General features: G+C 60.0%; 109 protein-coding genes, 1 other RNA gene and 1 riboswitch (1 of these 111 only partly in view). Of the genes, 70 read left to right on the top strand and 40 right to left on the bottom strand.

The window, feature by feature from the left end; genetic code table 11:
• Positions 1-284, top strand: the end of a protein-coding gene (locus ACR0LW_RS13805; RefSeq protein WP_480882972.1) for a porin. 745 nt of this gene lie to the left of the window's left edge; only the last 284 of its 1029 coding nucleotides appear in the window; the start codon falls outside the window, past its left edge; it ends in the stop codon at positions 282-284.
• Positions 285-388: 104 nt separating this feature from the next.
• A complete protein-coding gene (locus ACR0LW_RS13800) occupies positions 389-1048 on the top strand; it encodes a YggS family pyridoxal phosphate-dependent enzyme (protein ID WP_170455227.1) in 660 nt (219 codons plus the stop codon).
• Here ACR0LW_RS13800 and ACR0LW_RS13795 read toward each other — a convergent pair.
• The gene (locus tag ACR0LW_RS13795; RefSeq protein ID WP_480882971.1) at positions 1032-1532 is read right to left on the bottom strand and encodes a L,D-transpeptidase family protein; all 501 of its coding nucleotides are present in this window, start codon (positions 1530-1532) and stop codon (positions 1032-1034) included. The genes ACR0LW_RS13800 and ACR0LW_RS13795 overlap by 17 nt on opposite strands.
• Positions 1529-2623, bottom strand: a complete 1095-nt coding sequence (gene ribA / locus ACR0LW_RS13790; protein WP_480882970.1) for a GTP cyclohydrolase II — start codon at positions 2621-2623, stop codon at positions 1529-1531. Before ribA ends, ACR0LW_RS13795 begins: the two co-directional genes overlap by 4 nt.
• 161 nt (positions 2624-2784) lie before the next feature.
• Here ribA and ACR0LW_RS13785 point away from each other — a divergent pair, with 161 nt between their 5' ends.
• Positions 2785-3471, top strand: a complete 687-nt coding sequence (locus ACR0LW_RS13785) for a response regulator transcription factor (protein WP_050605036.1) — start codon at positions 2785-2787, stop codon at positions 3469-3471.
• A 158-nt stretch (positions 3472-3629) separates the two neighbouring features.
• On the opposite strand, the gene ACR0LW_RS13780 is transcribed toward ACR0LW_RS13785, so the two are convergent.
• Positions 3630-4529: a hypothetical protein gene (locus tag ACR0LW_RS13780; protein ID WP_480882969.1), complete on the bottom strand. Its 900-nt coding sequence runs from the start codon at positions 4527-4529 to the stop codon at positions 3630-3632.
• A 236-nt stretch (positions 4530-4765) separates the two neighbouring features.
• Between ACR0LW_RS13780 and ACR0LW_RS13775 the strand changes: the two genes are divergently transcribed.
• The 4 genes from ACR0LW_RS13775 (at position 4766) to ACR0LW_RS13760 (ending at position 7399) form a co-directional block, all read left to right on the top strand.
• The gene (locus ACR0LW_RS13775; protein ID WP_480882968.1) at positions 4766-5554 is read left to right on the top strand and encodes an exodeoxyribonuclease III; all 789 of its coding nucleotides are present in this window, start codon (positions 4766-4768) and stop codon (positions 5552-5554) included.
• A gap of 76 nt (positions 5555-5630) precedes the next feature.
• A complete protein-coding gene (gene trxA / locus ACR0LW_RS13770; RefSeq protein ID WP_480882967.1) occupies positions 5631-6548 on the top strand; it encodes a thioredoxin in 918 nt (305 codons plus the stop codon).
• Between the two features lie 27 nt (positions 6549-6575).
• Complete coding sequence (locus tag ACR0LW_RS13765; RefSeq protein ID WP_170523867.1) at positions 6576-7217, top strand: LON peptidase substrate-binding domain-containing protein; 642 nt, start codon at positions 6576-6578, stop codon at positions 7215-7217.
• Complete coding sequence (locus ACR0LW_RS13760) at positions 7214-7399, top strand: Trm112 family protein (RefSeq protein ID WP_170523870.1); 186 nt, start codon at positions 7214-7216, stop codon at positions 7397-7399. Before ACR0LW_RS13765 ends, ACR0LW_RS13760 begins: the two co-directional genes overlap by 4 nt.
• Here the strand turns inward: ACR0LW_RS13760 and ACR0LW_RS13755 are convergent.
• Positions 7396-8658: an FAD-dependent monooxygenase gene (locus tag ACR0LW_RS13755; protein ID WP_480882966.1), complete on the bottom strand. Its 1263-nt coding sequence runs from the start codon at positions 8656-8658 to the stop codon at positions 7396-7398. The genes ACR0LW_RS13760 and ACR0LW_RS13755 overlap by 4 nt on opposite strands.
• Positions 8659-8710: 52 nt before the next feature.
• On the opposite strand from ACR0LW_RS13755, the gene ACR0LW_RS13750 reads away from it, so the two are divergent.
• The 4 genes from ACR0LW_RS13750 (at position 8711) to ACR0LW_RS13735 (ending at position 14869) form a co-directional block, all read left to right on the top strand.
• A complete protein-coding gene (locus tag ACR0LW_RS13750) occupies positions 8711-10039 on the top strand; it encodes an amidase (protein WP_480882965.1) in 1329 nt (442 codons plus the stop codon).
• Positions 10040-10148: 109 nt separating this feature from the next.
• The gene (locus ACR0LW_RS13745) at positions 10149-11330 is read left to right on the top strand and encodes an aminotransferase class I/II-fold pyridoxal phosphate-dependent enzyme (protein ID WP_480882964.1); all 1182 of its coding nucleotides are present in this window, start codon (positions 10149-10151) and stop codon (positions 11328-11330) included.
• Positions 11331-11344: 14 nt separating this feature from the next.
• Positions 11345-14233, top strand: a complete 2889-nt coding sequence (locus ACR0LW_RS13740) for a DNA translocase FtsK (protein ID WP_480882963.1) — start codon at positions 11345-11347, stop codon at positions 14231-14233.
• A 39-nt stretch (positions 14234-14272) separates the two neighbouring features.
• Entirely contained in the window at positions 14273-14869 is a 597-nt protein-coding gene (locus ACR0LW_RS13735) for an outer membrane lipoprotein carrier protein LolA (RefSeq protein WP_170455204.1), read from the top strand.
• A 10-nt stretch (positions 14870-14879) separates the two neighbouring features.
• Here the strand turns inward: ACR0LW_RS13735 and ACR0LW_RS13730 are convergent, their stop codons facing one another.
• Both ACR0LW_RS13730 and ACR0LW_RS13725 read right to left on the bottom strand, forming a co-directional pair.
• Entirely contained in the window at positions 14880-15461 is a 582-nt protein-coding gene (locus ACR0LW_RS13730) for a transglycosylase SLT domain-containing protein (RefSeq protein WP_170455203.1), read from the bottom strand.
• A 61-nt stretch (positions 15462-15522) separates the two neighbouring features.
• Positions 15523-16404, bottom strand: coding sequence for an AEC family transporter (locus ACR0LW_RS13725; protein WP_480882962.1), 882 nt, complete (start codon positions 16402-16404; stop codon positions 15523-15525).
• A gap of 80 nt (positions 16405-16484) precedes the next feature.
• On the opposite strand from ACR0LW_RS13725, the gene hspQ reads away from it, so the two are divergent.
• Positions 16485-16811 carry a heat shock protein HspQ gene (hspQ, locus tag ACR0LW_RS13720; protein ID WP_170455199.1) on the top strand — a complete coding sequence of 109 codons (327 nt, stop codon included), beginning with the start codon at positions 16485-16487 and terminating at the stop codon, positions 16809-16811.
• 35 nt (positions 16812-16846) lie between these two features.
• Here the strand turns inward: hspQ and ACR0LW_RS13715 are convergent, their stop codons facing one another.
• From ACR0LW_RS13715 to ACR0LW_RS13705, 3 genes are all read right to left on the bottom strand, one after another.
• Positions 16847-18424 (bottom strand): gamma-glutamyltransferase family protein, encoded by a 1578-nt coding sequence (locus ACR0LW_RS13715; protein WP_480882961.1) that lies wholly within the window; start codon positions 18422-18424, stop codon positions 16847-16849.
• Positions 18425-18639: 215 nt separating this feature from the next.
• Positions 18640-19089 carry an ATP-binding protein gene (locus ACR0LW_RS13710; protein WP_480708657.1) on the bottom strand — a complete coding sequence of 150 codons (450 nt, stop codon included), beginning with the start codon at positions 19087-19089 and terminating at the stop codon, positions 18640-18642.
• A gap of 19 nt (positions 19090-19108) precedes the next feature.
• Positions 19109-19447: an STAS domain-containing protein gene (locus ACR0LW_RS13705; RefSeq protein ID WP_170523892.1), complete on the bottom strand. Its 339-nt coding sequence runs from the start codon at positions 19445-19447 to the stop codon at positions 19109-19111.
• A 104-nt stretch (positions 19448-19551) separates the two neighbouring features.
• Here ACR0LW_RS13705 and ACR0LW_RS13700 point away from each other — a divergent pair, with 104 nt between their 5' ends.
• The 13 genes from ACR0LW_RS13700 (at position 19552) to rarD (ending at position 34361) form a co-directional block, all read left to right on the top strand.
• Complete coding sequence (locus ACR0LW_RS13700) at positions 19552-20724, top strand: acetyl-CoA C-acyltransferase (RefSeq protein WP_480882960.1); 1173 nt, start codon at positions 19552-19554, stop codon at positions 20722-20724.
• Between the two features lie 93 nt (positions 20725-20817).
• The gene (locus ACR0LW_RS13695) at positions 20818-21267 is read left to right on the top strand and encodes a GAF domain-containing protein (RefSeq protein WP_480882959.1); all 450 of its coding nucleotides are present in this window, start codon (positions 20818-20820) and stop codon (positions 21265-21267) included.
• A 226-nt stretch (positions 21268-21493) separates the two neighbouring features.
• Positions 21494-22978: a peroxidase family protein gene (locus ACR0LW_RS13690; protein WP_480882958.1), complete on the top strand. Its 1485-nt coding sequence runs from the start codon at positions 21494-21496 to the stop codon at positions 22976-22978.
• 156 nt (positions 22979-23134) lie between these two features.
• Entirely contained in the window at positions 23135-23704 is a 570-nt protein-coding gene (locus tag ACR0LW_RS13685; protein WP_170455187.1) for an XRE family transcriptional regulator, read from the top strand.
• 13 nt (positions 23705-23717) lie between these two features.
• Positions 23718-24341, top strand: coding sequence for a LysE family translocator (locus tag ACR0LW_RS13680; RefSeq protein WP_480882957.1), 624 nt, complete (start codon positions 23718-23720; stop codon positions 24339-24341).
• Positions 24342-24345: 4 nt separating this feature from the next.
• Positions 24346-24726, top strand: a complete 381-nt coding sequence (locus ACR0LW_RS13675; RefSeq protein WP_480882956.1) for a GFA family protein — start codon at positions 24346-24348, stop codon at positions 24724-24726.
• A 15-nt stretch (positions 24727-24741) separates the two neighbouring features.
• On the top strand, positions 24742-27189 hold the full coding sequence (locus tag ACR0LW_RS13670) for a GcvT family protein (RefSeq protein ID WP_480882955.1): 2448 nt from the start codon (positions 24742-24744) through the stop codon (positions 27187-27189).
• Between the two features lie 17 nt (positions 27190-27206).
• Entirely contained in the window at positions 27207-27683 is a 477-nt protein-coding gene (locus ACR0LW_RS13665) for a cupin domain-containing protein (RefSeq protein WP_480882954.1), read from the top strand.
• A gap of 3 nt (positions 27684-27686) precedes the next feature.
• Positions 27687-28739, top strand: coding sequence for an alcohol dehydrogenase family protein (locus tag ACR0LW_RS13660; protein ID WP_480882953.1), 1053 nt, complete (start codon positions 27687-27689; stop codon positions 28737-28739).
• 12 nt (positions 28740-28751) lie between these two features.
• Positions 28752-29645 (top strand): homocysteine S-methyltransferase family protein, encoded by an 894-nt coding sequence (locus ACR0LW_RS13655; RefSeq protein WP_480882952.1) that lies wholly within the window; start codon positions 28752-28754, stop codon positions 29643-29645.
• Positions 29646-29661: 16 nt separating this feature from the next.
• Positions 29662-30645 (top strand): helix-turn-helix domain-containing protein, encoded by a 984-nt coding sequence (locus tag ACR0LW_RS13650; RefSeq protein ID WP_170455175.1) that lies wholly within the window; start codon positions 29662-29664, stop codon positions 30643-30645.
• An 89-nt stretch (positions 30646-30734) separates the two neighbouring features.
• Positions 30735-33188, top strand: a complete 2454-nt coding sequence (locus ACR0LW_RS13645) for a GcvT family protein (protein WP_480882951.1) — start codon at positions 30735-30737, stop codon at positions 33186-33188.
• A gap of 267 nt (positions 33189-33455) precedes the next feature.
• Positions 33456-34361, top strand: a complete 906-nt coding sequence (gene rarD, locus ACR0LW_RS13640; protein ID WP_170523928.1) for an EamA family transporter RarD — start codon at positions 33456-33458, stop codon at positions 34359-34361.
• On the opposite strand, the gene ACR0LW_RS13635 is transcribed toward rarD, so the two are convergent.
• Together ACR0LW_RS13635 and ACR0LW_RS13630 are read right to left on the bottom strand one after the other, a co-directional pair.
• Positions 34352-35062, bottom strand: a complete 711-nt coding sequence (locus tag ACR0LW_RS13635) for an SGNH/GDSL hydrolase family protein (protein ID WP_480882950.1) — start codon at positions 35060-35062, stop codon at positions 34352-34354. The two genes, rarD and ACR0LW_RS13635, sit on opposite strands and share 10 nt — an antisense overlap.
• Positions 35063-35064: 2 nt before the next feature.
• Positions 35065-35475: a nuclear transport factor 2 family protein gene (locus tag ACR0LW_RS13630; protein WP_480882949.1), complete on the bottom strand. Its 411-nt coding sequence runs from the start codon at positions 35473-35475 to the stop codon at positions 35065-35067.
• 60 nt (positions 35476-35535) lie between these two features.
• Here ACR0LW_RS13630 and ACR0LW_RS13625 point away from each other — a divergent pair, with 60 nt between their 5' ends.
• Positions 35536-36219, top strand: coding sequence for an RluA family pseudouridine synthase (locus ACR0LW_RS13625; RefSeq protein ID WP_480882948.1), 684 nt, complete (start codon positions 35536-35538; stop codon positions 36217-36219).
• Between the two features lie 2 nt (positions 36220-36221).
• On the opposite strand, the gene ACR0LW_RS13620 is transcribed toward ACR0LW_RS13625, so the two are convergent.
• Entirely contained in the window at positions 36222-36413 is a 192-nt protein-coding gene (locus tag ACR0LW_RS13620; protein ID WP_480882947.1) for a hypothetical protein, read from the bottom strand.
• Between the two features lie 103 nt (positions 36414-36516).
• Between ACR0LW_RS13620 and ACR0LW_RS13615 the strand changes: the two genes are divergently transcribed.
• From ACR0LW_RS13615 to ACR0LW_RS13605, 3 genes are all read left to right on the top strand, one after another.
• Positions 36517-37200, top strand: a complete 684-nt coding sequence (locus ACR0LW_RS13615; RefSeq protein ID WP_480882946.1) for a helix-turn-helix transcriptional regulator — start codon at positions 36517-36519, stop codon at positions 37198-37200.
• A gap of 138 nt (positions 37201-37338) precedes the next feature.
• Positions 37339-38010, top strand: a complete 672-nt coding sequence (locus ACR0LW_RS13610; RefSeq protein ID WP_480882945.1) for a YiaD family glycine zipper/OmpA-like lipoprotein — start codon at positions 37339-37341, stop codon at positions 38008-38010.
• Positions 38011-38097: 87 nt separating this feature from the next.
• A complete protein-coding gene (locus ACR0LW_RS13605) occupies positions 38098-38637 on the top strand; it encodes an NAD(P)H-dependent oxidoreductase (protein ID WP_170455157.1) in 540 nt (179 codons plus the stop codon).
• Between the two features lie 36 nt (positions 38638-38673).
• On the opposite strand, the gene ACR0LW_RS13600 is transcribed toward ACR0LW_RS13605, so the two are convergent.
• A complete protein-coding gene (locus tag ACR0LW_RS13600; RefSeq protein WP_480882944.1) occupies positions 38674-39708 on the bottom strand; it encodes an NAD(P)/FAD-dependent oxidoreductase in 1035 nt (344 codons plus the stop codon).
• 55 nt (positions 39709-39763) lie between these two features.
• Between ACR0LW_RS13600 and mnmC2 the strand changes: the two genes are divergently transcribed.
• Both mnmC2 and ACR0LW_RS13590 read left to right on the top strand, forming a co-directional pair.
• Positions 39764-40429 (top strand): tRNA (5-methylaminomethyl-2-thiouridine)(34)-methyltransferase MnmC2, encoded by a 666-nt coding sequence (gene mnmC2 / locus ACR0LW_RS13595; protein WP_480882943.1) that lies wholly within the window; start codon positions 39764-39766, stop codon positions 40427-40429.
• Positions 40426-41295, top strand: coding sequence for a DMT family transporter (locus ACR0LW_RS13590; protein ID WP_170455150.1), 870 nt, complete (start codon positions 40426-40428; stop codon positions 41293-41295). The genes mnmC2 and ACR0LW_RS13590 overlap by 4 nt, the downstream gene beginning before the upstream one ends.
• Here ACR0LW_RS13590 and ACR0LW_RS13585 read toward each other — a convergent pair.
• On the bottom strand, positions 41269-43242 hold the full coding sequence (locus ACR0LW_RS13585) for a lytic transglycosylase domain-containing protein (RefSeq protein WP_480586371.1): 1974 nt from the start codon (positions 43240-43242) through the stop codon (positions 41269-41271). The genes ACR0LW_RS13590 and ACR0LW_RS13585 overlap by 27 nt on opposite strands.
• Before the next feature lie 135 nt (positions 43243-43377).
• On the opposite strand from ACR0LW_RS13585, the gene dapA reads away from it, so the two are divergent.
• Positions 43378-44250 (top strand): 4-hydroxy-tetrahydrodipicolinate synthase, encoded by an 873-nt coding sequence (gene dapA, locus ACR0LW_RS13580; protein WP_480882942.1) that lies wholly within the window; start codon positions 43378-43380, stop codon positions 44248-44250.
• 146 nt (positions 44251-44396) lie between these two features.
• On the opposite strand, the gene ACR0LW_RS13575 is transcribed toward dapA, so the two are convergent.
• The 6 genes from ACR0LW_RS13575 to pdxR form a co-directional block, all read right to left on the bottom strand.
• A complete protein-coding gene (locus ACR0LW_RS13575; RefSeq protein WP_170523966.1) occupies positions 44397-45284 on the bottom strand; it encodes a DmsC/YnfH family molybdoenzyme membrane anchor subunit in 888 nt (295 codons plus the stop codon).
• Positions 45284-46048, bottom strand: a complete 765-nt coding sequence (locus tag ACR0LW_RS13570) for a 4Fe-4S dicluster domain-containing protein (RefSeq protein ID WP_170455142.1) — start codon at positions 46046-46048, stop codon at positions 45284-45286. The genes ACR0LW_RS13575 and ACR0LW_RS13570 overlap by 1 nt, the downstream gene beginning before the upstream one ends.
• A gap of 109 nt (positions 46049-46157) precedes the next feature.
• On the bottom strand, positions 46158-48971 hold the full coding sequence (locus ACR0LW_RS13565; protein WP_480882941.1) for a molybdopterin oxidoreductase family protein: 2814 nt from the start codon (positions 48969-48971) through the stop codon (positions 46158-46160).
• Between the two features lie 88 nt (positions 48972-49059).
• Positions 49060-50067 (bottom strand): phosphate acetyltransferase, encoded by a 1008-nt coding sequence (pta, locus tag ACR0LW_RS13560; RefSeq protein WP_480882940.1) that lies wholly within the window; start codon positions 50065-50067, stop codon positions 49060-49062.
• A gap of 5 nt (positions 50068-50072) precedes the next feature.
• A complete protein-coding gene (xsc, locus tag ACR0LW_RS13555) occupies positions 50073-51851 on the bottom strand; it encodes a sulfoacetaldehyde acetyltransferase (protein WP_170737878.1) in 1779 nt (592 codons plus the stop codon).
• 125 nt (positions 51852-51976) lie between these two features.
• Positions 51977-53437, bottom strand: a complete 1461-nt coding sequence (gene pdxR, locus ACR0LW_RS13550) for a MocR-like pyridoxine biosynthesis transcription factor PdxR (protein WP_170624550.1) — start codon at positions 53435-53437, stop codon at positions 51977-51979.
• Positions 53438-53568: 131 nt separating this feature from the next.
• On the opposite strand from pdxR, the gene ACR0LW_RS13545 reads away from it, so the two are divergent.
• On the top strand, positions 53569-53877 hold the full coding sequence (locus ACR0LW_RS13545) for a winged helix-turn-helix domain-containing protein (RefSeq protein WP_170455133.1): 309 nt from the start codon (positions 53569-53571) through the stop codon (positions 53875-53877).
• Positions 53870-54901, top strand: a complete 1032-nt coding sequence (locus tag ACR0LW_RS13540) for a permease (protein WP_480882939.1) — start codon at positions 53870-53872, stop codon at positions 54899-54901. Before ACR0LW_RS13545 ends, ACR0LW_RS13540 begins: the two co-directional genes overlap by 8 nt.
• 56 nt (positions 54902-54957) lie before the next feature.
• Here the strand turns inward: ACR0LW_RS13540 and ACR0LW_RS13535 are convergent, their stop codons facing one another.
• Positions 54958-55347: a hypothetical protein gene (locus ACR0LW_RS13535; RefSeq protein WP_170455129.1), complete on the bottom strand. Its 390-nt coding sequence runs from the start codon at positions 55345-55347 to the stop codon at positions 54958-54960.
• A 51-nt stretch (positions 55348-55398) separates the two neighbouring features.
• Positions 55399-56163, bottom strand: coding sequence for a DUF1013 domain-containing protein (locus ACR0LW_RS13530; protein WP_170455127.1), 765 nt, complete (start codon positions 56161-56163; stop codon positions 55399-55401).
• A 484-nt stretch (positions 56164-56647) separates the two neighbouring features.
• Here ACR0LW_RS13530 and ACR0LW_RS13525 point away from each other — a divergent pair, with 484 nt between their 5' ends.
• The gene (locus ACR0LW_RS13525; protein ID WP_480882938.1) at positions 56648-57667 is read left to right on the top strand and encodes a hypothetical protein; all 1020 of its coding nucleotides are present in this window, start codon (positions 56648-56650) and stop codon (positions 57665-57667) included.
• Between the two features lie 121 nt (positions 57668-57788).
• On the top strand, positions 57789-58448 hold the full coding sequence (locus tag ACR0LW_RS13520; protein ID WP_480882937.1) for a ribonuclease T2 family protein: 660 nt from the start codon (positions 57789-57791) through the stop codon (positions 58446-58448).
• Here the strand turns inward: ACR0LW_RS13520 and ACR0LW_RS13515 are convergent.
• The gene (locus tag ACR0LW_RS13515) at positions 58445-58933 is read right to left on the bottom strand and encodes a hypothetical protein (RefSeq protein WP_480882936.1); all 489 of its coding nucleotides are present in this window, start codon (positions 58931-58933) and stop codon (positions 58445-58447) included. The genes ACR0LW_RS13520 and ACR0LW_RS13515 overlap by 4 nt on opposite strands.
• Positions 58934-59123: 190 nt before the next feature.
• Here ACR0LW_RS13515 and ACR0LW_RS13510 point away from each other — a divergent pair, with 190 nt between their 5' ends.
• Positions 59124-59792, top strand: coding sequence for a hypothetical protein (locus tag ACR0LW_RS13510; RefSeq protein ID WP_480882935.1), 669 nt, complete (start codon positions 59124-59126; stop codon positions 59790-59792).
• A gap of 20 nt (positions 59793-59812) precedes the next feature.
• Here the strand turns inward: ACR0LW_RS13510 and recR are convergent, their stop codons facing one another.
• From recR to ACR0LW_RS13490, 4 genes are all read right to left on the bottom strand, one after another.
• Positions 59813-60406: a recombination mediator RecR gene (recR, locus tag ACR0LW_RS13505; protein ID WP_480882934.1), complete on the bottom strand. Its 594-nt coding sequence runs from the start codon at positions 60404-60406 to the stop codon at positions 59813-59815.
• 61 nt (positions 60407-60467) lie between these two features.
• A complete protein-coding gene (locus ACR0LW_RS13500; protein ID WP_039529126.1) occupies positions 60468-60812 on the bottom strand; it encodes a YbaB/EbfC family nucleoid-associated protein in 345 nt (114 codons plus the stop codon).
• Positions 60813-61041: 229 nt separating this feature from the next.
• A complete protein-coding gene (locus ACR0LW_RS13495) occupies positions 61042-61911 on the bottom strand; it encodes a TauD/TfdA dioxygenase family protein (protein WP_480882933.1) in 870 nt (289 codons plus the stop codon).
• Positions 61912-61942: 31 nt separating this feature from the next.
• Positions 61943-63700 carry a DNA polymerase III subunit gamma/tau gene (locus tag ACR0LW_RS13490; RefSeq protein ID WP_480882932.1) on the bottom strand — a complete coding sequence of 586 codons (1758 nt, stop codon included), beginning with the start codon at positions 63698-63700 and terminating at the stop codon, positions 61943-61945.
• Positions 63701-63873: 173 nt separating this feature from the next.
• Here ACR0LW_RS13490 and ACR0LW_RS13485 point away from each other — a divergent pair, with 173 nt between their 5' ends.
• A complete protein-coding gene (locus ACR0LW_RS13485) occupies positions 63874-64386 on the top strand; it encodes a protein-tyrosine phosphatase family protein (protein WP_480882931.1) in 513 nt (170 codons plus the stop codon).
• Here the strand turns inward: ACR0LW_RS13485 and ACR0LW_RS13480 are convergent.
• Positions 64378-64785: a hypothetical protein gene (locus tag ACR0LW_RS13480; RefSeq protein WP_480882930.1), complete on the bottom strand. Its 408-nt coding sequence runs from the start codon at positions 64783-64785 to the stop codon at positions 64378-64380. The genes ACR0LW_RS13485 and ACR0LW_RS13480 overlap by 9 nt on opposite strands.
• An 87-nt stretch (positions 64786-64872) precedes the next feature.
• Positions 64873-65093: riboswitch (cobalamin riboswitch) on the bottom strand.
• A 158-nt stretch (positions 65094-65251) separates the two neighbouring features.
• On the opposite strand from ACR0LW_RS13480, the gene ACR0LW_RS13475 reads away from it, so the two are divergent.
• A complete protein-coding gene (locus tag ACR0LW_RS13475) occupies positions 65252-66109 on the top strand; it encodes an alpha/beta hydrolase family protein (protein ID WP_480882929.1) in 858 nt (285 codons plus the stop codon).
• A gap of 29 nt (positions 66110-66138) precedes the next feature.
• Here the strand turns inward: ACR0LW_RS13475 and ffs are convergent.
• Positions 66139-66237: signal recognition particle sRNA small type (gene ffs / locus ACR0LW_RS13470), an RNA gene on the bottom strand.
• A gap of 39 nt (positions 66238-66276) precedes the next feature.
• The gene (locus tag ACR0LW_RS13465) at positions 66277-68109 is read right to left on the bottom strand and encodes a bifunctional 2',3'-cyclic-nucleotide 2'-phosphodiesterase/3'-nucleotidase (RefSeq protein WP_480882928.1); all 1833 of its coding nucleotides are present in this window, start codon (positions 68107-68109) and stop codon (positions 66277-66279) included.
• 227 nt (positions 68110-68336) lie between these two features.
• On the opposite strand from ACR0LW_RS13465, the gene nudC reads away from it, so the two are divergent.
• Both nudC and ACR0LW_RS13455 read left to right on the top strand, forming a co-directional pair.
• On the top strand, positions 68337-69320 hold the full coding sequence (nudC, locus tag ACR0LW_RS13460; protein ID WP_480883019.1) for an NAD(+) diphosphatase: 984 nt from the start codon (positions 68337-68339) through the stop codon (positions 69318-69320).
• A gap of 33 nt (positions 69321-69353) precedes the next feature.
• Complete coding sequence (locus ACR0LW_RS13455; RefSeq protein ID WP_170455105.1) at positions 69354-69821, top strand: SRPBCC family protein; 468 nt, start codon at positions 69354-69356, stop codon at positions 69819-69821.
• A gap of 53 nt (positions 69822-69874) precedes the next feature.
• Here ACR0LW_RS13455 and ACR0LW_RS13450 read toward each other — a convergent pair whose 3' ends face one another.
• Positions 69875-70708 (bottom strand): prephenate dehydratase, encoded by an 834-nt coding sequence (locus ACR0LW_RS13450; RefSeq protein WP_170455103.1) that lies wholly within the window; start codon positions 70706-70708, stop codon positions 69875-69877.
• Positions 70709-70828: 120 nt separating this feature from the next.
• Between ACR0LW_RS13450 and ACR0LW_RS13445 the strand changes: the two genes are divergently transcribed.
• From ACR0LW_RS13445 to ACR0LW_RS13420, 6 genes are all read left to right on the top strand, one after another.
• Entirely contained in the window at positions 70829-71344 is a 516-nt protein-coding gene (locus tag ACR0LW_RS13445; RefSeq protein ID WP_170624701.1) for a c-type cytochrome, read from the top strand.
• Between the two features lie 170 nt (positions 71345-71514).
• Positions 71515-73425: an extracellular solute-binding protein gene (locus ACR0LW_RS13440; protein WP_480882927.1), complete on the top strand. Its 1911-nt coding sequence runs from the start codon at positions 71515-71517 to the stop codon at positions 73423-73425.
• A 1-nt stretch (position 73426) separates the two neighbouring features.
• Positions 73427-74524, top strand: a complete 1098-nt coding sequence (locus tag ACR0LW_RS13435) for a microcin C ABC transporter permease YejB (RefSeq protein ID WP_480882926.1) — start codon at positions 73427-73429, stop codon at positions 74522-74524.
• Positions 74525-75631 (top strand): ABC transporter permease, encoded by a 1107-nt coding sequence (locus tag ACR0LW_RS13430; protein WP_170634351.1) that lies wholly within the window; start codon positions 74525-74527, stop codon positions 75629-75631.
• Positions 75628-75945 carry a hypothetical protein gene (locus ACR0LW_RS13425; RefSeq protein WP_480882925.1) on the top strand — a complete coding sequence of 106 codons (318 nt, stop codon included), beginning with the start codon at positions 75628-75630 and terminating at the stop codon, positions 75943-75945. Before ACR0LW_RS13430 ends, ACR0LW_RS13425 begins: the two co-directional genes overlap by 4 nt.
• Positions 75942-77525, top strand: a complete 1584-nt coding sequence (locus ACR0LW_RS13420; RefSeq protein WP_480882924.1) for an ABC transporter ATP-binding protein — start codon at positions 75942-75944, stop codon at positions 77523-77525. The genes ACR0LW_RS13425 and ACR0LW_RS13420 overlap by 4 nt, the downstream gene beginning before the upstream one ends.
• A 19-nt stretch (positions 77526-77544) precedes the next feature.
• Here the strand turns inward: ACR0LW_RS13420 and ACR0LW_RS13415 are convergent, their stop codons facing one another.
• Entirely contained in the window at positions 77545-79473 is a 1929-nt protein-coding gene (locus tag ACR0LW_RS13415; RefSeq protein WP_480882923.1) for an elongation factor G, read from the bottom strand.
• A 214-nt stretch (positions 79474-79687) separates the two neighbouring features.
• Positions 79688-81043, bottom strand: a complete 1356-nt coding sequence (hemN, locus tag ACR0LW_RS13410) for an oxygen-independent coproporphyrinogen III oxidase (RefSeq protein WP_480882922.1) — start codon at positions 81041-81043, stop codon at positions 79688-79690.
• Between the two features lie 61 nt (positions 81044-81104).
• On the opposite strand from hemN, the gene fnrL reads away from it, so the two are divergent.
• Complete coding sequence (gene fnrL, locus ACR0LW_RS13405; protein WP_170524042.1) at positions 81105-81848, top strand: transcriptional regulator FnrL; 744 nt, start codon at positions 81105-81107, stop codon at positions 81846-81848.
• 48 nt (positions 81849-81896) lie between these two features.
• Here fnrL and ACR0LW_RS13400 read toward each other — a convergent pair whose 3' ends face one another.
• Positions 81897-82304, bottom strand: coding sequence for a hypothetical protein (locus ACR0LW_RS13400; protein WP_480586589.1), 408 nt, complete (start codon positions 82302-82304; stop codon positions 81897-81899).
• A gap of 201 nt (positions 82305-82505) precedes the next feature.
• Complete coding sequence (locus ACR0LW_RS13395) at positions 82506-83345, bottom strand: universal stress protein (RefSeq protein ID WP_170455085.1); 840 nt, start codon at positions 83343-83345, stop codon at positions 82506-82508.
• A gap of 196 nt (positions 83346-83541) precedes the next feature.
• Between ACR0LW_RS13395 and ccoN the strand changes: the two genes are divergently transcribed.
• The 11 genes from ccoN (at position 83542) to nusG (ending at position 93612) form a co-directional block, all read left to right on the top strand.
• Complete coding sequence (gene ccoN / locus ACR0LW_RS13390; protein ID WP_170455084.1) at positions 83542-85149, top strand: cytochrome-c oxidase, cbb3-type subunit I; 1608 nt, start codon at positions 83542-83544, stop codon at positions 85147-85149.
• A 14-nt stretch (positions 85150-85163) separates the two neighbouring features.
• Positions 85164-85892, top strand: coding sequence for a cytochrome-c oxidase, cbb3-type subunit II (gene ccoO, locus ACR0LW_RS13385; RefSeq protein WP_170455081.1), 729 nt, complete (start codon positions 85164-85166; stop codon positions 85890-85892).
• A 12-nt stretch (positions 85893-85904) separates the two neighbouring features.
• The gene (locus ACR0LW_RS13380) at positions 85905-86108 is read left to right on the top strand and encodes a cbb3-type cytochrome c oxidase subunit 3 (RefSeq protein WP_170524051.1); all 204 of its coding nucleotides are present in this window, start codon (positions 85905-85907) and stop codon (positions 86106-86108) included.
• Complete coding sequence (ccoP, locus tag ACR0LW_RS13375) at positions 86105-86968, top strand: cytochrome-c oxidase, cbb3-type subunit III (RefSeq protein ID WP_170634367.1); 864 nt, start codon at positions 86105-86107, stop codon at positions 86966-86968. Before ACR0LW_RS13380 ends, ccoP begins: the two co-directional genes overlap by 4 nt.
• A gap of 409 nt (positions 86969-87377) precedes the next feature.
• Positions 87378-88253 carry a LysR family transcriptional regulator gene (locus tag ACR0LW_RS13370; RefSeq protein ID WP_480882921.1) on the top strand — a complete coding sequence of 292 codons (876 nt, stop codon included), beginning with the start codon at positions 87378-87380 and terminating at the stop codon, positions 88251-88253.
• A gap of 100 nt (positions 88254-88353) precedes the next feature.
• The gene (ccoG, locus tag ACR0LW_RS13365) at positions 88354-89787 is read left to right on the top strand and encodes a cytochrome c oxidase accessory protein CcoG (RefSeq protein ID WP_170455073.1); all 1434 of its coding nucleotides are present in this window, start codon (positions 88354-88356) and stop codon (positions 89785-89787) included.
• Entirely contained in the window at positions 89784-90242 is a 459-nt protein-coding gene (locus ACR0LW_RS13360; protein ID WP_480882920.1) for a FixH family protein, read from the top strand. The genes ccoG and ACR0LW_RS13360 overlap by 4 nt, the downstream gene beginning before the upstream one ends.
• Positions 90243-90246: 4 nt before the next feature.
• On the top strand, positions 90247-92424 hold the full coding sequence (locus ACR0LW_RS13355; protein ID WP_480882919.1) for a heavy metal translocating P-type ATPase: 2178 nt from the start codon (positions 90247-90249) through the stop codon (positions 92422-92424).
• A 7-nt stretch (positions 92425-92431) separates the two neighbouring features.
• Positions 92432-92590, top strand: a complete 159-nt coding sequence (ccoS, locus tag ACR0LW_RS13350) for a cbb3-type cytochrome oxidase assembly protein CcoS (RefSeq protein ID WP_170455067.1) — start codon at positions 92432-92434, stop codon at positions 92588-92590.
• A 101-nt stretch (positions 92591-92691) separates the two neighbouring features.
• Positions 92692-92889 (top strand): preprotein translocase subunit SecE, encoded by a 198-nt coding sequence (gene secE, locus ACR0LW_RS13345; RefSeq protein ID WP_050605011.1) that lies wholly within the window; start codon positions 92692-92694, stop codon positions 92887-92889.
• Between the two features lie 189 nt (positions 92890-93078).
• Complete coding sequence (gene nusG, locus ACR0LW_RS13340; protein WP_008758130.1) at positions 93079-93612, top strand: transcription termination/antitermination protein NusG; 534 nt, start codon at positions 93079-93081, stop codon at positions 93610-93612.
• A 74-nt stretch (positions 93613-93686) separates the two neighbouring features.
• Here the strand turns inward: nusG and ACR0LW_RS13335 are convergent, their stop codons facing one another.
• Together ACR0LW_RS13335 and ACR0LW_RS13330 are read right to left on the bottom strand one after the other, a co-directional pair.
• Positions 93687-94319 carry a trimeric intracellular cation channel family protein gene (locus ACR0LW_RS13335; RefSeq protein ID WP_480882918.1) on the bottom strand — a complete coding sequence of 211 codons (633 nt, stop codon included), beginning with the start codon at positions 94317-94319 and terminating at the stop codon, positions 93687-93689.
• Between the two features lie 111 nt (positions 94320-94430).
• Positions 94431-95363 (bottom strand): hypothetical protein, encoded by a 933-nt coding sequence (locus ACR0LW_RS13330; protein ID WP_480882917.1) that lies wholly within the window; start codon positions 95361-95363, stop codon positions 94431-94433.
• A 215-nt stretch (positions 95364-95578) separates the two neighbouring features.
• Between ACR0LW_RS13330 and rplK the strand changes: the two genes are divergently transcribed.
• Together rplK and rplA are read left to right on the top strand one after the other, a co-directional pair.
• Positions 95579-96028, top strand: a complete 450-nt coding sequence (gene rplK, locus ACR0LW_RS13325) for a 50S ribosomal protein L11 (protein WP_010440985.1) — start codon at positions 95579-95581, stop codon at positions 96026-96028.
• A 1-nt stretch (position 96029) separates the two neighbouring features.
• Positions 96030-96728, top strand: a complete 699-nt coding sequence (gene rplA, locus ACR0LW_RS13320; RefSeq protein WP_170455063.1) for a 50S ribosomal protein L1 — start codon at positions 96030-96032, stop codon at positions 96726-96728.
• A gap of 71 nt (positions 96729-96799) precedes the next feature.
• Here rplA and ACR0LW_RS13315 read toward each other — a convergent pair whose 3' ends face one another.
• A complete protein-coding gene (locus ACR0LW_RS13315) occupies positions 96800-97759 on the bottom strand; it encodes an aminoglycoside phosphotransferase family protein (RefSeq protein WP_170634385.1) in 960 nt (319 codons plus the stop codon).
• Between the two features lie 401 nt (positions 97760-98160).
• On the opposite strand from ACR0LW_RS13315, the gene rplJ reads away from it, so the two are divergent.
• The 5 genes from rplJ (at position 98161) to ACR0LW_RS13290 (ending at position 109143) form a co-directional block, all read left to right on the top strand.
• Positions 98161-98679, top strand: a complete 519-nt coding sequence (rplJ, locus tag ACR0LW_RS13310; RefSeq protein ID WP_170455059.1) for a 50S ribosomal protein L10 — start codon at positions 98161-98163, stop codon at positions 98677-98679.
• A gap of 79 nt (positions 98680-98758) precedes the next feature.
• On the top strand, positions 98759-99133 hold the full coding sequence (gene rplL / locus ACR0LW_RS13305) for a 50S ribosomal protein L7/L12 (RefSeq protein WP_008755409.1): 375 nt from the start codon (positions 98759-98761) through the stop codon (positions 99131-99133).
• 250 nt (positions 99134-99383) lie between these two features.
• Positions 99384-103520 carry a DNA-directed RNA polymerase subunit beta gene (gene rpoB / locus ACR0LW_RS13300; RefSeq protein WP_480780922.1) on the top strand — a complete coding sequence of 1379 codons (4137 nt, stop codon included), beginning with the start codon at positions 99384-99386 and terminating at the stop codon, positions 103518-103520.
• 50 nt (positions 103521-103570) lie between these two features.
• Positions 103571-107812, top strand: coding sequence for a DNA-directed RNA polymerase subunit beta' (rpoC, locus tag ACR0LW_RS13295; RefSeq protein WP_480586616.1), 4242 nt, complete (start codon positions 103571-103573; stop codon positions 107810-107812).
• Between the two features lie 461 nt (positions 107813-108273).
• Positions 108274-109143, top strand: a complete 870-nt coding sequence (locus ACR0LW_RS13290) for a DMT family transporter (RefSeq protein ID WP_170737940.1) — start codon at positions 108274-108276, stop codon at positions 109141-109143.
• Here ACR0LW_RS13290 and ACR0LW_RS13285 read toward each other — a convergent pair.
• Together ACR0LW_RS13285 and ACR0LW_RS13280 are read right to left on the bottom strand one after the other, a co-directional pair.
• Complete coding sequence (locus ACR0LW_RS13285) at positions 109128-109937, bottom strand: putative rhamnosyl transferase (RefSeq protein ID WP_480586622.1); 810 nt, start codon at positions 109935-109937, stop codon at positions 109128-109130. The genes ACR0LW_RS13290 and ACR0LW_RS13285 overlap by 16 nt on opposite strands.
• The gene (locus tag ACR0LW_RS13280; protein ID WP_480882916.1) at positions 109934-110755 is read right to left on the bottom strand and encodes a putative rhamnosyl transferase; all 822 of its coding nucleotides are present in this window, start codon (positions 110753-110755) and stop codon (positions 109934-109936) included. The genes ACR0LW_RS13285 and ACR0LW_RS13280 overlap by 4 nt, the downstream gene beginning before the upstream one ends.
• Before the next feature lie 397 nt (positions 110756-111152).
• On the opposite strand from ACR0LW_RS13280, the gene rpsL reads away from it, so the two are divergent.
• The 4 genes from rpsL to ACR0LW_RS13260 all read left to right on the top strand — a co-directional run.
• The gene (gene rpsL, locus ACR0LW_RS13275) at positions 111153-111524 is read left to right on the top strand and encodes a 30S ribosomal protein S12 (RefSeq protein WP_005621086.1); all 372 of its coding nucleotides are present in this window, start codon (positions 111153-111155) and stop codon (positions 111522-111524) included.
• A 15-nt stretch (positions 111525-111539) separates the two neighbouring features.
• Entirely contained in the window at positions 111540-112010 is a 471-nt protein-coding gene (gene rpsG, locus ACR0LW_RS13270) for a 30S ribosomal protein S7 (protein WP_039529242.1), read from the top strand.
• Positions 112011-112028: 18 nt separating this feature from the next.
• Complete coding sequence (gene fusA / locus ACR0LW_RS13265) at positions 112029-114146, top strand: elongation factor G (protein WP_480586628.1); 2118 nt, start codon at positions 112029-112031, stop codon at positions 114144-114146.
• A gap of 60 nt (positions 114147-114206) precedes the next feature.
• Positions 114207-114297, top strand: a 91-nt coding sequence (locus ACR0LW_RS13260; protein WP_215675807.1) for a GTP-binding protein, incomplete at its 3' end; no start/stop codon positions are given.

The following is a 114297-nucleotide window of genomic DNA, read 5'->3' as shown; positions in this document are numbered from 1 at the left end:
GTGACTTCTCGGGCACTCTGTTCGTCGCGGACGATGACGTTGCAAACGATGACCGCAACGGTACCGCATATGGTCTGTCGGCTGCTTACAATGTAAACGCAGCAACCACCCTGACCTTCGCCTACGGTGACGGTTCGGCTGACGACGACCTGCAGCAGTACGGCATTGGTGCCATCTACGACCTGGGTGGCGGTGCATCGCTGCGCGGTGGTATCGGCAACCAGAAGCGTGGCGACGGCGACAGCCAGCTGCGTGCTGACTTCGGTGCACAGTTCAACTTCTAAGTTGATCTGAACCGAACGGTTCTTAGGGCGGGTCTTTGGACCCGCCCTTTTCTTTTGCCCGCACATGGTGTTCTGTCGCGCCAAAGACAGATTTGAGGAACGCCATGTCCCTGCAAGACATCACCGCCCGTATCACAAAGGCCGAAGCCAAAGCAGGCCGGGACCCCGGTTCGGTCAAGCTGATCGCCGTATCGAAGGTTCAGCCGAATGAACGTGTTCGGGCCGTATTGGAACAGGGCCACCGCTGTTTCGGTGAGAACCGGGTGCAAGAGGCGGCGGGCAAGTGGCCCGCGTTCAAAGAGCAGTTCGACGGGATTGACCTGCACCTGATCGGACCGTTGCAAACCAACAAGGCACGACAAGCGATGGAGTTGTGCGACGCGATCCATTCCGTCGACCGTCCGAAACTTGCCAAAACCCTGGCGCGGCTGGCGCAGGAGATCGGGTTCTGCCCAGACCTGTTCGTTCAGGTGAATACAGGGGAAGAGGAACAAAAGGCCGGGATTCTCCCGACCGACGCGGATGGGTTCATCGCAGAATGCAAGGCTCTGGACCTGCCGGTACGGGGGCTGATGTGCATCCCTCCGGTCGAGGAAGAGCCCGCGCTGCATTTTGCCCTGCTGGCCAAAATCGCTGAACGCAACGGATTGAACGGCCTGTCCATGGGCATGAGCGGTGATTTCGAGCAAGCCATCGCCCTTGGCGCGACCCATGTGCGGGTCGGCTCGGCCATTTTCGGCGAGCGGGTCAGGCCTGAGGAATAATCAGCTGCGTGCCCGGTGCGATCCGCCGGGCGATCCAGTGCAGATGATCGCGACGGAACGCCACGCAACCTTCTGTCGGAAAGCCGGGCCTGCGCCATTGATGGACAAAGATGGCCGACCCCGCCCCCGGCACCGCATTTGGCCAGTTCCAGTCGGTTATCAGAACCAGATCATATAACGGATCCGCCCGGCGCATCTTTTCATGGCTGAAGGCGTAAGGCGCTGAAACCAAACTGTTATACTGGTCATCGGACATATCGTCGGACCACAAATCCGTCGGGCCGATGGGCCGCGCCCAGGAACAGGGTGCAACTATTCGATCCGGGCGATACAGCATCCCTACGATGCGGTGCGTTCCGGTTGGGGTGGCCCCGTCGCCTTCGCGTTTCGCGGCGCTCAGACCCCCTTTCCCAATCGAACAGGGAAAGACGCGGCCCAGAAACCGGACGCCGCGTGGGGTCCAGACCAGATCGCCCGGTGTCACAGTAAATGCCCGGATTTCGCAGCCTTGGTGGCCAGATAGCCGCGGTTATGCGCCGTCTCGCCCACTTTCAGCGGCACGCGTTCGGTCACTGCGATCCCTGTTTTCTCCATCATCGACATCTTGGCCGGGTTGTTGGTCAACAGACGCACCGAGCTAAAGCCCAGCGATTTCAGGATGTCCGAGCCCAGCCGGAAATCACGCTCATCGTCTTCAAAGCCCAGCCGATGATTGGCCTCGACAGTGTCAAACCCCTGATCCTGAAGGAAATATGCGCGCATTTTATTGGCCAGGCCAATCCCGCGCCCCTCTTGATTCAGGTACAGCAAAACGCCTGCGCCCTCAGCCCCCATTTGCGCCAGCGCGCCCCGCAACTGCGGGCCGCAATCGCATTTCAGACTGCCCATCAGGTCGCCGGTAAAACAGGCCGAGTGCAGGCGCGTCAAAACCGGTTTGTCGCGATCCGGACGGCCGATTTCTACGGCGTAATGCTCCTCGCCACCGTCTTCGGGGCGGAACACATGCAGGCGACCGGCCTCGGACACCTCCATCGGCAGACGCGCGGCAACAACCGGATGCAGGGCGCTGCGATCCGCCAGATGAGGGGCCGCACGCGTGTGATCGATGCAGGTGAGGCCGTGCTGTGCCGCAAAGGCCAGGCCGTCCTCAACCGGCATCACAACAGCTGCCGGCAACAGGCGTGCCGACTTGGTCAGCGCGATGGCAATGCGATGCAGGTTTGCGTTCCCCTGCCGCTCGGTCATCAGGGGGCCCTTCATCGGCGCGTTCAGATCATCCGAGGGATCGGCAACCGCCTGCACCCAGTCAATCTCAACATCTGCCGGGATCACAACCCGCGCCAGATCCCCGTCATAGGCGCGCGCTTTCAGCGTCTCGGCCCGCCGTCCGGTGATTGCGACCACAGGTGTCCCGCCAAGGCCGCGCAAATCCGCCAGACGTTGGGGGCTGAGCGTCTCGGCCGCAAGCGCCAACACACTGACGCCGCTGTCGTCGGTCAGGGCCACAGGCACGCCCATGCGCAGGTCAGCCCGGGCGCGGGCCAGCAGCTCGGTGATGTCGGGGTTCAGACTCATTGATAATGCCCAATCGCGTTCGGCGGACTTCTAACGGTTTCCAAAAGAAATGTGAAACATTTCCGCCGCGTCTGACACGATGGCGTGAGACGGGTGCAGCAAAGCTTGTCGATTGCATCTTCTACGCGCAAGTGATGGAAAAGGCTTAGGAGGACCGCGAAATGGCTCAGCTCAAGAAAATCCTGCTGGTGGATGACGACGAAGACCTGCGCGAAGCGCTCAGCGAGCAACTGGTGATGACCGAGGATTTTGACGTGTTCGAAGCCTCTGATGGTTCGTCAGCGATGGAGCGGGCCCGCGAGGCGATCTACGATCTGGTCATTCTGGATGTGGGACTGCCCGATACCGACGGGCGAGAGCTGTGCCGCCTGATGCGCAAACAGGGCGTCAAAAGTCCGATCCTGATGCTGACGGGCCATGACAGCGACGCCGATACGATCCTGGGCCTGGATGCCGGCGCCAATGACTATGTGTCTAAGCCCTTCAAATTTCCGGTTCTTCTGGCCCGCATCCGCGCGCAACTGCGCCAGCATGAACAATCCGAGGACGCCGTATTCGTTCTTGGCCCGTACACCTTCAAGCCAGCCATGAAGATGCTGATCACCGAGGAGGACCGCAAGATTCGTCTGACCGAGAAAGAGACCAACATTCTCAAGTTCCTGTACCGTTCGACCGATGGCGTTGTGGCGCGGGATGTGCTGCTGCACGAGGTCTGGGGTTACAACGCCGGTGTCACCACCCACACACTGGAAACCCACATCTATCGCCTGCGTCAGAAGATCGAGCCTGATCCATCGAATGCGCGCCTTTTGGTCACAGAATCGGGTGGATATCGCCTGGTATCGTGATCCGAGGTGGATTGATTTGGATCAAAGTGATACTCTGGCCTCATAATTAGGTTACTCCCAACCCGCGCATGTCCGGGTTATGACATGCACCTCCCTGTTGGACTGCCGGGCCTGATGGCCCGGCTTTTTTTGGAGGCCGGACAGCAGAACGAAGGAAATTAGGCGAAAACTTCGGCTACGTCTTCGGCGGCAGGTTTTTGACGCGTTAGCGCGAGGGCGATGCTGGTGAGGCCAAAGACGATAAACGGCAGCATCAACAGATTTTCGAGCCTTGGGTACATGGCATCAATCGCTTCTCTGGAATCAAATAGATGTGTGTGAAAAGCAAATGCCCGTGTCATGATCTTTATGAGAAAAATCGCCAAAAACGCGATGCAGAACTGGACGGCGATATTCCAAAGTCTGATGGGTTTGTCAAAATTGGCCACACTAAGGCGCGATGAACCAAGAACAACGGCAATAACCCACAAGATGATCGAACATCTTACGGTTGTGGTGGTGGTTGGGCCATTGAAGATCAAAACTGACCCCAAAATTACACCGCTAAAGGCAAATGCCACACCTGCGGCGACTGCGCGGGACCAATAGTGAATTCTCCGCAACGCGTTCTCATCTTCGAACAAATGGGGCTCTGCTATCGGCCAGATGGCCCGAAGACTGCCCACAATGCCCAGACAAACGTAAAAAACTCCAATTCCCAAAGCTAGATACTGCGCGAAGTGCGCCGGAATCAGCCAAACCACCACAGGCGCGTTAAACGCAATTAGTCCGGCCCAAATGGTAAAAACTGCGCCGCACAGGCCTACTCCAACCTGAACGAAGATGTGGCTGACCTCATGTGGCGCAACGACCAAGTTATTCAGTCTTGGAACGCTCAGAAATGCCAGGATAACTACAAGAGCAACAATGGGAACATACGGAATGCTGCCCAATTCAACTCTGGAATTCCGATCAAGTTGTTGCACGAGAAACGACGCTGACAACGCAATCGTAAGCGTGGTGATTGCGACTGCGATTCTTAGTAATGAATTATGCGCTTTAAAGATAAACCAATTCATGTGTGGGACGTATCGGGGAACCTTGACAAAACTAAGGCTGCATCACTTCGTCTAAGCGAAGATCTGACAGACTAAAACTGGGCCCAATATCATCAATTTTGAGTGTCTGATCTGTCGGGCGGCGTCGTCTGCGTCGTTGAAAAAAGTAATCCAACTCCTCTGACGATCTTTTCCCATGGCACCCCATCCCCCACCACGCTAACCTCCGCCCAATCGCGACAGAGGAATCCCGACCCATGCCCTTCACCCTTGCCACCTGGAACATCAACTCGGTCCGCCTGCGCGAGCCTATCGTGCTGAAATTGTTGCAGGAAGAGGCTCCGGATGTGCTGTGTTTGCAGGAATGCAAGTCTCCGGTCGAAAAGATCCCGACCGAAGGCTTTGCGGAACTGGGGTATACCTACATGGTTGCTCGGGGGCAGAAGGGCTATAACGGCGTCGCCATCCTGTCGCGTCTGCCGATGGAGGAGGTGGGCGACAAGGATTTCGCCGGTCTCGGCCATGCGCGTCACATCGCGGGGCGGTTGGAAAATGGCGTGACGATCCACAATTTCTACGTCCCGGCGGGCGGGGATGTGCCGGATCGCGAGGTGAATGAGAAGTTTGGGCAGAAGCTGGATTACCTCACCGACATGCGCGACTGGTTCCACGCGGAAAAGCCCGAGAAATCCATTCTTGTTGGCGATCTGAACATCGCCCCGCGCGAAGATGATGTGTGGTCGCATAAACAGCTGCTCAAGGTCGTTTCACACACGCCGATTGAGGTTGAAACGCTGGCCGAAACGCAAGATGCGGGCGGTTGGGTCGATATCACCCGGCAGGACATTCCCGAAGGGCAGCTCTATAGCTGGTGGTCCTATCGCGCCCGCGACTGGGATGCGGCGGACAAGGGGCGGCGGCTGGATCACGTCTGGGCAACGCCGGATATCTCGAACGCGGGCCATTCCAGCCGTATCCTGCGCGAGGCGCGCGGATGGGAGAAACCCAGCGATCACGCCCCGGTCTTTGCAAGTTTCGATCTGTAACCGGGAAACTCAGCCCTTGGTTTCTGCGCCAAGCGGTTGCATATAGGGCGCAAGTTCGAACGAAAGAGTATTTGCCATGGACCTTCTGAACCCGTCAGACAGCACCCCCGCCACCGATCTGATCAAGGACGGCTCTGAGGCCACGTTCATGGCCGATGTGGTCGAGGCGTCGCAGGACACCCCGGTGATCGTGGATTTCTGGGCGCCGTGGTGCGGCCCGTGCAAAACGTTGGGGCCACTGCTGGAAGAGGCCGTGACCGCCGCCAAGGGTGCGGTGAAGATGGTCAAGATCAACGTGGACGAGGCGCAGATGATTGCGTCTCAGTTGCGGATCCAGTCGATCCCAACCGTTTACGCCTTCTTCAAGGGTCAGCCGGTTGACGGGTTTCAGGGCGCGCTGCCGGGGTCCGAAATCAAGGCATTCGTGGACCGTGTGATCGAAGCCGCAGGCGGCGAAAGCCCCGGTGGCCAGTTGGAAGAGGCCGTTCAGGCCGCCGAAGAAATGCTGGCCGAAGGGGCCGCCGTAGATGCGGCGCAGACCTTTGCCGCCATTCTGGGCGAAGACCCCAACCATGCAGCGGCCTACGGCGGGCTGGTGCGCGCGCATATCGCATCCGACGATCTGGAACAGGCCGAGGCGATCCTGAACGGTGCCCCGGCCGAGATTTCCAACGCACCCGAACTGGAAGCGGCGCATGCACAATTGGAACTTGCGAAACAGGCGGCAGATGCGGGGCCGGTGGCTGAACTGACCGCTACGGTCGAGGCCGAGCCCGACAACCATCAGGCCCGTTTCGATCTGGCGCAGGCGCTGCACGCCAATGGCGATGTGGAAGACGCCGTGGCGCAATTGCTGGAATTGTTCCGCCGGGATCGCGAGTGGAATGACGGTGCGGCCAAGGCTCAGCTGTTCACGATCTTCGACGCGCTCAAGCCCAATGATCCGATTGTTCTGAACGGGCGGCGCAAGCTCAGCTCGATGATATTTGCCTAATTCCTGATCAGAGCTACACTCGGGTACATGATGCATCCCGCCGACCTGCCGGAAACGGTATCCGTTTTCCCATTGCCCGGGGCGCTGCTGCTGCCCCGTTCGCCCCTGCCGCTGCATATTTTCGAGCCGCGCTATCTGCAAATGGTGGATGACGCGCTGAAGACCAAGGAACGGCTGATTGCGATGGTCCAGCCGAACCCCTCGGTCAACGATGACACCAAGTTGCACCGCATCGGATGCGCCGGGCGCATCACCCAGTTTTCCGAAACGGAAGATGGCCGGTACCTGATCACACTGACTGGCATTTCCCGGTTCCGCATCAAATCCGAACTGGACGCCTTCACCCCGTATCGCCGGTGCGAGGTGTCGTGGGACGGGTTTGATCGCGATCTGGGAAAATCCGAGAACGATGATGGGTTCAATCGGACACGGTTCCTGACCCTGTTGGAACGATTCTTCGTATCCCGCCAATTGTCCACCGACTGGGGTTCGCTGAAGGATGCCGATGATGAGCTTTTGGTGAATTCCCTGTCGATGCTGATGGATTTCGACCCGGAAGACAAACAGGCCCTGCTCGAGGCCCCATGCCTGCGCACGCGGCGCGAGACCCTTGTGACACTGATCGAATTCGCCCTGCGCGGCGGATCAAATGAGGAAACATTGCAATGAGTGATCCAGCTAACGCGTTTGACCGCCATATGCTTGAGGCGCTGATTTGCCCGCAGACGCATACAACACTGCACTATGACGCGGAAAAGCAGGAACTTGTGTCCAAAGCCGCAGGTCTGGCCTTTCCGATCCGCAACGGGATTCCGGTGATGCTGGTGGATGAGGCGCGTCCGCTGGACTAAATCGGGCGGCCTTGCAGCAGTTTCGGCAGATCGCCAGTCAGACCTGCCGCTTCACGCACGAATCCGCGCCGCAATCCGGGCAAGGATCCAACGATCCCCATGCCGATATCGCGACCGATCCGCAGCAGCGGATTGTCGTTTGAAAACAGCTTGTTGAACACATCCGTCGCCATCGCAAGCGAGGCTGTATCAAAGCGCCGCCACTCCTGATACCGCTGTAACACAAGGGTCGAGCCGATCTCTTCGCCCCGCCGTCCGGCCAGTGTCAGCACCTCGGCCAGCGCGCCCACATCGCGCAGACCGGCATTCAAGCCTTGCCCGGCAATCGGGTGCATCCCATGCGCCGCGTCCCCAACCAAAGCCAAGTGATCCGAGATAAAGGAATTGGCGATGGTCAGGTTCAGCGGATAGGTGAAGCGGTCGCCTTGCAGGCGGATATCACCCAGAAAATCGCCGAACCTTGGGCGCAGGACTTGCAGATACTCGGCCTCGGGCAGCGCGTTGATGCGATGGGCGGTGTCGGTGCGTTCGCTCCAGACGATGGAACTGCGATGGCCGATCAGTGGCAGAATCGCCAGCGGGCCGGGGGGCATGAAGAACTGATGCGCGACGCCGTGATGGGGCAGGTCATGCTCGATGGCGCAGACAAGGGCGGTTTGACCATAGTCCCACCCGCTGCGCTTGATGCCCGCCCGCGCCGCCGTACCGCTGCGCCGACCGTCGCAGCCGACGACCAGTTGCCCGTTAACTGTGCTGCCGTCATCCAATGTCAGGGTGACGCCGGATGTACCTGTTTCTTGTGCCACAACGGTCTTGCCGCTGATCTGGGTGATGCGCTTTTCCTCGGCCATCGCCTCAAGAAACGCGCGACGCAGGTGGCGATCCTCGACCATATAGCCCATGGGGCCTTCCTCGATCTCGGCATGGTCGAAATGCATGAAAAACGGCGACGGGCCGGTGCCGGCATGGCCGTCGGTCACTTTGATTTGGAGCATCGGCTGGGCGTGGTCCGCGACCCGCTTCCATACACCAATCGCGTCCAGCAACCGTTTCGAGGCCAGGGCCAGCGCATAAGATCGCCCGTCAAAGGCTGCGTCTGTGCGGATCGTCTCGGCCAGAGAATCAATCACGCTGACCGTGTGTCCGGTTTGCGCCAAGGCCAGTGCCAGGGCGGGGCCGTTCAGGCCGCCGCCAACGATCAGGATATCCGATGCCCGTGTCATGCCCTGCAATATGCGCGCCCTTTCGGGATTGTCCATGTGCGGTCCTGTCGCTACCGTCCCGTTCAGGCAGAAAAGAAGGAGGGGTGAGATGCAGGAATGGCTAACCATGACGGCCTGTGATCTGGGTCGGGGCATCGGCATGGGACAGATCGACCCTGTGGACCTGACCGAGACCTACCTGAGTGCCATTGACGCCCACCCTCATCGCGACCGTATCTATGCCCGCGTCACCCATGACCGCGCGCGGGCCGAGGCGAAGGCCGCAAAAGACCGGGCTGCTTTGGGTCTGCGCCGGTCCCTGCTGGATGGTGTTCCGATCAGTTGGAAGGACCTCTTTGATACGGCCGGTATCGGCACCGAGGCTGGATCGGCCCTGTTGAAAGGCCGTGTTCCGGATGCGGACGCCGTGGTTGTGCGCAACGCCACGTCCATGGGGGCGGTTTGTCTGGGTAAAACCCATATGAGCGAGTTGGCCTTTTCCGGTCTTGGCCTGAACCCGATCACCGGGACCCCGCCCTGTATCGATGATGAAGAGGCTGTGCCGGGCGGCTCATCCTCGGGCGCCGGGGCCAGTGTTGCCTGGGGTTTGGCCGCCTGTGGGATTGGGTCGGATACCGGCGGGTCGGTGCGTATCCCGTCGGCGTGGAACAATCTTGTGGGTCTGAAAACCACCGCGGGCCGGGTCAGCCTTGAAGGCACCGTACCGTTATGTCTGCGGTTTGACACGGTCGGCCCCTTGGCCCGGTCGGTCGAGGATGCGGCCCATGTTCTGGCGCTGCTGGAAGGCGGTACCCCCGCCGATTTGCGCGGCGCGTCTTTGGCGGGTCGTCGTTTTGCGGATCTGCAGAATGTCGCGAAGGACGATCTGCGAGACGCCCCGCGCGCGGCCTATGAGGATGCGCTGGCCCGTCTGGCCGATGCAGGGGCCGAGATCGTCCCGCTGGACGTGCCCGAGCTGAATGACGCGATGGGCCTGACCGGAGTGCTTTATACAACCGAGGCTTATGGCTTGTGGAAGGACGTTATCGAGGCCAACCCCGAGGCAATGTACCCCGAGATTTTGGAACGGTTCCGCATGGGTCAGGCTTTTTCAGGCCCCGACTATGTTGCGGCCTGGTCCAGACTCAAAGCCTGCCGTGCCGCATGGGATGCGGCCACTGCCGGATTTGATGCCGTTCTGGCCCCGACCGCACCGATCCTGCCGCCAAATCTGGACCGACTGCTGAGCGATCACGACTATTACGTGACCGAGAATCTGCTGGCCCTGCGCAACACCCGCATTGGCAACCTGATGGGGCTGGCGGCTTTGACTTTGCCGACCCAGACACCCGGTTGCGGGCTGATGATGCTGGGTTATCCGGGGTCCGAAGAGGCCCTGTTGCGGCTGGGCTCAGCGGCGGAAACCGCATTGGCGTGAATGCCACAATCCCCTGATTCGGCACCTCTTTGTCTGGACGGGGCGGGGTCTGATCTGTAATCTGCCAAAAAAGACGGGGCGAAATGATCCCGATATTGAGGCAGTAGTTATGATTTTCCCCGAGCGGTTTTCGAACCTACCGGAATATGCATTCCCGCGTCTGCGCACCCTGTTGGACCATCACCAGCCGGGGGGTGACGTGATTCACATGACCATTGGCGCGCCTATGCATGACTTCCCCGCTTGGGTGACGGATGTGATCACCGAAAATGCGGCTGGATTTCAGGGATACCCAGCGAATGAAGGCTCGCCCGAGTTGCGCGGGGCAATCACCGATTGGATCAAGCGCCGTTATGACGTGAGCATGGATCCCGACACCAACGTCATGGCGCTGAACGGCACCCGAGAGGGGCTGTATAATGCCGCAATGGCCCTGTGCCCGGAACAGAAGAACGGCCAAAAGCCGGTCGTTCTGTGCCCGAACCCGTTTTATCAGGTCTATATGGTGGCCTCGATCTCGGTCGCAGCCGAGCCTGTTTTTGTCCCTGCCACAGCGGCCACCGGACATTTGCCCGACTATGCGGGCCTGCCCCAAGACGTGCTGAACCGCACCGCCATTGCCTATATCTGCTCGCCCGCCAACCCGCAGGGGGCCGTGGCATCGCGCGATTACTGGGCCGAGCTGATCGTCCTGGCCGAGAAATACAATTTCCGCATTTTCGCCGATGAATGCTATTCCGAGATTTACCGGGATGAAGCCCCCACAGGCGTGCTGACCGTCGCGCAGGAAATGGGGGCAAATCCCGAACGGATCACTCTGTTCAACTCACTGTCGAAGCGGTCCAATCTGGCGGGTCTGCGGTCCGGTCTGATCGCGGGCGGGCCCGAAACGATCAAACGTGTCAAACAGTTGCGCAACTACGCGGGTTCGCCCTTGCCGCTGCCGCTGCAGGCTGCTGCGGCCAGGGTCTGGGCCGATGAGGCGCATGTGGCCGAAAACCGCGCGCTCTATCAGGAAAAATACGCCATTGCGGATGAGGTCTTTGCCGGTGTGCAGGGCTATATGCCGCCCGAGGCCGGGTTTTTCCTGTGGCTGCCCGTTAAAAACGGCGAGGAGACCGCATTGAAGCTGTGGCAGGAGACCGGAGTACGTGTCTTGCCGGGCGCATATCTTTCTCAAGGCGATCCGGGGCAAAACCCGGGCGAGCACTTTATCCGGGCCGCTATGGTGGCCCCAAAAACAGAGTTGCAGCGCGGGCTGATCACGCTCCGCGACTGCATCTATTCGTGAGGTACGAGGGCAAAATGGCATCATTGAACGCGCGCAACCGCGATCCGCTACTGGACAGCACGACTCAGGCCGCGATCGAGCGGCGCAGCAAGGAATTGATCGGGATCGCCCTGATCCTGCTGGGCTTTGCCGCCGCGGCGATGATCTGGTCCTACACGCCGGACGATCCGAACTGGATGGTCTCGACCGATGCGCCGGTGCAGAACTGGATGGGGCGGATTGGTGCCTCGATTGCCGCGCCGTTGTTCATGATCGTTGGCTGGGGCAGTTGGGGTATTGCGCTGGTGCTGATCGGTTGGGGTGTGCGATTTGCCGGCCATTTCGGCGAAGATCGTGCCGTTGCCCGCCTGATCTTTGCCCCGATCTGGATCGCAATTGTCTCGGTCTACGCCGCGACCCTGGTGCCCGGTGCCGAATGGCGCGCGACCCACAGCTATGGGCTGGGCGGGCTGTTTGGCGACACCGTAATGGGGGCGTTGCTGACGCTTTTGCCGATCTCCTCGCATTTCCTGGTCAAGCTGATGTCGCTGGCCATGGCCGTTGGGATGATCGCGCTGGGTGTCTTTGTGCTGGGCTTTACAAAGGTCGATGTGCGCCGTGGTACACGCGCCTTCCTGCTGGGTTTGGTGATGGCTTACGACCTGCTGATGAACCTGCTGGGTCGTGGGGCCTCGGCCACTGCGCAGGCCGCGCGGGATCGCCGGGCGCAGTGGAAAGAACACCGCGCCGCGCGGGTTGAGCCGGTTTTGAACGATGAGATTGCCTTTGGGGATCCCGTCTTTGAAGACCTGGAAGAGGAAGCGCCGGAACCTGCCCCGAAAACCGGCCTGCTGGCCCGGATGCCCACCCTGATCCGTCGCCCTGACCCGATGCCCGAACCCGAACTGGTTGAACCCATGCCAGTCGAAGGCTTCGATGAAATGCCGGGTGAGGATCGCATCCGTTCAAAAATCTCCGCCGCTGTGCGCAACCGCAAGGTGGCAACCGGTGAGATGACGCCCGAGCCTGATCCGAACCTGCCGCTGACCAAAGGCCGTGGTCGCGGGCCGGACCCGTTGATCCTGAACGCAGGGCCAACAGGTGGCCTGCCGCCTGAACCGCCTATGACCGCGACCGAGTTGCCACCGGAACCGATGCTGACCGCTGACGCCGCGCCCGAGTGGCAGGACCCTCTGCATCAGGACTTTGCGCCTGAGCCGGGTTTCGACGACGATGCTGTGTTCGAGGACGCCCCCGAACCCGCGCCGCAAACGCGTCCGGCGATGAAAATCCCGGTGGCCGAGCCGCGCAAGCCTGTCGTTGCACAGCCGGTGCGCCGCGCGCCGCAACAATCCCGCCGCGCGCAGGCCGAGGCGCAGCCGGCCCTGTCTTTCGAAGAACGGCATTCCGATTTCGAATTGCCGCCACTGGGACTGTTGTCGAACCCGGCCAGCATTCAGCGCCATCACCTGAGCGATGAAGCGCTGGAGGAAAACGCGCGGATGCTGGAAAACGTGCTGGATGACTATGGCGTCAAGGGAGAGATCGTCAGCGTCCGCCCCGGCCCCGTTGTCACCATGTATGAACTGGAACCGGCCCCGGGCTTGAAAGCCAGCCGGGTGATCGGTTTGGCCGACGATATCGCACGCTCGATGTCGGCCCTGTCGGCGCGGGTTTCGACCTTGCCGGGGCGCTCGGTGATCGGTATCGAACTGCCCAATGAAAACCGCGAGATGGTGGTGCTGCGCGAAATCCTAGCCAGCCGTGATTTCGGCGATGGCAACCATGCGCTGCCTCTGGCGCTGGGTAAGGACATTGGCGGTGAGTCTGTGGTGGCGAACCTTGCGAAAATGCCTCACCTGCTGATCGCGGGGACCACGGGTTCGGGTAAGTCGGTGGCGATCAACACGATGATCCTGTCGCTGCTCTATAAGCTGACGCCGGATGAATGCCGCCTGATTATGATCGACCCCAAGATGTTGGAACTGTCGGTCTATGACGGCATCCCGCACCTGCTGTCGCCCGTTGTGACCGACCCGAAAAAGGCGGTTGTTGCCCTGAAATGGGTCGTGGGCGAGATGGAGGATCGTTACCGCAAGATGTCCAAAATGGGCGTCCGCAACATCGCGGGCTACAATGGCCGGGTAAAGGACGCGCTGGCCAAGGGCGAGATGTTCAGCCGCACGGTGCAGACCGGGTTCGATGATGATACCGGCGAGCCGATGTTCGAGACCGAAGAATTCGCCCCCGAAGCGATGCCCTATATCGTTGTCATCGTCGACGAGATGGCCGACCTGATGATGGTTGCAGGCAAAGAGATCGAGGCCTGTATCCAGCGCCTGGCACAGATGGCACGGGCCTCGGGCATTCACCTGATCATGGCCACGCAGCGCCCGTCGGTCGACGTGATTACCGGTACGATCAAGGCGAACTTCCCCACCCGGATTTCGTTCCAGGTGACCTCGAAAGTCGACAGCCGCACCATTCTGGGCGAGATGGGTGCCGAGCAACTGCTGGGGCAGGGCGACATGCTTTATATGGCGGGCGGTGCCAAGATCACCCGGTGCCATGGGCCCTTTGTCTCGGACGAAGAGGTCGAGGAAATCGTCAACCACCTGAAACAATTCGGCCCGCCGGATTACATGAGCGGCGTGGTCGATGGCCCGGCCGAAGAAAAGGCCGACAATATCGACGCCGTTCTTGGGCTGAACACCGGAGGCAATACCAATGGCGAGGACGCGCTTTATGATCAGGCGGTGGCGATTGTGATCAAGGATCGCAAATGCTCGACCTCGTATATCCAGCGGAAACTTGCCATCGGCTACAACAAAGCCGCGCGGCTGGTTGAGCAGATGGAGGACGAAGGCGTTGTTTCGGCGGCAAATCACGTCGGCAAACGCGAAATCCTCGTCCCCGAGCAATAGGATATTTAATAACAAGGGCAGAGCGCATATCTGTGAAGCATGAAACAGATTGCTTTTGCCCTTGCTTTGACACTGGCCGCACCTGCGGCCTGGGCGGCGGATAAGCTGCCGCTGTCGGAAATCTCAAATTACCTGAACCAGCTGAAAACGGTTCAGACCAGTTTCACTCAGGTCAACGATGATGGCTCGCTGAGCACCGGTAAACTGTGGATGCAGCGACCCGGTAAAATGCGGTTCGAATATGATCCGCCGGACAGTGCGGTGGTGCTGGCACGTTCCGGCAGTGTCATGATCTTCGATCCCAAATCGAACCAACCGCCCGAACAATACCCGCTAAAGCGGACACCGCTGTCTCTGGTTCTGGCGCGGAATGTGAACCTTGGTCAGGCCAATATGGTGGTAGGGCACGAGTTCGACGGCACGGCGACCGTAGTGACGGCGCAAGACCCCAAGAACCCGGACTCGGGCCGGATTGAGCTGATGTTCACCGACAACCCGGTGGAGCTGCGAAAATGGGTGATACATGACAATGCAGGCACCCAGACCACGGTGCTGCTGGGCCCGTTGACCGAGGGTGGCAGGCTGAATCAGGATCTGTTCTCGAACAGCAAAAGAAGTGGGTCAGCTGACCGCTGACCCCTTCACCTCAGTACCGGCAATTTGCCAGTTGCGACTGATACAGGTTCGCGCGCGCGTCCACATCGCTGGCCACGTTCAGCAGCCATGACTTCTTGTTGTGGCTGCCGCGGGCAAAGCCCGTATGGCCTTCGTGATAGGCCAGATACTGATTGCGCGTGTCTGCGGGGTGGATGCCATTCCGCTCGTAGCTTTTGTTCATGTACCAGCCAATGAAATCCGACGCGTCGCGAATGCGATCCCGCTTGGCGCGGCGTTTGCCGGTTTCGCGCTGGTACTGCTCCCACGTGCCGTCCAGCGCCTGACCGTAGCCATAGGCGCTGCTTTGGCGGCCCATCGGGATCACGCCCAGAACATAGCGGTGCGGCGTGCGCGCATCGTGGCGATAGCGGCTTTCCTGATAGATCGTGGCCATCTGGACGTGAACGGGAACGCCCCATTTACGCTCGGTGCTTTTGAAAGCCCGGATATAGTCGGGCTTTTCGCGCGCAATGCTGCACGCGTCGTTCAATCTGCTGGGCGGCTGTTTCGAGCCGCCCCCACAGGATGCCAAAAGCAGCACCCCTAGGAGTACGAAAAGAATTCTGCTCATGTGCCTCGTGCCTTTTTTCAGGCATTCTAGCGCAGATTGAGCGCTGAGGAAATCACAATCGCTACAGAATGAGCGCCAGAACAAGGGGTAACGCTGCGACTGACAGCAGGGTCGAGACCATGACCATCCCCGCAACGGCATCTGCGTCGGCCTGAAACCGCTCTGCCAGCAGGTAGGATGTGACCGCGACGGGGGTGCACATTTGCAATACCAGCACGCCAAAGGCGATGGCTTCCAGGTCAAAAGCGGACGCTATGGCCCAACCGAGGGCAAAGCACACCACCACTTTCAGGATCGACAGCCAGATGGCTTGTCCCAGACTGCGGGTGGTCAGGCGCGCGATGGCAACGCCCAAAGTGACCAGCATCATCGGAACCGCCATTTGCCCCAGCAAATCCAATGTGTTGGTCAGAAACAGCGGGGTTTCCCAATCCTGCCACAGGAACAATGCCCCAAGCAGCGTTGCCCAAACCATCGGTTGCCTGATGACCTGCCCAAAGGCCCCTTTGCCAGCGACAAGATAAATGCCGTAGGTAAAGGAATACAGGGCCGTCACCGACAGGAAAATCACGGCATAGCCCAGCCCCGCCTGTCCGAAGGCAAAGATACATAGCGGCAGGCCCAGATTGCCGGTATTGCCAAAGATCAAAGGCGACAGGTAAGTGCGCTGTTCCAGCCTCAGAACCCGAACGATCCCCCAGAACACGACCGCCAGACCAAGGTTGGCGACGATGGTGGCGATGGTAAAGCGCGACAGGTCGCCGCCCGGTATTTCGGTCTGCATCAGCGCCACGAAGATCAGGCTGGGCACCGCCAGCATCATGGCGAAACGGGTGACGAATTGCAGGCGGTATTCGAACCCCAGCTTGACCCAGGCAAATCCAATGCCCGCCAGAATGAACACCGGCGCGACAATTTCGAACACTGTCAGTAGAAGGTTCACAGACTGTTTCCCTGAATTTCAGATCAATGATTGGATTTTCCGCCCGGAAAGAGGTAGTAACTGCTTTGGGGGCTGAAACAATGCTAAAGACACATGCCAAGTATGGCTTGGGACAAGTAGTGCGACATAAAAAACATCCCTTCCGAGGGGTGATTTTTGACGTGGACGCGGAATTTTCCAACACTGAGGAATGGTACGAAGCCATCCCTGAAGACAGTCGGCCGATCAAGGATCAGCCGTTCTATCATCTGCTGGCCGAGAATGATCAGTCCTTCTATGTGGCTTATGTTTCAGAACAAAATCTGATCGCCGACCAATCGGGCGAGCCGGTGGAACATCCCGATATTCCCAATATGTTCGGGCCGTTCGAGGACGGGTCCTACCCGCTGCACTTCCATCTGAACTGATCCACCGGGCCAACCCGGCCCGGACGCTGATGTCCCTAATATCCCAACGCACACCCGTCTTTGCGCGGATCGCTTGCGCCCTCTAACACGCCGTCGTTTCGGATTCGGATTGCCTGCGCGCCGCCAAGTGGGGTTTCCGAAATCTCAACAGTGTGGCCAAGTTGCGACAATTGTTGCGCTACTTGTTCTGAGAACCCGCGCTCCAGTTTCAACACACCCCCGTCGGCAAAGGCGCGGGGGGCATCGATGCTGTCCTGTAGGCCCATGTCGAAATCCGTGAGGTTTGACAGGAAGCGGGCATGACCGGTCGGCTGATACGCGCCGCCCATGACCCCAAAGGGCATCATCACGCGGCCGTTTTCTTGCAGCATTCCGGGGATGATCGTGTGCATTGGGCGTTTGCCACCACCCAATTCATTTGGATGGCCGGTGTCCAGAGTGAAACCGGCCCCGCGGTTCTGCAGCAGAATGCCGTATTTCTGGGATGCGATGCCCGATCCGAAACTGTGGAAGATCGAATAGATCAGCGAAACTGCCATCCGGTCGCGATCGACCACCGTGATATAAACGGTGTCCTTGTGAACGGCTTCGGTTAGCGGCGCTGCTGCTTGCATCGCGCGTTTGGGGTCGATCATGGCGGCCAGCGATGCGGCGATTTCGGGATCAAGGAACCGTTCCGCGCGGGCCATATGATCCGGGTCCGCGATAAAGCGGTTGCGGGCGTCATAGGCCAGTTTGGTGGCTTCGGCCTCGATATGAACACGCTCAGCCCCGAATGGGTCCATGCTGGCCAGATCAAAATGCTTCAGGATGTTCAGCAGCAGGATGGCCGTCGCCCCCTGACCGTTGGGCGGATGTTCGACCAGATCGATGCCCTGATAGGTGCCGTTCATCGGGTCGGTCACGGTGCATTTCGTGTTCGCGAAATCATCCGCGCCATGAACACCGCCTAGTTGGGTCAGCGCCGAAAGCATATCCTCGGCAATTTCACCGGTGTAGAAGGCGTCGCGCCCGTGCTTGGCAATCTGGCGCAGAACCTCGGCCTGACCCGGAGACCGGAAGACCTGACCGATCTCTGGGACGCCGCCGTTGATCAGATAGTGCTGCCTGGCGGCCCCGTGCAGAGTGCGCGCGCCGCGTTGCCAGTCAAAAGCGACCCGGGGCGCAACCGGTACGCCGAGTTCGGCATAATGAATCGCCGGTTGCAGAATGGCGTCCAGTCCCAGACGACCTTCGTTTTCCGAAAGATGACAGAACGCATCCACCGCGCCGGGAATGGTGACGGCGTCAGGGCTGGTCAGAGGTACCGCAGCCAGCCCCTTGGCGCGCAAAGTCTCGGCATCCGCCAGTTCCGGGGCACGCCCGGAACCATTCAAAGCGCGAATCCTGTCTTCACCTGCCCGGTTGAACAGCACAAAGCAATCGCCGCCCAAACCCGTCATCTGTGGTTCGCAAATGCCCAACAGGATGGCCCCGGCAATTGCGGCATCCATCGCATTGCCGCCCTGACCCAGAATATCCAGCGCCGCCTTTGCGGCCAGAGGATGCGACGTTGCACATATCCCATCGGTTGCCAGAACTTCAGACCGGCCCGGCAGATGCAGATCCCGCATGGTATTCCTCCTCCCCATCGACGGGTCGAACCTAAGACGAGGCCTGTGTTTGTCCAGTAATATTAGGGAGAGAAGTTCCTCGGCGCCGTTCACTGGGTGGGGGCTGTGACACTTGGCGCCGAGGGAAGCTATCTGAGCTACAAGTCACTGTATGACGGGGGTTTGCGGCGCGACAATGGTTCGAAAAAGGCCTTATTATGGCTATTGCTTGCCGGTCAGTCTTGCGGATCGAAGTCGAACCGCAGCGACAGGCGATTACATCCGTCCCGCCTTTCATACCAGATATCGCTGGTAAGCTGGTGGATCAGAAACCAGCCAAATCCGCCTTCGGGCAGGTCCTGAACGCCTGTCTCGACCGAAGCAGGAACCCCGTCGGGCAGTTTGTAGCCGGGCAGGGGATTGCCGGTATCGGAAATCAGGATGTCCAGCCGGTTGTGGTCAAGCCTGCAAGTCACCTGCACTTTGGCCGGGGCGATGCCCGCATAGGCATGTTCGACCACGTTGTTGATCGCCTCAGCCAGTGCGATCTTCACATCATCCGCCATATGCGCCGGCAGCCCCTGCCGCGACAGGCCGGTGCTAAGTTGCGAAATCCCCGCGCTCGCTTCGGCCTCAGTGGCCGGGAAGGTCAGTTCAAGGCAGGTTTTGGTCCCAATCGGCTTCACGCAGTCCACTCCGCCCAGATCAGTCGATGGAACCGGCCAGGGCGTCATCCAGGGTGGCAAACAGATTGAACACCGTGTCCATGCGGGTCAGGCGAAACACCTTTTCGACCACCGGTTGCAGCCCAGCCAGATCCAGCCTGCGCCCGGCCCCAAGCTGCTTCATCGAGGCGACAATTGCGCCCAGCCCGCTGGAATCGATAAATTCGACACCGCCAAGATCCAGCACCACCCGGTTGCATCCCGTTTCGGTTGCGCGCCGCATGTCTTCCTTGAACTGAATGGCCATGGCGGCGTCGATCCGGTCGGTCTGGACCGTGATGATCTGAGTCTCACCGGAGGTTGTAGTGGTCAGGCCCATGTTTGACCGCCCTCTTTCCTGGAATTGCTTCGTAGAAATACGCTAGACGGCAAATCTTACCATTCGGTATGCAGAAGCCGGAAAATGAACAAAGGAAGACTGTGATGAATGAGGTTGTGATCGCAGGGGCCGCCCGCACGCCGATGGGTGGATTTCAGGGCATGTTCGACGGGGTCGCAGCCGTGGATCTGGGCGGGGCCGCAATTCGCGCCGCATTGGAACAGGCAGGCACCGAGACCGTGGACGAGGTGCTGATGGGCTGCGTTCTTCCCGCAGGACAAGGGCAGGCCCCGGCACGTCAGGCCGGTTTCGCCGCCGGTCTGGGCCAAGAGGTGCCGGCCACGACACTCAACAAGATGTGCGGATCGGGCATGAAGGCGGCCATGATGGCCTTTGACCAGATCGCACTGGGCCATGCCGATCTGATGGTTGCGGGTGGAATGGAAAGCATGACGAACGCCCCCTACCTGCTGCCGAAAATGCGCGGCGGCGCGCGTATCGGGCACGGTCAGGTCGTCGATCACATGTTCCTCGACGGGCTTGAAGATGCTTATGACAAAGGCCGCCTGATGGGCACCTTCGCCGAAGACTGTGCCGAATCCTTCCAATTCACCCGCGAGGCGCAGGACGAATACGCGCTGCAATCCCTATCCAATGCTCTGGCGGCGCAGGACAGCGGGGCGTTCGACGGCGAGATCGCTCCGGTTTCGGTACGCACCCGGAAAGGAGAGGTGATCCAATCGGCGGATGAGCAGCCAAAATCAGCCCGGCCCGAAAAGATCCCAACCCTGAAGCCGGCCTTCCGCAAGGATGGCACGGTGACCGCTGCCAATGCCTCATCGATCTCGGATGGCGCGGCGGCGCTGGTTCTGGCGTCTGCCTCAGCGGCTGAGGCACAGAATCTGTCCGTTCGTGCGCGTATCCTTGGCCACGCCAGCCACGCGCAGGCCCCCGGCCTGTTCACCACAGCACCGGTCCCGGCTGCGCAAAAGCTGCTGGCTCGCATTGGTTGGAGTGTCGAGGATGTGGATCTGTGGGAGGTGAACGAAGCCTTCGCCGTTGTCCCGATGGCCTTCATGCATGAAATGGGCCTGCCCCGGGACAAGGTGAACGTGAACGGCGGGGCCTGCGCGCTGGGCCACCCCATCGGCGCGTCTGGCGCTCGAATCATGGTCACACTGCTGAACGCATTGGAGAAGCGGGGCCTCAAACGCGGCGTCGCAGCGATCTGCATCGGCGGCGGCGAAGGAACGGCCATCGCCATAGAACGCATTTGACCCTTCTTCTTGTTTCAAATACGGCGGGGGTGAATTGAGCCAAAGGCTCAAGAGGGGGCAGCGCCCCCGCCCCTGATAGATAAAAGCGCAACCATGACCGCCGATTACGACACGCTTGCCAAAACCATCGCCGCGCTGACCGAAGGCGAGACCGATCAGGTTGCCTTGATGGCGACCATCGCCTGCGAAGTGCATCACGCCGATGATCGGTTTGACTGGACGGGCTTTTACCGTGTGACTGAACCGGGGTTGCTGAAGATCGGCCCGTATCAGGGCGGACATGGCTGCTTGACCATCCCGTTCGATCGCGGTGTCTGCGGTGCTGCGGCGCGTACGGGAGAGGTTCAGCTGGTTCCCGACGTAGATGCGTTTCCCGGCCATATAGCCTGTGCCTCCTCCACCCGGTCCGAGCTGGTCTTGCCCGTGCGGGACGCCGCGGGCGAGGTGATTGCGGTGTTCGATATCGACAGTGATCAGCCTGATGCGTTCAACGATGCGGACGCGGATGCGCTGGGCGGAATTCTGGCGCGGGTCTTTGGCTGATAGCCACGTCCGGCACCGGTTGCCCCGACCCGCCTGACGCCAATTCGCCCTGCGTTTATTGGACCTGAGCTTGTGCTGCCAAGTATCGGAAAGGTCTGGAAGACCCTTTCCCGTCGGCGGATTCGCGCGCCGTCAAATTGAGAATCTTCCCTGTTTCTGCTATGAATCGACCTGTCGGATTTTTATTTTCACCGGCATTTTTTATTTGTTTCAGGAGTATTTTGTTATGGCAGGTATGCATCACGGCCTTACGCGGCTTGATCAACTCACCAAGGTTTGTCTCAACGGCGCGGGCCCCTCCAGACCCTTTGTGCAGACCCTTGGGCGTCTCAAGCCACCAAACCCGGTTCATATCGTCAAGATCACCCATGCGGATGTGATCCATGCGCTGGACGACTTGTCTCAGTCCATGCGAGCCAAGGAAAACCATGATGGTCCGGCGGATGCGGGCATGACCTTTCTGGGTCAGTTCGTTGACCACGACATCACACTGGATGCGACATCGGCCCTGGGCACCCGGATCGATCCGGCCACCATCCCGAATGTCAGAACGCCCAGCCTGGACCTCGACTGCGTCTATGGTGCCGGGCCCGAGGCGTCACCGCATCTCTATGGAGCCGGGGATCAGGATCACATGCTGATGTTCGGGCGCAAGGAAAACCATCTGGATCTGGCCCGCACCTGCGCGGGCAAGGCCCTGATCGGTGATCCGCGCAACGACGAGAACATCATCGTCGCACAAGTGCAGGGCATCTTTATCGAGTTGCACAACATCCTGATGAGCAAGCTGAGCGAGGGCGGGTCCGAAGCCAAGGATATTCACGCCTGCGCCCATGAAGGGATCAGTGCCAAAATCTGGAAGGATCACGTATCCCCCGGATTAAGCAACTTTCAGGAAGTGCGGCGGTTCATTCGTCTGCATTACCAGTGGATCGTCTGGAACGAGTTGCTGCATGCCTTCGTAGAAGACAGCTGCCTGACGGCAGCGATGAAACGTCCGATCTTTGGCTGGGATGCGCCGGTCATGCCGGTTGAATTCACCGGTGCTTGTTATCGTTTCGGCCATGCAACGACGCAATTCGAATACAAGCTGAACGCGTCCGGCAGCCCCGTCAGCCTGTTCGCAACGCGAGGCTTTGGCCCAAGGGACAAGGCAGCCAATATCGACATGGACCTGTATTTCTCGATGAACAGCAAGACCGCGTCGCAAAAGGCCCGACCGGTTGGGCCCAAAATGGGCGCGCCGCTGCTGGAGCTGCCCTTCGTCACCGGCCAAATCGCGTTGGAGGATATCGGCGAGACGCTGACCGAGGCGCAATCCAAGAACCTGGCGCTGCGCAACATGATCCGCGACCGGTATACGTATCAACTTGCCAGCGGTCAGCACTTTGCCGCGCATCTGGGAACCGCCCCCGTTGCCGTGCCGCCAGAGCTTGCCGCCAAAGGGTTTCAGAAAACGCCCTTGTGGTTCTATGCGCTGCAAGAGGCTGAACAGCACGGGCACGGTAAACTCACCGGTGTTGGCGGTCTGATCGTCGCCTCGGTCTTTGCCAATCTTCTGCTGCGGGATCCGACGACCTTTGTGCACATCCCACACTTCAAGCCATGGCCAGGATTTGGTGGCCAGCCGTCCTGTATGGCCGGCATTATTGCTTATGTCGAAGCCAACCGGGGGCATATCCGCGATCCGCACAGTCTGATGTGTGGCTGAAGACGTGTGAAAACCTGTCGGGCATCTGATGCCCGACAGGTCCAACGATACTGTTACCGCGTTCGATGGGATTGCGTGAAAAAATGCTTTGAAATTTCACGAACCTCTGGCATCGTGAAAAATAGAGAGAAATTTTCACGAGATTCGGAGCGGCCAGTGAACAGCCAAGCCCCCCAAAGTGCCACATTGGGTGCCGATATTCGCGCGCTGCGAAAGGCGCGTGGGTTGACGCTGACCGAGATCGCGGCACGTTTGGATCGCTCTGTCGGGTGGCTCAGCCAGGTTGAACGCGACAAATCCGACCCGTCGATTTCCGACCTGCGCCAGATTGCGGAATCGCTGGGCGTGCCAATGTCGATGCTGTTCGCGCATTCCGCGGTTCCCAGCGACGAACAAGGCTACGTGGTGCGGGCCGGAACCCGCAGACCCATGGGATCGGGTGAAGAGGGTCTGATCGAAGAACTGCTCTCGCCCGATCTGACCGACGATTTCGAGATGGTGCATTCCACCTTCGAGCCTCGGTCGCAAATGCAAACCCCGGCCAACCGACCGACGCAGGAGGTCGGGTATATGGTATCCGGGCATCTGGACCTGACCATCGGCAGCCGCCAGTTCACGGTGGGACCGGGTGACAGTTTCCGCATCAAGCATGAACCCTATCAATGGGCGAACCCCTATGATGAGCCCGCCGTGGCGATCTGGGTCATCGCCCCGCCGGTGTATTGAAGAGAGCGTATTGATGAGCTTTGAGGCTTGGACCATATTCGCGCTGTTCTGGGTGGTTTTCGTCACTACGCCCGGACCGAATGCGGTCAATTGCATCTCGAACGGTATGAGCCTGCCGTTTCCCAAGGCGATGCTGGGGGTGCTGGCGATCCTGACTCAGGCCAGCGCGTTTCTGGTCCTGTCTGCGTTGGGCGTGACCGCCCTGATCGCGGCCTCACCTACCGGGTTCTTCATCGCCAAACTGGTGGGGGCTGGGTTCCTGATCTGGGTCGGTATCCGTGGCTGGATGAACGCCACCAAGCCCGCGCCTGCATCTGAACGGCCCGCTCGGCATGTCTATCTGCACGCGCTGGCGGTGGCGACGATCAATCCCAAAAGTGTGGCCGGATACCTTGCCGCCTTTTCGCAATTCGTGCAGCCGGACGTGCCGATCTGGCAGCAAATGGGGGTCATCATGCCCACCGCGCTGGTCATCACCACGCTCAGCTATACCGGCTTCACACTGCTAGGCGCGCTGATGGGCAAGGCGGCGCTGGGGGCGGTGTTCAACATATGGGTGCGCCGGATCATGGCCGCCTGTTTCATCATCTACGGCGTGTTGCTGGGCACCAGCTCCACGCCCGTTGCAAGGGGGTAATCACATGCACAAAGGTTCCTGCCTGTGCGGCGCGGTCGCCTTTACCATCGATGGGGATCTGTCGCCACCTTCGGCCTGCCATTGCAGCCAGTGCCGCAAGCAATCGGGCCATCACTGGTCCTCGACCTCGACCCATCAGGACAACCTGAGTTTCACCGCCAGCGACACGCTGCGCTGGTTCCGTGCCTCGGACATTGCCCGGCGCGGGTTCTGTGCCCAATGCGGCTCGTTCCTGTTCTGGCAGCACAATGATGAGGACACAATTTCGATTTCCATGGGGGCGTTTGATGCGCCCACCGGATTGATGCTCTCGCAGCATATCTTTGTCGCCGACAAGGGCGATTACTACGACATCACGGACGATCTGCCCCAACGGGCACAGTAACAGGGATCAAGACGAATGAGTGATTTTCCGACAAAAGCCCGCGTGGTTGTTATCGGTGGCGGTGTGGTGGGGACCTCCTCGCTGTATCATCTGGCCAAGAAAGGCTGGACCGACTGCGTTCTGCTGGAAAAGAACGAGCTGACCGCCGGGTCTACATGGCACGCGGCGGGCAATGTGCCCACATTCTCGACCTCATGGGCGATCATGAACATGCAGCGCTATTCGACCGAGCTGTATGCGCGTCTGGGCGAGGAAGTCGATTATCCGATGAACTACCACCAGACCGGATCCATCCGTCTGGCGCACACCAAAGAGCGTGTGCAGGAGTTCGAGCGTGCCTGCGCCATGGGTCGCTATCAGGGCATCGAGATGGAGATGTGGACGCCCGAGCAGGCCAAGGAGAAATACCCGTTCCTGGAAACCCACGATCTGGAAGGCGTGCTGTTCGACCCCAGCGATGGTGACATCGACCCGGCGCAGCTGACGCAGGCGCTGGCCAAAGGCGCGCGCGATATGGGCGCGAAAATCCTGCGCTTTACGCCTGCGACCGGTGTGACCCAACATGAGGATGGCAGCTGGACCGTCAGCACCGAAAAGGGCGATATCGACTGCGATTACGTGGTCAACGCCGCCGGGTATTACGCGCAGCGCGTTGGTGAGTGGTTCAAGCCTTATGGCGGGCGCACGGTGCCGATGATGGTGATGAGCCACCAGTACTTGCTGACCGAAGAAATCCCCGAGATTGAGGCTTGGTCGAAGGAAACCGGCAAAAAGCTGCCTCTGCTGCGCGACGTGGATGTGTCTTATTACCTGCGTCAGGAAAAGCACGGCTTTAACATCGGCCCATATGAGCCCAACTGCCGCGCCCATTGGGAGACCGACTCTGACCCGATGCCGGACGATTTCAGCTTCCAGCTCTGGTCCGACGATCTGGACCGGATCGAAGACATCGTCGCCGACGCGATGGAGCGTGTGCCGCTGTCCGGTGAGGCCGGAATCTCGCGCATCATCAACGGCCCGATCCCCTATGCGCCCGATGGCCTGCCGCTGATCGGCCCGATGCCCGGTGTGAAAAACGCGTTCGAGGCCTGCGTCTTTACCTTTGGCATCGCGCAGGGCGGCGGTGCTGGCAAGGTGCTGGCGGAATGGATCGTCGATGGCCACACCGAATGGGATATGTGGTCGGTCGATCCGCGCCGCTACACCGACTACACCGATCACGATTACTGCGTGAAAAAGGGGATGGAGGTTTACGGCAACGAATACGCCATGCATTTCCCCCACCACGAATGGCCCGCCGCGCGCGACAAGAAACTGTCGCCGGTGCATGACACGGTCAAAGAACTGGGCGGTGTCATGGGCGCCTATAACGGCTGGGAACGCGCCAACTGGTTCGCGCAGCCGGGCGACGACACCTCGCTTGACGCCACGCACACATGGGGCCGCTCCGGTCCGTGGGAGAGCCGCATCAAAGAAGAATGTGAGGCCGTGCGCGACCATTGCGGCGTGCTCGACCTGCCGGGTTTCTCGCGCTTCATGGTCAAGGGCGAGGGTGCCGCCGAGGCGCTGCGCGGTCTGGTCACGGGCGGTCTGCCCAAGGCGGGCCGGATGAACCTTGTCTATATCTCGGACGACCGGGGCCGCATCCTGACCGAGATGTCCTGTATCCGTCTGGGCGAAGATGAGTTCGTGATGATCACCGCCGCCACCGCGCAGTGGCATGACCGCGACATCCTGCTGAAGGCGATGCCTGCCGGGGTGTCGGTCGAGGATGTGACCACCACCCGCGACACGCTGATCGTGACCGGCCCGAAATCGCGCGAAATCCTGTCGGGTCTGACCGATGCGGACCTGTCCACCGGATGGCTGACCCACCAGTCGGCCACCGTTGCAGGCCAACCCGCCTATCTGATCCGCGTGTCCTTTGCCGGTGAACTGGGCTGGGAGGTTCATGCCCTGAACGAGCATATGCCCGCGATCTATGGTGCCATCATCGACGCTGGGGCCAAACCGTTCGGCATGTATGCGCTGAACAGCTTGCGTATCGAAAAGGGGTACCGCGCGTGGAAAGGCGATCTGTCGACCGATTACTCGCTGCTGCAAGGCGGGCTGGAACGGTTCGTCAGGCTGGACAAGCCGCAGGACTTCCCCGGCAAGGCTGCAATCCAGAACGAGAAACAGCAGGGTCCTAAGAAACAGTTCGTCACCCTGCTGGTCGAGGCTGGCGATTGCGACGCGCCTTACATGTCCTGCATCTGGCATGACGGTCAGATCGTTGGTGAAACCACGTCCGGCGCATGGGGCTATCGCATCAACGCCTCGGTCGCGCTGGGTATGGTGCGCCCCGATCTGGCGGTTCCGGGCACCGAGCTTGAGGTCGAAATCTACGGTCAGAAACACCGCGCCGTGGTACAAGAGGACCAGCCGCTCTGGGATCCCGCGAACGAGCGGCTGCGCGCGTAGCCCGCACGGAGACCGCCATGAGCAAACGATATGCCAAACTGGGACCCGGAGAGGGTCCCAACTATGACTGGGAAAATGACCACACCTTCGTCAAGGTGTCCGGTCAGGACACCAGTGGCGCATATACGCTCATGGAAGACAATCTGAAGGCCAGCTTCGCGCTTGGCCTTCATCGCCACGACAGCCATGCCGAGACCTTCTATTTTCTGGAAGGTGCGGTGGATTTCTACGTCGATGGCGACTGGCATAGATGTACCCCGGGAACGACGATGCATGTCCCGCCCAGGGTGCCCCATGCCTGCCGGGTGGCCGATGCGGCCCCCGCCAGAATGCTGATGATCTTCCAACCCTCGGGCTTCGATGGCTTTCTGGCTGAACTGGCCGTGATGGATGAGGCTGATTTTGCCGATGAAGCCAAAATGGCCGCGCTTAACGCGCGGTACGACATTGTGCCGATGGGCCCGGTTCCAGCGCATCCCGATGATGCGGGCTGACAGATGACTTTGCCAGAAACCATGTCCGGCGTTTACCTGACCCGCCACGGTGGGCCAGAGGCGCTGGAATGGCGGCAGGATATTCCCGTTCCTCAACCCGGTCCAGGGCAGGTGTTGGTGCGCGTCGCGGCTGCCGGGGTCAACAACACCGATATCAACACTCGGGTTGGCTGGTATTCCTCGGACGTCACAAGCGCCACCGGGGAGGTCGATCAGGATGTCGAGGCCGGCGGCTGGGGCGGTGCGCTGCACTTCCCTCGGATTCAGGGCGGTGATCTGTGTGGCATCGTCGAAATGGTTGGCGCGGGGGCAGGGTTCAAGCCGGGTCAGCGCGTGACTTGTCCGATCAACCTGCCGCGCCCACGTCCGGGTCATCCGCAAGGGTTCATCGCCCTGGGGTCCGAGATCGATGGCGCGTTTGCGCAATATTGTCTGGTTGAGGCGGATGATCTTTATGACGTCAGTGCCTCGCCCCTGTCAGATGTGGAAATCGCCGCCATTCCCTGCGCTTTCGGCACCGCCGAGAACCTGCTAACCCGGGCGGGTGTGACTGCGGGCCACAAGGTCCTGGTCACTGGAGCATCAGGCGGCGTCGGACTGGCTGCCGTGCAACTGGCGCGCCTGCGTGGCGCGTCGGTCTGGGGCGTGACCAGCGCGGCCAAGGCGGACGTGGTGAAAGCTCAGGGCGCGGTCCAGACCTATGACCGGGATGCCGCTTTGCCCGCTGACATGTTCGATGTTGTGATCGACGTGGTCGGTGGCCCGGCTTGGGCGGCGCTGATCCTGGCGCTGAAACCCGGCGGGCATTATGCCGTTTCGGGCGCGATTGCCGGTCCGATGGTTCAGGCCGATCTGCGCGACATCTATCTGCGCGACATTACCATCCACGGCTGCACCCATCAGTCCCCCGAGGTGTTTGGGCGTTTGGTTGAGTTGATGAACGCAGGGCGCATCAAACCGTTGATTTCCCGCACATACCCCTTAAAGGACATCATCACGGCGCAAGAGGATTTTCAATCCAAGGCGCTGCCTGGAAAACTGGTGCTGATCCCGTAAGGAGCTGGAAACATGGCCGATATCACCCTTCTGGATGGCTCGATCGGGCAAGAGCTGGTGAAACGCAGCGGGAAACGCCCGACGCCGTTGTGGTCGACACGGGTGATGATCGATCACCCCGAACTGGTGCACGACGTTCATGCCGAATATTTCCGGCGCGGCGCGACCGTGGCAACGACCAACACCTACGCCGTTCATCGCTCGCGTCTGGTGCGGGAAGGGATCGAGGATCAGCTTGCAACCCTGGTTGAAACAGCCGTCGCGCAGGCAAACGCCGCACGGCAGGGTACGGCAGGGCGGGTGGCCGGATCGCTCGGCCCGCTTCTGGCAACCTACCGGCCTGATCTGAAACCTGACCCCGAGGATGCGGCACGGAAGTTCGGTGAACTGGTCTCGTTGATGGCGGACGACGTAGATCTGTTTTTGATCGAAACGGTGTCTTCACTGCTCGAGGCCGAAGGCACCCTGCGCGGCACGGAAGGCTGCGGCAAGCCGGTGTGGCTGGCCCTGTCGGCCATGGATGATGACGGCACGCGGTTGCGCTCGGGTGAGGCTTTGGAGCTGATCGCGCCTTTGGTTGCGCAGTACCAACCGCAGGCTTTGCTGATCAACTGCACCCGGCCCGAGGCTGTTCCCGCAGCACTGGACATCCTGTCCGGTATGGGGTTGCCCTACGGGGCCTATGCCAACGGTTTCACCCATATCGCCGATGGGTTTTTGCAGGATGCGCCAACCGTTGACAGCCTTCAGCAGCGCCATGACCTTGGCCCCGACGCCTATGCAGATCACGCGATGGCTTGGGTGGAACACGGGGCCACGATTATTGGCGGATGCTGCGAGATCGGCCCGGACCATATCGAGGCACTGGCCCACCGCCTTGTGGCTGCCGGTCATCAGATCGTCTGAACCGAATGGGGGCTGAATGAAAAAGAAAAACAATTCAGCTTCGGCGGATCAGACCGCTGACCCGATCCATTTTGACATTCTGGTCGCGCCCGGATTTGTGCTGCTGGAACTCGCGTCACTGGTGGATGTTCTGCGCATTGCCAACCGGGTGAGTCCGACGCCGCCATTCTCGTATAGCTACCGATCCCTGCGCGGCGGTGCCGTGGCCAGCAGCAGCGACGCGACAGTCGCGACCGAGGTCGTGTCGGCGCACCCCAACGCGGCTTATCTGTTCGTTATCGGCAACTCGAACCCGGACCACCCGGATCTGTCTTTGGGGCGGATCGTCTCGGACTACACTTATCGCGGTGCGCAGGTCTTTCTGCTGGCCGAAGCCGCCAGCCGGTATATCGATGAACAGGGCACTGCGGATCTGGCAACCCATTGGGAAAATGCCTCTTTCCTGCGTGAACGCGGTGCCCGGTTCGAGGCCACACTGTCCATCGCCACCGAACGGGGCGGGGTGGTGACCTGCGCCGGTATGAGCGCGACCACCGATATCGCCCTGTCTGTGATCGGTCGCCATATCTCGGGCCCGACGCAAATGACCGTGGCCGACATCATGCTGCACGAGAACATTCGCGACTTTGCGTCGATGCAGCCCTTCTCGGGCGCGAAAACCACGGCAACAGGCGACGCCAAGCTGGATCAGTGCATCAAGCTGATGCAGGCGAATATCGAGGACCCTTTGCCCATTCACGAACTGGTGGACGCGCTAGGCATTTCGAACAGATCGCTTGAGCGGAAGTTCAAGGCCTTCTTCGGGACCACACCCAACGGGTTCTACCGTGAAATGCGATTGGCCAAGGCCAACAACCTGCTGCTGAACACCACCATGAGCGTCCGCGAAATCGGACTGGCCTGCGGGTTCCCGAACGGATTTTCCTCGGTCTACAAAAGTTTCTTCGGCGTCACGCCCTTCGTGATGCGTCGGCAAAAGAGACAATCCGCACAAAGATGATTTTTGCGGATGCGGTGACGTTTTTGATGGATTCTGTGTCGATCTTTCGTGTCATGCAGATGAAAACCTGACAAAGCGGAGTCGTCAGAATGGTTGATCTTCCCAACAAGGCCCGCGTGGTCATCATCGGCGGTGGCGTCGTCGGATGTTCGGTCGCGTATCACCTGACCAAGAAAGGCTGGAACGATGTTGTTCTGCTGGAACGCAAGCAACTGACCAGCGGCACCACATGGCACGCGGCGGGCCTGATTGCGCAGCTGCGCGCGACGGCCAACATGACCAAGCTGGCGAAATACAGTCAGGAGCTTTACGGTGCGCTGGAAGAGGAAACCGGCGTTGCCACCGGCTTCAAGCGGGTTGGCTCCATCACCGTCGCCCTGACCGAAGAACGCAAGGAAGAGATTTACCGTCAGGCCGCCATGGCCCGCGCCTTTGGCGTCGAGGTCGAAGAGATCTCGAACGAACGCGTGCAAGAGATGTATCCGCATCTGAACCTCGACGGTGTCACGGGTGCCGTCTACCTGCCGCTGGACGGGCAGGGTGATCCGGCAAACATTGCGCTGGCACTGGCCAAGGGCGCGCGGCAGCGCGGCGGCATCGTCAAAGAACGGGTGAAAGTCACCGACATCGTCAAACAGGGCCGCAAAGTGACCGGTGTGGATTGGGTCGCAGACGATGGCAGCGCCTCGGGCCACATCGAATGCGACATGGTGGTGAACTGCGCAGGCATGTGGGGGCACGAAGTTGGCCGCATGGCCGGCGTGAACGTGCCGTTGCACGCGTGTGAACACTTCTACATTGTCTCGGAACCCATCGACGGCCTGACCCCGCTGCCGGTGCTGCGCGTGCCGGACGAATGCGCCTATTACAAGGAAGACGCGGGCAAGATGATGCTGGGCGCGTTCGAGCCCAACGCCAAGCCCTGGGCGATGGATGGCATCCCCGACAGCTTTGAATTTGACCAACTGCCCGAAGATTTCGACCACTTCGAGCCGATCCTCGAAGCCGCCTGTAACCGGATGCCGATGCTGGCCGAGGCGGGGATTCATACGTTCTTCAACGGCCCGGAATCGTTTACGCCCGACGACGCCTATCATCTGGGTCTGGCGCCCGAGATGGACAATGTCTGGGTCGCCGCCGGGTTCAACTCGATCGGTATCCAGTCCGCCGGTGGCGCTGGCATGGCGCTGGCCGAATGGATGGACAGCGGCGAGAAACCGTTTGATCTGGGTGACGTGGATATCAGCCGGATGCAGCCGTTTCAGGGCAACAAACAGTACCTGTATGAGCGCTCGAAAGAGACGCTGGGCCTGCTTTACGCCGACCACTATCCCTATCGTCAAAAGGCCACCGCGCGCGGTGTGCGCCGGACACCGTTCCATCACCACCTGAACGAGCACGGGGCCGTGTTCGGCGAAATCGCGGGTTGGGAACGTGCCAACTGGTTTGCCAATGAAGGGCAGGAACGCGAATACCAGTATAGCTGGAAACGGCAGAACTGGTTCGAAAACTCGGCAGCCGAACACCGCGCCGTGCGCGAGAATGTCGGCATGTATGATATGTCGTCCTTCGGCAAAATCCGCGTCGAAGGCCCGGATGCCGAGGCGTACATGAATTATATCGGCGGCGGTGATTACGCGGTGCCCAATGGCAAGATCGTCTACACCCAGTTCCTGAACCGCTCGGGCGGGATCGAGGCGGATGTGACCGTCACCCGCCTGGCCGAGACCTGTTACCTGGTGGTCACCCCTGCGGCGACGCGTCTGGCTGACCAAAGCTGGATGCAGCGCAATGCCGGTGGTTTCAACGTGGTCATCACAGACGTCACCGCTGGCGAGGGCGTGCTGGCCGTCATGGGCCCGAACGCGCGCAAGCTGCTGGAAAAAGTCTCTCCGGCTGATTTCTCGAACGCGACCAACCCGTTTGGCACCGCGCAGGAGATCGAGATCGGTATGGGCCTGGCCCGCGCCCATCGCGTGACCTATGTGGGTGAGCTTGGTTGGGAGGTATATGTCTCATCGGACATGGCAGGCCATGTCTTTGAGACGCTGCATGAGGCCGGTCAGGACATGGGGCTGAAACTGTGCGGTATGCACATGATGGACAGTTGCCGGATCGAAAAAGGCTTCCGCCATTTCGGTCATGACATCACCTGTGAGGATCATGTGGTTGATGCGGGCCTTGGCTTTGCCGTCAAGGTCGACAAGGGCTGCGATTTTATCGGGCGCGAGGCTGTGATCGCGCGCAAGGAAAGTGGGCCGAAGAACCGTCTGGTGCAGTTCAAGCTGACCGATCCCGAGCCATTGTTGTTCCACAATGAACCGATCCTCCGCGACGGCGAATATGTGGGCTATCTGAGTTCGGGCAACTATGGCCACACGCTGGGCGGAGCCATCGGCATGGGTTATGTGCCCTGCGAGGGCGAGAAAGCAGCGGATGTACTGGCCTCAACCTACGAGATCGACGTGTGTGGTGTGAAGGTCAAGGCAGAAGCCTCGCTCAAGCCGATGTACGATCCAAAATCGGAACGTGTGAAACTGTGACGAAGGGGGCAGGGGGCGCTGCCCCCGCCGCCCGTGCCGGGCGACTCCCCCGGGATATTTAGAGCCAGATGAAGCAGGGGATCCGGACTTCATCTGGCCAAAAATATCTCGGAGCGCGAGGCAGAGCCTCGCATTCGCAACAGCGCCTTTTACGCGACGTTCGTGGGTGACCCATCACAATTCGTTATGTGGGACTTCACGGTTTTCAGAGTTTTCAAGCGCCGCTGATCTGCCGTAAACCGGTCCGGTATCATCCGGAGTTCCCCCGTGGCAGACACGCCCGTACCTTCCCAGAACGTGGACACGCCCAAGGGGCTTGCTCTGGCTGTCACGGCCTATGTTTTGTGGGGGTTTCTTCCGCTTTACATGAAGGCGCTGGATCATCTGGGTCCCTTCGAGGTGGTTGCGCATCGTGTGATCTGGTCGGTGCCGGTGGCGGGATTGTTGCTGGTTGCTCTTGGACGCACGCGGGATTTGAAGGCGGCGCTTGGCAATCCCAAGATGCTGGGCATGGCCGCTGTGACGGCAGCGCTGATTTCCATTAACTGGGCGATCTATGTCTGGGCGATTTCAACTGGCCACGCGCTGGATGCCGCTTTGGGGTATTATATCAACCCGCTGTTCAGTATCGCATTGGGTGCCCTGCTGTTGCGAGAGTCGCTGACGCGTACACAATTGCTGGCCATCGGTCTTGCGGCATTGGGCGTTGTGGTTCTGGTTCTGGAAGCCGGGCGCTTGCCGTGGGCTGCGCTGAGTCTGATGGTGACCTGGGGCTTTTATGCGTTTTTCAAACGATCCTTACCGATTGGCCCAAATCAGGGTTTTCTGCTTGAGGTTCTGATCCTGCTGATCCCTGCACTGGTCTATGTGACCTGGCTGGGTGTTCAGGGATCGGGTCATTTTGGAGTGAGGCTGTCGGACACGCTGTTGCTGTCCTGCGCTGGGGTCGTCACCGCAGTGCCGCTTTTGGTCTATGCCAACGGGGCAAAGCTGGTGCGCCTGTCGACGATGGGAATTCTGCAATATATCGCGCCCACCATGATCTTCATCACGGCTGTAACCGTGTTCGGAGAACAGATCGACCGGGGCCGCATGATCGCGTTCCCGCTGATCTGGTCGGCTCTGGTGGTGTATTCGATCCCGATGATCCGGCAGGCGCGGGCTCAGGCCTGAAGCAGTAGACGGGCGGCTTGGTCGGCCCAGATCGCATAGGCTTTGGGGCTTGGATGGTACCCGTCCGGCGCAGCCAGTGCCGGATCGTCGGGTAAGTCCAGTGTCAGGTGCTTGAGTTGCGGGTGGGCCGCTGCGACCTGTTGCAAACCGCGATCCAGCCGGGCGGATTGGCGGCCCAGAACCCAGGCCAGGGGATGCGGCAAGGCGGGAAAGCGGCTCATCCGGGGAACGCCGGTCACCACAACCTTGCGCGCGCCAAACCGCTGCGTCAGCAGTTTCGCCAACTGGTTCTGCCGGTCGAGGAAGCGATGGTATGTGACCCCACGAGTCACGTCATTGACCCCAAGCGCAGTAACGACAGCGTCGAATTCGCCCTCGACCCTAAGCAGGCGGTTGATTGTGTCCTGAGTCGTATGCCCCGTCGTGGCCTCCAACCGCCATTCGACCGAGTGATGCCGGGACAGACGGTTCACCAGTTGACCCGAAAGCGCCTGATCCTGCGTGCCGGCACCCACCCCGGCGGCAGAACTGTCACCTGTAATTAACAGGCGCAGGCGCGGCCCGCGTCCGGTGCGCCCTTCACGTGGCCCGATGGGTTCGGGCAGCATCTGGGCCTTGCGGCGCACGGCCAGCCCTTGCACCGCCAGAACCGGCAACAAAGGCACGCGCAAAATCTGATCGGCGGCAATCGGGTTTGGCATGTTCAGCTGAGCGCGGATTTGAATTCCAAAAAGCGCGGGTCGCTCATTACGCGGGCCATCATCGCCTCACGCAGGGCTCCGATGGTCTTGTGGGGGCGCATGGCGACCTCGAATTGCTGTATCAGGCCATCGTTGTTCAGGGTGATCAGGTCCACGCCGACTGCATCCAGATCGCCGATCTTGCATTGGAACTCCAGCGCCCAATCGTTGCCGTCGCCCATGACCCGGCGATAGCGAAAATCGGAAAAAACCTGTCCGACGTGACCCAGCACAGCCGCAACCGGGGCGCGGCCTGTCCACGTGCTGTAATAGGTCGGTGGCATGAACCGGACGTCTTCGGCCAGAAGCTCATGGATCAGCGTCTCGTCGCCCTTGGCGACAACCTCTTGCATACGTTGGATTGTTGGATGCATGTCCTCTCCCCTTGCTGATCTCAAAGGTTTACGATCACTGCGCGGCACGCAAGGACGACGTTGCGGGAAGGGGCACTCTGCGATAGGCACAGCCGCATGAGCGAGACCTATGATCCCCCCCAGACACCGCTGGATATATTGCACGAAGATGCGCAACTGATCGTGGTGAACAAACCCTCGGGCCTGTTGTCCGTGCCGGGGCGGGGCGAGCATCTGGCCGATTGCCTGCTGACCCGGGTACAGGCGGCGTTTCCGCAGGCCCTGTTGGTGCACCGGCTGGATCGGGATACCTCGGGCGTGATGGTGTTTGCCCAGACACCTCATGCGCAGCGGCATCTGAGTATGCAGTTCGAGCAGCGCCAGACCCGAAAAACCTATGTCGCGCGCGTTTGGGGGCACCTTGAGGCCAAGACGGGGACGGTAAACTTACCGCTGATCGTCGATTGGCCCAACCGACCGCGCCAAATGGTGTGCCATGAGACCGGCAAGCCGGCCGTCACAGATTGGCGCGTGGTGAAATACGACGGCGACACGACGCGCGTGCGTCTCTTTCCCAAAACCGGCAGGTCGCATCAGTTGCGGGTTCACATGCAGGCGCTGGGCCACCCGATTTTGGGTGACCCGTTCTATGCCGAAGGTGCGGCTCGGGATTACCCGCGCCTGATGCTGCATTCCGAGGAGTTGCGATTGAAACATCCCGAAGGCGGTATCTCGATGAAATTCAGGGCACCTGCGGATTTCTGATCTTAAACGGCGCTGCCCCACAGCATTTTCAGATTGCCGAGAGAAAAGCGCCGTGTGCGTTTGCGCGGCGTTGCCTTTTCGCAATACCGCGCGGATGCCAGTTCGCGCTCGATCTCAAAGGCGCGCAGGCTGTGGTCCTGTGACCAGCGGTCCAGTTTCAGGGTCATCATCACGTAATTGTCGCGGCTGGGCATGGTTGCCTCCTTTTCTTGTGCTGACCCAGCCTCGCCCAATACTCCTGACACCACCCTGTCAGGGGGCTGTGCTAAAGTGTCAGTACTTGTCACGGAGATCACCATGCGCCGTTCGTCCCGATTGTTTGAAATCATCCAGATTCTGCGTGCCTCGGATGTGCCGGTCACGGCGGATGCGCTGGCTGAACGGCTGGAGGTGTCGGTGCGCACGGTCTATCGTGACATTGCCGAATTGCAGGCCCAGCGCACGCCGATCGAAGGCGAGGCCGGGATCGGCTATATCATGCGGCGCGGCTATGACCTGCCGCCGCTGAATTTCGATGCCGAAGAGGTTGAGGCCTTGTGGGTGGGTCTGTCGATGCTGGCCCGCACGGGTGACAGCCACCTGCAACGGGCGGCCAATCGGATTTGTCAGAAGATCGACGCGCTGCATTGTCCGGCGGATTGGTTGCAGGTCGCGACCTGGGGCGCACCGGTTGATGATCCCGCCAAGGGTTGCGTGCCTGTGGCGCAGTATCGCGAGGCGATCCGGGCCGAGCAGAAGATCCGCATCACATATGTCAACGGCGAAGGTCAGCGGTCGGATCGTGTCATCCGGCCTGTGGCCCTGATCTATCACATCGAATGCACCATGCTGGCAGGTTGGTGCGAGCTGCGCAGCGCCTTCCGGCATTTCAGAACCGACCGCATCTGGGCCTGCGAGGCTACGGGTCAGAGCTTTAGCGGCCAGGGTGCATCCCTGCGCGATCTGTGGAATGAGCAGGAGGGTGTGACCGCAGCCCAGTAACCCGGCCCAGTAACGCGTTTTGGCGGGGAATCGCCGACCTCACCGCATTGTTGCTTGAGCCTGCCTGCAGACGCCGTGATATACTGCGCTGAACAAGGCAAACCCGAACAAACGGGGGCCGGAGCAGAAGGTGACATCATGACGATTTCCAAGTTTTTTGTGGCAAGTGGGCTGTGCTCGGCTATGGCACTGGCGGCTTGCACCGATCCGGGCACGCTGAACCTGCCCAGTGATCCCAACCAGAACGCCAGACAGGGCGCCATTATCGGCGGGCTGGTCGGCGCGGGTGTTGGTGCGATTGCCAATGATTCCGACCCTCTGCTGGGTGCATTGGCCGGAGGCGCCATTGGCGCGGCGGGCGGTGGCCTGATCGGCAATCAACTGGACAAGCAGGCGGCTGAACTGCGCCAGCAACTGGCCAATGACGGGATCACCATCGTCAATGCCGGGGATCGCCTGATCGTCACCGTGCCGAATGACATCACCTTTGACACCGACAGCGCCACCGTGCGCCCGGCCCTGCGCGCCGATCTGACGCGCGTTGGCCAGAATCTGGTGAACTACCCGAATTCGAACGTGCAGATCATCGGGCACACAGACAGCGATGGCGACGCCGCCTATAACCAGGGCCTGTCCGTACGTCGTGCGAATGCGGTGGCCGATATTCTTCAGGCCAACGGTGTGAACTACAACCGCATTCGCACCATCGGGCAGGGTGAGAACAACCCGGTTGCCTCGAACCTGACACCTGCGGGCAAGGCACAGAACCGCCGGGTCGAGATTGTGATCGTTCCCAGCGGCAACGCCTGATCGCGCAGCACCTGTGCAAGAAACGGGGTTTGGATCGGGCCTGTCCCGGTCTAACTATGGGGAAACAACGAAACGGAGTTTCCCCCGATGTCCAACCCCACGCTGCTGGGCCTGTCCGGGTCCCTGCGCCAGAACGCAACCAACCGCAAATTGCTGCGCGAGGCCGCGCGCCTGTTTGACCCCGCCAGCTTTGTCGAAGCCGATCTGAACCTGCCGCTTTACGATGGTGATCTGGAAGAGGGTGAGGGCATCCCGGCCATGGTCCAAACGCTCAGGGATCAGATCGAGCAGGCGGATGCGGTGATCATCTCGACCCCGGAATATAACAAGGGGCCGTCGGGCGTTTTGAAGAACGCGCTGGATTGGGTCAGCCGGACCGAGGGCAACCCATGGGCCGACAAGCCGGTTGCCGTGATGTCGGCGGCGGCGGGCCGCGCGGGCGGGGAACGGGCGCAAATGATCTTGCGCGCCTATATGGTGCCGTTCCAGCCGATGATCCTGCAAGGCCCCGAGATTCATCTGGCCAACAGTTCGAACGAATTCGACGAACAGGGCAGGCTGGTCAGTGCGCGGTATGAAAAGTCGCTGGGCACCCTGATGCAGAAGCTGCGTGGCCTGATCGCATAACGCGCTGTCACCGCCGCCCAGCCGGTGGTGCCAGTGTTACAGCGAGGCTTCGGGCCGGAAATCATCCGGGATCGTGTCGCGTTCGTCCAGGATCAGATCGGCCATGACCTCGGCCACCTTCGGGGCCATGCCGAAACCGATCTTGAACCCTCCGTTGGCGATGAATTGTCCCTTATGCAACGGGTGTTTCCCAAGCATTGGCGCGCGGCTTTTGCTGCGGGGGCGAACACCGGCCCAACGCTCGATCACTTCGGCCCCGTGCAGCACGGGAACCGCCTGCATCGCACGCTCGATCACATCGTCCAGCGCGCTGTCGGTGCTGGTGGGATCGTCGTAACCGCGTTCCGAGGTCGAGCCGATGGCCAGAGTTCCGTCCGCATGGGGGACGATATGGATCGCATCCGCAAACAGTTGCGGCACCACGCCCGCATCGAACCGCAACAGCGCCGCTTGTCCTTTCACGCCATTGCCGACCGTTTTGCCGAAGGCGTCGCTCAGCTCTTGCAGACCGGCCAGCCCGGTGGCGTGCACGACATGGCCTGCATCGGGTGCGTCGGCGACAACCTCGACCCCCATGACCGCCAAAGCCGCTACAAGCGCGGCACAGGCGCGGCGCGGGTGCATGCGGGCGGTCAGGGTGTCATGGATAACGTAACCGGTCGGGCTAGGCGGGCACCATGATCCGGCCTCGGCCACGTCGATCACCCTCCACGCGGCCCGACCGTGCCACAGTTCCTGTGCCGTGAGTTCCCGCGCGCGCGCCAAATCGAGGCTGCGCTGGTCTGCAATCGGCTGGATGCGCCCCAGCCGCCCGTATCCCGCAGAAACGCCGCCCACGGCCTCTACCTGCGTCCAGAAGGGTTCGGCCATGATCAGGCTGTCGAACTGAAAGGCCTTCTTGGCGTTCCAGTTCTCGGGCACGTGCGGAGCCAGCGCCCCGACCAGACCGCCGCTGGAGCCCGCGCCCGGGCCAAAGGGTTCGACAACCTGCACCTTCGCGCCGCGTCGCGCGCAGGTCCAGGCGATGGACAGGCCGAAAATCCCAGCGCCACGGACCGTCACATCGACCATTGCCAAATTCCTTTTCCTTGTTCAGTGTCGCGCCGCTTAGCTACAGGATTCCCCGATGGCAGACCAGCGCGCCGAGGTCACATGGACCGAGGATCAGATACCCGTCTCGGATCGTTTCGACGACCCATATTACTCGCTTCAAAACGGGGTTGAAGAGACGCGCCATGTGTTCCTTGCGGGCAACGACCTGCCTGCGCGCTTTGTGCCCGGTTTTCATATTGCCGAACTGGGCTTTGGCACCGGACTGAACATGCTCACCGCTTGGTCGGTATGGGAGCAGTCGGGTCACACGACCCCGCTGAGGTTCACAAGCTTCGAAGCGTATCCCATGGAGCCCGAGGACATGCGGCGGGCTTTGACGGCATTCCCCGAATTGACGCCTTGGGCGGATCGATTTCTTGCACAATGGGCGGGGGGTGGATGCCATTTGGAGACGCTGGACCTGACTGTTGTCGTAGGCGATGCGCGTCAGACCTTGTGCGACTGGCAGGACAATGCGGATGCGTGGTTTCTGGATGGCTTCTCGCCCGCCAAAAACCCCGAGCTTTGGGGCGCGGACCTGATGCAGCAGGTTGCCGACCACACGGTCAAAGGCGGCACCGCCGCAACCTACACCGCCGCCGGATTCGTGCGGCGGGGTCTGCAAGACGCCGGTTTCGACGTGACCCGAACCCCCGGCTATGGCCGCAAACGCCACATGACACGGGCGGTCAAAGCATGACGCAACAAAACAACGTCCGTGCAGGCATCGCCCTGATGATCGGTGCCACCATTGTCTTTGCTTTGCAGGACGGAATCTCGCGCCATCTGGCCGGGACATACAACACCTACATGGTTGTGATGATCCGCTACTGGTTCTTTGCGGCCTTCGTTATCACTCTGGCCGCGCGGTCATCGGGTGGGCTGGGCGCGGCCACACGAACCAGTCAACTTGGATTGCAGATCTTTCGCGGCATCCTGCTGGCAGGTGAGATTTGCGTCGCCGTGTTCAGCTTCACCGTTTTGGGCCTGATCGACAGTATGGCGGTCTTCATCTGCTATCCGCTGCTTGTCGCGGCCCTCAGCGGCCCAGTGTTGGGCGAAAAGGTGGGGTGGCGCAGATGGGCGGCGATTGGTGTTGGCTGCATCGGGGTCCTGATCATCCTGCAACCGGGCGTCGGCGTGTTTAACCCCTGGGCCATCATCCCGCTGATCTCGGCCCTGATGTTTGCCCTGTATGGCCTTCTGACGCGCTATGCCGCGCGTCGCGACAGCACGGCCACCAGCTTTTTCTGGACCGGCGTGTCCGGCGCGGTCGCAATGACGCTTGTCGGTATGTGGTTCTGGGAACCCATGGCCCCGCGCGACTGGGGCTGGATGGCGGTTCTGTGCGTCAGCGGCGCGCTTGGGCACTGGCTGCTGATCAAGTGTTACGAAATGGCCGAGGCCAGTGCAGTTCAACCCTTTGCCTATTTCCACCTCGTCTGGAGCGCGATCCTGGGCATCTCGATCTTTGGTGAGGTGCTGCGCCCCGAAGTTGTCGTCGGGGCCGCCTTTGTCGTGGCGGCGGGCCTGTTCACCCTATGGCGCGAACGCCGCCAGAGTTGACCCGGTCAGTTCTTGCGAGAACGGGATCGGCAGGGCCGGTTTACCCAGCCGCGCCCGATAGACCGGTAGGCTTTCGGCCACACGCATCACATAGTTGCGGGTTTCGCTGAACGGTATCGTCTCGATCCAGTCCACCACATCCACCTGCCCCCGGCGCGGGTCGCCATAGCGCTGCATCCACGAAATGGGTCGCCTTGGCCCGGCGTTATAACCTGCCGCCATCATGACCACATTGCCGTTGAAATCAGCCGCCAGCCCGGACAGGTAGTTGGCCCCCAGCTTGGCGTTATACTGCCAGTCCGAGGTCAACCGACCGGTCTGATGCCCGCTGAGTATCCCCAACTCCTGCGCCACCAGTTTCGCTGTGGCGGGCATCACTTGCATCAGTCCCCGCGCGCCCGCGCCGCTGATCACTACCGGATCAAACTCACTTTCGCGACGGGCAATGGCCAGCGTCATTTCCTTGGCCATTGGCAGGCCCATATCGGCGACGGGATGCACCGGGTAATAAGCCGCTGGCAGAACCGTCCCGGTGGTGGCCGCCCGCTTGGCGATCATCACCGCCAGATGTGGTTCGTTCAACTCAATCGCCAGATCGCCAAGCTGATTGGCCTGAACCGGGTCGAGGCCTTCGACCAGATGGGTCAAAAACCGTTCCGACAGATTGTCCTCGCCCGCTTTCAACAGCAGCAACCCCGCCTCAAGAACGCTGGAATCGGCGAACCCCGCCTGCCGCCAATGCGGTGCACGGCGCGGGGTGGCCAGTTCAGGATCAAACGGGCGCCCGATCTGTTCAGCCGCCAGCAGTCCGTAGAATGAGGTCTGATTGTCGGCCCCGACAGCATAGGCTTCATAGGCTTTCTCGGCATTTCCCTGCGCGGCATAGGCGCGGCCCAGCCAATACCCTCCACGCCCTTTCGAGATTGGGGACTGCACTGCGGTCGAGAAATTCTGGAAATGGCGCACGGCAGTTGCCGGGTCGTCCAGCCTGCGCAGGGCCAGAAATCCGGCCAGCCATTCCAGATCGGCATAGGCATAGCCCATCTCAGGCGTCATATGGTGGTTTGCGGCGATCTGATAGGCCCGCGCGGCGCTGCCCTGCCGCATCTCAAGCCGCGCCAGCCTGCGCCGCCCTTCGGCCCATTTGTCCGGCTCACCCAGGGCTTCGGGGCTGGTCGATCGGGCCAGCATCAGATCGATGGCGCTGTCGTCCAGTTCCTTCCGGTCGCGCCAGACAAAACGATCAAAGGCAAGTCCCGGCGCGTCCGCGACCGTCTTTGGAACCGCCGCAACCTTGGCATCGACCCCCGGCGCGCGCTTTTGCAACGCGATCCGAGCCTCGGCCAGTTTGCGGTCATCTGCGCCGACCAAGGGCAACATCTGCGCTGCGCTGACCAGATGACCATCCCATAACATCCGGTCCAGCCGCGCCGCATGATGAGGCTTCAACAGCTTGCCGAAATTCTCAAGGTAATCCTTCTGCAACCCGGACCCCATCGGCATCGTGCGCCATGCGGTGACGATATCGGCCTGCGCCTCGCCCTGTTGCCCCTTGGCCATCAGTGCCACGGCATGGTTCAACGCGCCTTCCGCTGTCTGTGGCGGTGTGTCGGCATAGAACCTAAGAACCCGATCGGGGTCCGCGCCCGTAAAAGACGGCTCGCTTTTCCGGCGCAGCCAGGCCAGACCGGGCCAATCCGGGCGGCGATCCAGAAACACCAGCACATCGCCGGAACTGCCAAACCCTTGCCGCAACCAGTGCCAGACAATGATATCGCGCGAAACAGACCCGCGTTGCCCGGACACGCGCAGCGCCTCGTTCCAGTCCCCTTTGCGCATCTCGCTGAGCCCGGCACGCAGATCGGCGGCGGCGTCTGCCTGCGCTGGGTGTGTTGACAATGTGGAATACAGAATCACGGCCACCAACAGGCCCAGAACGCGTGTCATGCCTTGCATTTCCCAACCAACCAAGGATAGAGGCTGTGAGGATAAACCTTGCGCCGCCGGGATCAACTCACAAAGCCTAAATCGTGATGGCCCGCGATGTAAAAAACACGAAAACTGCACCCTAAGGAGCGTGTCATGTTCAAAGGCTCTATGCCAGCCCTCGTCACCCCGTTTACAAACGGCGAGTTGGACCTGGATACGCTCAAACATCTGGTCGAATGGCAGATCGAGTGCGGATCGACCGGGCTGGTGCCGGTGGGCACCACCGGGGAAAGCCCGACACTCAGCCATGATGAGCATGAGACGGTTGTGGAAGAGGTCGTCAAAGCCTCGGCAGGCCGTGTGCCGGTCATCGCAGGCGCCGGATCGAACAACACGGTCGAGGCCGTGCGCTTTGTGCAATTTGCCAAGAAGGTCGGCGCGGACGCGGCTTTGGTCGTGACGCCCTACTACAACAAGCCAACCCAGCGCGGCCTGATCGAACATTTCGCGGCCCTGCACGAGTGTGCGGACATTCCGATCATCATCTACAACATCCCCGGCCGCTCGGTCATTGACATGTCGCCCGCCACCATGGGTGAGCTGGCCAAGTTGCCGCGTATCGTCGGCGTCAAAGACGCCACCGGCGATCTGGCGCGGGTCAGCCAGCAACGCGCCAGCTGCGGCGCTGAGTTCTGCCAGCTGTCGGGTGAGGATGCGACAGCGCTTGGCTTCAATGCCCATGGCGGTGTCGGCTGTATTTCCGTGACCGCCAACGTAGCCCCGAAACTCTGCGCCGAATTCCAGCAGGCCACCTTGTCGGGCAATTATGCGACAGCACTGACCTATCAGGACCGCCTGATGCCACTGCACGAGGCGATCTTTATCGAACCCGGACTGGCGGGCGCAAAATACGCGCTCGGCAAACTGGAGCGCTGCAGCGAAGAGGTCCGCTTGCCGCTGACCACGCTGGAAGACAGCACCAAAGCGGCCATTGACGCAGCCATGGCCCATGCCGGTCTGATCTGAACCAAAACAAATCCAAGCAAAAAGGGCGGCCTCGATCCCCGAGCGCCGCCCTTTCTATTTCAGCCCGGATCCAAACTTCATCTGGCCAGAAATATCTCGGGGGGTGAATTGAGCCGCAGGCTCAAGAGGGGGGCTGGCCCCCCTACCTATCGCTTGCCATAATAAAGCCCGACCACATGTTCGGCCTGCGCAAAGAACAACCAGCGCGACATTGCAACGCCCGCCAGATGAGAGGCCACCGCCAGCAGCGCAAACAAATGTTTCACGATGACGCCCTCGACCGGCAGGACGATCAAGAGAAGCGGTAGGACAAACCCCAGACCGAACGACATCACACGCAGCTTCTGCGCATGTTTGCGCCCCACCACATGCACGAACTCGCGCAGAAGGTAGTTGGTGCCGGTATGGGGTGGTTCAAAGGCCCGGACATCTCCGCGCGTGCCCAACCCGGTTGCGGTTCCAAGGTTTGTTCCGGACCGTGCAAAGGCGCTGTCGCCTTGCTGCCAGTACAGAATCTGGATCAGCGCCGCGATCAGAAGCAGCGGCCAGGCGATTGAGGTTTGCCCGGCCAGCAAGGCCCCACCGGCCAGGCTGAAACTCAGAAACATTGCAGGGGTCAGTTTCATGTTCCAGCGCGGGATGGTCTTGAGCTGGGTGTAGATCATCGACGTGGTGAACACGGTCGCAAGCGAGAACAGCGAGCCCAGCAGTCCAAGCAAGCCCCAGCGTTGCCCCAGAAACACCGCGCCTATCGCGTAAAGCCCCATGACGACCAGCGCCAGAACGGCACACCAGCCCTCTCGGCTAAGCCAGCTTGAGCGCCATTGGGTAAAGGCTTTCCACGCACGTTCCGGGTGGCCAAGGTGAAAGGTCGAGGCCATCAGCCCGCCGACCGCCAGCGCATAGGCGATGGCAAAGAAGACAAAGGCCACCACGCCCGAGACGTCAGGCAGGCCGAGCCCCAGAAAGAACAACAGACCAAAGCCCAGACCGGACAGGGTGGTAAAGATGATGACGGATGGTGCGGGATGCATCAGCTTGTCCCTCCGGGCAATTTGTCGAGGGCTTTGTCGAGCCAGCCCATGAAGCCTTTGGGTTCTTCGGCCACGGGGGCCAGAAGCGGGGCCAGAATATCGATCTGATCCTCGACTGTATCCTTGGGCCGTGGCGGCAGGTATTTGTTGACGGGTTTGGTGCCCATCTCGGGCATCAGGTCCATGCCGTCACGCTCGGCCACCAGTTTGCTGACATCGCTGTCGGGATCGCCGAGATCACCGAAATGGCGGGCTCCGGCCGGGCAAGTGCGCACGCAGGAAGGCACGCGGTCCACCTCGGGCAGGTTTTCATTGTAGATCCGGTCGACGCAGAGGGTGCATTTCTTCATCACACCTTCGGCCATGTCCAGTTCGCGTGCGCCATAGGGGCAGGACCAAGCGCACAGGCCACAACCGATACAGTCGCTTTCGTTGACCAGAACGATCCCATCCTCGACCCGCTTGTAGCTGGCCCCGGTGGGGCAGACGGTGACGCAGGGGGCGTCTTCGCAATGCAGGCAGGATTTGGGGAAGTGAATCAGTTGGGCATGACCTTCGGCGGGTTGCACCTCGTATGAATGCACGCGGTTCAGGAAGGTGCCTGACGGGTTTGCGCCATAAGCGTCCTGATCAGACAGGGGCGCGCCGTAGTTTTCGGTGTTCCAGCCCTTGCAGGAAATCACGCAGGCGTGGCAGCCGACGCAGGTGTCCAGGTCGATGACCAGACCCATTTTGCGGTCAGTGGATTGAGGGAGCTGGGTCATGTCAGTGAACCTCTGCTTGTGAGGGTGGGGGAGGGGGCCAGTCCCCTCTTGAGCCTGCGGCTCAATTCACCCCCGAGGTATTTTTGAACAGAAGAAGAATGGAGTTGGGTCATTTTCCAACCTTCCATGCAATATCCTTCGGGCCAGTGCCGACGGGTGACTTGATTGCGTCAAATTCAGGCTGGCTTTCGGTATCTGGCGGCGGGCTGGCCTTTTCGATTTTCACCTTCAAGTCGAACCAGGCGGCCTGACCTGTCACCGGGTCGGAATTGGCCCATCGCATGCCATCGCCTTTTGCCGGCAGCAACTCGTGGATCAGGTGGTTCAGCAGGAAGCCCTTGGTCGCCTCAGGCGCGTCTTCTTGCAGGGCCCAGGCACCTTTGCGTTTGCCGATGGCGTTCCATGTCCAGACGGTGTTTTCGTTCAGCGCCGCCATTTCCATAACCGGCACGGTGATCTCGCCATGCGGAGAGCTGACCTTGGCCCAGTCGCCGTCCTTCAGCCCGTGTTCGCGCATCAGTTTGGTCGGCACATAAAGCGGGTTGCGCCCGTGCAACTGCCGCAGCCACGCGTTCTGGGTGCCCCAGCTGTGATACATCGCCATCGGTCGCTGGGTCAGGGCGTTGACGGTGAAGCCCTCGTTGCCCTGCTGGTCGGTTTCGTACCAGATCGGCAGCGGGTCCATCTTGTCTTTGATGCGCTGGCGCAGATGTTCGGGCGGCTGTTGGTCGCCGTGACCTTCGGCAGCAAGCTGGAACTTGCGCATGGGTTCCGAGTAGAGTTGGAACAGATAGGGTTGCGGGCTGTCGTAGAGGCCCATGCCCACGGCCCAGTCCTGATAGGCCGTGTTCCACGGCTTGTAGTAATCGGCACCTTCGGGGATGTGGGCCACATAAAAGCCGCCATTTTCGATATAGCGGTTCAGCTGGTCGGGATTGACCTCGCCTCGCCCTTCCTTGTCGCCGGTTTCACCGCGGAATCCGGCCAGCGGGCCGATATTCGGGCGGCGTTCGTGGTTGACGATATAGTCGGCATAGTCCTTCCACTTGGCGCTGCCATCCTCGTTGGTGAAGCCGGGCAGGTTCATGCGGTTGGCAAGCTCGATCAGCACCGACTGGAAGCCGCGCACGTCGCGGTCGGGTTCGATCACCGGCCAGCGGATTGCGTCGGCAGCGGCGTCGGCCTCGCAGATCGGGCGGTCCAGCAGTGAGATACAGTCGTGCCGTTCCAGATAGGTGGTATCCGGCAGGATCAGGTCGGCATAGGCCACCATCTCGGACGAATAGGCATCCGAGTAGATGATGTTCGGAATGACGTAATTGCCGTCATCATCCTTGGCGGTCAGCATCTCCATCACGCCCTTGGTGTTCATGGACGAGTTCCATGACATATTCGCCATATACATGAACAGCGTATCGATCTTGTAAGGATCGCCCGCAGCGGCGTTCGAGATCACCATATGCATCAGCCCGTGGGCCGACATCGGGTTTTCCCAGGTGAAGGCCTTGTCGATGCGGATGGGGTTGTCGTTGTCATCCAGCAGCAGATCGTCGGGGCCGCGCGGAAAGCCCAGATGCGGCCCGTTCAGGGGACGGCCGGGACGGCGGTCGCCATGGGGGGTCGGGTGCGCCTCGACCGGTTTCGGATAGGGCGGTTTGAAGCGGAAGCCGCCGGGAACCTCGACCGTGCCCAACAGGATTTGCAGCACATGCAGCGCACGACAGGTCTGGAAGCCGTTGGCATGGGCCGAAATCCCGCGCATCGAGTGGAAGCTGACCGGGCGACCGATCATTTTCGAATGGGTTTCACCTCGGAAATCGGTCCATTCATGGTCCAGCTCGATCGCCTCGTCAAAGGCGACGCGGGCGATTTCGGCGGCGATGGCGCGGATGCGGCTGGCCGGGATGCCACAGCGCTCGGCCACGGCCTCGGGGGCGTGATCGTCGGACAGGTATTTTTCGGCCATCAGGTGGAAAACAGGCCGGTGGGTCACGCCATCCTTTTCGTAGGTGGCCGACAGGTCGGGGCGGACGCCCGGTTTGTCAAAGGCTGTCGGTTCGCCCGTTGCCCGGTCGATCACCAGCGGTTTGCCATCGGCATCGCGCAGGAACAGGCCTTTTTCAGGCCCTTCTGCGGCATTTACCAGAACCGGAGCATTGGTATAGCGGCTGAGGTAATCGAGATCGATCTTGCCCGCCTTCATCAGCACATGGATCAGCGACAGGATGAACAGCCCATCGGTGCCCGGTGTGATCCCGACCCAGTCATCCGCCACAGCGTTATAGCCCGAGCGGATCGGGTTCACCCCGATGACCCGTGCGCCACGTTTCTTGATCTTGCCGATGCCCATCTTGATCGGGTTGCTGTCATGGTCTTCGGCCACGCCGAACAGCATGAACAGCTTGGTGTGGTCCCAATCGGGCTGGCCGAATTCCCAAAACGCGCCGCCCATCGTATAGATGCCGCCCGCCGCCATGTTGACCGAGCAGAACCCGCCATGCGCCGCATAGTTCGGGGTGCCGAAATTCTGCGCCCAGAATGAGGTGAAGCTTTGGCTCTGATCCCGACCGGTAAAGAAGGCCAGCTTTTGCGGGGCTGTTTCGTGCAGCTCGTTCAGCCAGCCGACGGCGGTGCTGATCGCCTCGTCCCACTCGATCTCGCGAAACTCGCCCGATCCGCGTGGGCCGACCCGACGCAGCGGTTTGCGCAGGCGCGAGGGTGCGTTGACCTGCATGATCCCGGCACTGCCCTTGGCGCACAACACGCCCTTGTTGACCGGGTGATCGCGGTTGCCTTCGATATAGGCGACCTTTCCGTCTTTCATGTGAACGTTGATGCCGCAGCGACAGGCGCACATGTAGCATGTGGTTTTACGGACCTCATCCGAGACCTTGGGCGATGTGTCGATAACGGGCTGGTTCATGTACGTCCCTTTTGCTGGTTATCAGACCCTCCTGGCATTCCGGTCAGGTCAAAGTCGTTGTGTCGCCCGGTTTTTGCCCGGGCTGGTTCTAGGTTTCAGGCTGTTGCGCCTGCACCGCCGTCACTGCGATCATGTGCAGCACATCGTCGGCAGAGCAACCCCGAGACAGGTCGTTCGCCGGTTTGGCCAGGCCTTGCAGAACCGGCCCGATGGCCTCGGCCCCGCCGATGCGCTGCGCGATCTTGTAGCCCAGATTGCCGGCATCGAGGTTGGGGAAGACAAACACATTCGCCTGCCCCTCCAGAGGGGAATCCTTGGCCTTTTTGCTGGCCACTTCGGGCACATACGCGGCGTCGAACTGCAACTCTCCGTCGATCAGAAGATGCGGGCTGGCGGCCTTGGCGATGCGGGTGGCTTCGACGACCTTTGACACGCGTGGGTGACTGGCGCTGCCGCTGGTCGAGAAGGACAGCATGGCAACGCGCGGCGCGTCTCCAGTCAGTACATGGTAGGACGCGGCTGACGCCTGTGCGATCTCGGCCAGTTCCCGTTCATCGGGATCAACGACCAGACCACAATCGGCAAAGAGGTGAACGCCCTGAACCGCGTGGTGGTCGCGGTCATAGATCATCAGAAAGAAGCTGGACACCATATGGGCATTCGGGGCCTTGCCGATGATCTGCAAAGCTGCGCGCACGGTGTCCGAGGTGGTTTCAACCGCGCCGCCGACGGTGCCGTCGGCCAGCCCGAGATGGACCAGCATCGCGGCATAGTTCAGGCGACTTTTGATCAAGTCCTGCGCTTTTTCGGGCGTCATGCCCTTGTGTTTGCGCAGCTCATAGTAGGCCGCAGCGAACCGATCCGTGTGGGGGGATGTGGCCGGGTCGTGGATGTCGATCCCGTCAACATCGGCGCCGCCCATTTCCGACAGCAGAGAGGTCACTTTGGCCTGATCGCCCACAAGGATGATGTCGGCGGCGTTTTCGGCACGCGCTTTCAGCGCACCTTCTACAACACGTGGATCATCGCCCTCGGCAAGGGCGATGATCTTTTTGGAACTGGTCGCAGCCCCAAGAATTTGACGCAGGGGCTTCACTGCGATCAGGCCTCGGCTTGCGGCGTCATGTCTGCGCCGTCGATGCCTGCAACAGCAACCGGCTTCTTCATCGCGTCACGGCGGAAGGGCTCACCCAATTCCTGGTTGATCATGGCTTCGATCAGGGTGGTGATGCCGTTCTTCTGATCCTCAATCGCCTGGTTCAGCGCTGCGGTCAGCTCGTCCTGAGTGCGTGCAACGACGCCTTTCAGACCACAGGCCTGCGCGATACCGGCATAAGAGACTTTGGTGTCCAGCTCGGTGCCGACGAAGTTGTCGTCAAACCACAGGGTCGAGTTCCGCTTTTCCGCACCCCACTGGTAGTTGCGGAAGACGATCTGAGTCACGGCGGGCCATTCTTCGCGGCCGATTGCGGTCAGTTCGTTCACCGCGATACCGAATGCACCGTCACCGGCAAAGCCCACAACTGGAACGTCCGGCTGGCCGATTTTTGCGCCGACGATGGCGGGCAGGCCGTAACCGCAGGGACCGAACAGGCCGGGGGCCAGGTATTTACGGCCTTCTTCGAACGCAGGGTACGCGTTGCCGATGGCGCAGTTGTTGCCGATATCGGACGAGATGATCGCCTCTTTCGGCAGCGCGGCCTGAATGGCGCGCCACGCCATGCGGGGGCTCATCCAGTCAGGCTTGGCTGCACGGGCACGCTCGTTCCAGGTGGTGCCCGGATCGTCATCCTCGTGGGTCATCGAGGTCAGTTCCTGCGCCCATGCGGATTTCTTCTGGGCGATGCGGTCCTTACGCTCCTGACGGCCTTCGTCGCCTGCGGTGTCGCTCAGGCGGGACAGGATGCCGTTGGCGACTTTGGCCGCGTCACCGATAATGCCAACGCTGACGTCTTTGGTCAGGCCAATGCGGTCAGGGTTGATATCGACCTGAATGATCTTGGCGTTTGTCGGCCAGTAGTTGATGCCATAACCGGGCAGGGTCGAGAACGGGTTCAGACGGGTGCCGAGGGCCAGAACCACGTCAGCTTCGCTGATCAGCTCCATACCGGCTTTCGAGCCGTTATAGCCCAGCGGGCCAGCAAACAGCGGGTGCGAGCCGGGGAAGGCGTCGTTGTGCTGGTAGCCAACGCAAACCGGGGCGTCCAGACGCTCGGCCAGGGCTTTCGACGCTTCGATACCGCCGTCGGCCAGAACAACACCGGCACCGTTCAGAATGACCGGGTTCTTTGCGTTCGACAGCATTTCGGCCGCCGCAGCAACCGCATCTTCACCGCCCGAAGGACGTTCAAAGTCGACGATCTTGGGCAGTTCGATGTCGATCACCTGGGTCCACATATCGCGCGGGATGTTCAGCTGCGCCGGGGCGCTGGCGCGCTTGGCGTTCATGATCACGCGGTTCAGAACCTCGGCCACGCGCGACGGGTCACGTACCTCTTCCTGATAGGCAACGCAGTCTGCGAACATGCGCATCTGCTCCATCTCCTGGAAGCCGCCCTGACCGATGGTCTTGTTGGCCGCCTGCGGAGTGACCAGCAGAACCGGGGTGTGGTTCCAGTAAGCGGTCTTTACGGCGGTCACGAAGTTGGTGATGCCGGGGCCGTTCTGCGCGATCATCATCGACATTTTGCCGGTGGCGCGGGTGTAACCGTCGGCCATCATACCGCCCGAACCCTCGTGGGCGCAGTCCCAGAACATGATCCCGGCTTTCGGGAACAGGTCCGAGATCGGCATCATCGCCGAGCCAATGATCCCGAACGCATGTTCGATCCCGTGCATTTGCAGAACCTTAACAAAGGCTTCTTCCGTGGTCATTTTCATCGGTGCGCTCTCCAATCATGAGTGAATTGGGCCGGGTGCATTGCCCAGCCTTTGATATGGTTTTGGCGCATGGGTGCAGTCGGCGTTAGGGCCAGACGGGAAAGCGGAATATATCCAGTCTGGACCTAGCCGGACCGGATTGAATCGGCAATTTGCTTGATCCCGGGGGCGATGCGTTCGGGCGCAATCGAGGAATAACCCAGTCGGTAGTAGTTCTTGGGGCGGTCCGCGCCCGAAAAGAAGGGCTCGCCCGGTTCGATATGCACACCCTGATCCTGCAACCTGCGGGCAAGCTGCGTGGTATCGATATGTTCGGGGGCTTTCATCCAGATGGACGACCCGCCGAGCAGCCCGCGCCCGGCCACGCCCAGCTTATGAGTCTGCACGGCGTCATCCAGCGCGGCCCGCCGTTTTGCCAGCGCGTTGGACATGCGCCTGATCTGGGCATCGTAATGCCCAAGCGACAGGAAATAGGCCGCTGTACGCTGCACATGCCCCGGCGGGTGGCGCAGCACCAGCGACCTTAGCGCGCGCGCTTCGCGGATAAAAGACTCGGACCCGACCATGTAGCCAAGCCGAAGCCCCGGAAACAGCGATTTCGAAAAGCTGCCGACATAGATCACGCGCCCGTCGCGATCCATCGACTTCAGCGCAGGGGACGGCGCGCTCAGGTAGGCCATCTCGAACTCGTAATCATCTTCGACAATCATCGCGTTCAGGGCACGGGCGCGTTCCAGCAGTTCGGTCCGGCGGCTGACGGGCATGGTTGCGGTTGTCGGGCTTTGATGGCTGGGGGTGGTGAAAATCACATCGGTGCTTTCGGGCAGTGCCGCAGGCGGCAGCCCGTCGCTGTCCACGCGGATCGGCTCGATAGTGCAGCCCGAATGGGTCAGCAATTCCCGCAGCGCGTAATAGCACGGGTCTTCAATCGCAGCCGTGCGCCCGCGGTCCAGCAGGATGCGCGACGCCAGCCACAGCGCATTCTGGGCCCCCAGCGTGATCAGAATCTCTTCGGGTCGGGCAGTGATGCCCCGGCGTGGCAGAGTGTGGCGGGCAATGAATTCGACCAGCAGCGGGTCGTCCTGATCGGCATAGTCGGCGGTCAGGGAATCAAAATCCTTGTGCCCCAGTGCCCGCACCGCGCAGAGCCGCCAGTTGGCGTGATCGAACAGCGTCCGGTCGGCCTGCCCGTAGATGAAAGGATAGCGATATGTGCGCCAGTCGCTGGGTTTGGCCAGCATGTCACCGCCGGAAAACCGGCGCGCCAGCGCATTGTCCCAATCAACATTTTCCTGGCTGCGCTGAACCGGCGTGTATTTCGGCGGCACGGGCGCATTCTCGGACACGTAATAGCCGGATCGCCCCTTTGCGGTCAGGTAGTCATTTGCCAGAAGCTCGGTATAGGCCAGCGTGACCGTGATCCGGCTGACACCCAGATGCGCCGCCAATTTGCGGGATGAGGGCAGCTTTTCTCCCACGTGAAACCGCCCGGACAGGATGCCCTCGGCGATCATCTGCTGGATCTGCGCCTGCAGCGTGCCTTGCCCGTTGAGTTCCAGAAAGAAGGTGTCGATTGAGATTGCCATAGGCGCTTATAGATTGGACTTACTGGCGGGGCAATCTGGACTTACGGTTTTCCCTAAAATTTGCAGTGCGGATTGACGGGCGCAGGGAATCAACCTAATTAACTAGAAATCTAGTTTAATGGAAGGTTCAGATGTGGGAAACAGCTGCCGCAGGGTTTTCGGCCATGGGGTCCGAGGCGCGGCTGAAGGTTCTAAAAACGCTTGTCCGCGCCGGTGAGGCCGGTCTGACAGTGGGTGAAATCCAGAACCGCACGGGAATCGCGCCATCGACTCTGGCGCATCATCTGCGGTTTCTGGCCGCTGGCGGTGTGGTCGAGCAGGAGAAAATCGGGCGCAGCACGATCAACCGCGCCTGCTTTGACGAGTTGCGAAATCTGGCGCAGTTCATTCTCAGCGAATGCTGCGCCGATGAGGTAGGGAAGGCCGCGAACGATGGCTGAATTGACGCAAAGCCCGAAAGTCTCGGCCAAGGCCATGTTGGATCTGATCAGGACACCCTGGGCGCTGATCGTTGCGATTCTGGCGCTGGTGGCGCTGCTGGATCCGGGCAACTGGGTTGAGGTTGTGACCTTCGCGGCCAAGGCGCTGGCGCATACGGGCCAGTATATCCTGTTTGCCGTTTTGCTGCTGTCCTACCTCAAGGCCACGGGGGCCGAGGTCATGGTGGCGCGCGCGTTTGAGGGGCGTGAAACCCGGATGATCTTGCTGGCGGCCCTGTTTGGCGGGCTTGCGCCGTTTTGTTCCTGCGAGGTCATTCCTTTCATCGCGGGGCTGCTGGCGCTGGGCGCACCACTGTCCGCCGTGATGGCGTTCTGGCTCAGCTCACCGCTGATTGATCCGCCTACTTTGCTGATCACCGCTGGCGCGCTGGGCTGGCCCTTTGCTATCGGTAAGGCGGTAGCCGCCGTTGCGCTGGGCCTGTTCGGCGGGTTCGCCGTCCGCCTGCTGATGCGCAGCGGCGCATTTGCCCAGCCCTTGCGGGAATACAAGCCCGCCGGATGCTGCGGCTGCGGCCCCAAACTGGACGACAAGCCAGTCTGGAAATTCTGGCAGGAACCCGAGCGCCGTCAGCGATTTCGCTCTGAGTTCGTGCATAATGGCGTCTTCCTGCTGAAATGGCTGGCACTGGCCTATGTTCTCGAAGCACTGCTGGTCAGCTACGTGCCTGCCGACCTGATTGCCCGCGTTGTGGGCGGTGAAGGCGTGCTGCCCATCGTGGTCGCGGCGCTGGTCGGGATGCCGGCCTACCTGAACTCTTACGTGGCACCGCCGCTTCTGGCGGGGTTGATGGAACAGGGGATGACTGCAGGGGCCGCGATGTCCTTTATGGTTGCCGGTGCGGTCAGTTCGATCCCGGCTATGGCGGCAGTCTGGTCGCTGGTGAAACCGCGCGTCTTCGCCACCTATCTTGGCCTTGGGGTCGGCGGGGCAATCGTCGCCGGGATCCTGTTCCAGATGATCTGAACGAAAAAACCGCCCGGCGCATGGTCCGGGCGGTTTTTTGTTGGGTGCGACCCGGATCAGCCGGGTTCGCAGAACTTGGGAAGTTTGAACCGGTATCTGGGCTCGCCGCTTTCGACGTAAACCCGTTTTTCGACACAGGCGCTGGTGCCAACCGTCTGGGACACCGGCGCTTCGGTCGAGGTGATCGACGCAGCCGTTCCGTCCGGCAACCGGACCGAGGCGATGACGCCGTTCTTCAGATCACCATTGATCGCGGTTGCGGACAGCACCGGTACGGTCATGAACGAGTGATGTTCGTGCTTGCCATCATCCCCCAGCAGGTAAAGACCGCTGACGATGATCACCATCACCACAGCCGCTGCCAGACCCAGACCCCATGTTTTCAGAAAGGCATAGATCGACACGGCGCGATGCGGGCCGAAAACTGCAGACAATACGCTCAGCATGAGGTTCCCTCAGGACAGTGCCCCGGCCGGATCGGACCGGGGCTGGCAGGATCAGGGGCGCAGATCATCCTCGTCTTCCTCATCCCCGCCGCCTTTGGGCAGGTTGAAGAAGCTGTCGGCGTCCACGATCGGATCACTGTCTTCTTTCTCGTCTTCCGGGTCATCAGACAGCGAGAAGGTTTCGAGCCCTTCAATGGCCGTCGGAATCTTCGGAGCCGCGTCCATCTCAAGCGACTGCTCGGTCGAGACCAGCTTGCGGCGCTCATCATCGCTCATGACGCCGCCTTCGGCGGCTTTCTTCGCGGCGGCCTTCTGCACCACGGCATCCAGTTCGGACTGTTTGCACAGGCCCAACGCAACCGGGTCGATGGGCTGCATGTTGGCAATGTTCCAATGGGTGCGTTCGCGGATCGACTGGATGGTCGGCTTGGTGGTGCCCACCAGTTTGGCGATCTGACCGTCGCTCAGTTCCGGGTGGAACTTGACCAGCCACAGGATCGAGTTCGGACGGTCCTGCCGTTTCGACAGCGGTGTATAACGCGGGCCGCGGCGCTTTTCCTCGCCAGCCGCAGACGGGTTGAACTTGAGCTTCAGCTTGTGCAGCGGGTTGTTCTGCGCGGCGTCGATCTCTTCCTGCGTCAGCTGGTTGTTGGCAATCGGGTCAAATCCCTTCACGCCAGCAGCCACGTCGCCATCGGCGATGCCCTGTACTTCCAGCTCGTGCATTCCTACGAAATCCGCGATCTGCTTGAAGCTGATCGTGGTGTTGTCCACCAGCCATACGGCGGTAGCCTTGGCCATAAGCGGTTTTGCCATCAGCCCGTCTCCTATACATACATCTGTCCCGTCGCCGGAATTCGGCGGCCCCGAGGTCTTGGGGCAGGTTTCCGTTGTCGGGGAACTTGGCCCGTATATAGTCGCGCAACGGCCAGAAGGGAAGGGCCGAATGCGCCTGACCGTTTACCGGGCACAACGCCACCCGATGCAAAGCCTGTCACGTCCCATCACGTCGCGGTGTGATCTTGTGCAGCGGGCCGTGAGGTATTGGCTAATATTGATTTATTACAGTCGCTTAACAAGGTTTCTGTCACGAGCACCGCAATTTGACATGCCGCAGGGCCGGGATCATATGGCGGGACCGCGCCAAACAGGTTCGTTCTGTTCAGCCAGGATTTCCAAATCGTCCCTGACCAACACCTAGGTGCCGCACAAGACTGCGGCCTGGTTGCGCGTGCCCGCATGCGATCCGGCTGGGTCCTTTGGAGACCACCTGAACAGGAACCCAAAAAGGATACCTCACATGACACGCACAAGCAGCCTGCTCAGCTTGCCGTTCTTCGTTCTTGCCACCGCCGGATTTGCTCAGGACAGCCGGTTTTCATCCGAGATCAGCGTCGAACTGGAAAGCGACTTTACCTTTGACGCCGACGATCCAGATGCCGAGCTAACCGATACCTTCGCCACCATCGAGGGCGCGTTCGGCTATCAGTTCACCGACCGGTTCTCGCTGCAATCAACACTGGTGTTCGAGCCGGTCGAAGACGCCACCAATGACCGCTTTTTCGAAGATCAGGGCCTTTACTCAGAAGAGTTGTATTTTGGCTATGACTTCGGATCCGCCGCAGTTGCAGTCGGCAAATTCAACCCCAGCTTCGGCTTTGCCTGGGATCTGGCACCGGGCGTCTTTGGCGTTGATTTTGCAGAAGATTACGAGATCACCGAACGGGTTGGTGCCTCGGTCAGCGTGCCATTCTCGGGGCTGGGCGGAGAGCATGCGCTGACGCTGGCTGCCTTTACCACGGATCGCACATTCCTCAGCAACTCTTTGTTCACCGAACGCGGGCAAGCGCGCCTGGAGGATGGCGGTGTGTCAAACACCGACGATATCGAGTCCTTCACCCTGTCGCTGGCGGGTGAGATCGGCAACACGGCCTACACGCTGGCGCTGCAGGAACAGGCCGCCGGTGAAGGCGATCAGGCCGACCAGTCCGGTGTTGTCTTCGGGCTGGTTCATCTGCTGGACGCAGGCGGCACCGAGGTCGAGTTGTTAGGCGAGGTTGCCTATTTCGACGAATTCGACGGCAGCCCGGACTCGGCCACTTACGCAACGCTGGGCGCTGCTGTTCCGGTTGGCCCCGTTATTCTGTCCGGCGTTTTTGCGGTGCGCGATGTCGAGAATGCTTGGACAGATACACTGGCGACGGTATCTGCCGAGTGGCCGCTGGCCGATAATCTGGGTGTGTCGCTGGCCTATCGCTATGGCGATGAGGAGGGTGTGCAAAGCCAGACACTGGGCGCGCTGCTGGCCTATGAGTTCTGAACCCCTGTTGGCGCGCCGGACATTCGGCGCGCCGATTCTGTGGCCAGAATGGCCCTTGCCTTACGCGCTGGTTTGACGGCTAAATTGGCCGATACCCAAGACTACAGGCGCGATACCCCTCATGCAGTCATTTCTGGCCTTTCTTGCAGCCGCATTGGCATTTGCCGCCACAGTGGTAACCCCCACAGTTCTGAGAGCAGATGGCGAACCTGCCGGAGAATTTGACTACTATGTCCTGTCGCTCAGCTGGTCGCCGAACTGGTGCGCCCGCGAAGGGGATGCGCGTGGGTCCGACCAATGCGATGCGCGGCATGATCATGGATGGATTCTGCATGGGCTATGGCCGCAATTCCATCAGGGCTGGCCGTCTTATTGCCGCACGCCCGAGGCTCAGCCGTCCCGCTCCATGACCCGCGGGATGGAGGATATACAGGGCAGCGCTGGTCTTGCATGGCACCAGTGGAAGAAACACGGAACCTGCTCGGGCCTGTCCGCGCCTGCCTATTTCGCCCTGTCGCGAGAGGCATACGACCGTGTTCAGCGGCCCGAAGTGTTCCGGAAGCTGGATGCAACGGTCAAACTGCCCGCGTCGGTGGTGGAAGAGGCGTTCTTGAAGGCCAATCCGGGGCTGGAACGCGACATGATCACCATCACCTGCAAGCAAGGCTATATCGAAGAGGTCCGCCTGTGCCTGTCCCGCGATCTGGACCCGGTTCCCTGCGGGCGGGATGTGATCCGGGACTGCACCGCCAAGGACGCGCTGTTCGATCCGGTACGTTAGAGCGTTTTGTTCTGACACTCCCGCGCGTATTCCAGCGCTTTCGCGGTGCCTTTCAGATCAATTGCCATCACGGTTTCGCCTGCGGGGTTATAGACAGTCATCGTCTTGTTTTGCGCAATCGCCGCGACAAAATCCCGGTCGGTGAAAAACACCGTCGCGCCGGGGACGCGATCCTGTTTGAAGCCGATTGCGGCGGCATCAAAGCTTTTGCCGTCGAGCTCGAACCGGATCGGATAGCTTTGGCCGGGTTCAATCTCGCCCCAGGCCTTGTTGAACACGGTGAAATACCCGCGATTGTCCAGCGCGTCATAGCCCAGCCTGACGACCGAGAGGTCTTGATACACCGTCTGAATCAGACACCCGTTTCCAAGGGCCGGGTCCATCATGATGTTCCAGCCTTCGACAAAGCCTTTGTCGACGAGTTGTTGGGCGAGGGTGGCGGTTGCGGTGAAGGCGGCGAGGGTGAGGGCGAGAAGGCGGGTCATTATGTTTTATCCAGAATCAATTTTAGCTCAGTCAGAACTCTATTTGACACGCAAAGCTGAACAAAGATGTTATCTAGTTGCTGTGCCGGATCATTGGATTGACCGAACCTAATTCGGATGTGAGTTTTTACTGAACGCCGGTTTTTTGCACCGGCAAAAGCAGTTTGATCTTCAAAACAGGTATTACCGAATGCTAGCAAGCAGGTTTCTTTTTGTGCTTTGTACTTTTTCCGCAGCAGCGGTTTCGTCGGTCTCCGCAGATTCCAACGATTACAAAAAGTATTTTTTAGAACCCCATGAGTATTGCGAAACCTACGAATGCCGAAAGGGGCCATCTCTGTTTGATCCACCTATCTGGGACCAAGAATGGCAGCCGTTTGAAAGTTCGGATCTTGCAGTTTGGGGAGCAGATGTCTGCTTGGGTTACTTCCTGACCAAAAGTGAAAGTGCTTGGAATGGCGGGACACCTGACGGCAAGGAAGGAGACCACCACGGGTTCTATCTTGTTTTAGGTGATTTCGCAGCTCGATTGCACGTTTTTGACTGGCCCTATGCAACTGAGGGTAGCCCATATGCGGGCTACGGTGTTTACAACTGCGAGAACACAAGTTGGCCCGAGCTGTTATTGGACGGGACGCGCGTTGAGGAACTAAAGAAGTGGGTTGAGCACAGGTTGTCCGAAGCAAACGGGTGGGTCGGTAGTATTGACGGTTTTGAAGGGTCCCTAAAAGGTTCGTTCAGAAATGAAACGCTTGGTTTGACGTTAAGGATAGAAAACCTAGGCGGTATGAGGATCAGCTTTAGGGCGGATTATTTTGGACCACCAATCTTAATTGACGAAACGGGCGGCATGTATTGACGCTTGCCTCTCATGTCCGGTTACAACTCCTTCCGCGCCCTCAACGCTGCCGTAATCGTCCCGTCATCCAGATAGTCCAACTCGCCCCCAATCGGCACACCCTGCGCCAATGAGGTGAGGCGCACCTGCCCCTCAAACTGGTCCGCGATGTAGTGGGCGGTTGTTTGGCCATCGACCGTGGCATTCAGGGCCAGAATGACCTCGGTGATCCCCTCGGCCAGCACCCGGTCCTTGAGACGGGGAATGCGCAATTCGTCCGGCCCGACCCCGTCCAGCGCAGACAGCGTGCCGCCCAAAACGTGGTAGCGACCTTTGAAGACCCCGGCGCGTTCCATTGCCCAGAGGTCGGCAACGTCCTCGACCACGCACAGCTCTCCGGTCGCGCGGGCCTTGTCATTGCAGATGTCGCAGATGTCGTTGGTACCCACATTGCCGCAATTCAGGCATTCGCGGGCGGTGATGGCGACCTGCTGCATGGCGTCCGACAGCGGCGTCAGCAGCAGGGCGCGTTTGCGGATCAGGTGCAGCACCGCGCGGCGGGCCGAGCGGGGGCCGAGGCCGGGCAGCTTGGCCATCAGGTCGATCAGGTTGTCAATGTCGCTGTTCGAACTCACGGCCTGTCCTGTGTGACGCCGGAGGAGGCCTCCGGCGGGAGTATTTGGGAAAAGATGAAGCTCAGAACGGCAGCTTGATATCTGCGGGCAGGCCCATGCTCTCGGTCAGCTTGGCCATCTCTGCCTGCGAACGCTCGGCTGCTTTGGTCTGTGCGTCCTTGATTGCGGCCAGAATCAGGTCCTCGACCACTTCCTTATCGTCGCCGTTGAAGATCGACGGGTCGATGTCCAGGCCTTTGAGTTCGCCTTTTGCGGTGGCGGTTGCCTTGACCAGACCTGCGCCTGACTCACCGACCACCATGATGGTGTTCAGTTCTTCCTGCATGTCGGTCATTTTGGTCTGCAAATCCTGCGCGGATTTCATCATCTTGGCCATATCGCCCAGACCGCCGAGTCCTTTGAGCATCCGAATTCTCCTGTATCTTTGCTTGATGCCTAAATACGGACCGCAAAGGCATGGCACAAGGGGTCAGAAAAGCTCCCGCCCGTCGTCAAGGTCTTTGGCAAGACCTTTCCTTCCTTTGGGCCCGGCAGCGCGCGGGCTTTGCCCGCGCGCTGCCCGGCCCAACGCCGCTCAGGGGTATCGGCGTCAGCCGATGGCCCGTGGCGGGCGCGGGAGTGTTCCAGGGTTCGCATTACACCACGCGGACGCGGTCCAGTCCGTCCGCTTCGGTTACGGAACAGCAGATCGACCGCAATGTGCGTGGGTGGTTGTAGTCCCATGGTCGTCCACGGTGCAGCGTCGCCCGCTCGTCCCAGATCAGGACGTCGCCCGCGGTCCATTGATGCGAATAGACATATTCGGGCCGGGTGCAAAAGGCGATGGCCTCGTCCAGAATGGCCTGGCTTTCCTTGTGCCCCAGCCCTTCGATGGCGAAGGCGTGGGATGCTATGAACAGGGCCTCTTCCCCCGTGACAGGATTTGGCCAGATTGCCCGCCAGGGCCGATCGGGCCAACGGGTCATCCGGGGCAGGGCTGCCAGATCGGCATCGATTTTCATGCGGGAATGCGACAGCCTGTGCCAGATGATGGCGTCTTGCAGCGGTTCTTTCAGGTGGCCGGGCATCTCGGCCCAGGCGGCGCGTGTCGAGGCAAGTTCCGTCTCGCCGCCGCTGGGTGGGACCACGAGGGCGGTCAGAATATTGATCAGAGCAGGGGTAGGCAGGAACGTGCTGTCCGTGTGCCACAGCATATTGGCCTGCAAATCCAGCAGGCGCAGATCATCGCGGGCGCGCAAGCCGTCCTCTGTCTGATTGGACAGTTCCGACACCTGAAACTCCACATCGCGCCCCGCCGCCATTTGTTCGCGATTTTCCAGCGGACCAAACAGTTCACCCAGACGCATGTGATCGTCATCCGAGATGCTCTGCCCCGGAAAAAGCAGAGCGGAATGCGTTTCAAACGCATGCCGGATCTGGGGGTAGAGATAATCCTGCGTGACCTCGCGCAGGTCGACGTCATGAACAATCAGGCCGAATTTGGGGTGCAGCGGGGTTGTGCGCATCAGGCTCCTCGGTCATGGGGCGGGGGTCGAGTTAATCCTCTTCGAACGGGTCCCATTCATCCTCGACCTCTGGCAAGGCTTCGGTTTCGACCTGTGCCGCGCGTTGTTCGGGAGTTTCTATTCTGGTGATCTTGGCCTTTGGGAAATGTGCCAGCACGGCCTGAACCAGCGGGTGTTCCGAGGCTTCTTCTTTCAGCGCCAGTTCCGCCCTGTCGCGAATTTCGGCAATCGTCGGCGCGTCGCCATCGGACACAATCGACACGGCCCAGCGATTGCCTGTCCACCGCTGCAGGGCCGAGCCCAACCGTGGGGCCAGATCCGTCGGGGCTTGCGGCGCAGGCGTAAACTCGATGCGTCCCGGCTGATAGGAAACCAGCCGCACGCCGTTTTCGACCTCGACCAACAGTTTCACATCACGGTTGACGCGGATCAGTTCGACCACGTGATCGAAACTGGGATAGCGCGCCAAAGCGGCCTGCGTGTCCTGGGCCAGCGCCGCGACCGGAGCACCCGCTGCCCCGCGAGGCGCAGGCGTATAGGTCGGTGCTGCGCGCGCTTCAACCGGTGCAGTGCCGTTGCCGTGGATCGGCATACCGCCGCCCGGTCCGCCATTTGGTGGCGCAGGTGTATCCTGCAGACGTTTGATCAGTTCTTCCGGACTGGGCAGGTCGGCCACATGGGTCAGACGGATCACTGCCATTTCGGCGGCCATCATGGCGTTGGGGGCGGCCGAGACCTCCTCCAGCGCCTTCAACAGCATTTGCCACATGCGGGTCAGCACACGCATGGGCAGGGCGTCGGCCATCTGCTGGCCACGGGCGCGCTCGTCAGGGGATACTGTCGGATCCTCGGCTGCGTCCGGCGTGATTTTGACGACCGAGACCCAATGGGTGATCTCGGCCAGATCGCGCAGCACCGCCAGCGGGTCGGCCCCTTCGGCATATTGCGCGCTAAGCTCGGTCAGGGCCCCGGCGGCATCGCCGCGCAGGATCATATCCATCAGGTCCAGCACCCGGCCACGGTCGGCCAGCCCCAGCATGGCGCGCACCTGGTCGGCGGTGGTTTCGCCTGCGCCGTGAGAAATCGCCTGATCCAACAGTGAGGTTGCGTCGCGGGCAGACCCCTCGGCCGCGCGGGTGATCAAGGCCAGCGCGTCCTCGGCAATCTCGGCCCCTTCGGCGCTGGCGATCTTTTGCAGCAGACCGATCATATCCTCGGGCTCGATCCGGCGCAGGTCGAAGCGTTGGCAGCGGGACAGGACCGTGACCGGGACCTTGCGAATCTCGGTGGTGGCGAAGATGAACTTCACATGTTCGGGCGGCTCCTCCAGCGTCTTGAGCAGCGCGTTGAAGGCGCTGGTCGAGAGCATGTGAACCTCGTCGATGATGTAAATCTTGTAGCGGGCCGAGGCGGCGCGATAGCGGACGCTGTCGATGATTTCGCGGATGTCGTTGACGCCGGTGCGGCTGGCGGCGTCCATTTCCATCACGTCGACATGGCGGCCCTCCATGATCGCGGTGCAATGTTCGCAGACGCCACAGGGTTCGGTTGTCGGGCCACCAGTGCCATCGGGGCCGATGCAGTTCATGCCCTTGGCGATGATCCGCGCCGTGGTTGTCTTGCCGGTGCCGCGAATGCCGGTCATGACAAAGGCTTGGGCGATCCGGTCGGCTTCGAACGCATTCTTCAGCGTGCGCACCATCGCGTCCTGACCCACCAGATCAGCAAAGGTTTCCGGACGGTATTTGCGGGCGAGAACCTGATAGGCGGGGCTGTCTGTGTCGGTCATGTCTGCTCTGGCGGATTCGGGACGTCGTCGCAGCGTAGTGGCCGCTGCCGCCCGCGTCCACCGCGCGGTCGGGGAAATTTGGTTTGGAAAGACCCGAGATCGGCGTAAACTGGAATCTCAGTATTTTTGAAGCACATTTTACAAGCAGGCTTGGGTTTGGGAGGAAATCTTTGATGTCGCAACTGGTCGTCTACGCGCTGCAAGTCGGAGGCGGAACACTTGCGCTGACCTCGATGCCGGGACGCGGCGGAGATTATGCGGGCGATCTGGATACAATCGCGGATTGGAAACCCGGTCTTGTGATCTCGATGACCACGGAAGTTGAGATGCTGCAGGACGGGGCCCGGACCTTTGGCAGTGACATTCAGGGCCGCGCCAGCCGATGGGTTCATTTGCCGGTCGAGGATTTTGGCGCCCCGCCGCGCGCCGTTCACGATCGGTGGGGGTCGGTCAGCGCATCGGCGCGGCAGGCTTTGTCCGGCGGTGGCCGGGTGCTGGTGCATTGCCGGGGTGGGTGCGGGCGATCCGGTATGGTGGTCTTGCGCCTGATGCTGGAATGCGGGGAACCGGCAGACAAGGCGCTGGCCCGGTTGCGGGCCCTGCGCCCCTGCGCGGTGGAAACCGACGAGCAGATGGCATGGGCCACGAAAGCGAACCACGCACCTTTGGATGCGCGCTCAGGCTGATACCCGCGCCGGTTCCTGCACTGGTCTTGAAGGTCTCAGGGCTAAGACCTCAAGCATGGCGCAAGGCGTTCTTGGCAAGGCCCCGGACGGAAGGGCCGCGCATGTCTCGTCAAAAATCAGGTCGGCATAGGTATCCAGCGTTTGGATCGGCGTGTCCGCCTCGGTGCCGCAGAAGATGCGTATCTGTTCTGGTCCGGCGCGAAAGCGGGCCATGCACCCTTGCGCGCAATGCGTCAGGTCGCTGCTGCCTTCGATTTCGAATCCTTCGCTGGTGACGTGGTCGGCCTTGTTCATTGCCTCGGCCAGCGCGCGTGCCATGCGCGCCATTGCGGGGCAGGGCCCGCCTGTGCGTTGGCAAATGGTCGCCACGTATTCGTGGGTTTTTGTCTTCCAGATCATCCTGCGCCCTCCGCGCGGTGGACGGGGACGTTGGCAGGCGGTTCAGCTATGCGCTGTCAGGACCTGCCCGGACACCCCGCCCGAGTTTCGGTTACGTTGATGATGGCAGGTCTCCTGACTTGCGGGTCGTTGCTTTGCCGACCTTCCCAGCCTTTCGGCCAGTGGCATTCCGGCATCGCTTACCGCTTACAGTTGCGGGGGCAGTCGCGGCTTTGGTTCGTTCCGGTTTGACCGGGCAGAACCGCACCGTGTTCCCTTTTCATCCCGACCTATTGTGTGGATCGGAAACCATCACACAACCGCTAGCGTCTGTTCGCGTTCTGAGTCAAGCGGGGTTTTGGGTGTCGCGTACACATGCCTTGTTTCGGGCGACGTGTGGTCAAGTGGCAGCGGGGTTGACTCGGCTGCGGGTTGTTGTGCCTCTTGGGCAGGTAAACCGATTGGTTCAGAAAGGCCCGCAGGTTCGATGTTGGACACGCAACTGCACGTGAAGATCGAGGATTTTCAGTTTCCCGCTGGCCCGGCGCAGCTGTCGGCGCGGCTGTATCGGCCTTTTACTGATCCCGAAACGGTGGTGGTACTGAACGGGGCGACCGGTGTGCCGCGCGACTACTACCAGCACTTTGCCCGGTGGTTGGCTGCCGAGCGTGGCATGGCCTGCCTGACGTATGACTATCGTGATTTCGGTCACTCTGTTTCCGGCCCCATGCGCAAATCGCAGGTCACGATGTCGGACTGGGCCCTGATCGACATGCCCGCAGCACGGGCCGAGATGCGCCGAAGGTTTCCCGACGCCCGGCAATGGAGCATTGGTCATTCCGTCGGCGGAATGCTGGGGCCGATTCAGCCGGATATCGACCAGATCGACCGGATGATCTGTGTCTGCTCGGGGCTGGTGACGCTGTCCGATCACCCATGGCCCTATCGGGGGTTGGCCTGGGCGTTCTGGCACGGGCATGTTCCGCTGCTTGTGAAAGCCCTGGGGTATCTGCCCGGCAAAGCCATTGGGTTCGGTGCCGATCTGCCGGGCTCTGTCTATTGGCAATGGCGCAGGTGGTGCACCGCACCTTTGAATTATGTGCCAGAGATCGGAAAGGATTTGCCACCGGCGCGCTGGGCGGATCTGGGTGTTCCGGTGGATCTGTTCACCAGCGACGACGATCAGACCGTCCCGCCAAAAGCCGTATGGCGTCTGGCGGATCTGTATGGGCCGGGCGCGCGGCGGCACCTGTTGTCGCCCAAGGAATTCGGAGTGAAAGAGATCGGCCATATCGGCGCATTTGCCCGCCGGAATTCGGCAATCTGGCCCCAGTTGGTTGCCTGATTGTGCTGATGAGCGGATACATGGGGGAAAGGTGAGAGGTTGGACATCGACCCAAGCGGGGCTCGTTGTGGCTGCTTCCTTCCGGACCTGACCAGGTTGGCGAGGCGCTCGCCCGCGCCAACCTCTCAGCGCTTGATATAGGGAAGCCTGGGGAAAATGACAACCCGTCAGAGTGTCAGCCGGATGCGTTCGAACCCCTGCGGGTCCGGGTCCAGAACGATAGGGTCGTAGTTCTGCAACTCTGACAGGTATTTCAGCGCGCCGGGCCCTGTACTGAGGATTGACTGAACCCCGGCCTGCGGCGCGAACGAAAACGGATAAACCGCCTGAGACAGCGGGTCGGCGGGCAGGTACCCGGTCAGATAATCGCGTAGGATTCGCTTGATATCTATTGCAGGCAGGTTGATCGGCTCTGCCGTTTCCACAAACGGGAAATGCCCGCCACCATTGGCGCGGTAATTGTTGAGCGCGACCACAAAATCCTGATTGGGGTCAAGCGTAGACCCGTCAATTCTGGCCTGCCGGATGCGGCGGTGAGAATTGTCGATCAACTGCCCCTGAGCGTCAAACCGGGCCGGGTAGGACGGGTCGATCTGGTAGGTCAGGCCAAAGAGAAGGTCGAAATTGTACCCAACCCGACCGGAGTCGATCAGATCGGTCTCGTCGTCGCGACGCAGGGTGTTGAAAAGACCCGCCGACATCTCAAGCCAGTCCAGCACCTGAGCGCCGCTGACCTTCACCGCCCTCAGTTCGTTCGGAAAGACGTAAAGGTCCGCGATGTGGCGCAGGCACACCTCGCCCGCCGGGACATCGGTATAATATCGCGGCCCGGACCGACCGCCGCATTTATAGGGCGAAACGGCGGACAACATGGGCATATTGGCCAGTGCGGTGCCGGACAGATAGGGGCGTAATGCAGCAGCTTGCGCCGAGGCCACCAATGCCAACCCCCGATCAACGGCGCAAAAGCTGAAATAGGTGTGCATCGGTTGTGCGATTCGCGCCACCGGCTCGGCCATCTTGGTGCGGGTTCGGGCGTGCACGGGTGCAAAAAGCCGGACCATGACGGGATCCTCTGGCGTTTCAGGGGCGGGTTTGGTCTGGCGAAGCGGTCTCAACGCGACCTGCAGGTCGGTGACTTGCCACCCGAGATCGGCAGAGTGGGACAGGTTCAGATCAATCACGCCCAGATGACTTCCTGCGGACCCGGGCATGACAACCGGTTTGCCATGGACCAGCCCGGCCTCGGGGTCGACATGGGCCAACCCCTGATGGTCGTTTCCGGGAAAGGTCAGATGCGTGTGCCCGGCTACAAGGGCGTCAATGCCGTCAATAGCGGCCAACGGGATCACGGCATTCTCCAGCCCCGGTACATCCTGATCCTGACCGAGGCCGGAATGAGCCAGCGCGATGACCAGATCACACCCCGCCGATTTCAGGGTCTGCACGGAGCGTCGCGCCGCGCTCAGGCAATCCTCGACCGTGATGTCATCGCCCAGATGATGCGCTTCCCATTGCGCGGTCTGAGGGGGCAGAACCGACAACACGCCCACGCGGATGGGAATGCCCTGCCCGTTCAGCGAAATCGATCGGTCAAGCACCGCATGGTCCTGCCAGCGTTGCGAAACCCCCGACCGGCGGCGCATATTGCTGCACAGGACGGGACATGGAGCCTGATCAAGCACAGTGTCCAGCACCGCCAGCCCAAAGCCGAAATCGTGATTTCCAAGCCCGACGGCGTCATAATGCAGGGCCGCAAACCCTTGCATCATTGGATGGCCGTCAGGGTCCTGTGCCGCCTGATCGCCCAGCGGCGTGCCCTGAAGCGCATCGCCATTGTCGAACAGCAAAACAAGCGCGCCGTCTGCTTCTGCTCTCGCCGTGCGGATCAGACTGGCGGTTCGCGTGAATCCAATCGTGGGGTCCGGCTGATCCGAGTAATAGTCGAAACCGGTCAGATTCATGTGCAGATCAGTTGTCGCGAGGATACGAATATGCACATCCGAACTTTCAGTTTGACCCGGTCTAAAAGGTCCAGTTTTCACTCTTGAATTTTACTATTGGATGCTGGTGCTAAATCAAAATCAACAATTGGTAGACTTAATGCCAATGTTTCCAGGCCTGTGCAAGCATTGCCTCTGGCCGCGCATGGCCCGGCACCGCGAAAGGCCATTGCAACGCCGGGGCAGTCATGGCAGCCCTGTCAGCAAAGCCGAAGGGGCAGGTGATGATAAATGCAGAACAGGTGACTTTCGGTGGCGCGGGTCTGAACCGTGCAGCTCATATTCGGGGCGACGCCGAGAAGTTGTCACAAGCACAAGGCAATCCGGCAGCCAGATGTGTTCTGTTGTGGCGCGGTAAATTGCTGGTGCAGGGTGACAGGCTGGATCGGTTGGCTTTGCAGCCCATGTCTCATCCCCTGATTACACGCGGACCCAGAGGGATTGTTTCCGCGCCAATCTTTCTGGGGCTGGATGCTTCAGATGCCCCTTTGTTTGCGCTGGATATTTCGAACTGGGCCGCCGAAGGGCTGGACCTGACCGGTGTTGGCGCGTTTGTCGATAAGACCGAACAGCAACATCCCGACCTGCCCGAAGGCCATGTCTTTGCCGAGCTGCGCCGGATCATGACCCGCCTGTCGCCCCTTGATGCCGAACTGGCGGCGACGGCCAAAGCGGTAATCGGCTGGCATGAAACGCATAAATTCTGCGCCAAATGCGGCGCGCCCAGTGAAATCTCGCAGGCCGGGTGGCAGCGCAGTTGCCCGACCTGCGGCGCGCAGCATTTTCCGCGTACGGACCCGGTCGTCATCATGCTGATCACCCATGGCGACGCGGTGCTGATGGGCCGCTCGCCCGGCTGGCCCGAGGGGATGTATTCACTGCTGGCCGGGTTTGTCGAACCGGGCGAAACGCTTGAGGCCGCCGTACGGCGCGAGGTGATGGAAGAGGCAGGTGTGCCGGTTGGCGCGGTCTCGTACCTGTCCAGCCAACCCTGGCCGTTCCCGGCCTCGCTGATGTTCGGCTGCGCGGGCGAGGCGCTGTCGCGTGATATTGTGATCGATCCGGTCGAGATTGAAGACGCGATGTGGGTCAGCAAAACGGAAATGATGCAGGCTTTCGCAGGCGAGCATCCGACCCTGCTGCCCGCTCGAAAAGGGGCCATCGCGCATTTTCTGTTGCAAAACTGGCTTGCGGACACGCTGGACTAAGGAAAAACTGGACAAAAGGCAGCAAAGGCAGACATGCAGTTTTCAGCGCGCGAAGATATCGAAGCCCCGATCAATTCGGTATTCGAAATGGTTGCCGATTTCGAACGGTTCGAGCGTATGGCCATGCGGCGCGGCATCGATGTTCGGCGCACAACCCAAGGCGTCCCGGTCGAGGCCGGCACCACTTGGGAGACTGAGTTCAAGCTGCGGGGCAAACCACGTCAGATGTCGGTTGTGATGACCGATTGCGACCGTCCTGCGCAGATGCGGTTCGAAGCCAACAGCAAAGGCATGAGCGGCATTACCACCGTAGATTTTCTGGCCCTGTCACAACGCAGAACCCGCCTGAGCGTCGAAATGTCCCTAAGCGCGAAATCCCTGCCTGCCCGCCTGCTTCTGCAATCAATGAAGCTGGGGCAGGCCCGTTTCCGCAAGCAGTTCCAAATCCGCTTGGGCGAGTTTGCCCGAGAGTTGGAGCAGCGCCATAAACACGGGGCTTAGGGCGCGGCTCAGGCGGCCCGTGTGCCACCCAACCCGAACGGGACCGCCCTGCATCAACCGCGCGGTTGCGCTGCCGGGTAGACGCCCAGGATCTCGACATTGGTTGTAAAGTGCTCAAGCTCGTCCATGGCCAGTTGCACGTTCCGGTCGTCCGGGTGCCCGACGATGTCTGCGTAGAACTGCGTCGCCGTGAACGAGCCATCCAGCATGTAGCTTTCCAGCTTGGTCATGTTGATGCCGTTGGTGGCAAAGCCGCCCATGGCCTTGTACAGCGCGGCCGGGATGTTGCGCACCTGAAACACGAAGCTGGTGATCATCTCATGCGCGCCCCGGCGCGACAGGTCGGCCTGGCGGGACATCAGCAAAAAGCGCGTGGTGTTGTCGCCGTGATCCTCGATATGGCGGGCCAAGACGTTCAGGCCGTAAATCTCTCCGGCCAGTTCGCTGGCCAGCGCGGCGGAATGAATGTCACCGGCCTCGGACACTTCGCGCGCAGCACGTGCGTTATCGGGGCTGACGCGTCCGCGAATGTCGTGTTCGCGCAGGAACCCTGCACATTGGGGCAGCAGCACAAGATGCGAGTGCGCCTCGGTGATGTCTTCCAGTTTTGCACCTGGCACAGCGAGCAGGTTGATATGCACCCGAACAAACGCCTCTTCGATGATATGCAGACCGCTGTGCGGCAACAGCCGGTGAATATCGGCCACCCGCCCGTAGGTCGTGTTTTCCACCGGCAGCATCGCCAGATCAGCCTCGCCCGAGCGGACCGATTCGATCACATCCTCGAAGGTGCGGCAGGGCAGGGCCTCCATTTCCGGGCGCGCGTTGCGGCAGGCCTCGTGACTGTAGGCGCCGGGTTCGCCTTGAAAAGCAATGCGATTGGTCATTTGGTCGATTCCGTGCAACAAGTTCCAGAATTGGGCGTTTCGTCGCGGTGTCTATACCTTGCCTCTCGTCAGGGGAAGCCTTAGACACCTGCACAGACAGCTGAAATGGACACGCGATCAATGTTCGACACGATGACAGTTACCAAGGCCGCAGCAGGCCTGTTCGGCACTTTCCTGGTGCTGCTTCTTGCCAAATGGGGTGGCGACATCCTTTACCATTCGCATGGTGGCCACGGTGATGCGCAGGCCGCATATATCATCGAAACCGAAAGTTCGGGCGAAAGCGCCGACGGCGAAGAGGTGGTATTCGAGGATCTGCTGGCCGCCGCCGACGTCGAAAAAGGCGCAAAAGTCTTCCGCAAGTGCACCGCGTGCCACAAGCTGGAAGATGGCGCAAACGGCACCGGCCCGTACCTGTACGGCGTAGTGGACCGTCCGCTGGGCACGGCCGAGGGCTTTGGCGGCTATTCGGCAGGCATGCTTGCGCATGGCGGCAACTGGACCCCCGAAGCCCTGGACGCGTTCCTGACACGCCCCAGCGACTATATCTCGGGCACGACCATGAGCTTTGCGGGCCTGAAAAAGCCGCAAGAGCGCGCGGATGTGATTGCTTACCTGCAGACCATCGGCAACTGATTGCCCTCACGAATGTGAAAATCCCAAAGCCGTTGCCTTGTGCAGCGGCTTTTTTTGTGCCGAAAATCTTCACAAAGCGTTCACGCATTCTAAACTTGAATCATCCAAGGCTGGCGATTTAGCTAGCCGGACCGACATAGAAGATGACAACGATCCAGAGGACGAGCCATATGAAACCCCTCCTGCCTGCTTCGCGCGAGATGACCGTTCGGCATTGGGGGGCGGTTCTGGGAATGATGGCAGCCACCGCTTTTGGATCGGTGGGAATTGCGCAGGCGAATGACGAAAACATCACGCGCAGCCACGGGTATTCCTACTTTGGAAATCTGGATTATCCGGCCGATTATCCGCATCTGAACTACGTCAATCCGGATGCGCCGAAAGGTGGAGAGTTGTCATTGGCGGCGTCTGGAACATTCGACTCGCTGAACCCTTATTCGCGCAAAGGCCGCAGCGGAGCCTTGACCACCATTCAATATGACCGCCTGTTCGAAAGTGCAGATGACAGCGTGGGTCAGTATTATGGCGTCCTTGCGGAAAGCCTGGAATATGACGAAGGCCGAAACTACGTCATTTTCCACCTTCGGCCCGAGGCGATGTTCTGGGATGGCACCCCGGTTACGGCCGAGGATGTGGTTTACAGCCACCGTCTGTTCATCGAACAGGGGTTGCCGTCATACGCGCAAGCGGTAGGGCGCATGGTCACGGGGGCCGAGGCGTTGGATGACCACACGGTCAAATTCACGTTTAACCCCGAGGTGACGCGACGCAGCCTGATCGAAACCGTTGGGGCCACGCCGGTGTTTTCGAAAGCCTGGTTCGAGGCGGACGACTCGCGCCGTTTGGACGAACCCCGCCTGGAAGTGGCCGTGGGGTCGGGCCCGTATAAACTGGACAGCTACGACATTAATCGTCGGATCGTGTACAAACGGCGTGACGATTACTGGGGCAAGGATCTGCCGTTCAATATTGGGCGAAACAACTTCGACACCATCCGTGTCGAATATTTTGCTGACCAGACCGCAGCCTTCGAAGGCTTCAAGGCCGGTGAATACACGATCCGGATCGAGAGCGATCCCAAGCTCTGGGCGACAAGCTATGATTTCCCCAAACTGACCGAAGGTTCGGTTGTGCAGGATGAGATCGCGGATGGCAGCCCGCCGACCCCGTCTGGTTTTGTGTTCAATCTGGGCAAACCTCAGTTTGCAGACAAAAACGTGCGCAAGGCGCTGGCGCTGGCGTTCAATTTCGAATGGGCAAACGAATCCCTGCTGTTCGGTCTGAATTCACCTCGCAGTTCTTTTGTCCAAGGCACGCCGTTGGAGGCGCAGGATGTTCCCACAGGGGATGAACTGGCGTTTCTGGAAACGCTGGGGGATGTCGTACCTGCGGACTTTCTGTCCGAACCGGCGATCATGGCGCACGAATCCAATTCGGCGCGGCTGAACGACCGTCGCAATCTGCGCAAGGCGTCCAAGATGCTGGACGAAGCGGGATGGCCGGTTGGCGATGGCAACCTGCGCCGAAACGCCGAGGGGCAGACCCTGAAGGTGAATATCCCTTACCCATCGAATTTGCCCACATCGACCGCCACCATGATCGAAACCTATGTGCAGAACCTTCAGGCGCTGGGCGTTGATGCGTCGGCAGAAAAGGTCGATCCGGCCCAATACACCCTGCGCAGCCGGGAACGCGACTATGACATGGTGTATTCGACGCGGTACGGCACGTTCCTCTCGACCGGCGGTGGCCTGCTTCAGATGTACGGGTCTGAGGAAGCCGCCTTTAGCTTGTTCAACCCCGCGGGACTGGCAAGCCCGCTGGTTGATGCAATCATCAACGCGTCATTCGAGACGGACAATCAGGCAGATCAGGACACAGCCCTTATGGCGCTGGATCGGGCACTGCGGTATGAGTTCTTCGTAATCCCCGTGGGATATATCGCGGACTACTGGACGGCCTATTACGACATGTATGAATACCCGGAAAACCTGCCACCTTACTCGCTTGGCCATCTGGATTTGTGGTGGATCAACCCCGAGAAAGAAGCCGCGCTGAAAGCGAAAGGCGCGCTGCGTTAAGATGGGCGCCTATATTCTAAGACGCCTGCTTTTGGTCATCCCGACCTTGCTGGGCATCATGGTGGTCAACTTCACGCTGGTGCAGTTCGTGCCCGGCGGGCCGGTCGAACAGATCATTGCTCAGATCGAAGGGCAGGGGGATGTGTTCGCCGGGTTCGCAGGCGGCGGCGATGCGGGCGCCGGGGCCGAGCCCGCAGGCGGCGGGGTATTCGACGACAAGTATGTCGGCGCTCGTGGCCTGCCGCCCGAATTCATCGCCGAACTGGAAAAAGAATTCGGCTTCGACAAGCCCCCGCTCGAACGGTTTCTGAGCATGATGGGCAACTACATGACGCTGGACTTCGGCGAGAGCTATTTTCGTTCGATCAGCGTGATTGATCTGGTGCTGGAAAAGATGCCGGTTTCGATCTCGCTGGGCCTGTGGTCCACACTGATCGCTTATCTGGTGTCGATTCCGCTGGGTATTCGCAAGGCGGTCAAGGACGGATCAACCTTCGATACATGGACCAGCGGCGCGATCATCGTGGCTTATGCGATCCCCGGGTTCCTGTTCGCCATTCTGCTGCTGGTGCTGTTTGCCGGTGGCTCATACTGGCAGATCTTCCCGCTGCGGGGGCTGACCTCGGACAATTGGGACAGCCTCAGCCTGATGGGCAAGATCGGAGATTATTTCTGGCATATCGCCCTGCCGATTATCGCCCTGACGATCTCGGCCTTTGCAACGCTGACGCTGCTGACGAAAAACTCGTTTCTGGATGAGATCAAGAAACAATACGTCATGACAGCCCGCGCCAAGGGTTTGGGTGAGCGGAAGGTTCTGTATGGCCACGTCTTCCGCAACGCGATGCTGATCGTGATCGCCGGGTTTCCCGCCGTTTTTATCGGCGTGTTCTTCGGTGGCTCGATCATTATCGAAACGATCTTCTCGCTGGACGGTCTGGGCCGTCTGGGTTTTGAGGCCGCCGTGGCGCGCGACTATCCGGTGATCTTTGGCACGCTGTTCATCTTTGGTCTGATGGGTTTGGTCGTCGGCATCATCAGCGATCTGATGTATGTACTGGTCGACCCGCGCATCGATTTTGAAAAGCGGGAGGGGTAGATGGCGCTTTCCCCCCTCAACCAGCGCCGCTGGCGCAATTTCCGGCGCAATGGCCGGGCCTTCTGGTCGCTGATCATCTTTTCTGTGCTGTTTGGCCTTTCGCTGTTTGCCGAGTTCATTGCCAATGACAAACCGATTCTGGTGAAATACCGGGGTGAGTTCTACACGCCGGTCTTCAATTTCTACGCCGAAACCGAGTTCGGCGGCGATTTCCAGACCGAAGCGATCTATCGCGACCCCGAGGTTATGTGCCTGATCGACAGCGGTGGTCTGGACGCGTGCTTTGACGACCCCGAAGGCATCATCGAACAGATCGATGCCGGAACCTTTCAGGCCGATGGGTTCGAGCGCGGCTGGGCCATCTGGCCCCTGATCCCCTATTCCTACAATACCAGCGTCGATCGCCCCGGCGCGGCCCCATTGCCGCCCAACGGGCAGAACCTGCTGGGTACGGACGACACGAAACGGGACGTTCTGGCCCGCGTCATCTACGGCTTCCGCCTGTCGATCCTGTTCACCCTGATCGTCACCGGCGCCGCCAGCCTGATCGGGATATTCGCCGGGGCCATTCAGGGCTTTTTCGGCGGTTGGCTGGATCTGATCTTCCAACGGATTATCGAGATCTGGTCGGCGACCCCGTCGCTTTATGTGATCATCATCATGTTCGCCATTCTGGGGCGAAGTTTCTGGCTGCTAGTGGCGTTGATGATCCTGTTCAGTTGGACCGGGCTTGTGGGCGTTGTGCGAGCCGAATTCCTGCGGGCGCGCAATCTGGAATATGTTCGTGCCGCACGCGCGCTGGGTGTGGGCAACATGACCATCATGTTCCGCCACATGCTGCCCAACGCAATGGTCGCCACGCTGACTTTCATGCCGTTCATCGTCACCGGCACCATCGGTGGTCTGGCGTCGCTGGATTTTCTGGGCTTCGGCCTGCCATCTTCGGCCCCGTCACTGGGCGAGCTGACCTTGCAGGCGAAACAGAACCTGCAGGCCCCGTGGCTGGCCTTCACCGCGTTCTTCACCTTTGCCATCATGCTGTCGCTGCTGGTCTTCATTTTCGAAGGCGTCCGCGATGCGTTTGATCCCAGAAAGACGTTCTCATGACTGAAAAGGTGATCAACAGATCGGTGGAACGTCTCATCCTTGTCGCGGGGCTTGCCGCATTGGGATACATCATTCTGGTGATTGGTGGGCTTGGCTGGGATTTCTTCACAACGCATCCTCACGGCCCGTTTCAATTCGACGTCTTTGGCCTGTTTTTCCTGGTGCTGTTCGGGCCGGGTACAGCCGTTCTGATCGCCAGCGCTGTCATCTTTGCAACGAAACGGTCTTTCCCGACATGGCTACAGGTCGGTGCGATGCTCGGCGCGGTCTGGGTTGGTTTCATGCACGCAGCGCTTGAGGGGATCAGCATATGAAAACGTCGCTGTTGAATGTGCAGGACCTGAAAGTCTCGTTCCGGCAGGACGGTCAGGTATCAGCGGCTGTCAAAGGCGTGTCCTTCACCGTGGATCGGGGCGAAACGGTCGCCTTGGTGGGTGAATCCGGGTCGGGCAAATCCGTGACGGCCCTGTCCACGGTGTCCTTGCTGGGCGACAGCGCGATTGTCGAAGGCTCGGTGCAGTATGACGGGCAGGAGATGATCGGCGCGTCCGAGGACACGCTGATGAGCGTGCGCGGCAATGACATCAGCTTTATCTTTCAAGAGCCGATGACGTCGCTCAACCCGCTGCACACGATCCAGAAACAGATGGCGGAATCGCTTGCGCTGCATCAGGGGATATCGGGCGACGCGGCGCGGGATCGGATTGTCGAGCTACTGACCAAGGTGGGTATCCGTGACCCCGAAGAACGTCTGGACAGCTATCCGCATCAACTGTCCGGCGGACAGCGGCAGCGTGTGATGATCGCGATGGCGCTGGCCAACAAGCCGGACATCCTGATCGCAGATGAGCCGACAACAGCGCTGGATGTGACCATTCAGGCGCAGATCCTCGAACTGCTGGCCGAGTTGCAGAAATCCGAGAATATGGGGATGCTGTTCATCACCCATGATCTGGGGATCGTCCGTCGGATCGCTGACCGGGTTTGCGTGATGAAGGATGGCGAAATTGTCGAAACCGGCGTCACGGCTGAGATTTTCGACAACCCGCAGCACCCCTATACGCGCAAGCTGCTGGCGGCTGAGCCTTCGGGCCACCCTGACCCTGTTGCACATGACGCAGAAGAGGTCGCGCGCACGGACCATCTGAAGGTCTGGTTCCCGATCCAGCGGGGTTTCCTGAAACGCACCGTGGGTCATGTGAAGGCGGTCAATGACGCCACGCTCAGCGTAAGGGCGGGCGAGACATTGGGGATCGTCGGCGAAAGTGGCTCGGGCAAGACCACATTGGCGCTGGCCATTATGCGACTGATTGCGTCAGAAGGCGGCATTACCTTCCGCGACCAGAACGTCCGCCGCTGGTCCACGCGGCAGTTGCGGCGACTTCGCAAGGATATGCAGATCGTGTTTCAGGACCCATTCGGCAGCCTCAGCCCGCGCATGACCTGCCAGCAGATCATCGCCGAGGGGCTGGCCATCCATAAGGTCGATCCACACCGTGCCCCGCGCGAATTGGTGGCCGAGGTGATGACCGAAGTGGGCCTGGACCCGGCGTCGATGGATCGTTACCCGCATGAGTTCTCGGGTGGGCAACGTCAGCGCATCGCGATCGCGCGGGCCATGGTTTTGCGCCCGAAACTGCTGGTTCTGGACGAACCGACCAGCGCGCTGGACATGACGGTGCAGGTTCAGATCGTCGATCTGCTGCGCGATCTGCAGCGGAAATACGGGCTGGCCTATCTGTTCATCAGCCACGATCTGAAGGTCGTGCGCGCCATGTCTCATAACGTCGTCGTCATGCGCAACGGGGATGTGATCGAGATGGGTGCGGCAGAGGACCTGTTTGAAAACGCGCAAACAGACTATACGCGGGAACTGATTGCGGCGGCGGGCTGACGCCCGCCCGACACGTTTCTCAGGCGTTGGCCTTTTCCCGGTCGGCGGGTTTTGGAACCGGCCCGCGCAGCTCCTCATAGTGATCGAAGCTCAGCTTGACCCAACCGGTCCCGCGCGTGGCGCTGGCGAGGGTTCGGTGTAACTCGTCCTGCGCCACGGCCGGAAGCTGCGCATTGAAGATCTCCCAGCCCGACGCGTTTGGATTGCCCTCGAAGCCCAGAACCTGCCCTTGCAGCGTGCTGATCGTCGGCACCAGATCGCCTACGAAATCTGATGGCAGATGGATCTCGGCGGTCAGGATCGGTTGCAGCACCACGGGTTTGGCTTCGGGCAGGGCCTCGCGGACGGCGTTTTTGCCTGCGGTGCGGAAGGCATAGTCCGAACTGTCGACATTGTGGTGCTTTCCGTCGCTGAGTGTGACTTTGACATCCACCACCGGAAAGCCTTCGGGGCCCTGTACCAGCGCGTCCTTGGCCCCGTGTTCGACCGACGGGATATAGTTCTTCGGCACGGCCCCGCCCTTGACGATTTCCTCGAACTGAAAGCCAGAACCGCGCGGCAGCGGCGCGACCGAGATGACCACATCAGCAAACTGCCCGGCCCCGCCGGATTGCTTGCGATGCCGATGCCGGTGTTCGACCGATGTGCGGATGGTTTCACGATAGGCGGTTTCGACCGCGCTGGTTTCGATTTCGATGCCGAAATCCTCTAACAGCTTCGCCGTCACCCGTCGCATATGCTGTGGCCCTTGCGAGCCCAGAACAGAATGACCGCTGAGTTCATCCTGCTCCATCTGAAGCCCCGGATCGATCTCGACCAGCCGGGTCAGAGCGTTGGACAGGCGCACGTCGTCGCGTTCATGCGCGGGCGAGACGACCTGCCGGTGCGCAACAGGGTGCGACGCGGCCCAATCCGGCAACGGTGTTGCCGCACGGCTGTCATAGATAAAACCGGGATTCAGGTGATCGGATTTGACCGCCAGACCGATCTGCCCGGCCTCCAACGCATTGATCTGGGTTTTTGCGTCCAGCGTGGTCAGGTTGCCCACGGTTTCGCCGCCCAACGCCTCATGCGCTTTGACGCCGTCGCCCAGGCCACGCAGCACGGTGATCTTGCCGATATGTTTCTTCACATCGGCAAAGCCTGCGATTGCGCGGGCATTGTCTGCCGCTTCGTCACGCCCGGCGGCGATATCAAACTCAGGCGCCTCGTGCCGCAGGGCTTTCATCAACCGGGTCAGGCCATTGCCATGGCTTGCGGCCCCCAGACAGGCCGGGATCAACTGGTGGTTTTGCAGGACCTGCGCGGCGAGGTCATAGACCTCGGCGCTGGGGGGCTGCTTGTCCTCGATCAGTTGTTCTAACAGGTTGTCATCGAAATCGGACAGGGTTTCCAGCAATTCGGTGCGGGCCTCCTGCTCGCGATCCTCGACCGATTGCGGCAATTCGATCAGGGCCGAGGGTTGGCCTTCCTGATATTTCCACGCGCGTTCAGAAATCAGATCGACCGCGCCGATGATCGTTTCCCCTTCGCGGATCGGAACCTGGCGCAATGCGATGTGGTTGGTGCAATAGGTTTGCAGCGCCGCGATAATGTCGCGGATGCGGCCGTTGGGGTTGTCCATCCGGTTGATGAACAGAAAGCAGGGGATGCCGGCCTCTTCGACCAATCTCAGATACGGCGCACACAGCACAGCGGCGTCTGGATCGGGTGGCACGACGACGACTGCCGCGTCCGAGATTGCCATGGCCGGACCGACATAAGCCAGCGCATCGCCGCCGCCATCAACGTCAACCGCACACCATGGTTCGTCCAAGTAAGAAAAACCGTGCAAATGCACGGTTCCGGATACGTCGAATGTTGTGGGGCGCCCGTCGAGGCGGCTGATGGCCTCGACCAGAGTGGATTTGCCCGATTGACTGGGGCCCAGGACGGTGAAAACGCGCATATGTGCTGTCCCTCTTTCAGGTTGCAGAGTGGCTGCACGAATGAGGATGTCGAACGCAAAAGCGTCGGCACGGGATGTCTGCGAATTTACCTGCCTCGAATTGCGGACCAGTTTAACGGGCCACACCCCAAGTGTGGAGAAAACAGAAGCCTTGCGTCAAGCCCCTGTTCGAAATCTCGCGAGGCGGGCGGAAAAGCCGCCCGCGGTCTTTGGGTCAGATGGCGGAACTATGCCCGGCCTTGCTGAGGTCGTAGGCATCGAAGGTCCGCGCGATCATCCGGGTCAGGGCGCGGGCTTCGGGCGGGATGAACAGCCCGTCCTCGGTGATGCGCAGCAACCCGTCAAAGGCTATATTCGCCGCGCTGTACATGTCGCGCAACTCTTGGGCGGTGACGTCGTAATCGCGCAGAATCTCGGCCGAGTTGATCTTGAAATCGCACATCAGCGCTTCGATCAGCCGGGCGCGCAGTACATCCTGAGCTTTGAACAGATGCCCCCGCGAGGTTGAAAACCGCCCGTCGCGAACCGCCTTGGTATGCGCCGAGGTCGCCGGATTGTTCTGCGCGTAGCCCTGCGGGAAGCGCGAGATCGAACTGGCACCGACCCCAATCAAAACCTCGGCCTGATCGTCGGTATAGCCCTGGAAGTTGCGCTTTAGCTGCCCCGCGTTCAAAGCCCGGGTCAGGCCATCTTCCTGTGTTGCGAAGTGGTCGATCCCGATCTCGGCGTAATTGTCCCACATGAACAGGCGGCGGGCCGTGTCGAACAGGTCCAGCCGTTGTTCGGGCGTCGGCAGCGCGTCTGATGGAATCAGCTGCTGCCGCTTGGCCATCCACGGCACGTGGGCATAGCCATAAAGCGCCACGCGGTCCGGGCTGAGCGACAAAAGCTTCTGCACGCTTTCGGTCATGCGGGCCTTGGTCTGATGGGGCAGACCGTACAGAATATCGGCATTCAGACTGGTGATGCCGCGCGCGCGGATCATGTCGACCGCTTCGCGGGTGGTGTCATAGCTTTGAATGCGCCCGATGGTCTTTTGAATCTCATCATCGAAATCCTGCACACCGATCGAGGCGCGGTTCATGCCTGCCTCGGCCAGGGCATCCAGACGCGCATCGTCAATCTCGTTCGGGTCGATTTCGACCGAGAACTCGGCATCCGGGCCCATCGGCACAATGCCCAGGATATGCTGCGCCAGTTCGCGCATCAGGTCCGGGTTCAGCAAGGTCGGCGTTCCACCGCCCCAATGCAGGCGCGACAGCACGACGCCGTCTGGCAGGCGCGCGGCCAGCAAGTCCAGCTCGGCCTTCAGAACATCCACATAGGCAATGACCGGGTTGTCCGTCTGCGTGCCTTGCGTGCGGCAGGCGCAGAACCAGCACAGCCGGCGACAGAAGGGGACGTGGATATATAGCGAGACGGCGCTTCCGGGTTTTATTGCGGAAATCCAGTCGCCATAAAGGTCAGCCCCCACGTCATTGCTGAAGTGGGGGGCGGTTGGGTAGCTCGTGTAACGCGGCACTTTCGCGTCAAATAGTCCAAGCCTTGCCAATTGTGATTTATCTATCATGACGATAACCTTATGAGGCCAACGACTTGGCTGCTTTGACAGAGATCAAGTGGGAACGCGCATGACAATTAAAGCACAGTTCGATCACGCCAATTGCGAAGACTGCCCGATTCGTCACCGGGCCGTCTGTGCACGCTGTGATACGGATGAGTTGGAAGCCCTTGAAGAGATTAAGTATTACCGCAGTTTCGAGGCGGGTCAGACGATCATTTGGTCAGGCGATCAGATGAACTTTGTCGGTTCGGTCGTGTCGGGAATCGCCTCTTTGACCCAAACGATGGAGGATGGCCGGACCCAGATGGTGGGTCTTTTGCTGCCCAGTGACTTTGTGGGACGACCGGGGCGTGACGCCGCGGCCTATGACGTTCAGGCCACCACGGACGTGGTGATGTGCTGCTTTCGCAAGAAACCGTTCGAGGATTTGATGAACGCGACGCCGCATATCGCGCATCGCCTGTTGCAGATGACATTGGACGAGCTGGACGCCGCGCGCGAGTGGATGCTGGTTCTGGGGCGCAAAACCGCGCGGGAAAAGATCGCCAGTCTTTTGTCGATCATTGCGCGTCGCGATGCCTCGATCACGCAAAAGGGGCTGTCGGGGGCGATTGTCTTTGACCTGCCTCTGACCCGCGAGGCGATGGCCGACTACCTCGGCCTGACGCTTGAGACGGTCAGCCGTCAGATTTCGGCCCTGAAAAAGGACGGGGTGATTGCGCTGGAAGGCAAACGCCACGTGACCATTCCCGACATGGGCCGATTGATGGATGAGGCCGGTGACGATTCGGATGGTGGGTTCCTGGTCTGACCAGATCAGTCACCCGCGTTGGCTAAACCTGATTGGGTTCGCTTTGGCCTAGCTGATCTTGCTGCCCGAGCCTGATGGTGTTCGACCAGCGGTTCCGGGCAGGATCATCTGCATCAGGAAGGTCAACAGGGATGCCGCAGTGGCTCCGACCGCAATCCATCCGAAGTACCACAGCTTACCCGCCAAGGCATCTTCGGCATATGAGGCGGCGAATTGGGTCTGACCGTATTTTGCAACACCAAAAGCGAACGCTGTGAGCACCACGGCAACAGCCAGCCTTGCTACCGGAACCGACACGCGTGCAAGCAGGGTTGCAAGGATCAGCCCGATTAGCGCGCCAAACAGCAGCGTTTTCTGCGACCACCATGGGTGGGCACCCAGAGGCTTGGCGACATCTGCGCCGATAAGAATGGCCAGCATGACCGCAGCGGCAAGGGTTGGGATAAAGGTGCGCATTGTGCCTCCGTCGATTTGAAACCGAGGTAGGGAGTGTCCGCGCACCACGCCAGCATCGTTTCACCGCACTAGCGGGCATGTGAAGATGCGGCAGCCCGGGTGGCAGAAGGTGCCGCGAAACGGTTGCACGTTCATGCGCGCCCGAACTCTCATCCGGTCGTACTTGACGCCGCTTTCAAAGCTCCAGCCCCTCAGCGGGGTTCAGTGGGCCAGAAAAACCGGGACGGCGGATTGTTCCAGCATGTTGCGTGTTGCACCGCCAAGGATCGCTTCGCGAAAGCGGGAATGGCCATATGCCCCCATGACGATCATGTCGGATTCCGTATCCATCGCGTGCCGGTTCAGAATGTCCGAGACGCGGGTCATTGTCTTGCTCAGCACCTCGATCTCGCATTTGACGCCGTGCCGCGCCAGCATCTGGGACAGCATCCCGCCGGGATCGGACCGGTCAGGCCCGTGCCGCGGCGGGTCGATGACCACGATACGGGCCACATCAGCCGCCTTGAGAAAGGGCAGGGCGCGGCGCACGGCGCGCATCGCCTCGATGCTTTCGTTCCACGCGATCATGATGCGTTTGGGCACCGACATCGGACGGGCGGTATTCGGGACGACCAGCACAGGCGCGTGGCCTTCGAACATGGCGGCTTCGATGATCGGTTCGGCCTCGGCGCCGCGATCCTCACCGTAGGGATGCGGCAGCACGACCAGATCCGAAAACCGCGCCCGATGTGCCACATGGCGGCCAATATCCGCGATCTGGGCGACACCGCTTTCGGCTGACCAGCGCGCCCCGGTTTTTCGCAGATACTCCTTAGCGAAGGCCAGCAGCTCATCCGCTTCGGCATTGGCCCGGCTGAGCGTTTCCTGAAGGATCAACGCATTTGCCCCGGCATAGTAATAGCCTGTCTGACTGCGATCGACGCCCAGACACAGGGCCTCGGCATGACCATCCTGCGCTTCGGCCAGGGCCGCCAACTGGGCAAGCGTGGCCTGTGCGCCCTGTGTTTCGGTCATGATTGTGAGAAGAGATTTATACGCCATGTCGACCTCTTGACTTGGGGTCAACGGTCCCCTGCGACCAGATAACCCATTCATAGACGTATGCGTGTCATAGAAAACGGGTGTCTGTCTTGACTCAGATCAAAGCAGCCCAGGCTGCATTTCTTCAATACAGCAAACAGTCAAAAAGGTTCTGCGCGGCACGCAAATTGCGCGGGGCACGGTAAAGGGACGCAATATGTCGAATTACATCAAGCTGATCGTGCTTGGTCTGGTCGTGGTATTTGCCGCGATCGGGTCCAATTATGCACGCGATTTGGCGTATCAGGTGCATGCGATACTGGTGATGGTCATCGCCGGCGGTCTGTTCATCTGGACGCTTCGAAACACGGATGAGCCAGATATTCTCACTGATCGCTCGGGCGAGTACATGGATGACGTGATCCGCTACGGCGTGATCGCAACCGCCTTTTGGGGGGTGGTCGGGTTCCTTGCAGGGACCTTTATTGCGTTCCAGCTGGCCTTTCCGACTCTCAATTTCGAATGGGCGCAGGGATACCTGAACTTCGGGCGGCTGCGTCCGCTGCACACCTCGGCGGTGATTTTTGCCTTTGGCGGCAACGCCTTGATCGCAACCTCGTTCTATGTGGTTCAGCGTACCAGCGCCGCGCGGTTGTGGGGTGGAAATCTCGCGTGGTTCGTGTTCTGGGGCTATCAGCTGTTCATCGTGCTGGCTGCTACCGGATACGTTCTGGGCGGAACCCAGTCCAAGGAATATGCCGAGCCGGAATGGTATGTTGACCTGTGGCTGACCGTCGTCTGGGTCGCCTATCTGGCGGTCTATCTGGGCACGATCATCAAGCGGAAAGAGCCCCATATCTACGTGGCAAACTGGTTCTACCTGGCCTTCATCGTCACCGTCGCCATGCTGCACCTGGTCAACAACATGACCATCCCGGTCAGCATCTGGGGTTCGAAATCGGTCATCGTCTGGTCTGGTGTGCAAGATGCCATGATCCAGTGGTGGTACGGCCACAACGCCGTGGGCTTCTTCCTGACCGCCGGTTTCTTGGGCATGATGTATTACTTCATCCCGAAACAGGCCGAACGTCCGGTGTTCAGCTACAAGCTGTCGATCATCCACTTCTGGGCGCTGATCTTCCTGTATATCTGGGCCGGTCCGCACCACCTGCACTATACCGCGCTGCCGGATTGGGCTTCGACGCTGGGCATGGTGTTCTCGGTGATCCTGTGGATGCCGTCCTGGGGTGGCATGATCAACGGCCTGATGACCCTGTCGGGCGCGTGGGACAAACTGCGCACCGACCCGGTGATCCGGATGATGGTGATCTCGGTCGGCTTCTACGGCATGTCCACCTTTGAAGGTCCGATGATGTCGATCCGCGCTGTGAACAGCCTGTCTCACTACACCGACTGGACCATTGGTCACGTGCATTCGGGTGCGCTGGGCTGGAACGGCATGATCACATTCGGTGCGCTGTACTTCCTGGTGCCTGTCCTGTGGAAGCGCGAGCGTCTCTACTCGCTGCAAATGGTCAGCTGGCACTTCTGGCTCGCCACCATCGGCATCGTGCTCTACGCCGCGTCGATGTGGGTGACCGGTATCATGGAAGGCCTGATGTGGCGCGAAGTGGATGCCAACGGCTTCCTGGTGAACTCGTTCGCCGACACTGTGGCGGCCAAGTTCCCGATGTATGTGGTGCGCGGTCTGGGCGGGGTCATGTTCCTCGCTGGGTCGGTGATCATGTGCTACAACCTGTGGATGACTGTGCGGAAAGCGCCGGCCCGTGAGGCCAGCCTGACCGTCGCGGTCCCGGCTGAATAAGGAGGGCCGGAGCAATGGCAATTCTCGACAAACATAAGATCCTCGAGACCAACGCGACCCTCCTGCTGATCTTCAGCTTTCTGGTCGTGACCATCGGTGGAATCGTACAGATTGCACCTCTGTTCTATCTTGAGAACACCATCGAGAAGGTGGAGGGCATGCGCCCTTACACCCCACTCGAAATGGCGGGTCGCGAGATTTATCTGCGCGAAGGCTGCTATGTCTGCCACAGCCAGATGATCCGCCCGATGCGGGACGAGGTCGAACGTTATGGCCATTACTCGCTGGCGGCTGAATCGATGTATGACCACCCGTTCCAGTGGGGGTCCAAGCGTACCGGGCCTGATCTGGCTCGCGTCGGTGGCCGTTACTCGGACGACTGGCATGTGCGCCACCTGCGCGATGCGCAATCGGTGGTGCCGGAATCGGTGATGCCGAAATATGGCTTCCTGGAACGTCGCAAGATCGACGGTGAATATATCGGCGACATCATGGCGGCAAACGCCGTGGTCGGCACGCCCTACACCGAAGAAATGCTGGAAAACGCCGTGGCCGACTTCCGCGCGCAGGCCGATCCGGACAGCGACTATGACGGGCTGCTGGAGCGTTATGGCGACAAGGTCAATGTGCGCAACTTCGACGGTCAGTCCGATCTGACCGAGGCCGATGCGCTGATTGCCTATCTGCAGATGCTGGGCACGCTGGTCGATTTCTCGACCTTCACCCCGGCAGCCAGCCGATAACAGGAGGGTATGATGGAAGAATATACACTCTTACGGCAATTCGCGGATAGCTGGATGCTGCTGCTGCTGTTCACCTTCTTTCTTGGCATCGTGGTTTGGGTTTTCCGCCCCGGTGCCAGCAAGGAATACAAGGACACCGCCAACATCCCGTTCCGGCACACCGATGCCCCCGCCCAGCAAGACAAACCCGCCACACCCAAGGAGGCGCGGCCATGAGCAAGACACCTGAAAAACAGCCGGGCGATCCGAATACAACCGGTCACAGCTGGGACGGGATCGAGGAATTCGACAACCCGATGCCCCGCTGGTGGTTGTGGACCTTCTACGCCACGATCTTCTGGGGCGTGATCTACACCATCATGTATCCGGCCTGGCCGCTTGTGCAATCGGCAACGGCGGGTGTGACGGGCTGGTCCTCACGCGCTGAGGTGCAAAAGGAACTGGTCGCGTTTGAAGAGGCCAACGCGCCTTTGAACGCTCAATTGGTGGATACGCCGCTCGACGATATCGCGAAGGACGCTGAGCTTCAGCAATATGCCGTCAACGCGGGCAGCGCCGTGTTCCGCACCTGGTGCGCGCAGTGCCATGGCTCGGGTGCGCAGGGCGCGCCGGGCTTCCCGAACCTGCTGGATGACGCATGGCTGTGGGGCGGCACGATGGAGGATATCCATTTCACCGTCAGCTATGGCATCCGGAACGAAGAAAGCGACGATGCGCGCTATTCCGAGATGCCCGCCTTTGGTGAGATCCTCGAGAAGGAAGAGATCACCCAGGTGGTTCAGTACGTCATGTCGCTGACCAACGCGCAGACCGACGATGCGGCTGCACAGGCGGGCAAAGTTGTGTTCGAAGACAACTGTTCGGCCTGTCACGGCGAAAACGGTCAAGGTGACATGTTCCAGGGCGCTCCGAACCTGACGGATGCGATCTGGCTGTACGGCGGCAGCGAAGAGGCGCTGACCGAGACCGTGACCTATAGCCGCTTTGGCGTAATGCCGAACTGGGATACCCGCCTGACCGAGGCGCAGATCCGCGCCGTATCCGCATATGTCCACCAGTTGGGCGGCGGTCAGTAAGCGCAAAAGAATACCTGCGGGCGGTTCGCTGCCCACAGGTCCCGGCACCGGCTGTTCCATCTGTTCGCGCGTTTCCTGAACAGCCGGTGCCTATTTCAGGTCTGAGGGCAGGACTGCCCCGAGGGTAGATGTGTCAGAACTCTGCTTGTGTCTTTCTGAACCGATCTGGGCGCGTGTTTCGACAAGGGATGACCCACCGGCGGCAAGGCGATCAGCTTTGGTTTTGCCTCTGAGTGCGCGGCATGGGTGGTTGCCGGTCGGTGCAGTCTGGTCGCGTTCAATATCGCTTTGGCATAAATCGAGAGCATGGGTTCCCTCCTGTCGCGGTGTTGCGGATAACAACAAGATTGTGTTCTTCGGCAAAAAATGCGAACCAATTAGCGTTCTAAAATGTAAGCAGGGGTTACACGTGAATTGGCTGAAGCTACCCCCGCTGGCCTCGCTAAGGGCCTTTTCTGCCTTTGCAGAGAGGGGCGGCGTCGTTCAGGCTGGCGAGGCATTGAATGTTAGCCATGCTGCCATAAGTCAGCAATTACGCGCGCTTGAGAAACACATGGGCGTCGCGTTGGTTCAGCGTGACGGCAAATCCCTGACCTTGACCGCCGAAGGCGGACAGCTGGCCCGCGCCCTGCATCTGGGTTTTGAATCCATCGGCACCGTTGTGGAAGAGCTTATGAAATCGGGCGAGGCGCGTCCGGTGCACGTATCGCTGACCTCAAGTTTTGCGGCGTCGTGGCTGATGCCGCGTTTGCCGGCGTTTCAGGCCGAATACCCTCAGATCAACCTGGCGATTGACCCATCGCCGCATCTGGTCGCTTTGACGCCCGGCGGGGTCGATGTCGCGATCCGCTACGGGGCGGGCGGATGGTCGGGTGTCGAGTCCGAGATGTTGCTGGAAACACCCTTTGTCGTCGTCGCCGCCCCTGGCCTGTTGGGGGGCAAAACCAGCTGGACGCCCGAAGAGCTGGCCCATTTGCCCTGGCTGGAGGAGTTGGGCACAACCGAGGCATCCACATGGCTTGCCAAGCGTGGTGTGGCTCATCCGCCTTTGGCCGGGCGTATGTCTTTGCCCGGAAACCTGCTGCTGGATGGGCTGCGTGCCGGTCAGGGTGTCACCGCAACGGTGCGACATTTCGTCGAAAACGACATCCGCGCCGGGCGTCTGATCGAGCTGTATGCCGAGCCGGACCCCAGCGGATACCATGTTTTAACTGCAAAAACGCCGCTTAGGCCGGCTGTGAAGACATTTGTGACCTGGTTGAAGCGGCAATCTGGTAGCATGTGATAAAAGATGTTTGTTCGATGCGCGTTTTGACCCATGTCAAAGTTTGCGCGGACATGATCTGGAAGAAGACGCTAGCAGAAGACCCATTTGGAGCCAGCCAGTGAGCGATTCCGATCCCGCCCCCAGCTTGTATGCCGCGCGCGAGCCGATTTTCCCAAGACGCGTATCCGGCCCGTTTCGGAACCTGAAATGGATCATCCTGATTGTCACGCTGGGTATCTACTATGTGACCCCGTGGATCAGATGGGATCGCGGGCCCAGCCTGCCGGATCAGGCGGTGCTGCTGGATCTGGCCAACCGGCGGTTTTATTTCTTCTGGATCGAGATCTGGCCGCATGAGTTTTACTTTGTGGCCGGGCTTTTGATCATGGCCGGTCTTGGGTTGTTCCTGTTCACCTCGGCCCTTGGTCGCGTCTGGTGCGGTTATGCCTGCCCGCAAACGGTCTGGACCGACTTGTTCATTCTGGTCGAGCGCTGGATCGAAGGCGATCGAAACGCGCGATTGCGCCTGCACCGGCAAGAGAAGATGGACTTTCGCAAGGCGCGGTTGCGGCTGACGAAGTGGACGGCCTGGTTCCTGATCGGCCTCGCAACCGGCGGGGCCTGGGTGTTCTACTTCGCCGACGCGCCCACATTGCTGCGCGATCTGGTCACCGGCAATGCGCACCCCGTGGCCTACACGACCGTTTTGATCCTGACTGGTACGACCTTCCTGTTTGGCGGTTTTGCCCGTGAACAAATCTGTATCTATGCCTGCCCCTGGCCGCGCATTCAGGCCGCGATGATGGACGAAGACACTCTGGTTGTCGGCTACCGCGAATGGCGGGGTGAGCCGCGCGGTAAAGGCAAACGCACTGCCGATTCCGAGTTGGGCGATTGCATCGACTGCATGGCCTGCGTGAATGTCTGCCCCGTGGGGATCGACATTCGGGATGGCCAGCAGTTGGAATGCATCACCTGTGCGCTGTGCATAGACGCCTGCGATGACATGATGGCCAAGATCGGCAAACCGCGTGGGTTGATCGACTATATGGCGCTGAGCGATGAGGCCAACGAACGCTCGGGTAAGCCGCCCAAGAATGTGTGGAAGCACATCCTGCGGTTCCGGACGATCATGTATACGGCGCTGTGGTCACTGGTTGGGTTCGCGCTGCTGTTCGCGCTGTTCATCCGGTCCGATATTGATCTGACGGTGGCACCTGTTCGCAACCCGACCTTCGTGACCTTGTCCGACGGCACCATTCGCAACACCTATGATGTGCGTCTGCGTAACAAACACGGCGAAGACCGCCTGTTCAGCCTGTCGCTTGCCGGTGATCCGTCGATGCGGTTGGAGATTGAGGGCACAAACCTGCATACTGTGAATGTCACGGCCGACACAGCACAGTTGGTGCGCGTGTACATCACCGCCTCTCGCGATGCTGGCCCAGCGGGGGCGGAAACGACGCCGGTTCGGATTTGGGTCGAAGACATCACCAGCGGCGAGCGCGCCTACAAAGACACCACGTTCAATGGCCGAGGGAACGGATCATGACAGAACGCAAATTCACCGGGAAGCACGCTTTGGCGATTTTCGTCGGCGCCTTTGGGGTGATTATCGCCGTAAACCTGCTGCTGGCCTATAACGCGGTGAAAACATTTCCGGGGCTCGAGGTTAAGAACTCTTACGTCGCCAGCCAGGAATTCAATGAGCGGTTGAAGGAACAACAGGCGCTGGGCTGGGAGGTCCGGGCCGAGACCAAGGGTGGCCTGCTGATCCTGCACATTACCGATGCCACGGGTGCCCCGGTTCAGGTGGCCGAATTGCAGGCGGTCGTGGGTCGCGCGACCCATGTAAAGGATGATTTCTCGCCGGATTTTACTTTTGACGGTATCGCCTATGCGACGCCTGCGACGCTGGGCAAGGGGAACTGGAATATCCGCCTTGTGGCACGCGATCATGCAGGGGCCGAGTTCACGCAGCGCGTACCGCTGTATGTGAAAGGCTAACGGAGTGACGGCGCAAATCACATCCGGGACGGCGGCTTGCCCGGGGTGCATTGCGACCCCGGCGGAACCGGCGCGTCCGATCCCCGAGGATGTGCAGATTGCGCTGTCCTTGCCGGGCATCCACTGCTCGGCCTGTATTGCGAATGTCGAACGCGCATTGAACGCGCATCCCGGTGTCGAGGATGCGCGGGTCAACCTGACCCTGAAACGCGCCATGATCAAAGCCGCGCCCGAGACGCGGGCAGCGGACCTGATCCCGGTGCTGGAACGCGCCGGGTATGAGGCGCATGAGCTGGATCCGGGCGCGCTGTCGGCAACCAGTGCGGATAAGGCGGGCCGGGATTTGCTGATGCGGCTGGCGGTGGCCGGTTTCGCCTCGATGAACGTGATGTTGTTGTCGGTTTCGGTCTGGTCAGGGGCGGCGGACGCGACGCGCGACATGTTCCATTGGATTTCAGCCGCCATTGCCTTGCCTGCCATTGCCTTTTCGGCGCAGCCGTTCTTTACCAATGCCTGGTCAGCCTTGCGGGTTCGGCGCTTGAATATGGACGTGCCGATTGTGCTGGCCATCCTGTTGGCTTTGATGACGTCCCTTTGGGAAACGGCCCTGAGCGGTGAACATGCCTATTTCGACGCCGCCCTGACCCTGACTTTCTTCCTGTTGGCCGGGCGGTATCTGGATTACCGGACCCGCGCAGCCGCACGGTCCGCGGCCGAGGAACTCACGGCGCTTGAGGTGCCGCGCGCCATCCGCGTGATCGACGGGGTCGAGGAAGAGGTTGCCGTGTCAGCCCTGACCGTGGGCGATCTGATCCTCGTGCGGCCCGGTGGGCGCATGCCCGTGGACGGCCAGATAGTCTCGGGGCGGTCCGAACTGGACCGGTCTTTGCTGACCGGAGAAACCCTGCCGGTCATTGCCGAAGCAGGCCAGAGCGTCAGCGCGGGTGAGGTCAACCTGACCGGCCCGCTGACCATCCGGGCCACGGCGGTGGGTGAAGATACCTCACTCCACCGGATGGCCGATCTGGTTGCTATCGCGGAATCCGGGCGGTCCCGGTACACGTCGCTGGCGGACAAGGCAGCCAAGCTTTACGCGCCGGGCGTTCACATCCTGTCGGCACTCAGCTTCGTTGGTTGGTACATCTATTCCGGCGATCTGCGCACCGCGTTGAACATCGCGGCGGCGGTGTTGATCATCACCTGCCCCTGCGCCTTGGGGCTGGCTGTGCCTGCGGTGACGACAGCCGCCTCGGGGCGGTTGTTCCGCAAGGGGATGCTGATCAAACACGCCACCGCTCTGGAACGTCTGGCCGAGGTCGATACGGTCGTGTTCGACAAGACCGGCACGCTGACCTCCGGCGCGCCGGAACTGACCAATCTGGGCGATCATTCCCGCGCTGACCTGGAAATTGCGTTGGCCTTGGCCGAGGCATCAGCCCACCCGCTTTCGGTCGCATTGGCGCAGGCAGCACGTGCCGCCGGGGTCAAACCTGCCGCAGTGAAAGAAATCGTCGAAGTACCCGGATATGGCACAGAAGGCCTGTATCGCGATCAGCGTGTCCGACTGGGCCGCGCGGCCTGGGTCGGAGGGGCGCACGGGGCTCAGACCTCGGCCTGGCTTTCCGTCGGATCAAACCCGCCCGTGCCCTTCACATTCTCGGAGGCCCTGCGCCCCGGCGCAGCTGAAGCGGTCGAGGCGTTTGCGCGGTCGGGCAAGCAGATCATCCTGATCTCGGGCGATTCCAAAGGCGCCGTTCAGGCCTTGGCCGACAAGCTGGGTATCGAAAACTGGATTGCCGAGGCGCTGCCTCAGGACAAAGCGCGGCGCATTCAGGAGCTCAGCGATCAGGGGCGGCATGTCCTGATGGTGGGCGATGGTCTGAATGACACGGCGGCGCTGGCTGCGGCGCATGTCTCGATCTCTCCGGCCTCTGCTTTGGACGCCGCGCGGGTGGCGTCCGATATCGTTCTGTTGGGCACCGATCTGTCGCCCATCGCCGATGCTTGTGACACCGCCGTCAAAGCCACCAAACGGATTCGCGAAAACTTTCGCATTGCCACCGTGTATAACGTGATCGCCGTCCCGCTGGCGGTGATCGGGCTGGCAACGCCCCTGATCGCGGCCTTGGCGATGTCGACCTCGTCCATTACCGTGTCCCTGAACGCCCTTCGGCTGAGGTAACCCAAGAATGGAAGTACTGGCCTATCTGATCCCGATTTCCCTGTTTCTGGGGGGTGTTGGCCTGGTCGCGTTTGTCTACACCGTCCGTTCGAACCAGTATGAAGATCCCGAAGGCGACGCCCGTCGAATTCTCAGCGATGAATGGGACGATAAGCCCAAGCCGTAACCGGGTCGCATCGCCCAGGCAGAGTTGATCCGAACCGCCCTTGAAATTGCCGCAATGCCCGGCTATGTCCGGCCTATCCGCTAGCAGAGAGATCAAGCCACATGGCCACCACCAACCCGATCCAGTTCATTCAGCAAGTCCGTGCCGAAGTCTCCAAGGTCGTCTGGCCGACCCGGCGTGAGGTGCTGTTGACCACGGTCATGGTGTTCATCATGGCGGCGCTGACGGCTGTGTTTTTCGCTCTGGTCGATCTGGGTATTCGCGGCGGCTTGCAACTGATCCTGGGCGCGTTCAGCTAAGCCGGTCCGGGCGGGCGGAAACGCCACTGCCCCCTTGCACAGCACGGCGTGTCAGAGTAGGTGACATGACTATTCGGAATGGGCGTGCGGCGAATCAGGTTGCGCGCCGCTTTTTATTCCGGGTCACGCGATAGAATTTCAATGAAGGGCGCTTGCACCGCCCTGACGGCAAACAAGGACGACAGGTTCATGGCGAAACGGTGGTACTCGGTCAGCGTTCTTTCGAATTTCGAAAAGAAGATCGCAGAGCAGATCCGCACGTCGGTGGCTGAACAGGGCCTTGAGGACGATATCGACGAGGTTCTGGTGCCCACCGAAGAGGTGATCGAGGTGCGCCGGGGCAAGAAAGTCACGACCGAACGCCGTTTCATGCCCGGCTACGTTTTGGTGCATATGGAAATGTCCGATCAGGGCTATCACCTGATCAACTCGATCAACCGCGTCACCGGTTTCCTGGGCCCGCAGGGCCGCCCAATGCCCATGCGCGACGCCGAGGTGAACCAGATCCTCAACCGCGTTCAGGAAGGCGAAGAAGCGCCCAAGCTGATGATCAGCTTTGAGGTGGGTGAAAAGGTCAAGGTCAACGACGGCCCGTTCGAGGATTTCGACGGCATGGTCGAAGGCGTGGACGACGAAGCACAGAAACTGAAGGTCTCGGTTTCGATCTTCGGTCGGGAAACGCCGGTGGAACTGGATTTCACGCAGGTTACAAAGCAGAGCTAAGCTGGCTCTCAACGAATTGTAAAACGCCGCGACGCTTGGGTTCGCGGCGTTTTTGTTTGTGAACCAAGCGGTCTTTAGCTGCGTTTGGTCTGAACCATCACCCAGTCGGGCAATCTCAGATCCCAGCGAATGACGGCGGCCCGCATGGCGAATATCAAGGTTGCGCAGACGACGCCTGACACGGTCGAGTGTTCCGGAACCAGAGACAGCAGCAGGACATAAAGGGCGCATCCGACGGATACCGGAAACGCATAGATATCCCGGCTCATGAGCAATGTGGGTTGCCCGGCCAGCACGTCGCGTATGATGCCGCCGCCAACCGCCGTAACCACCCCGAGGATCACCGGCCCGACCGGCAATCCGAACCCCAACCCCCAGGCCTTGTTTGCGCCCTGAATTGCAAACAGCGCCACGCCGAGGCCATCGGTATATAGCATGAGGCGGTAAACAGACTCCTGCCGGGCAAATCTGTAGGCATAGACGGTCACAAGACTGGCGATGAGCGCCACCCAGATATAGTTCGGATCCATCGACCAGAACACCGGCGCATCCAGCACCATGTCGCGAATGGTGCCGCCGCCAATTGCGGTCACGATCCCCAAAACGCAGGCGCTGTGTATGTCGATGCCCCGCGGGGCGACCGCCAGCACGGCGGTGATTGCAAAGGCCGCCATGCCGACCACGCCGATCAGGTATTGAAAGTCCATGACCACGTGTCCGTTGTTTATTGTTCTCAGGTGCCCGGAATGGCGCGTCAGGTGGGTACCGCAGCATTTGCTTTGGTGCCGAGTGAGTAGCAAAAGTGCTTTGGGTGCAAGTCAGTTCTCTATCGAGGGTTTCTTCTTTGCAGCCTCGAACATTTCGTCAATCACTGCTAACAATCGCGGCACTTCTTCGAATGCTTCCGTAGACAGTGGGCATCCATACGGAGAGCCGCCCGGATTACAAGATTCCACTCTGGGTATTGTCATCCATTTGAGAGTGATGTGCGGCTGTGTCCCACCAGTCGCTTCCTTCAATGAAACTGTTGCAAATGTGCACAATGAGTCACACATACCTAGAATATGCCTATCATTGATCAATGGGCGTTTTGACAACAGTCGTAAATCTCTTCCTCCTTTCTCATTTGGCTCACCAGAATAGAGAAGCCAAAAATCGTCGTTGAAAGACGGTTGATCAGCGCGGATGACCGCTTGGATTGAAGGTGTTTCGTCGACCTCAAAATCAAGCCAGCGGCCGATCTTGTTGTGGCCGTAAGGGTGATCATGAGAATTGAAATTTGCTATGGTTGAAAGCATTCGATGGCCCCGACTATCGCGAAGAATTTCTGGAATGCCTGCGGCAAGTCCATAGAACGCCAGAAGATAGTGACAGCAGTTGGAGACTTTGAACCTGCCGCCGTCTGAGAAAGAGCGTCTGGTGTTGTTCTCTTCGTCCAGTTCGACATACCTGCCTGGCAAAAGTCCACCGGTGAAAGTGGGTGGTTTTTCGGTCATCAAGCCAATTGTCGGGAAATAGTACAGATCCGGCCCGAATTTGTAGGTAATGTAACCAACAGGAAATTGAGCGCAGTCTTCGACGGCGCATAGCTCTTGCCATTCACGTCGGAGTTTCTGAATTCTCTGTTCTTTCGCAGCTTCCTCCTGTTCTGACCTTGCTTTAAGGCCGAAATGTATGCTTGCCCCAAACAGGACAAGCCACAGCAAGAAAAGCCCGCCTATGAGTTTTAGAATGCGCTGCGCAATGTTCATTTGGATGATTTTTTAAATTCGACTTTTACTCACTGTAATTCCAGTACGCTGCGAAGCAATGCTCTTGCCAACCCCACCATTCCCCTATAAACGCCGCCTCTATCGTCTTCGGGCGAGATTCTCTCGTGGGAGGTTGCTGGGATCGCGATCCCGGATCGGACCACGCAACATAATCTGGGTGGAACGCGTTTCACCTTAGTTGAAAGGAAAACCAAATGGCCAAGAAGCTTGCTGGTACAATGAAGCTGCAGGTTCCTGCAGGTCAGGCGAACCCGTCGCCGCCGGTTGGTCCGGCGCTGGGTCAGCGCGGCATCAACATCATGGAATTCTGCAAGGCGTTCAACGCCAAGACCGCAGACATGGAGCCCGGCGCTCCGTGCCCGACCGTGATCACCTATTATCAGGACAAGTCCTTCACCATGGACATCAAGACGCCGCCCGCGTCTTACTACCTGAAAAAAGCGGCTGGTCTGAAGCCGGTTGGCAAGCGTAACCGCCCCCGTGGCGCGGAAAACCCCGGTCGTGAGACCGTGGCAACCGTGACCTCGAAGCAGGTGCGTGAAATCGCCGAAGCCAAAATGAAAGATCTGAACGCCAACGACGTCGAAGGCGCAATGCAGATCATCCTGGGCTCGGCCCGCTCTATGGGCATCGAGGTGAAGTAAGATGGCAAAACTCGGTAAACGTACCCGCGCTGCGCGCGAAGCTGTCGCCGGCAAGGAAAACCTGTCGGTTGAAGATGCGGTTGCTCTGGTCAAGGGCAATGCAACCTCGAAATTCGACGAGACCATCGAAATCGCGATGAACCTGGGCGTTGACACCCGTCACGCGGACCAGATGGTTCGTGGCGTTGTCGGCCTGCCGAACGGCACCGGCAAAGCGATGCGCGTTGCTGTTTTTGCGCGCGGCCCGAAAGCTGACGAAGCAAAAGAAGCTGGCGCAGATATCGTTGGCGCAGAGGACCTGATGGAAACCATTCAGGGCGGCACCATCGAATTCGATCGCTGCATTGCCACCCCGGACATGATGCCGATCGTCGGTCGTCTGGGTAAAGTTCTGGGCCCCCGCAACCTGATGCCGAACCCCAAGGTCGGCACCGTGACCATGGACGTGAAAGCAGCCGTGGAAGCAGCCAAAGGTGGCGAAGTTCAGTTCAAAGCGGAAAAAGGCGGCGTTGTGCACGCCGGTGTTGGCAAAGCGTCGTTTGACGAAGCCAAGCTGGTCGAAAACGTCCGTGCCTTCATCTCGGCTGTGGCCAAGGCCAAGCCGTCGGGTGCCAAAGGCACCTACATGAAGAAAATCGCGCTGAGCTCGACCATGGGCCCGGGCGTGACTCTGGATGTGGCGGCTGCTGCTGGCGAATAAGCCCCGGCTTTCAGTCATAGAAAATGGACCCGGGTCGTGCGAACGGCCCGGGTTTTTCTTTGCCTCAGGCGTTACAGAAAGATTTGCCGCAAGCGGGTTTCCAGGCGGTCGCGTTTGCGCTCCTCAAACTGGCTGCAAATAAAATCCGGCCGCCACAGGCGCAGCCAGTCTTTCAGCAGGCGACCGCGCAGGCAGCAATCCAGGATCTCCATGTCGATGGGGTGGCGGTAGAGCTTGAAGAACATTTGTTTGTTGGATTTCAGGACGCCGCTGCGATCCACTTCGGAGTTTGTGCTGTCGCGGAAAATGTCTGCTTTGAGAAAATCGACGATGTCATAAACGGCCAGTTTGTCCCTCGCTTCGGTGAAATCCAGACCGATGGTTGTGCCCTGACCCATGATCAGATTCAGGCCGTGAAAATCACCGTGAGAGAAGACGCGCAAGTCGGGACGGTTTCTCAGACGCGCGGCTTCGGCTAGAAAAATCTCGACCATGGGCTGGCTGACTCGGGCGATATCGGGGGGAACGAGTGTTGACAGTTCGCGGATGTTCTCGGTCATCCAGCGCGGTCGGAACGCGTAATTTGTCGGCTTCTGGATGCTGTGCAGGTGATGCAGCCACGACCCGGCACGGCGATAGATCTGGGCAACCTGTTTATCGTCGGTGCTGTTGTAGATCACGTCAACGGCGGTGGGGCGGTCGATATATTCGGTGACCATGAACGCGCCGCCGGGCGACAGGAATACCGGGCGGACGACGCGGGCGGTCTCGTGCCGTCGGAAATGATCGTGCACGCGGGTCAGCACTTGGAATTCGTTGGGCAGCCGTCCGGATTCGGGTGAGATGGTGTCGATCTTCAGTGCATAGTTCTGCGACGGGGTTTCGACCTTCATCACAAAGCGCGAACCGGGGAAGCCATGTGATCGGTAGACGCAATGAAGCCCGGTGATGTGGTCGCGCAGGTGATCGCGCGCAAATTCGTTGGCAAACTCGCGGGCCATGTCGTATTCGGAAATCGTAAGTGTCGGCATGGTCTCGCAAATCTGCGTCTGAATTTCTGCGCCCCGGCGGCGGGTCTGACAAGACAAGAGCGGTGCAATCGTGTCAATGGTCCGCCTGAACCGGACATACGGGCGATAGATCGCTGGTACGTGCAATTTACCCCTTGGAAACCGGACCTGTCTGCCCTAAGTAGACCTGCGGAATAAAGCGTGCGATTCGTCGTGCGCTTTCTTTCGTTTCGTCCAAGACGGTGGGTGGTGCCATCCGGCCCCTTAATTCCCTGCCTGAGACGGGTAAGACCAAAGAATTCTGAGGGTCCCACCCTCGGGCGCATTTTGGCCAATCCCGTAATAACGGACCTGAACGCCGGAGCGAAAGCTGCGGCAAATATGAGCCGGGGTGAGGTATCGCCCCTAACTTGGAGAGAACTGTGGATAGAGCCCAGAAAGAGAAAGTGGTCGAGGAACTCGGCCAAATCTTCGAAAGCTCTGGCGTCGTAGTGGTTGCTCACTACGCCGGTCTGACAGTTGCCGAGATGCAGGACCTTCGCGCACGTGCTCGTGACGCGGGTGGCTCCGTGCGTGTTGCCAAGAACAGGCTCGCCAAAATCGCCCTTGAGGGTAAGCCGTGTGCAAGCATGGCCGACCTGCTGACAGGGATGACCGTTCTGACCTATTCCGAGGACCCCGTGGCAGCAGCCAAGGTGGCCGAGGACTTCGCCAAGGATAACAAGAATTTTGAGATTCTTGGTGGTGCAATGGGTGAGAACGCTCTGGACCGCAAAGGCGTCGAAACAGTTTCGAAAATGCCGTCTCGCGAGGAGCTTATTGCTTCGATCGTGGGCTGCATTGGCGCACCTGCTTCGAACATCGCCGGCGCGATTGGCGCACCTGCAAGCAACATCGCAAGCATCCTTTCCACCATCGAAGAGAAGGCGGAAGCTGCGTAAGCGGTTGGCACTGAATGATCTGCGTAGGGGAAACCCCCTGACGTTGGAACACACACTGTAAACGGAAAGAGCTGATAAAATGGCTGATCTGAAAGCACTCGCAGAAAGCATCGTGGGTCTGACCCTGCTGGAAGCACAAGAACTGAAAACCATCCTCAAAGACGAATATGGCATCGAGCCCGCAGCTGGCGGCGCAGTTGTCATGGCAGCCGGTGGCGACGCCGGTGGCGCAGCTGAGGAAGAGAAAACCGAATTCGACGTCGTTCTGAAGAACGCCGGCGCTTCGAAAATCAACGTGATCAAAGAAGTTCGCGGCATCACCGGTCTGGGCCTGAAAGAAGCCAAGGAACTGGTCGAAGCTGGCGGCAAGATCAAAGAAGGCGTTGACAAGGCAGAAGCCGAAGAAGTTAAAGCCAAGCTGGAAGCAGCTGGCGCCGAGGTCGAGCTGGCCTAAGCCTGCTTACCGGTGCATCGCTGATGCGCCTGAAATTTTGGCTGGGTCCGGAGAAATCCGGGTCCAGCCGAACCTGTCTTAGAAAGGGCCTCAATCATGGGGGCGTTTTCTAAGACACGGTTTTCGGATCGGGAGGCCGCCTTCGGGACGGTGGCCATGAATTGATCCGGACGTGTTGTCTCGATTGTGCAAGATGCCGGGGCCCGACGGTGTCTTTGCCCGCTGAGAACATCGAAAGGTGACATCTGACATGGCTCAAACGTTCCTTGGCCAGAAACGTCTTCGTAAATATTACGGCAAAATCCGCGAAGTGCTGGAAATGCCGAACCTCATTGAGGTCCAGAAATCTTCTTATGATCTTTTCCTGCGCTCCGGCGATGCAGAGCAGCCCACCGACGGCGAAGGCATCAAAGGCGTGTTCCAATCGGTTTTCCCGATCAAGGATTTCAACGAAACCTCCGTTCTGGAGTTCGTGAAATACGATCTGGAAAAACCCAAATACGATGTCGAAGAGTGCATGCAGCGCGACATGACCTACAGCGCGCCGCTGAAGGTTACTCTGCGTCTGATCGTGTTTGATGTCGATGAGGACACCGGCGCGAAATCGGTCAAAGACATCAAGGAACAGGACGTGTTCATGGGCGATATGCCCCTGATGACACCGAACGGGACGTTCATCGTGAACGGTACCGAGCGTGTGATCGTGTCCCAGATGCATCGCTCGCCCGGTGTGTTCTTTGACCACGACAAGGGCAAGACCCATTCCTCGGGCAAGCTGCTGTTTGCCTGCCGCATCATCCCGTATCGCGGCAGCTGGCTGGACTTTGAGTTCGACGCCAAGGACATCGTCTTCGCCCGTATCGACCGTCGCCGTAAGCTGCCTGTGACAACCCTGCTCTATGCGCTGGGTCTGGATCAGGAAGCGATCATGGACGCGTATTACAACACCGTGTCCTACAAGCTGGACAAGAAGAAGGGTTGGGTCACGCCGTTCTTCCCTGAGCGTGTACGCGGCACCCGTCCGACCTATGATCTGGTTGACGCCAAATCCGGTGAAGTGATTGCCGAAGCAGGCAAGAAGGTCACCCCGCGCGCGGTCAAGAAGCTGATCGACGAAGGCACCGTTACCGACCTGCTGGTTCCGTTTGATCACATCGTAGGCAAATATGTTGCCAAGGACATCATCAACGAAGAAACCGGTGCGATTTATGTCGAAGCCGGTGACGAGCTGACGCTGGAATATGACAAGGACGGCGACCTGATCGGTGGCACCGCGAAAGAGCTGATCGACGCAGGCATCACCGACATTCCGGTTCTGGACATCGACAACGTCAATGTTGGTCCGTACATGCGCAACACTATGGCGCAGGACAAGAACATGAACCGCGAAAGCGCGCTCATGGACATTTACCGCGTCATGCGTCCGGGCGAGCCGCCCACCGTCGAGGCTGCGTCCGCTCTGTTCGACACTCTGTTCTTCGACAGTGAGCGTTATGACCTGTCCGCTGTTGGCCGCGTGAAGATGAACATGCGTCTGGCTCTGGACGCGCCGGACACCCTGCGTACCCTGCGCCGCGAAGACATCGTGGCCTGCGTCAAGGCGCTGGTTGAACTGCGTGACGGCAAAGGCGACGTGGACGATATCGACCACCTCGGCAACCGTCGTGTCCGTTCGGTCGGCGAGTTGATGGAAAACCAGTACCGCGTTGGCCTGCTGCGCATGGAGCGCGCGATCAAGGAGCGTATGTCGTCGGTCGAGATTGACACCGTCATGCCGCAGGACCTGATCAACGCGAAACCGGCTGCGGCTGCGGTTCGCGAATTCTTCGGCTCGTCGCAGCTGTCGCAGTTCATGGACCAGACCAACCCGCTGTCGGAAGTCACCCACAAACGCCGTCTCTCGGCGCTTGGCCCGGGTGGTCTGACACGTGAGCGTGCGGGCTTTGAGGTGCGCGACGTGCACCCGACCCACTATGGCCGGATGTGCCCGATTGAAACGCCCGAAGGTCCGAACATCGGTCTGATCAACTCGCTGGCCACCTTCGCCCGCGTGAACAAGTATGGCTTCATCGAAACACCGTACCGCGTCGTCAAAGACGCCGAGGTGACCGATGAGGTCCATTATATGTCCGCGACCGAAGAAATGCGTCACACCGTGGCGCAGGCGAACGCGACGCTGGATGCGGATGGCAAGTTCATCAACGATCTGGTTTCGACCCGTCAGGCCGGTGACTACACGCTTGCCCCGCGCGAGAATGTGGACCTGATCGACGTATCTCCGAAACAGCTGGTATCGGTCGCTGCATCGCTGATTCCATTCCTTGAAAATGACGACGCCAACCGCGCTCTGATGGGCTCGAACATGCAACGTCAGGCGGTTCCGCTGCTGCGGGCCGAGGCACCGCTGGTCGGGACGGGCATCGAGGAAAAGGTTGCGATCGACTCGGGCGCTGCGATTCAGGCGAAACGCGCCGGTATCATCGACCAGGTCGATGCCCAGCGTATCGTTATCCGCGCCACTGAAGATCTGGAACTGGGCGACGCTGGCGTTGACATCTACCGTCTGCGCAAGTTCCAGCGTTCGAACCAGAACACCTGCATCAACCAGCGTCCGCTGATCAAGGTGGGTGATACCGTCCAGAAGGGCGAGGTCATTGCCGATGGTCCGTCGACCGATATGGGTGAACTGGCCCTTGGTAAGAACGTGGTTGTCGCGTTCATGCCGTGGAACGGTTACAACTACGAAGACTCGATCCTGATCTCGGAACGTATCGCGCGTGATGACGTCTTTACCTCGGTCCATATCGAGGAATTCGAAGTCGCCGCCCGTGACACCAAGCTGGGTCCGGAAGAGATCACCCGCGACATCCCGAACGTCGGTGAAGAAGCGCTGCGCAACCTCGACGAGGCGGGCATTGTTTACATCGGTGCGGATGTTGAGCCGGGCGATATTCTGGTCGGTAAGATCACCCCGAAGGGCGAAAGCCCGATGACCCCGGAAGAAAAGCTGCTGCGCGCCATCTTTGGTGAAAAAGCATCTGACGTGCGCGACACCTCGCTGCGCGTGAAGCCGGGCGATTACGGTACGGTCGTCGAGGTCCGCGTCTTCAACCGTCACGGCGTCGAAAAAGACGAGCGTGCGCTGCAGATCGAGCGTGAGGAAGTTGAACGTCTGGCCCGTGACCGGGACGACGAACTGGCGATCCTTGACCGCAACATCTATGCGCGTCTGCAGGGCCTGATCCTGGGTAAAACCGCTGTCAAAGGCCCGAAGGGCGTCAAGGCAGGCTCGGTGATCACCGAGGAGCTGCTGGAAACCCTGACCCGCGGTCAGTGGTGGCAGCTGGCGCTGGAAGGCGAACAGGACGCGCAGATCGTCGAAGCTCTGAACGAGCAGTACGAAGTGCAGAAACGTGCTCTGGACGCCCGTTTTGAAGACAAGGTCGAGAAAGTCCGCCGTGGCGACGACCTGCCGCCGGGTGTGATGAAGATGGTCAAAGTCTTCATCGCCGTGAAGCGCAAGCTGCAGCCGGGCGACAAGATGGCCGGTCGTCACGGGAACAAAGGTGTGATCTCCAAGGTTGTTCCGATGGAAGACATGCCGTTCCTGGCCGATGGTACGCCGGTTGACTTCTGTCTGAACCCGCTGGGTGTGCCTTCGCGTATGAACGTTGGTCAGATCCTTGAAACCCACATGGGTTGGGCCGCGCGCGGTCTGGGTCTGAACATCGACGACGCCTTGGGTGAATACCGCCGTTCCGGCGATCTGACCCCGGTGCGCGAAGCGATGAAGCTGGCCTATGGCGAGGATGTCTACGAAGAAGGCATCACCGGTCTGGACGAGGATGGCCTGATCGAGGCGGCGGGCAACGTGACCCGCGGTGTTCCGATCGCAACCCCGGTCTTCGACGGCGCCAAAGAGGCTGACGTCAACGACGCGCTGGTGCGCGCGGGCTTCTCGGAAAGCGGTCAGTCGGTTCTGTTCGACGGGCGTACCGGTGAGCAATTCGCGCGTCCGGTGACCGTGGGCATCAAGTACCTGCTGAAACTGCACCACCTTGTGGACGACAAGATCCACGCGCGTTCGACCGGGCCGTACAGCCTAGTTACTCAGCAGCCGCTGGGTGGTAAGGCGCAGTTCGGTGGTCAGCGCTTTGGTGAGATGGAAGTCTGGGCTCTGGAAGCTTACGGCGCCGCCTACACCCTGCAGGAGATGCTGACCGTGAAATCGGATGACGTCGCCGGCCGGACCAAGGTCTATGAGTCGATCGTCAAGGGCGAGGATAACTTTGAAGCGGGCGTACCGGAATCGTTCAACGTTCTGGTTAAAGAAGTCCGTGGCCTCGGCCTGAATATGGAACTCCTGGATGCGGAGGTTGAGGAGTAAGGGCGCGGCCCTTTCTCCCGTCCCCCCTTCCGCAAGATTTGAGGTAACAAATGAACCAGGAAATCACCAACAACCCGTTCAACCCGCTGACGCCCCCGAAGGTCTTTGACGAGATCAAGGTCTCGTTGGCGTCGCCCGAGCGGATCCTGTCTTGGTCCTATGGCGAGATCAAGAAACCCGAAACCATCAACTACCGGACGTTCAAGCCCGAGCGTGACGGCCTGTTCTGCGCGCGTATCTTTGGCCCGATCAAAGATTACGAATGTCTGTGCGGCAAATATAAGCGGATGAAATATCGCGGCGTTGTCTGCGAGAAATGCGGTGTGGAAGTCACCCTGCAGAAAGTCCGCCGTGAGCGTATGGGCCACATCGAACTGGCCGCGCCCGTTGCGCATATCTGGTTCCTGAAATCGCTGCCGTCCCGCATCGGTCTGATGCTGGACATGACGCTGCGCGATCTGGAACGCGTTCTGTACTTTGAAAACTATGTCGTCATCGAGCCCGGTCTGACCGACCTGACCTACGGCCAGATGCTGACCGAAGAAGAGTACATGGACGCGCAGGATGCCTATGGCATGGACGCGTTCACCGCCAATATCGGTGCTGAAGCCATCCGTGAGATGCTGGCCCAGATCGATCTGGAAGCCGAAGCCGAGCAGCTGCGCGCTGATCTGGCCGAAGCAACCGGCGAACTGAAGCCCAAGAAGATCATCAAGCGTCTGAAGGTTGTTGAATCCTTCCTCGAGTCGGGCAACCGGCCCGAGTGGATGGTGATGACTGTGATCCCGGTCATTCCACCGGAACTGCGTCCGCTGGTTCCGCTGGATGGTGGCCGTTTTGCGACCTCGGATCTGAACGATCTGTATCGCCGCGTCATCAACCGGAACAACCGTCTGAAGCGTCTGATCGAGCTGCGCGCGCCTGACATCATCGTCCGCAACGAAAAGCGGATGCTGCAGGAATCCGTTGACGCTCTGTTCGACAACGGCCGCCGTGGCCGCGTGATCACCGGCGCCAACAAGCGTCCGCTGAAATCGTTGTCCGACATGCTGAAAGGTAAGCAGGGTCGTTTCCGTCAGAACCTTCTGGGTAAGCGCGTCGACTTCTCGGGCCGTTCGGTCATTGTGACCGGTCCGGAGTTGAAGCTGCATCAGTGTGGTCTGCCCAAGAAGATGGCGCTGGAGCTGTTCAAGCCGTTCATCTATTCGCGCCTTGAAGCCAAGGGTCTGTCTTCGACCGTGAAACAGGCGAAGAAACTGGTCGAGAAAGAGCGTCCCGAAGTGTGGGATATCCTCGACGAGGTGATCCGCGAACACCCAGTCATGTTGAACCGTGCGCCGACGCTGCACCGTCTTGGCATCCAGGCGTTCGAGCCGGTCCTGATCGAAGGTAAAGCCATTCAGCTGCACCCGCTGGTCTGTTCTGCCTTTAACGCCGACTTCGACGGTGACCAGATGGCGGTTCACGTGCCCCTCAGCCTTGAGGCGCAGCTGGAAGCCCGTGTTCTGATGATGTCGACGAACAACGTTCTGTCGCCTGCAAACGGCGCGCCCATTATCGTTCCGTCGCAGGATATGATCCTGGGTCTCTACTATGTGACCCTGGAACGCGAAGGTATGCCGGGCGAAGGCAAGGTCTTTGGTTCGATCGAAGAAGTTCAGCACGCGCTGGACGCCGGTGAAGTGCATCTGCACACCAAAATCACCGCGCGGATCACGCAGATCGACGACGAAGGCAACGAAGTTCAGAAGCGCTATGAAACCACACCGGGCCGTTTGCGCCTGGGTGCGTTGTTGCCGATGAACAACAAGGCGCCGTTCGAACTGGTCAACCGCCTGCTGCGGAAGAAAGAAGTGCAGCAGGTGATCGACACCGTCTACCGTTACTGCGGTCAGAAAGAGTCGGTCATCTTCTGTGACCAGATCATGTCGATGGGCTTCAAAGAAGCGTTCAAGGCGGGCATTTCGTTCGGCAAGGACGACATGGTCATTCCGGACGACAAGTGGGGCATCGTTGATGACACCCGCGGTCAGGTGAAGGACTTTGAACAGCAGTACATGGACGGTCTGATCACTCAGGGCGAAAAGTATAACAAGGTTGTCGATGCCTGGTCGAAGTGTAACGACCGCGTCACCGAAGCCATGATGTCGACGATCTCGTCGTCGGATCGGGCAGAGGACGGGTCCGAGCAGGAACCGAACTCGGTCTACATGATGGCCCACTCGGGTGCGCGTGGCTCGGTCACTCAGATGAAACAGCTGGGCGGTATGCGCGGCCTGATGGCCAAGCCGAACGGTGACATCATCGAGACGCCGATCATCTCGAACTTTAAAGAAGGTCTGACCGTTCTCGAGTACTTCAACTCGACCCACGGTGCCCGTAAGGGTCTGTCGGATACCGCTCTGAAGACGGCGAACTCGGGCTACCTGACCCGTCGTCTGGTGGACGTGGCGCAGGACTGCATCGTTCGTGAGATCGACTGTGGCACTGAGCGTGCGATCACTGCCGAAGCCGCTGTGAACGACGGTGAGGTTGTTGCCTCGCTGGCCGAACGTGTGCTGGGCCGTGTCGCTGCTGACGATGTTCTGCGCCCGGGCACGGACGAGGTGATCGTCGCAGCCGGTCAGTTGATCGACGAACGCATGGCGGACACCATCGACGAAGCCGGTGTTGCCTCGATGCGCATCCGCTCGCCTCTGACCTGTGAGTCCGAGGAAGGCGTCTGCGCAACTTGCTACGGTCGTGACCTGGCCCGCGGTACCATGGTGAACACGGGTGAAGCTGTCGGCATCATCGCCGCCCAGTCCATCGGTGAACCCGGTACGCAGCTGACGATGCGGACCTTCCACATCGGTGGTGTTGCCCAAGGTGGTCAGCAGTCGTTCCAGGAAGCCAACCAGGAAGGCGTTGTCGCGTTCGAGAACCCGCAGATTCTGGTCAATGCCGCAGGTGAAAGCCTGGTCATGGGCCGGAACATGAAGCTGGTGATCAACGACGAGCACGGCGAAGAGCGTGCCAGCTTCAAGCTGGGCTACGGTTCCAAGCTGTTCGTCAAGGACGGCACCAAAGTGGCCCGTGGCGACAAGCTGTTCGAATGGGACCCGTACACCCTGCCGATCATCGCCGAGAAAGCCGGTACCGCGAAATATGTCGATCTGGTTTCGGGCCTTGCCGTCCGCGACGAGACCGACGAAGCAACCGGCATGACCCAGAAGATCGTGATCGACTGGCGCGCGGCCCCCAAAGGCAGCGACCTGAAGCCCGAGATCATTCTGGTCGGTGAAGATGGCGAGCCGGTCCGCAACGATGCGGGCAACCCGGTTCACTATCCGATGTCGGTGGATGCGATCCTGTCGGTCGAAGACGGTCAGCAGGTCGAAGCCGGTGACGTTGTCGCGCGTATCCCGCGTGAAGGCGCCAAGACCAAGGACATCACCGGTGGTCTGCCGCGTGTGGCTGAACTGTTCGAAGCCCGTCGTCCCAAGGATCACGCGATCATCGCAGAAGCCGATGGTTACGTGCGCTTTGGCCGCGACTACAAGAACAAGCGCCGCATCAGCATCGAACCGGCTGACGAGTCCATGGAGACCATCGAGTACATGGTGCCCAAGGGCAAGCACATCCCGGTCGCCGAAGGGGACTTCATCCAGAAGGGTGAATACCTGATGGACGGTAACCCGGCTCCGCATGACATCCTGTCCATCATGGGTGTCGAAGCGCTGGCGGATTACATGATCGACGAGGTGCAGGACGTCTATCGTCTGCAGGGCGTGAAGATCAACGACAAGCACATCGAGGTCATCGTGCGCCAGATGCTGCAGAAGTGGGAGATCCTGGATTCAGGCGACACCACCCTTCTGAAAGGCGAGCATGTCGACAAGCAGGAGTTCGACGCAGCCAACGAGAAGACCATCGCCCGTGGTGGTCGTCCGGCGCAGGGCGAGCCGATCCTTCTGGGGATCACCAAAGCCTCGCTGCAGACGCGTTCGTTCATCTCGGCGGCCTCGTTCCAGGAAACCACCCGCGTTCTGACCGAGGCTTCGGTTCAGGGCAAGAAGGACAAGCTGGTTGGCCTGAAAGAGAACGTCATCGTCGGACGTCTGATCCCCGCCGGTACCGGTGGTGCGACCCAGGCCGTCCGCCACATCGCGCAGTCGCGTGACAACGTGGTCATCGAAGCCCGTCGGGAAGAAGCCGAAGCCGCCGCTGCTCTGGCCGCCCCGGCATTCGACGACGACATGGTGGGGGATGAGCTGGACGTTCTGGTGGAAACCCCGGAAAGCCGCGAGTAAGTTTCGCTTAAGACAATTGAAAAAGGCCCCGCGATTGCGCGGGGCCTTTTTTTGTTCAGTGCGCCGACACCTATAGCAACGGCATTCTTGGAAGGTCGGTTGGATCAGGTACGGCTCCGGCTGCCGCAATAAGCGAACAGTTCTGCCAGCTGTTGTAACGGGCGAATAGACGGCAATATTCGGCTGTAATCAAAATGACCTCACATTTTTGGGATTTTTTTTGAGAAAAGCGGGCGATTTGCGTCGAGTGTGGGCAAATACACCGTGCCCGGTGCAGCCTGCGGCTGTATCGGGTGCCAATCAGTTTACAGGTGCTGCGGGTTTTGGATAGGCCCTTTTGGCCTGGACAGGTGTCTCCCCACACCACCGTCATGCTGGGCGAGATCATTGATTGATGAGTTGACATTTCAGCGACCTGAAAGACCAATGCCCAAAAGCATTTGTATTTGGATCAGACTAGAATGACCCCCAATGTCAGAGGCGCGCTGTTGATGATGGGTAGCATGATGGCCTTTACCGTCAACGACACACTGGTGAAGGTTGCGCTGCAGGACCTGCCTTTGTTCCAGTTGATCGCGATGCGAGGTGTGCTGGCGACGGTGCTGATCTATCTGCTGGCCCGGCATCTTGGGGCGCTGCATCTGAACTTTCCGCGGCATGACAAAATCCTGGTTGCCCTGCGGTGTCTGACGGAATTGTCGGCCACGTTCTTCTTTCTGGTGGCCTTGAAAAACATGCCGCTGGCGAATGTGACGGCGGTTTTGCAGGCGTTGCCGCTGACCGTGACGCTGGGGGCGGCGCTGTTTTTCAATGAAAGCATCGGTTGGCGGCGGATGATCGCCATTGCGATTGGGTTCGCCGGAATGCTGCTGATCGTCCGACCGGGGCCCGAGGGGTTCAACCTGTATGCGGTCTACGCGCTGATTGCGATGCTGTCGGTTACTGTGCGCGATCTGATCACGCGGCGCATGTCGGCACAGGTGCCTTCGATGGTGGTCACTCTGGCGACGTCCTTGTCAATCACGGTGACGGCGGCGATCATCTCGGTGTTCGAAGGCTGGGTGCCGGTTGCGCATGTAACCGGTGGGTTGGTGGCGGCTGCGGCCGTGTTTGTTCTGATGGGTTATACGTTCAGCGTGATGGTCATGCGGGTGGGCGAGGTCGGATTTGTCGCCCCGTTCCGCTATTCCAGCCTGTTATGGGCGCTGGGTCTGGGCTGGCTTGTCTTTGGGGATTGGCCGGACAGCGTCACGCTGATGGGTGCGGCCTTGGTTGTCGTGGCGGGGCTGTTCACGCTCCTGCGCGAGCGGTCGCTTCAATCGGACGACTGAACCTGCCGCAGAGCATCCGGATCAATCGCAAAACGCTGGCGCAGGATCTGTTCATCGGCGGGTCGGACAGGCGTCAGGTCATTCAGGTTTTTCCGGGCCTGAGGCGAGTCGTTATGCGCATGCAGTGCGCGCACCCACATCGGGCTGTCCGGCAGGGTGACGACCGGCATGACCCGGCTGATCTTGTTGTGGGTGAAGTTCATGATGGATTTTGGGTTGCCTGCCGCGACATACATGCCCAAACCGGCCGTGACCAAAGGCCGGTGAATCTGCGCCGTAAAGACGCCCGCATCCCCGGAATGCAACAGATAGCCGCTATTGAAATCGATGCCCACTGTGTCGTGCTGTTTCAGGGTTCCGCCGCAATCCTGCGCCGCCGCTCGCAAGCGTTGGACAAAATCGATGGCAATGGCATCGTCATCGTCGTGGCGGAATTGCAGGCAGGGCTGGTCCGGGTCCTTGCGCGCTGCGTTCAGCACCTCTTGCATGACTTTGCGGTGCCGCTTTGGCGGTTTGGGGATGATCTGCACCTGCGGCAGGTCCCGCGTGATGTCGCGTAGCCGGTGCAGGGCCGGTTCGGGCAGACACTCGCCGACAACGATCAGAAACTGGAAGCGCTCATCCGTCTGGTGCCGCAGGCAGGGCAGGGTCAGCGTTTCGAAAAGGTGGAAACGCTGCTCCAACCTGACCGGGTCATAGAGAAAACGCCGCCGATCCTCGATCGTGTCATGCATGACTTGAAAGCCGCCAACGGCAGGGTATGAAAACCGACACAGACCGATAACCTGCATCATGGCCGGTCGTCCGGTTTTTTGCTGTGGGCTGCCTGCACGGCATCGGAGTCGATGGCAAAGCGGGCGATGAATTCCCCGGCTTGCTGCGGCGTCAGCGGGCGAAGCTCGGTTTTGTCCGTCCGCGCATGGGGCGAGTCGTTGAACCCGTTCAGCCCGCGCACCCACATCGGCGCATCAGGTTGGCTGATCACTGGCATGAACCGGGCCAATCGGTTGTGCAATCGGTCGAATATGGTTCTGCTGCTGCCGCCCTGAACAAACATCCCAAGGCCGACGGCCAACAGCGAGCGCATGACGGCGGTGGCCTGAATCCCACCCGGCCCGAACCGCGCCAGATAGCCTGAGTTGAAGTCGATCCCGACACTCTCATACCGTTGCATCAGGCCTGCGTTGTCGTTTGCCGTCCGGCGCAGCCGTTCGACAAAATCCACCGAGACCGCGTCGTCGTCATCATTTCGGAACTGTATGCAGGGTTGATCCGGCGTCTGGCGTGCGGTGTTCAGAACGTCGCGAACCACAGCTTTGTGAGGCGCGGCGTCCTTCTGGAAAATGCGGATCTGGCGCACGTCGGACGTGACGTCTTGCAGTCGCTCAAGAAAGGGTTTGGGCAAACAGGTTCCGGTCAGCAGGATCAGATCGAAATCCGGATCGGTCTGTTCGCGAAAGCAGGGCAGGGTGGTGGTTTCGAAAAGGCGGAACCGTTCTTCCAGCCGGGCGGGGCTGTATAGGTAGGCCCGCCGGTCCTCGACCGTGTCATGCAGGATCTGAAAGCCGTCAGTGGCGGGAAAGGAAAAACGGCACAGGCCGAGGATTTGCATGATTCACCCGCTGGGACATCCGATGCGGCGACTATGCCCGCGCATCCGATGGGCTGCAACGAATGGAACGATTGCCAAACCGGAGCACGCCCTGATAAATCGCCCCAACACGGCCAGTTGACCTGCGGACCGGGTGTGCTGTTGACACTTGGGCCGACTCCCCTTAATACGCGCGACATCTCGGTACCGGGGGCCGCCCCATAACCGATTTCAGTAATGAACTGGTCAAGGCCCGGACAATTTTGCCGTTCGCGCCCTCTGATAACCAACCGCGACGTTCACCTCGGAATGGGAACGCTCGCGGATTTTGCGCTTGTGGACGCATGAGTGCAGCAAATTTAACCGCACGCAACCCGCGTGCATGTCATGTGTGTTGCAAAACGGGGAAGAAACCGGAATGCCAACTATTCAACAGCTGATCCGCAAACCGCGGCAGCCCAAAGTAAAACGCTCGAAGTCCATGCACCTGGAGCAGTGCCCGCAGAAACGCGGCGTCTGCACCCGCGTGTACACCACCACACCGAAAAAGCCGAACTCGGCTATGCGTAAGGTTGCCAAGGTGCGCCTGACCAACGGGTTCGAGGTGATCTCGTACATCCCCGGTGAAAGCCACAACCTGCAGGAACACTCGGTTGTTCTGATCCGTGGCGGCCGTGTGAAAGACCTTCCCGGTGTGCGTTACCACATCCTGCGCGGTGTTCTGGATACTCAGGGCGTCAAAGATCGTAAGCAACGTCGTTCGAAATACGGCGCGAAGCGTCCCAAGTAAGAAGGAGAGGCTGATATGTCACGTCGTCACGCCGCCGAAAAACGCGAAGTCCTGCCTGACGCCAAATTTGGCGACAAGGTTCTGACCAAATTCATGAACAACCTGATGATCGACGGCAAGAAGTCGGTCGCAGAGCGCATCGTCTACAACGCCTTTGACCGCGTTGAGAACAAGATCAAGCGCGCACCTGTCGAAGTGTTCCACGAAGCGCTCGACAACATCAAACCGTCGGTCGAGGTTCGCTCGCGCCGGGTTGGTGGTGCAACTTATCAGGTTCCGGTCGAAGTCCGCCCCGAGCGCCGCGAAGCACTGGCCATCCGCTGGCTGATCACTGCAGCGCGCGGCCGCAACGAAAACACCATGGAAGAACGCCTCGCCGGTGAGCTGCTGGACGCTGTACAGTCCCGCGGTACCGCCGTGAAGAAGCGCGAAGACACCCACAAGATGGCCGAGGCGAACAAAGCCTTCAGCCACTACCGTTGGTAATTCAGAGGCTTATCAAAAATGGCACGCGAATATCCGCTCGAACTGTACCGTAACTTCGGTATCATGGCGCACATCGACGCAGGTAAGACCACCTGCTCGGAGCGTATCCTGTATTACACTGGTAAATCCCACAACATCGGTGAGGTGCACGATGGTGCAGCCACCATGGACTGGATGGAGCAGGAGCAGGAACGCGGCATCACCATCACTTCGGCTGCGACCACCACGTTCTGGGAACGCACCGAGGACGGTCAGACCGCCGATACCCCCAAGCACCGCCTGAACATCATCGACACCCCCGGTCACGTTGACTTCACCATCGAAGTTGAGCGTTCGCTGGCGGTTCTCGACGGTGCCGTCTGCGTTCTGGACGCAAACGCCGGTGTTGAGCCCCAGACCGAAACCGTGTGGCGTCAGGCTGACCGCTACAAGGTTCCGCGTATGGTTTTCGTCAACAAGATGGACAAGATCGGCGCAGACTTCTTCAACTGCGTTCGCATGATCGAAGACCGCACCGGCGCACGCGCTGTTCCGGTTGGTATTCCGATCGGCGCCGAGTCCGAGCTGGAAGGTCTGATCGACCTGGTCACCATGGAAGAGTGGCTGTGGCAGGGTGAAGATCTGGGCGCAAGCTGGATCAAAGCTCCGATCCGCGACAGCCTGAAAGACATGGCTGACGAATGGCGCGGCAAGATGATCGAAGCGGCCGTCGAAATGGACGACGACGCGATGATGGAATACCTGGAAGGCAATGAGCCCGACGTTGAGACCCTGCGCGCCCTGCTGCGCAAGGGTACTCTGGACATCGCGTTCGTTCCGGTTCTGGGTGGTTCGGCGTTCAAGAACAAAGGCGTTCAGCCGCTGCTCAACGCTGTGATCGACTATCTGCCCAGCCCGCTGGACGTTGTCGATTACATGGGCTTCAAACCCGGCGACGAGGAAGAAGTTCGTGACATCGCCCGTCGTGCCGATGACGAGATGGCCTTCTCGGGTCTGGCGTTCAAAATCATGAACGACCCCTTCGTTGGCTCGCTGACCTTCACCCGGATCTACTCGGGCACCATGAACAAGGGTGACTCGATCCTGAACTCGACCAAAGGTAAGAAAGAGCGCATCGGTCGCATGATGATGATGCACTCGAACAACCGGGAAGAGATCGAAGAAGCGTTTGCAGGCGACATCATCGCGCTGGCGGGTCTGAAAGACACCACCACCGGTGACACCCTGTGTGATGCGAAGGATCCGGTGGTTCTGGAAACCATGACCTTCCCAGATCCGGTGATCGAGATCGCGGTCGAGCCCAAAACCAAGGGCGACCAGGAGAAAATGTCCCAGGGTCTGGCCCGTCTGGCCGCCGAAGACCCGTCCTTCCGTGTGGAAACCGACCTGGAATCGGGTCAGACCATCATGAAGGGCATGGGCGAACTTCACCTGGACATCCTGGTTGACCGTCTGAAGCGCGAGTTCAAGGTTGAAGCGAACATTGGTGCACCGCAGGTGGCCTATCGTGAAACCATCTCGATGCCGGTCGAGCACACCTACACCCACAAGAAACAGTCGGGTGGTTCGGGTCAGTTCGGCGAAGTTAAGCTGGAAATCCAGCCGACCGAGCCGGGCGAAGGCTATTCGTTCGAAAGCCGCATCGTTGGTGGTGCCGTTCCGAAGGAATACATCCCGGGTGTTGAAAAAGGCATCAACTCGGTCATGGATAGCGGCCCGCTGGCTGGCTTCCCCGTGATCGACTTCAAGGTTGCCCTGCTGGACGGTAAGTTCCACGACGTTGACTCGAGCGTTCTGGCGTTCGAAATCGCGGCCCGTATGTGTATGCGTGAAGGTATGCGCAAAGCTGGCGCGAAACTGCTGGAACCGATCATGAAGGTCGAAGTGATTACCCCGGAAGAATATACCGGCGGTATCATCGGCGACCTGACCTCGCGTCGTGGCCAGGTGTCTGGTCAGGAACCGCGCGGCAACGCGATCGCGATCGACGCGTTCGTTCCGCTGGCGAACATGTTCGGCTACATCAACACCCTGCGTTCGATGTCGTCGGGCCGTGCCCAGTTCACCATGCAGTTCGATCACTACGATCCGGTTCCGCAGAACATCTCGGACGAGATCCAGGCGAAATACGCATAAGCGAAGATTTGAGGGAGCTCCGGTCAGGGGCTCCCTTCATTACCGAAAAAGGAGGCCATCATGGCAAAGGAAAAGTTTGAGCGTACAAAACCGCACGTCAACATCGGCACGATTGGCCACGTTGACCACGGCAAGACCACGCTGACCGCAG

The organism is Ruegeria sp. N4 (genome assembly GCF_056531425.1).
Note: the sequence above shows the minus strand (reverse complement) of the source record. Positions and strands in the feature narration are given on the sequence as shown.

Coding starts and splice junctions, on each gene's coding strand:
- ACR0LW_RS13800 (WP_170455227.1), top strand. CDS start 389: ATGTCCCTGCAAGACATCACCGCCCGTATCACAAAGGCCGAAGCCAAA.
- ribA (WP_480882970.1), bottom strand. CDS start 2,623: ATGAGTCTGAACCCCGACATCACCGAGCTGCTGGCCCGCGCCCGGGCT.
- ACR0LW_RS13785 (WP_050605036.1), top strand. CDS start 2,785: ATGGCTCAGCTCAAGAAAATCCTGCTGGTGGATGACGACGAAGACCTG.
- ACR0LW_RS13780 (WP_480882969.1), bottom strand. CDS start 4,529: ATGAATTGGTTTATCTTTAAAGCGCATAATTCATTACTAAGAATCGCA.
- ACR0LW_RS13775 (WP_480882968.1), top strand. CDS start 4,766: ATGCCCTTCACCCTTGCCACCTGGAACATCAACTCGGTCCGCCTGCGC.
- trxA (WP_480882967.1), top strand. CDS start 5,631: ATGGACCTTCTGAACCCGTCAGACAGCACCCCCGCCACCGATCTGATC.
- ACR0LW_RS13765 (WP_170523867.1), top strand. CDS start 6,576: ATGATGCATCCCGCCGACCTGCCGGAAACGGTATCCGTTTTCCCATTG.
- ACR0LW_RS13760 (WP_170523870.1), top strand. CDS start 7,214: ATGAGTGATCCAGCTAACGCGTTTGACCGCCATATGCTTGAGGCGCTG.
- ACR0LW_RS13755 (WP_480882966.1), bottom strand. CDS start 8,658: ATGGACAATCCCGAAAGGGCGCGCATATTGCAGGGCATGACACGGGCA.
- ACR0LW_RS13750 (WP_480882965.1), top strand. CDS start 8,711: ATGCAGGAATGGCTAACCATGACGGCCTGTGATCTGGGTCGGGGCATC.
- ACR0LW_RS13745 (WP_480882964.1), top strand. CDS start 10,149: ATGATTTTCCCCGAGCGGTTTTCGAACCTACCGGAATATGCATTCCCG.
- ACR0LW_RS13740 (WP_480882963.1), top strand. CDS start 11,345: ATGGCATCATTGAACGCGCGCAACCGCGATCCGCTACTGGACAGCACG.
- ACR0LW_RS13735 (WP_170455204.1), top strand. CDS start 14,273: ATGAAACAGATTGCTTTTGCCCTTGCTTTGACACTGGCCGCACCTGCG.
- ACR0LW_RS13730 (WP_170455203.1), bottom strand. CDS start 15,461: ATGAGCAGAATTCTTTTCGTACTCCTAGGGGTGCTGCTTTTGGCATCC.
- hspQ (WP_170455199.1), top strand. CDS start 16,485: ATGCTAAAGACACATGCCAAGTATGGCTTGGGACAAGTAGTGCGACAT.
- ACR0LW_RS13715 (WP_480882961.1), bottom strand. CDS start 18,424: ATGCGGGATCTGCATCTGCCGGGCCGGTCTGAAGTTCTGGCAACCGAT.
- ACR0LW_RS13705 (WP_170523892.1), bottom strand. CDS start 19,447: ATGGGCCTGACCACTACAACCTCCGGTGAGACTCAGATCATCACGGTC.
- ACR0LW_RS13700 (WP_480882960.1), top strand. CDS start 19,552: ATGAATGAGGTTGTGATCGCAGGGGCCGCCCGCACGCCGATGGGTGGA.
- ACR0LW_RS13695 (WP_480882959.1), top strand. CDS start 20,818: ATGACCGCCGATTACGACACGCTTGCCAAAACCATCGCCGCGCTGACC.
- ACR0LW_RS13690 (WP_480882958.1), top strand. CDS start 21,494: ATGGCAGGTATGCATCACGGCCTTACGCGGCTTGATCAACTCACCAAG.
- ACR0LW_RS13680 (WP_480882957.1), top strand. CDS start 23,718: ATGAGCTTTGAGGCTTGGACCATATTCGCGCTGTTCTGGGTGGTTTTC.
- ACR0LW_RS13675 (WP_480882956.1), top strand. CDS start 24,346: ATGCACAAAGGTTCCTGCCTGTGCGGCGCGGTCGCCTTTACCATCGAT.
- ACR0LW_RS13670 (WP_480882955.1), top strand. CDS start 24,742: ATGAGTGATTTTCCGACAAAAGCCCGCGTGGTTGTTATCGGTGGCGGT.
- ACR0LW_RS13665 (WP_480882954.1), top strand. CDS start 27,207: ATGAGCAAACGATATGCCAAACTGGGACCCGGAGAGGGTCCCAACTAT.
- ACR0LW_RS13660 (WP_480882953.1), top strand. CDS start 27,687: ATGACTTTGCCAGAAACCATGTCCGGCGTTTACCTGACCCGCCACGGT.
- ACR0LW_RS13655 (WP_480882952.1), top strand. CDS start 28,752: ATGGCCGATATCACCCTTCTGGATGGCTCGATCGGGCAAGAGCTGGTG.
- ACR0LW_RS13650 (WP_170455175.1), top strand. CDS start 29,662: ATGAAAAAGAAAAACAATTCAGCTTCGGCGGATCAGACCGCTGACCCG.
- ACR0LW_RS13645 (WP_480882951.1), top strand. CDS start 30,735: ATGGTTGATCTTCCCAACAAGGCCCGCGTGGTCATCATCGGCGGTGGC.
- ACR0LW_RS13635 (WP_480882950.1), bottom strand. CDS start 35,062: ATGCCAAACCCGATTGCCGCCGATCAGATTTTGCGCGTGCCTTTGTTG.
- ACR0LW_RS13630 (WP_480882949.1), bottom strand. CDS start 35,475: ATGCATCCAACAATCCAACGTATGCAAGAGGTTGTCGCCAAGGGCGAC.
- ACR0LW_RS13620 (WP_480882947.1), bottom strand. CDS start 36,413: ATGCCCAGCCGCGACAATTACGTGATGATGACCCTGAAACTGGACCGC.
- ACR0LW_RS13615 (WP_480882946.1), top strand. CDS start 36,517: ATGCGCCGTTCGTCCCGATTGTTTGAAATCATCCAGATTCTGCGTGCC.
- ACR0LW_RS13610 (WP_480882945.1), top strand. CDS start 37,339: ATGACGATTTCCAAGTTTTTTGTGGCAAGTGGGCTGTGCTCGGCTATG.
- ACR0LW_RS13605 (WP_170455157.1), top strand. CDS start 38,098: ATGTCCAACCCCACGCTGCTGGGCCTGTCCGGGTCCCTGCGCCAGAAC.
- ACR0LW_RS13600 (WP_480882944.1), bottom strand. CDS start 39,708: ATGGTCGATGTGACGGTCCGTGGCGCTGGGATTTTCGGCCTGTCCATC.
- mnmC2 (WP_480882943.1), top strand. CDS start 39,764: ATGGCAGACCAGCGCGCCGAGGTCACATGGACCGAGGATCAGATACCC.
- ACR0LW_RS13590 (WP_170455150.1), top strand. CDS start 40,426: ATGACGCAACAAAACAACGTCCGTGCAGGCATCGCCCTGATGATCGGT.
- ACR0LW_RS13585 (WP_480586371.1), bottom strand. CDS start 43,242: ATGACACGCGTTCTGGGCCTGTTGGTGGCCGTGATTCTGTATTCCACA.
- dapA (WP_480882942.1), top strand. CDS start 43,378: ATGTTCAAAGGCTCTATGCCAGCCCTCGTCACCCCGTTTACAAACGGC.
- ACR0LW_RS13575 (WP_170523966.1), bottom strand. CDS start 45,284: ATGCATCCCGCACCATCCGTCATCATCTTTACCACCCTGTCCGGTCTG.
- ACR0LW_RS13570 (WP_170455142.1), bottom strand. CDS start 46,048: ATGACCCAGCTCCCTCAATCCACTGACCGCAAAATGGGTCTGGTCATC.
- ACR0LW_RS13565 (WP_480882941.1), bottom strand. CDS start 48,971: ATGAACCAGCCCGTTATCGACACATCGCCCAAGGTCTCGGATGAGGTC.
- xsc (WP_170737878.1), bottom strand. CDS start 51,851: ATGAAAATGACCACGGAAGAAGCCTTTGTTAAGGTTCTGCAAATGCAC.
- pdxR (WP_170624550.1), bottom strand. CDS start 53,437: ATGGCAATCTCAATCGACACCTTCTTTCTGGAACTCAACGGGCAAGGC.
- ACR0LW_RS13545 (WP_170455133.1), top strand. CDS start 53,569: ATGTGGGAAACAGCTGCCGCAGGGTTTTCGGCCATGGGGTCCGAGGCG.
- ACR0LW_RS13540 (WP_480882939.1), top strand. CDS start 53,870: ATGGCTGAATTGACGCAAAGCCCGAAAGTCTCGGCCAAGGCCATGTTG.
- ACR0LW_RS13535 (WP_170455129.1), bottom strand. CDS start 55,347: ATGCTGAGCGTATTGTCTGCAGTTTTCGGCCCGCATCGCGCCGTGTCG.
- ACR0LW_RS13530 (WP_170455127.1), bottom strand. CDS start 56,163: ATGGCAAAACCGCTTATGGCCAAGGCTACCGCCGTATGGCTGGTGGAC.
- ACR0LW_RS13525 (WP_480882938.1), top strand. CDS start 56,648: ATGACACGCACAAGCAGCCTGCTCAGCTTGCCGTTCTTCGTTCTTGCC.
- ACR0LW_RS13520 (WP_480882937.1), top strand. CDS start 57,789: ATGCAGTCATTTCTGGCCTTTCTTGCAGCCGCATTGGCATTTGCCGCC.
- ACR0LW_RS13515 (WP_480882936.1), bottom strand. CDS start 58,933: ATGACCCGCCTTCTCGCCCTCACCCTCGCCGCCTTCACCGCAACCGCC.
- ACR0LW_RS13510 (WP_480882935.1), top strand. CDS start 59,124: ATGCTAGCAAGCAGGTTTCTTTTTGTGCTTTGTACTTTTTCCGCAGCA.
- ACR0LW_RS13500 (WP_039529126.1), bottom strand. CDS start 60,812: ATGCTCAAAGGACTCGGCGGTCTGGGCGATATGGCCAAGATGATGAAA.
- ACR0LW_RS13495 (WP_480882933.1), bottom strand. CDS start 61,911: ATGCGCACAACCCCGCTGCACCCCAAATTCGGCCTGATTGTTCATGAC.
- ACR0LW_RS13490 (WP_480882932.1), bottom strand. CDS start 63,700: ATGACCGACACAGACAGCCCCGCCTATCAGGTTCTCGCCCGCAAATAC.
- ACR0LW_RS13485 (WP_480882931.1), top strand. CDS start 63,874: ATGTCGCAACTGGTCGTCTACGCGCTGCAAGTCGGAGGCGGAACACTT.
- ACR0LW_RS13480 (WP_480882930.1), bottom strand. CDS start 64,785: ATGATCTGGAAGACAAAAACCCACGAATACGTGGCGACCATTTGCCAA.
- ACR0LW_RS13475 (WP_480882929.1), top strand. CDS start 65,252: ATGTTGGACACGCAACTGCACGTGAAGATCGAGGATTTTCAGTTTCCC.
- nudC (WP_480883019.1), top strand. CDS start 68,337: ATGATAAATGCAGAACAGGTGACTTTCGGTGGCGCGGGTCTGAACCGT.
- ACR0LW_RS13455 (WP_170455105.1), top strand. CDS start 69,354: ATGCAGTTTTCAGCGCGCGAAGATATCGAAGCCCCGATCAATTCGGTA.
- ACR0LW_RS13450 (WP_170455103.1), bottom strand. CDS start 70,708: ATGACCAATCGCATTGCTTTTCAAGGCGAACCCGGCGCCTACAGTCAC.
- ACR0LW_RS13445 (WP_170624701.1), top strand. CDS start 70,829: ATGTTCGACACGATGACAGTTACCAAGGCCGCAGCAGGCCTGTTCGGC.
- ACR0LW_RS13440 (WP_480882927.1), top strand. CDS start 71,515: ATGAAACCCCTCCTGCCTGCTTCGCGCGAGATGACCGTTCGGCATTGG.
- ACR0LW_RS13435 (WP_480882926.1), top strand. CDS start 73,427: ATGGGCGCCTATATTCTAAGACGCCTGCTTTTGGTCATCCCGACCTTG.
- ACR0LW_RS13430 (WP_170634351.1), top strand. CDS start 74,525: ATGGCGCTTTCCCCCCTCAACCAGCGCCGCTGGCGCAATTTCCGGCGC.
- ACR0LW_RS13425 (WP_480882925.1), top strand. CDS start 75,628: ATGACTGAAAAGGTGATCAACAGATCGGTGGAACGTCTCATCCTTGTC.
- ACR0LW_RS13420 (WP_480882924.1), top strand. CDS start 75,942: ATGAAAACGTCGCTGTTGAATGTGCAGGACCTGAAAGTCTCGTTCCGG.
- ACR0LW_RS13415 (WP_480882923.1), bottom strand. CDS start 79,473: ATGCGCGTTTTCACCGTCCTGGGCCCCAGTCAATCGGGCAAATCCACT.
- hemN (WP_480882922.1), bottom strand. CDS start 81,043: ATGATAGATAAATCACAATTGGCAAGGCTTGGACTATTTGACGCGAAA.
- fnrL (WP_170524042.1), top strand. CDS start 81,105: ATGACAATTAAAGCACAGTTCGATCACGCCAATTGCGAAGACTGCCCG.
- ACR0LW_RS13400 (WP_480586589.1), bottom strand. CDS start 82,304: ATGCGCACCTTTATCCCAACCCTTGCCGCTGCGGTCATGCTGGCCATT.
- ACR0LW_RS13395 (WP_170455085.1), bottom strand. CDS start 83,345: ATGGCGTATAAATCTCTTCTCACAATCATGACCGAAACACAGGGCGCA.
- ccoN (WP_170455084.1), top strand. CDS start 83,542: ATGTCGAATTACATCAAGCTGATCGTGCTTGGTCTGGTCGTGGTATTT.
- ccoO (WP_170455081.1), top strand. CDS start 85,164: ATGGCAATTCTCGACAAACATAAGATCCTCGAGACCAACGCGACCCTC.
- ACR0LW_RS13380 (WP_170524051.1), top strand. CDS start 85,905: ATGGAAGAATATACACTCTTACGGCAATTCGCGGATAGCTGGATGCTG.
- ccoP (WP_170634367.1), top strand. CDS start 86,105: ATGAGCAAGACACCTGAAAAACAGCCGGGCGATCCGAATACAACCGGT.
- ACR0LW_RS13360 (WP_480882920.1), top strand. CDS start 89,784: ATGACAGAACGCAAATTCACCGGGAAGCACGCTTTGGCGATTTTCGTC.
- ccoS (WP_170455067.1), top strand. CDS start 92,432: ATGGAAGTACTGGCCTATCTGATCCCGATTTCCCTGTTTCTGGGGGGT.
- secE (WP_050605011.1), top strand. CDS start 92,692: ATGGCCACCACCAACCCGATCCAGTTCATTCAGCAAGTCCGTGCCGAA.
- nusG (WP_008758130.1), top strand. CDS start 93,079: ATGGCGAAACGGTGGTACTCGGTCAGCGTTCTTTCGAATTTCGAAAAG.
- ACR0LW_RS13335 (WP_480882918.1), bottom strand. CDS start 94,319: ATGGACTTTCAATACCTGATCGGCGTGGTCGGCATGGCGGCCTTTGCA.
- ACR0LW_RS13330 (WP_480882917.1), bottom strand. CDS start 95,363: ATGAACATTGCGCAGCGCATTCTAAAACTCATAGGCGGGCTTTTCTTG.
- rplK (WP_010440985.1), top strand. CDS start 95,579: ATGGCCAAGAAGCTTGCTGGTACAATGAAGCTGCAGGTTCCTGCAGGT.
- rplA (WP_170455063.1), top strand. CDS start 96,030: ATGGCAAAACTCGGTAAACGTACCCGCGCTGCGCGCGAAGCTGTCGCC.
- ACR0LW_RS13315 (WP_170634385.1), bottom strand. CDS start 97,759: ATGCCGACACTTACGATTTCCGAATACGACATGGCCCGCGAGTTTGCC.
- rplL (WP_008755409.1), top strand. CDS start 98,759: ATGGCTGATCTGAAAGCACTCGCAGAAAGCATCGTGGGTCTGACCCTG.
- rpoB (WP_480780922.1), top strand. CDS start 99,384: ATGGCTCAAACGTTCCTTGGCCAGAAACGTCTTCGTAAATATTACGGC.
- rpoC (WP_480586616.1), top strand. CDS start 103,571: ATGAACCAGGAAATCACCAACAACCCGTTCAACCCGCTGACGCCCCCG.
- ACR0LW_RS13290 (WP_170737940.1), top strand. CDS start 108,274: ATGACCCCCAATGTCAGAGGCGCGCTGTTGATGATGGGTAGCATGATG.
- ACR0LW_RS13285 (WP_480586622.1), bottom strand. CDS start 109,937: ATGATGCAGGTTATCGGTCTGTGTCGGTTTTCATACCCTGCCGTTGGC.
- ACR0LW_RS13280 (WP_480882916.1), bottom strand. CDS start 110,755: ATGCAAATCCTCGGCCTGTGCCGTTTTTCCTTTCCCGCCACTGACGGC.
- rpsL (WP_005621086.1), top strand. CDS start 111,153: ATGCCAACTATTCAACAGCTGATCCGCAAACCGCGGCAGCCCAAAGTA.
- rpsG (WP_039529242.1), top strand. CDS start 111,540: ATGTCACGTCGTCACGCCGCCGAAAAACGCGAAGTCCTGCCTGACGCC.
- fusA (WP_480586628.1), top strand. CDS start 112,029: ATGGCACGCGAATATCCGCTCGAACTGTACCGTAACTTCGGTATCATG.